We start from the raw sequence: 113279 nt of genomic DNA, 5'->3' as shown, positions 1-113279 counted from the left end.
TTCCTTGTGCAGGAACAGACTTGCTCTGTGTTGCAGCAGAATATTGATGCGATGCCCGGGCAGCATGGCGTGAGGAAGGCGCTTTCAAGATTTTCGCGATTTGCACTGCTGAATGTATGCGCAGGCCGCGCGAACTGGATTTTATATGATAGATTTCGAACGAGCGGTCGGCGCGCTCGCGGCGCGCGAGGTCGGCAAGGAGCAGCAAGACATTTTCTCGCTGGCCGTCAATCGAAGTATCTTCGTCTCATTCCTCGCGCAGCTCGCGCTTTCCTGCACGGGAAGTTAGCAGATGCCGCTTCCATGGGCGGTTAAACCAATCAATTTACTCGTAATGGTTGTGGTTGCTCAGGGATGGTGCAGCGTTCGCCGCGGGATCTGCTGATCAAGACCATGCAGCCCGGTTCCGTATCGAACCAGATCTGCTTCGTACGCGGTGCGACCAATCAGCCGCGGCGGGCCAGCATCAGAAAATCTCCGCGCCATCCGATGACCGCCGTTGCAATCGCGGCGATCGCGATCTTGCCGGCCAGCCATGCCGCGGGCTCCGTCGGTATCGAACCGAGCGATCCGATCAGGATTGCGGCCACCCCCGCCTGCATGACCAACGGCCAGCGCGGGAACGCCTCAAACCGCAGCGTAGGACCGAGTGCGACCAGTATGGTCGCGAGCGTGGCGAGCGAAGCATAGCTAACCGCCGCTCGCGGCGACAGGCCGGTCGATACCGCGACCACGGCGAAGGACACGACGAGGGCGAGCTGGCTGGCCGCGACGACGACGAGCCTGGTCGCCAGCTTCTCGAGGTGGGGAACGACCGCGATCGTCGCCTGCAAATGGGTGTGCAGGAAATAGAAGGCGGCTACCGTTGGCGCCGTCTCCAGAAAGCCATCCAGGCTCGCCTGCGGCACCAGGATACGGGCGGCATCTGGAATGAATCCAATGAGACCACCGAGCAGCACGAGGGTCGTGCAGATCATGAATTCGAACATTCGCCGCGCCGACTGCACCGACTTTGCGCTGCCTCCGTGTTCGAAATCGTTGACCACTTCGGGATAGCTCACGGTGTGGATCGCGGCATTGAGGACCCAGAAGGGACGTTGCAGGAGGTCGAGCGCAATCGAAAAGCCGGCCCCGGCCCCGGTCGCGCCCAGCCGGCCGAGGACGATGACACGGAGCAGCACCGGCACCGACAGATGGATGACGGACGCGCCCGCCGCGAGCATGCCGTAGCGGGAGAAATCCTTCCAGTCGGCCATCATCGCCTGCAGCGAGACGCGCTCCATCGGGGTGCGATAGGCGACCAGGCCGGCGAGAAGGCCGAGGGCGTGACCCGAGGCAATACCGAGCAGCGCCGCTTCCGCTGTTCCCGAGATCATCGCGCCCGCGGCGGCTCCGATCAGAAGGGCGGTGGCACGCAACGCAAGCAGAAAGGATGCGATGCCCAGCCGGTCGGACAGGCGGACCGACAGGAAGTAGAGATCCGTTAGGCCCTGAAGCACGGATATGCCGAGGCCCAACGCGACGATCCCGGTCGGGAGCACGCTGGCCAGAGACGCGCAGCTCCCGACCACGACGAGCGCGGCTGCGCTCGACAGGCCTGCTGCAAACAGCGACCACCTCAGCCGCGCCGCCTCGTTCTCTTTGGCTGCCGCCAGAAACCGCAATCCGGCCAGCTGCAGCCACTCGAACATCAGGACGCAGAGCAATTGGCTCGAGGCCAGCGCGAGGGAAAAGTTGGTGTAGTCGGCGGCGGGCAACAGATGGCTGATCGCGAAGATCAGGATGATCGCCGCGGCGCTCTGATAGACGTAGCCCGCCATCGCGAGGAGGCGTGTCATCGCGGAATGAGGCGCTCCTTGCCGACGACGGACGGTCCGTGTGGCGCTTCGGCCGTTGCTGCGCGGACGTGCGACATCCGCTGCTCGCGCAATTGTTCATACAGTGTCTTGTATGATGACAGCACGTCGGAGAATATCCACTTGTTGGTATCGGCGATCAGGCGCCGGCTGATCTCGTCGATCTTGTGCGGATCGGCTGCGACCGCGAGCATGCTCCTGGCGAGGGATTGTGGATCGGCTTCGGTCAGCCAGCCGGTCATCCCGTGCTCGATGACCTCGGGCATGCCGCCGAAGCGCGTTCCGAGGAGCGGCCTGCCCGCCGCCTTGGCATCTGCAACGACCAGCGGACCGGGGTCGTGCCAGATGGAGGGCGCGACCACCACGTCGACCTGCTTGTAGAAATCGTCCGGCGCCACGAAGCCCATGAACTCAATTCGCGCATCCGGCGCGAGCGTCCTCAGGCGTCGCTGTTCCTCGTCACTGACCCGTCCGGCGATCAACATGCGGATGCGATCCCTGGGCAGCAGGGCCAGGGCGCGCATCAGGTTCTCGATGCCCTTTTCCTCCGTGAGACGGCCGATGAACCCGAACGTCACTTCCGTGGTGCAGATGGGGCGGGGGTAGGGCTCCTGCGGCGGCTCGGTCGAGGCGTTGCGGATCACGGTGCGGATCGGCGTCTCCGAGAACATGCCCATGTCGGTATGAATGGACAGGACGCGCTCGCTCACGCCGACCACGGCGCTGAGCCAATGCGTGGCGCGCTTGCGGTGAAAGCTCAGAATTCCGCAGCTCGTGCAGGTGTGCTCGCAGGACCGTCCATTCTCGAAGCGGGAGCAGCGCGGACAGGTCAGGTAATAGTCGTGAAGCGTATGGAGCACGGGGACCCCGAGCTGGGCGGCAACGCGCCAGACCGCGGTGGTGAGTCCCGACAGATTGTTGGAGTGCAGCACGTCCGGCTTGAAGGCCCGGATGCGTTCCGCAATCAGGGGGGCCTGCATCTGCCAGTCGTCGACCGCGTGCCAGATGCTACGCAGCGCGACGTTCTTCTGCTCCGTGAAGGGCAGATACACGTTCCGCACCGGCGCGGAATAGACGTTGATGCCGTCGCAGGTTTCCGGAGCCTGATGAGGCGTGGATGCGGCCCGAATCACTTCCACCTCGTCACCGCGCTGCACCAGGCCTTCGGCGAAGCGCCGGGCGAAGATCTCCGCGCCGCCGACGATCTTTGGAGCCTGAGGCGTCGGATAAAGCGTGGACGTCAAAAGAACTTTCATCGCGTCAACCTCATGTCTGCAAAATCGCGTCTACCGCGCCGGCCTTATCTCCAGGGCGGGAACGGCACTGTCATTGGCTGCAATCAGAACCGGTGTGCTCGAAACGGGGATCCAGACCCCGGATGCAGGCCTTGCCGCCTGGTCGCACGGCATCGCAAAGCTTGCGCCCTGTTGATCGCCCTTGAGCCGGATCTCGTAACGTCGGTCCGGGGCCTCGGACCAGACCGCAACTCTGCCGCCGGAAGCCGTCGATGCATTGATCGACACGACGCCGCTGGCGAGCTCGCGGCGCTCGGCACTCAGGCTGGGGCGAATGAAGGCCCAGGCCCCCTGGGCCGCGCAGGCAACCGGCTTTGGCGAATTATCGAAACGATAGAGTCCGAAATTATCCTCCAGCTCCGACGGGTTCTTTCCACTGTCCTTGAGCTCGTAGAGCCACATGCCCTTGAGCCAGCGTGTCGCGGTCGACGCCCACAGGATGAGCTGCGCGGTATTGTCGGCCTGGGCCTGCTCGCTGACGCCGCATTTGTTGGTGGCCGTGGTCCAGCCCGTCTCGGTGACATAGATCGGGAAGTCAGGATTTCCGCTGGCCTGGCCGACCATACGGTGAAACGCCGTGAGCCGGTCGATGATCTCGGCCGACGTGCGTTTGCTCGGGCCCATGCAGAAATTGTAGAGATGGATCGAAGCACCGTCCGCATGCTGAAGAATGCCGGTTCGCAGCATCTTCTCAGTCCATGTCCAGCCCGGATCGTCGCCGAGAGCTCCGACCAGGAAAGGCGCATGCGGTGCAACGCGCTTCACCGCCGGCCGCGCGGCCTCGGCGAGCGCCAGATAGTTCTCCGGCGAGAACGCCGGATCCTTCTTCGCCGCCAGATTCCATTCGTTCCAGAGTTCGAAGACCGGATGCTGTGCCACGACCGATTGCGCCGCCGCAGCAGCATAATCGGCGAACCGCTGCCGGGCCTCATCGGTTGTCGGTGGCGAGGAATTCGGAACCAGATGATGACCGAACGCAAGGATCAGGAGGGGGCGCGCGACGCCGGATCTGACTTGCGCTTCGAGCCTGCCGAGCCTGGGCGTGAAGCCCATCCGGCGTCCCCCCACCTCGAAATCGGACCAGGGAAAATCATCGCGGAAGGCGTTGAGGCCGAGCTGCTTGATCTGCGCGACGTTTTCCGAAGGAACGTATCCGCGCGCGCTCACCGGGCCACCCAGCCCCTGATGGGTGCCGACGCCCAGCAGGAATCGGGCATCGAGCGGCTGCGCCTGCTGTGCGCAGACAGAGACCGGCAGAAAAATCGATGCGATGAGGCCCGCGAGGCGGAAGCTGCCGCGAACCAAGATGCGTGAGAATATCATCGGCTAGTTCATGCTCGCGCGTGCTGCGTTCGCGGTGACACCCAGTCCGGTCAATGACATCGCCATCGCGATCTCCTGCATCTGCGAGGGCAAGTGTGAACGTCGAGTCGCCCAGCCATCAGAAATTCTTGGAGAGGTCCGACTGCAGCCCCGCCTTCGCGTCGATCGGTGTCCGGTCGTCATGGAGCAGCTCGGCATAGACCTGCTGCAATTGCCCATGCGTCTTCTGAACGTCATAAAACTGCTTGAACCGGTCGTAACCGCGCTGACCCAGCACCTTGAGGTCGAGATCGAGTGCTCGCCGGAAACCGTCGACGAGCGGCTGGACCGCGACGGGCTCGCAAAGCACGCCGGTCACGCCATCGACGACGATCTCGGGCAATGCTCCGCTGCGGAACGCCAGGATGGGTTTGGCCGCGCGCATCGCTTCCAGGGCAACGAGGCCGAAGGCTTCCCATCGTGATGGGATCACGACGAGGTCGGCAGCCTCGAGCTGGGTCTCGATGGTCGGGCGATCGAGCCAGCCCAGCAGGGACACGTTGGACGGGACGCTCGGACCTTCGTACTTGTTGACGACGGAGGCGCCGATCATGCGGATCTCCAGCACATCCTCGAGCGAGCGTGCCGCTTCGATCAGGAGATCAAAGCCCTTCTGGCGGTCCAGGCGTCCAATGAACAGCACCTTGACCTTTTTGGACGTCCAGTCGGCCGCGACAGGCTGCGGCGTGCGGCTCTTCGAGATGCCGTTATGGACGAGGGTGAGGCGCTCGGCGGGAATTCCAGCGCGAACGGCTTCGTTGAACTCGTCGCTCGAGATGCAGATGATTCGGTCCGACGTACGGGCGAGGAGGTTCTCCGCCGCTTTCGTCACGAGATGACTGAGGCGGCCGGTCTCGCGTGAAAACGCCCAGCCGTGCGGGCAATAGACGACGCGCGGACCGTCGGAGCGGGCGGCCAGCGCCGGGCGCAGCACGAGGCCTGCAAACGAGGAATGCAGGTGGACGACATCAGGACGAAAAGCATCCAGCGCTTGCATGCTTGCGCGCAACATCTGGAATAGTCCGGCGATGCCGCGGCCGGATCGTTCGAACGTCGTAATCTGGTTGTCATCGATCGCCGGAAGATCGCGGCGATGATCCGACGGCACGACATAGTGCACGTTCTCGGTACCGAAGCTCGCCTGTTGCTGTGGGTGCAACTCGTTCAGGTAGCTGGCAATCCCGCCCCGGATCGTCTCGGCGATGTGCAGCACTTTCATCGTTTGCCTTCCGTAGGGCCGCGTTGGAGAGCCGGACATCCTGTATCCCTGTTCTGAGTTCGCTAGTGCGAGAGACAGTTCCTCGAATACGTAGCGATATTGGGGCAGCGATGTGGTGATGTTGCGCCAAGCTCTTTGCGCGCACGATTGTCATAGGAAGAACGAAAACATTTCGTGGAACCATGCGGACGTGCGCGAGTTGCAGCCAGTTGCAAATTGTTTGTGCGAAAACCGATGCGCGCGATAAGCGAAGTGCATCGAACTTCAAGCAGCGCTGGCAACGTTTGCCGATGGTGTGAGATGATCGAGCAACGACTTCGCCGACTTTTGCCACGAAAAGAACGCAACGCGTTCCTGCTGCCGCCGGCGCTCCTGATCGGAGATGGCGCCGATTGCCAATCTTTCGAGCATCAGTTGCTTCAACGATTCGGCATCATTGGCGTCAAAATACGCAGCGGCGTCGGCACACGTCTCCACGACCGCATCGGCCGTCGAGCAAATGACCGGGCAACCGAAGATCATGGCTTCGAGCGGCGGCACGCCGAAGCCTTCATACAGCGAGGGAAACACGAACGCCGATGCATGCGCATAGAGCGCAGCGATCTCGCTGTCCGTCAGACGCCCAGCGAGCAGCAGGCCGGCAGCACCTTCGCCCGAATTGTCTTGAAAGACCTTGCTGTTGTCGCCACCGACGATGACCAGGGGAACGTCAGTCCGGTCGAGCAGCTGGATGGCACGGATCGCGACCGAAAGATTCTTGTTCTTGGTTCTGGAGCCCACATAGAGAAAGAACTTCTGCGGCCGAACGCCGAGCCGGGCAATGATGTCGGGATCAGGCTTCGTCCTGGCGAAGTGTTCGGCGCTATTGGGGAAAACCGGGATCGCCGTTGCTGACAGATTCAGCACCTCGGCAAGCTCGTTGCGCGAAAAGGCCGATACGGTTGCGATGCTTGCGTGCCGGGCGAGCAGCCGGCCCATGGTTCGGTGAACTGCCAGATAGCGCCAGTTGAAGAAGTCGGGCCTGCGAAAGACCTGTGCGTCGTGGATCACCACAATGTGGTCGCGATGGAACACGGGGCCGGAATTGGCGAGACTGATCAAGCGGCCTCCCGCAGCGGCGCGCGCCAGGTCGATTTGGTCCCAGGCGTGCCCGCGCAAGCGGCCGACGGCGTGAATCTTGATTCGCTCCAGCTGGAGCTGCTCGCTTGCATCCACGGGCGTCAGCAACTGCCAGTCTGCGTTCCGTAGCGAGGCGGGAGTTTGCTCCGACGCCAAAAGCACGTCGATCGCCTTGACGATCTCGGCGGCATAACGCTGAACGCCGGTGAGCTTTTGCGACAGAAAGCGGCCGTTGATGAAGAATTTCAATTGGCTACCACAATGGTTGATCGGAGTCCGGGCCGACCCTGCAACAAGCAGGCGGGGGACGAACCGCAAAGGAGCAACCGTTAGGTACAGAAATATGACGCAGCCCTGCACAGTGGAGACGCCCCGCCTGCATGGCTGGCGCTGCCTTGCTGCATGTGAGGTCGCGGTGTAGATGTCCGCCATGAGTGACGATACCCACTCCCTCCGCAGCGGAGGGCTGACCGTGACCATCAAGGCGCACGGCGCCGAGCTGTGCTCGTTGAAGGACAATGTCACCGAGTTCGTCTGGCAGGCCGGGCCGGAATGGCCGCGCCATGCGCCGCTGCTGTTTCCGATCGTGGGGCGCCTCGCCGGGGACGAATTGCGGCACCGGGGCAAGACGTACCGGATGACCCAGCATGGCTTTGCGCGCGACAGCCGCTTTGCATGGACGGAGCGCGGCGAAAGCCGCTGCACACTGGTGCTCGAAGACAGCGAGGCGACCCGCGCGCTCTATCCGTTCGCGTTCCGTCTGACGGCCGCGTATGCGCTCGACGCCGCCGGCCTCGATCTGACACTTACGATCGCCAACACCGGCAAGGAGACATTGCCGGCTTCGATCGGCGGCCATCCCGCCTTCAATTGGCCCCTCCAGCCCGAAAGCGCGAAAGAGGACTACGCGCTGACCTTTGCGAAGGTGGAATCGTCTCCCGTCCGCCGTCTTGATGGCGGGCTGCTGCGCGCGGCCGCGGAGCCTGGTCCCGTCAAGGGTACGCAGCTGACCTTGTCCGAGTCCCTGTTCGTCGATGACGCCATCATCTTCGACCGGATCGAGAGCAACGCGGTCCGCTATGCTGCGTCCTCCGGCCCCTGGCTGAAGATATCATGGCGCGGCTTTCGCGAGCTCGGCGTCTGGTCGAAACCGTCGGGCGCGCCGTTCCTCTGTATCGAGCCCTGGCGCGGCTATGCCAGTCCCGCCGGCTTTGACGGTGAGTTCACGGACAAGCCGGGCCTGATGCATATCGCGCCGTGTGCGGAAGAGCGCTTGTCGTTCCGGATCGAGGTCGGATCGTCTTGAGGCCACAGGGCGAGCTGATCGTTGGCGCTCAGACCTCGATGCGCGTGAGATCCTCGCCGAGCACGACCGGCCCCGCATAATCCTGCCGGACATCCGCAAGCAGCGCGTTCAGCATGGCATCGTCGGCGCGCGGCCGGTGATGAGTCAGCGCGAGCTTTTTGACGCCGGCCTTGGCCGCAACCTTGCCGACGGTGTCGCCGCAGGCGATCGTGAATTTCGCAAGCCGGCGGAGGTGCTCGTTGTTGATCTCCGGCGTTGCGAGGAAACAGCACTGGACAAGCAAATCGGCTCCCTCAGCCAGCCGCTCGCCCGGGGCAGGGGACCGTGTCCCCCGAAATTGCAATGACCTTGCCCTCCGCTTCGAAGCGGTAGCCGAGACACATCCATCGCGCGAGAAAGGCCGGCGGCATGTCGAGGCCGTCGCCATGCGACACCAGCTCGGCGCTGATCTTCCATCGCCCGGTGTCGAGAACGGGGCCGGGGATGATGTCCGTCGCGACCACGGGTTTCCAGCCGCCGAAGGTCGGCTCGCCCTTATCGCGCCAGGTGATGTCCTTGTCGTAGACCTGCGTGATCAGCGTGTCGACGAGCCGCTCGGTATCCGGCGGTCCATAAACGCGCAGCTCGTCCTTGCGTCCGTGCATCCATGAATTCAGCATCACATCGTAGAGATCGCCGATGTGGTCGAAATGGTGATGCGTGAGAAAAACCGTGTTGATCGCGCCGAGCGCAACGCCGGCCTTGCTGAGCTGCACCACAACGCCGCGGCCTGCGTCGAACAGGATATTCTCGTCGCCGAGCCTGATCAGGGTGGTCGTCGCCATGCGGCGCGGGTCCGGCCGCGGGCCGCCGGTGCCGAGCAGTATGACCTCCATGGTGCCTACTCCAGCGTGAAGAGTCTCCACAGTAGAGTTTAAGGCGGCAATGAAGCAAGCCGCATCGGGCCGGCAGGGACGGAGCAGGGGCGTTCAGCGCGTGCCGGCCGCAGTGGCGGCGATGGTCGGCGGGAGGATTGATCGGTCCGATCCCGCCGATGTCAGACGGTGCGCCAAATCCTGCGCGCGCCGTTCGACCAGATGCCAGGTCGCGCGCGCGACGAGATAGCTCAGCGCGGCGGTGACGACATAGGCGATGAGCAGCGAGACCAGTCCATCGGCGAGCGGCCAGATCTGATGCAGGCCGTAGATCACCGCGAAGTGCGACAGGTACATCGAATAGGAATTGCGGCCGAGCGCCTCGAGCGGCTGGAAGCGGATCGCAAGCTTGATGCAGCCGGCAACCAGCGCGCCGAGCACGAGGTTGATCATGAGATAGTTGAATTCGTGCGAGCCGGTTATGCGGTTGGCGACGAAGGACAGCGCGATGAAGACCGCGTAGATCGCTGCGTCCGACCGGGCAAACCCGTCGCGTAGCGCGAAGAACAGCGCGCATCCGACCAGGAAGACCGGAAGCTGGTTCAGGAAGCTGATGTGCAGCGTGGTCCAGACGAACGCTTCGTGACCGGGACCGTAATAGGCGGAGAACAGCGCGAAAGCCCACGGCTTGAACAGGCAGACATTGACGAGATGCAGCACGATTGCCAGCGCGAGATAGAGATGGCGGCGCGACCCGAACGCGGTGATCAGAAGCGGGAAGACGAGATAGAAGGTCATCTCGGCCGCGATCGACCAGTCGCCGGGCACGACGCTGTTGACGCTGTCCGGCCAGAAGCCGTGCAGGAACGTCGCGGTGAGGATCACTTGAGCTGACCCGATGCCGTTGGGCGCGTTGTCGCTCGGCCCGGTGCCGTTGATGACGAGGTAGATCGGGATCGCGAGCCAGAACAGTGGCGCGATGCGCAGGAAGCGGCGAATATAGAACTTCCGCGTCGGACTGGTTTCGACCCGTTGCGTCCACATCAGGCACATCGTCATGGCGCTGACGAAGTAGAACACGTTGACGCCGGTCCAGCCGCACATGAAGGCGTAGTCGACGGCGTGGATATTGGATGGAAACGATTGCGAGACGTGGATGGCCATCACGCCGGCGATGGCGAGGCCGCGCAGGACATCGAGCGTGTGCGAACGGCCGAACGGCGCCGTGCCTTGCTCGATTCGACCGGCAGCCAACCGGGCCTGCCCCTGCATCACGTCTGCTCCGTGGTTCCACATTGTGCGGGCGGGACAATAGAGGCGCAGGTGGGCCTTCCGAAGCCGAAGGCCATTTTTACGTTAACCGGCGGTTGAGTCCGAAGCCGAATGTGAGGGATCGGCGGCCACGGACCGGCGCAAGGCCCCTGCGGCGCCGCCCTACGCTATGGTGCGCGGAATGAGAATTGTGGGCCAATTCATACTTAATCCCTAGAGACCATGAGCAATATTGTTTGCGCGTCGCAACGCGCCTAATATTCCGGCAGGCAATTTCGGGGGCTCGAACAAGTCGTGAATGTCCGTTCACATGGCAGCGCATTGCGCGGTGACTTGAATTTCCAGGTCGGGTCCCAGGCACACAGGACACCCAAGACCGTGGTTGATCCCGCACTTAAGGAGTTGCGTCCCGCCGGCCGCGAACGGCTGATCGTCGTCGAGGACGATCCGGTGACGCGGACCATGCTGGTCGGCTATTTCAGCGAGAACAATTTCGACGTGATCGGCGCCAGCTCCTGCGCGGAGTGCCGCCAGGCGTTGCGCGCCCGAACCGATCTCATCTTCCTCGACGTGCAACTGCCGGACGGCGACGGCTTCGAGCTCGCCAAGGAGATCCAGGCGACCAGCAACGCCGGCATTATCTTCGTGACGCGCCGCGACACCGACGTCGATCGCATCCTCGGCCTCGAGATCGCCGGCGACCATTACGTCACCAAGCCGATCAATCTGCGTGACCTGCTCGCGCGCGCCCGCAGCGTGCTGCGGCGTCGCTCGCTCGATCGCAAGGCGGCGCGCAACCACAATTCTATCTCCTTCGGCGACTGGATCATCGATCTCACCCGGCGCGAATTGCTCGGCAGCGACGGCAAGCCGGTGGCGCTGACGCGCGCCGAATTCGATCTGCTCGCGGCGCTGGTCGGTGCCGACGGACGGCCGCTCAGCCGCGACTATCTGATCGAGGTCGTCAGCAACCGCCAGGCCGAGGTCGACATCCGCACGGTCGATGCGCTGGTGGCGCGGCTGCGCCGCAAGCTCGTCGGCAGCGGTACGCCCGTGATCGCGACCGTCACCGGCGTCGGCTACAAGCTCGCACTCAGCGAGCGGCTGTAGGGCACTTGTCGTCAGCGCGATGCGACGCGCTTCCATCGCGCTTCGATGCGAGCCTTGATCTGGCTGACCCGGGCCTCGTGGGCGGCCCAATAGGCGCGGCTGGCGGCTGCGGTGCCTTGGCGATAGCGGGCATAGACGGCTTTGGGCTGCGCCGCCATCTTCGGGCGGCTCGCCGGTTTTGCCGGAGCTGCCGCAGGTGCTGCGGAAGTGGGCCGGCGCGCCGGATCCGGAGCGGCCGCAACCTCGGTCTCAAGAGCCTTCGAATTCATGGCGGCAAGACGGTTGCGGGCCCGATTGCAATAGACCTGCGACCGCGCGGTCATATCTTCTTCGCCATGGCCTGCCCGATACTTCATGAGCGCGCGGCACATGTCCCCGCCAGCCAGCCGCCACGCCTGGCTGAGATAAAGCACCCCATAATGGATGTTGATGTCGGGTTCGGCGAGTTCCGCCGCGCCGCCCTTGAAGCCCAGCATCGCGGCCGTCTCGGGCCGCACCTGCATCAGGCCGATCTCACCGACGCTGCCGATGACGGCCGAATTGTAGCCGCTTTCAACGAAGACGACCGCTTCGGCGACATCGGCCGGCAAATTGGTGTTTGCGGTTTCTCGCTCGATGATCTTCCGGATCATGGCACGGGATGACGGCGTTTCGCTGGCGCCGAGCTCCGTCCTGCCGGTGGAGATCGCCGACGTCGCGTGCGGCCCGTCCAGATCGCCGTCTCCAGCCTGTGCGCAGATCGGGGCCGACAACAGCAGAACGACCGCCACGTGTCTCCACGTCGCGCCGAGATTGAAGCATGCCCGATCCCACAGCATCGGTTCGTCATACAGCTCCGTAGTTAACAAACCGGCCTCCGCTGCGGCGACTAGCGCGCGCGGGCGCTCTGATCGGTGGACGTCGCTTGCGCAGGTTCAGCCAGCCGGTCGTCGATCGCATAGAGCGTGCAGGTGGGCGACCATTTCATGCAGGCCGCCAGCGAGTCGCGCTGGGCATCGTCGGCCGTAACGCGTCCCGCGCGCCAGCCGTAGCCGCCGTTCGGCGACACCGCGAAAGCCTTGTGCGGCAGCATGCTGGCGAGATAGCGCGCGAACTCGGCCCGCGCGGCCTCATTGAGCTGGCGCGGCGGCGGCAGCGGGTCGGGCGGGCTCAGGATGTCGCGGCTGACGAGGGCGCGCTCGCGCAGGAAGGCGTCGACATAGGGCGTCCATTGCGCACGGCTCGCCACCGCATAGAGGTAATGGCCGTCGTCACCGAACGGCGGCGCCGCGATGAATTTTGCATTGCCGCCACTGGCGCGAAATCCGTCATGGAGGCGGCGCGCGAGGTCGGGGCCGAAGTAGGAATCGTTGGTCGCATAGACCCACAGCATCGGTACGCGCGAGGATTTGCCGAAGGCGGTGAAGGCCTGCACCAGCCCATCGGGATTGCAGACGTCGTCGTCGTCGCGCGAACCGCGGCCGCCGGCGAAGTTGATCGCGGCGACGAGACCAGCCGGGGCCTGCGCAGTGAGCGCGACCGTTGCGAGCCCGCCGGCGGAATGGCCGGCCGCGATCATGCCTGACGTCGTCACGTCGGTCCGGCGCGCCATCGCATCGATCGCGGCGCGCAGGTCGGCAACGGCGACCGCGGCTGCGGGTAGGTAAGCGGCTTTCGCGCAGCCGCCGACGCTGTCGACGCGTCCGCCGGGCGAGGTGCCGTAGCCGCGCCGCATCACGATCAGCGCGGCAAAGCCGCGCCGAGCGTATTCGAGCGCGATGCCGTAATATTTATGCGCGGACATCGTCGCGCGGTCGTCGAAGCTGCGCGGCGAGCCGTGGCTGAGCAGCGCCAGTGGATAGCGCTTCGTCCCGGCCGGGCGGACCAGGAAGGCCTCGAGCCCTTGCGGCCCGGCCTCCGCCATGGGGATGCGGAGATCCTCGGTGTAGAACTCCGTAGCACGCGCCGGCGCACCGGCCACGACGAGGCCGGCGATCAGCAGAAGCAGCTTGCGCGAAGGGATCATGGGACGATTCGAAGGGGCCACGTTGGTTGGAGCATAGCATGATCCCGTAGCCCGGATGAGCGAAGCGACATCCGGGGCAGGTGGTCCCGCATATCGCTTCGCTCATGCGGGCTACGGTAGCCTCCAGGGAACGCCTTCCCCACCGCGGGTGTTGTGCCCTTGGCGGGGGCCCCGCCGATGCTATGGTGTCGCGCTATCTCTGTACGACAGGACGAGGATATTTTCAGTGGCTGATGTTCATCCCGCGGCGGGCAAGCAGGCTTCGCCGGACGCGCTCACCAACATTCCGCGGCTGGTGACGGCCTATTTCGCCGGCAAGCCCGACGTCGCGGATCCCGCGCAGCGCGTGGCGTTCGGCACCTCCGGCCATCGCGGCACCTCGTTCAAGAACACTTTCAACGAAGGCCATATCCTCGCGACCACGCAGGCGATCTGCGACTACAGACGGGAAAAGGGGCTGACCGGACCGCTGTTCATCGGCATCGACACCCACGCGCTGGCCGAGCCGGCACTGGTCAGCGCCGTCGAGGTGTTCGCCGCCAACGGCGTCGACATCATGATCGACAAGGACGGCGGCTACACGCCGACGCCGGTGATCTCGCACGCGATCCTCACTTACAACAGGGGCCGCACCAGCGGTCTCGCCGACGGCGTCGTCATCACGCCCTCGCACAATCCGCCGGAGGATGGCGGCTACAAATACAATCCGCCGCATGGCGGCCCGGCCGACACCGATGTGACTGGTGTCGTCGAGAAGCGCGCCAACGCCTATCTCGCCGACGGCCTCAAGGGCGTGAAGCGCATCGACTATGCCAAGGCGCTGAAGTCTTCGAACGTCCATGCCACCGACTTCATCACGCCCTACGTCGCCGATCTCGGCAATGTCGTCGATCTCGACCTCGTCAAATCCGCCGGCATCAAGATCGGCATCGATCCGCTCGGCGGCGCCGCCGTGCACTACTGGCATCCGATCATCGAGCGCTACGGCCTGAAGGCCACCGTGGTGAACGAGGCGATCGACCCGACCTTCCGTTTCATGACGGTGGACTGGGACGGCAAGATCCGCATGGACTGCTCCTCTCCCTACGCGATGGCGAGCCTGATCGCGATGCGCGACCGCTTCGACGTCGCCTTTGCCAACGACACCGATGCCGATCGCCACGGCATCGTCACACGCTCCGGCGGCCTGATGAATCCGAATCATTATCTGGCGACCGCGATCTCCTATCTGTTCGCGCATCGTCCGAACTGGGGCAAGGATGCCGCGATCGGCAAGACCGTGGTGTCGAGCTCGATCATCGATCGCGTCGCCAAGAAGCTCGGGCGCAAGCTGGTCGAGACGCCGGTCGGCTTCAAATGGTTCGTCGACGGTCTCCTCACCGGCGGCTTCGGCTTCGGCGGCGAGGAGAGTGCGGGCGCTTCGTTCCTGCGCCGTGACGGCACGGTGTGGACGACCGACAAGGACGGTGTCATCCTTGGCCTGCTCGCCGCCGAGATCATGGCGAAGACCGGCCGCGATCCCAGCCAGCTCTTCAATGATTTGACCGCCGAGTTCGGCGTGCCGCATTACGCCCGCATCGACGTCGCCGCGACCGGGCCGCAAAAGAACATCCTCAAATCCGTCACGCCCGAGGAGCTCGGCCTGAAGGACCTCGCCGGCGACCCCGTCCGCTCAACGCTGAGCAAGGCGCCCGGCAATGGCCAGCGGTTCGGCGGGATCAAGGTCGAGACCGACTACGGCTGGTTCGCCGCGCGCCCGTCCGGGACCGAGGATGTCTACAAGATCTACGCCGAGAGTTTCCGCAGCACCGAGCACCTGACGCGGATTCAGGAAGAGGCCAAGGCGGGACTGGCCAAGGTGTTCGCGGCGTAGCCGCCAGGGCCAAAGCGCGGACTCGTCTCCAACCTAGTGGGAATGACGCTGATTGCTTGGCGTGTATACAGGAGTTAAGTCATCGGTATTTAGATACGTATAATTCGTCCTTGAACGATTCCATTCCTGCGCTATTGTATACATAACGTATTCATAAGCCGTGGGAGTGAGACCAATGACAAAGCCCTTCCCCATGAACGCCTGGTACGCCGCGGCCTGGGACGCGGACGTGAAGGCTGCGCTGCTGCCGCGGACGATCTGCGGCAAGCATGTCGTGATGTACCGCAAGGCCGACGGCTCGGTCGCTGCGCTCGAGGATGCCTGCTGGCACCGTCTGGTGCCGCTGTCCAAGGGTCGGCTCGAAGGCGACACCGTCGTCTGCGGCTACCACGGCCTGAAATACAATGCGCAGGGACGCTGCACCTTCATGCCCTCGCAGGAGACCATCAACCCCTCGGCCTGCGTCCGCGCCTATCCCGTGGTCGAGCGCCACCGCTACATCTGGCTCTGGATGGGCGATCCTGCGCTGGCCGATCCCGCGCTCGTCCCCGACATGCACTGGAATCACGATCCGGCCTGGGCCGGCGACGGCAAGACCATCCACGTCAATTGCGACTACCGCCTCGTGCTCGACAACCTCATGGACCTCACCCACGAGACTTTCGTGCACGGCTCCTCCATCGGCAACGAGGCGGTGGCCGAGGCGCCGTTCGACGTCACCCATGGCGAGAAGACGGTCACGGTGACGCGTTGGATGCGGAACATCGAGCCACCGCCGTTCTGGGCGAAACAGCTCGGCAAGACCGGCCCCGTCGACCGCTGGCAGATCATCCGCTTCGAGGCCCCGTGCACCATCGCCATCGACGTCGGCGTCGCGCCGACCGGCACCGGCGCGCCGGAAGGCGACCGCTCGCAGGGCGTCAACGGCTTCGTGCTCAACACCATCACGCCGGAGACGGAAAAGACCTGCCATTATTTCTGGGCCTTCGTGCGCAACTATCAGCTCGGTGAGCAGCGCATCACCTCCGAGATCCGCGAGGGCGTTTCCGGCATCTTCCATGAGGACGAGCTGATCCTGGAAGCGCAGCAGCGCGCGATGGACGAGAACCCCGATCGCATCTTCTACAACCTCAACATCGACGCCGGCGCGATGTGGACGCGCAAGCTGATCGACAGGATGGTGGCCAAGGAAAACGGGCCGCAGCACCTTCAGGCGGCGGAGTAGATCATGGCCGAACGTGAGGTCGACCGCTCCGTCTCGCAGACCGTGAAGGCGCAGCTCGCGCTGCGCGACCAGATCCTGTCCGGCTCCTTACGACCGGGCGAGCGCATCTCCGAGCTCCAGGCGGTGGAAACCACCGGCGCCTCGCGCACGCCGGTGCGCATGGCGCTGGTGCGGCTGGAGGAGGAGGGTCTGCTGGAGGCGATCCCGTCCGGCGGCTTCATGGTGAAGGCGTTTTCGGAGCGTGACATCTCCGATTCCATCGAGCTGCGCGGCACGCTGGAAGGGCTCGCCGCGCGCTTCGCCGCCGAGCGCGGTGTTTCCGCGCGCGAGCTGGAGCCGCTGAAGGAGTGCCTCGCTGCGATCGACGAGCTGCTGCGCCAAGTGCCGATCTCGATCGAAGCCTTCTCGTCCTATGTCACGCTGAACGCGCGCTTCCACGCCCTGCTCACGGAATTGTCGCGGAGCCCACCCTTAATCCGCCAGATCGACCGCGCTTCGGCGCTGCCGTTCGCATCCCCGAGCGGCTTCGTGATGGCGCAATCGGCGCTTCCCGAGGCGCAGCAGATCCTGATCATCGGCCAGGAGCACCACCGTGTCGTGATCGACGCCATCGAGAACCGCGAAGGCGCGCGCGCCGAAGCCGTCATGCGCGAGCATGCGCGGCTGGCGGTGCGCAATCTGCGGCTCGCCCTGCGCAACCGCACCCATCTCGACCTCTTGCCGGCGCTCGCGCTGATCAAGACCGCAACCGATTGAGGCTTCACCATGCGCTTCATCGAAACCTGGATTCCGGCGACGCTCGTTTCGACGCGCGATCTCGCCCCCGGCATCCGCGAATTCCTGATCCGGCCGGATCAGTTCGACGCCGCCGCTTATCCGGTCGGCAGCCACATCAATATCAGCGTGACCATCGACGGCCTGCCGGAGACGCGGTCCTATTCGCTGGTCGGCGAAGCCACCTCGGCTGGCTTCAAGATCGCGGTGCGCCGTGCCGATGATTCCCGCGGCGGCTCGCGCTACATGTGGCAGCTCGCGCCGGGCGCGCGGCTCGACATCACTCAGCCCGCTTCGCTGCTCGCGGTCGACTGGGCGCGCGAACATTATTGCCTGATCGCCGGCGGCATCGGCATCACGCCGATCCTCGGCGCCGCGCAGGCGCTGGCGCGGCGCGGGGCCGACGTCACGCTGCATTATGCGGTGCGCTCGCGCGGCGAAGCCGCCTATCTCGACGATCTCGCCGCCATGCTCGGAGATCGCCTGGTCGTTCATGCCAGCGATGAAGGCAGACGGCTCGACCTCGATGCGGTGTTCGCGTCATTGCCGCAAGGCGCGCTCGCGTTGTTCTGCGGCCCGATGCGGATGCTGGATGCCGCGCGCCACGCCTGGATCGGCGCGGGCCATCCGCTGCCCGATCTCCGCTACGAGACCTTCGGCTCCAGCGGCACGCTGCCCACCGAGACGTTTCGCGTGCGCCTGAAGGGCTCCGACGTCGAGCTCGAAATCCCGCGCGAACGCTCGATGCTGGACGTGCTCAATGCCAGCGGTCACGACGTGATGTACGACTGCAAGCGCGGCGAATGCGGCCTCTGCGCCATCAACGTGGTCGAGGTCGACGGCGAGATCGACCACCGCGACGTCTTCTTCAGCGATCACCAGAAGCAAAGCAACCAGAAGATCTGCGCCTGCGTCTCGCGGGCACGGGGCACGATCACGGTGGACACGCTGCTGCGGGCGGATGCGATCTGAGGCAGCCTCTCGAGACCCGGCAGGGTCTGAAGGATTGTAGCCCGGATGGAGCGGAGCGAAATCCGGGGCGGTCTTGCTCCGGCGCGCACTCGTCCCGGATTGCGCTCCGCTCCATCCGGGCTACGAAGCGTCAGCCGCAAGTGACCTACGCCGCAAACGTCGCCCGAAGCTTCTTCGTATCCAGCAGCGCCAGCACGCCATCCACCGACACCGGCCGGCTGATCAGATAGCCCTGCACCTCGTCGCAACCGATCTGCCTGAGATAGTCGAGCTGGTCGGCGGTCTCGACGCCTTCGGCGACGACGGCGATGCGCAGGTCGCGCGCGAGCGAGATCACCGATTTGACGATGGCGGCACAGTCCGGCTGCACCAGCATGTCGCGGATGAAGGACTGGTCGATCTTGATGCGGCTGAACGGCAGCTTGCGCAAATAGGTGAGGGAGGAGAAGCCCGTCCCGAAATCGTCGAGCGCCACAGTGACGCCGAGCTGCAGCAGCGCGTTCAGGACCGGCTCGGCCGAGCCGTATTTCGACAGCAGCATCGATTCCGTGATCTCGATCTCGAGCCGGTGCGGGGCGATCTTCGCCGCCGCGAGCGCCTGCACGACGATCTGGAGGATACCGGCGTTGTGAAATTGCGCGGCCGAGAAGTTCACGGCGACCCTGATGTCGTCCGGCCACTCGGCCACCGTCGCGCAGGCGCGGCGGACGACCCATTCGCCGATCTCGTGGATCAGCCCGGTCTCTTCCGCAATCGGAATGAATTCGCTCGGCGGCACCAGTCCGCGCTCAGGATGTTGCCAGCGCAGCAGCGCCTCGAAACCGGTGATCCGGCTTTCGTCGAGATCGAGGAACGGCTGGAACACGAGGAACAGCTCGTTTCGCGCGATCGCGCCCTCGAGGTCGGATTGCAGCGCCTTGCGATCGCGTGACACCCTGTCGTCGCTGGCCTCGAAGAAGCGGATCGTGCCGGGGCCCGCCTTCTTGGCGCGGTAGAGCGCGGCATCGGCATTCTTCATGACGTCGAGCGGCGTGGTGCCGTCGCGCGGCGCCAGCACGATGCCGACGCTGGTCGCGCCCACGATCTGGCGGCCCTCGATGCGGAACGGTTCAGTGAAGGCCGCGACGAAGCGTTCGGCGATCTCGAGTGCATCCTCGGGACGCGCCAGATTGGCCATCACCAGCGCGAACTCGTCGCCGCCGATGCGCGCGACATGCTCGGCGGCGCGCGTGCAGCGTCGCAGGCGGCTTGCCACCTGGACCAGGAATTCGTCGCCGGCGGGATGGCCGAACTTGTCGTTGACCTCCTTGAAGCGATCGAGATCGAGCAGGAGCACCGCAAACTCCTCGCCGGACAATGCCAGTCGCTTGAGCGCGGCCTCGAGCGTTTCGTTGAAGGCGACGCGGTTCGGCAGGTGGGTCAGAGGATCGAGCCGCACCGTGCGCTTCGCCTCGATCTGCCGCATCACGCGCCGCGCGAACGAGAACGAATTGACGAACACGCCGCGCAGCAGCACGCTGCCGTAGACCACGACGAGGAAGGCGATCAGCAGAAAGGCCAGATCGCCGTTCCTGCCAAGGCAGATCGCGATCCCGACGAAGATCGGGGCCGTGAAGGCGATCGCTGCGATCGGGATGGTGGCGAAGGCGAGCGCGCCGCCGGCCAGCATGCCCGAGCACAGGCAGGTGATGACGAGCTGGCCGCCGGTCGAAGCGTCGGCGAAGAAGGCGACCGGGACGATGCCCCAGGCGGCACCGAGGACGAAGGCGTTGCGCACCAGCCGGTGCATGGCGCGGCGCGAGACGAATTGCGGCTTGGTGATGCGGCGCGCCGCGCGGGATTGCAGGCCGAACGCGATCGCGGCGCTGGCGACGGCGGCCGCCCAGATCAGGGCAGATATCCTGTCCGGCGACTGCCAAAGCGCGATGGCGAGCACGATGGCGTTGCAGGCGTTGGCGAGCATGATGCCGACCGAATAGCCGAGCACCAGCGACATCTGTTCGGCGCGGATATGGCCGGCCACGGCTTCGTCGGTTGCGGGACCGCCAAAGGCCGATAAATCGCCCGCGAACAGCCGCGCGACATAGCTGGTCGTTTGAGTCCGCATTTCAGAGCCTAGCAGGACGGGCCGTTGGTCGGCTCCTCCAGGGAGAATTCGCCGCAAACCTTTGACGAACTATGAATTATCCCTGACTGCGGCGTTCCCCGCGACCACTTCTGCGTGTTCGTGACGTGATATCGATAACAAATCGATACAAATGCGGACTTCGGATTACGGTTGTAACGAGAGCAGGGCGCTCCCCACTAGCTCGCCGTCATGCCCCGGCTTGACCGGGGCATCCAGTACGCCGCGGCCTATCGAGGAATCACAACCGTCTCTGGAATACTGGATCGCCCGGTCAAGCCGGGCGATGACACCTGTGTGGAGAGACGTCGTCACCGCCCGAGCTGCTTGGGGTCATAATAGAACCGCTCCTCGACCAGCTTGTCGCCGCGCCAGGTTTGCCAGGCGATCTCGTCCAGCGTTCGTGAGACACCCTCTGCGTTGGTGAAGCTGAAGTTCCAGCGCGTCGCGACATGGTCGCCGTCGATCAGGCTCGGTCCGATGCGGACGGCCCTGACCTCTTTCGAGGCCGCCAGCACGGCACGCTCCTTGGCGACGAGCTTGTCACGGCCGATCGTCGGGGCGCCGTTGTTCTCATAGGTCGCGGCGTCGGGCGTGCAGAACTGTTCGATCGCACCGATGAAATCCCCGGCCTCCAACCGCTGCGCAAAAGCTTCAACGACGTCACGGCTCGGCATGGCAAACCTCACGATTAAAACCGACTGATAGTCGGTAAATACCGACCGATAGTCGAAAAGTCAACTGGCCGTGTTTGGTGAATTCGACTAGACGAGAGCCATGGCGAAACAGGCGGAGCGGCGGGCGGCGACATCGGAGGCGATCCTGACGGCGGCGCGCCGCCTTTTCGGGACGCAAGGCTTTGCCGCCACCACCATGGACGAGATCGCGGAAGCAGCCCGCGTCGCCAAGGGCGCGGTCTATCATCACTTCAAGACCAAGGAAGCGGTGTTCGAAGCCGTGTTCGACCAGGTCTCGCGCGACCTCGTCGTCGAGATCGACGGAACGGCTCGCGCCGAGAAGGACGTGCTCGCAGCGATGGTCGCCGGCACGCAGCATTATTTCGCGGCGACCGCCAAGGGCCCGACCGGCCAGATCATCCTGCGCGATGGCCCGGCCGTGCTCGGCTGGGAGCGCTGGCGCGAGATCGACGCACAGCATTTTGGCGGCAAGCTGCCGCGGGCGCTTTCGGTGGCGATGGAGGCTGGCCTGATCGCAAAGCAGCCGGTCGAGCCGCTCGCCCGCCTGCTGCTCGGCGCGGTGACGGAGGCCGCGGTCGCCTGCGCCGGACGCGCTGACATCGCAAGGGCGGGCGCGGAATATGCCCGTGCGTTCAGGTCGCTGGTCGAGGCGCTGCGCCTGCCGGAATGATTGTGCTAAGCCACGCAGACGGAAACGCCCCAACCAACAAGAAGACTGACAAGACATGACCATAAACTCCTCTCTCGCGCCCTCCGATCCCGAATTCGACTACATCATCGTCGGCGCCGGCTCCGCCGGCTGCGTGCTCGCCAACCGTCTATCGGCGAGCGGCAAGCACAGCGTGCTCCTGCTCGAGGCCGGTCCGGGGGATTCCAACATCTGGATCCACGTGCCGCTCGGCTACGGCAAGCTGTTCAAGGAGAAGACGGTCAATTGGATGTATCAGACCGAGCCGGAGCCCGAGCTGAAGGGGCGCCAGGTGTTTCAGCCGCGCGGCAAGACGCTGGGCGGCTCGAGCTCGATCAACGGCCTGCTCTATGTCCGTGGCCAGCACGAGGACTATGACCGCTGGCGCCAGCTGGGCAACACCGGCTGGGGCTACGACGACGTGCTGCCCTATTTCAAGAAGGCCGAGAACCAGTCGCGCGGGGCCGACCAGTATCATGGCAGCGGTGGTCCGCTGCCGGTTTCCAACATGGTCGTGACCGATCCGCTGTCAAAGGCCTTCATCGACGCCGCGGTCGAGATCGGTCTGCCCTACAACCCTGATTTCAACGGCGCCACGCAGGAAGGCGTCGGCCTGTTCCAGACCACGACGCGCAACGGCCGGCGCGCCTCGACCTCGGTGGCCTATCTCGGCCCGGCAAAGGCCCGCGGCAATCTCAAGATCGAAACCTCCGCGCTCGGCCACCGCGTGCTGTTCGAGGGCCGCCGCGCCGTCGGCGTCGAATATCGGCAAGGCGCAGCTGTGCGCCGGGCCCGCGCGCGAAGAGAGATCGTGCTGTCGAGCGGCGCCTACAATTCGCCGCAACTGCTGCAGCTCTCCGGCGTCGGCCCCGGTGACCTCCTGCGCAAGCATGGCATCGATGTCGTGCTGGATGCGCCGGGCGTCGGTCACGACCTCCAGGATCACATGCAGGTCCGCATCGTGATGCGCTGTTCGCAGAAGATCACGCTGAACGACACCGTCAATCATCCGCTCCGCCGCACCATGGCCGGCGCGCGATATGCGCTGTTCCGCAAGGGGTGGCTGACGATTGCGGCGGGCACGGCGGGCGGGTTCTTCAAGACCAGCCCGCGGCTGGCCTCGCCCGACATCCAGGTGCACTTCCTGCCGTTCTCGACCGACAAGATGGGCGAGAAGCTGCACGATTTCTCCGGCTTCACCGCCTCTGTGTGCCAGCTTCGTCCTGAGAGCCGCGGCAGCCTGCGCATCCGGAGCGCCGATCCGACGGTGCCGCCGGAAATCCGCATCAACTACATGTCGACCGAGACTGACCGCACCACCAATGTCGAAGGTCTGAAGACCCTGCGCAAGATCTTGAATGCGCCGGCGCTGAAGCCGTTCGTGGTCAATGAGTACGATCCCGGGGCGAAGGTATCCACGGATGCCGAGCTGCTGGATTATTGCCGCGAGCGCGGCAGCACCATCTACCATCCGACCTCGACCTGTCGTATGGGCAATGATGCGCTCGCGGTGGTCGACCAGCGGCTGAAGGTGAGGGGGCTCGACGGCCTTCGCGTCGTCGACGGCTCGGTCATGCCGGACCTCGTATCGGGGAACACCAATGCGCCGATCATCATGATCGCCGAAAAGGCCTCCGACATGATATTGGAAGATGCGCGGTAGAGCATGGTCCGGAAAAGTGGGAACCGGTTTTCCGACAAGATCATGCGCAAATAAAACGGCGCGCAGTGAAAGGACGAGAGCTTGGCTATTCGATTTCGGATCGGCACCCGCAAGAGCGCGATGGCGCTGGCACAGACGGAAGAGATCGCGCGCCGCCTGACCGCCGCCGTGCCCGGTCTCGACGTCGAGATCGTCAAGTTCGACACCACGGGCGATCTCGACCAGACCAGCAAGCTCCTGCCGCATGGCGGCAAGGGCGGCGCCTTCGTGGCGCAGATCCGCGCCGCGGTGCTGTCGGGCGAATTGCGGGCGGCGATGCACTCGCTGAAGGACATGCCGGGCAACGAGGATACGCCCGGCCTCGTCATCGGCGCTACCTTGTCGCGCGATCCGGCCAGCGACGCGCTGGTGCTGCGCGATGGCGTGACGCTTGAGGCGCTGCGCCAGTCCCGCGGCAAGGGTTTTAAAATCGGCACCAATGCGGTCCGTCGCGCCGCTTACGCGCGACGCCTGTTTCCGGATGTAGAGGTGATCCACTTCCGCGGCGCCGCCGACACGCGCGTGCGAAAGCTCGACAATGGCGAGAAGCAGCGCCTGCCGGACGGCGGCACGGTGGGGCCGGCCGACGCGCTGATCATGGCGCGTTCGGGCCTCGACCGCGTCGGCCTCGCCGGCCGCATCGCCTACGAATTCACCGCGGCTGAGATGTTGCCGGCGGCGGGGCAGGGCATCGTCGCCGTCGAATGCGCGGCGCAGGACTGGCAGACGCGGCAGATCCTGTCGTCGATCGACGATCCCGCCGCGCATGCCAGCGCGGACGCCGAGCGCGAGGTGTTGTGGGTGCTGAACGGCCACTGCAATTCGCCGGTGGCGGGCTTCTCGACCATCGCGGGCGATCAGATGTCGCTGACCGCATCCGTGCTCGATCTCTCCGGCAATACCATCATCGAGGCTTCGCGCGCAGGCCCCGCCAATCGCCCGCGCGAGCTCGGCCGTGCCGTGGGTCTAGATCTGCTGACGAAAGGCGCCGCCGAGATCATCGAGCGCAGCCGGCCGCGCTAGGCGGTCGCGATCACGAGATCATGCAGGCGTGCGCCTGTTTTGCCCGACGCGTCAAACGCGCGTCTGAGCCACACGCGGCCGGTCCTGAGTTTTCAATGACTTGTCTACTGTGCATGGGGTTGTTTTCGCGTTTTTGTTTTCGCCCCTGTTGGGGGCGAGCGAACTAGCCCCGCACGCGCTTGATCATCTGCTCGACATGGGCGATCGGCGTTTCCGGCTGGATGCCGTGGCCGAGATTGAAGATCAGCCGCCCTTGGGCAAAATTGGCCAGCGTGTTGTCGACCGCGCGGTCGAGCGCCGCGCCGCCTGTGATCAGCACCAGCGGATCGAGATTGCCCTGCACGGCGACCTTGCTCTGCACGCGTTCGCGAATGAAGCCCGGCTCCGCAGTCCAGTCGATGCTGACCGCGTTGATGCCGGTTGTCTCGACATAGCCAGGCAATTGCGCACCGGCGCCGCGGGGGAAGCCGATGATCTTCGCATCCGGCACCTTGGCCCGCACGCCCTCGACGATGCGCCGGGTCGGCTCGACCGACCAGCGCGCGAACTCGGCCGGCGGCAGCACGCCCGCCCAGGTGTCGAAGATCTGCAAGGCGTTGGCGCCGGCGGCGAGTTGCAACAGCAGATATTGAATCGAGTTCTCGACCAGCACGTCGATGATTTCAGCGAACGCCTCCGGGTGCCGGTAGGCCATCATCCGCGCCGGCGCCTGATCCGGCGTGCCCTGGCCCGCGACCATGTAGGTCGCGACCGTCCACGGCGCGCCGCAGAAGCCGATCAGCGCGGTCTTTGGATCGAGCGCGCCGCGGACGAGCTTGAGCGCCTCGAACACCGGCTCGAGCTTGCCGAAGTCGGCGCGCGCGGCGAGCGTTGCGACCTTCGCCGGGTCATCCAGCGGATCCAGCCGCGGGCCCTCGCCGACCTCGAACCGCACCGAGCGCCCGAGCGCATAGGGGATCACCAGGATGTCGGAGAAGATGATCGCCGCATCGAATCCGAACCTGCGGATCGGTTGCAGCGTCACCTCGGCCGCAAGCTCCGGGTTGAAGCACAGATCGAGGAAGCCGCCGGCCTTGGCGCGGACCTCGCGATATTCCGGCAGATAGCGGCCGGCCTGCCGCATCATCCACATGGGCGGGATGCTCTGGCGCTGGCCGGAGAGCACGTCGATGAAAGGTTTCGTCGCAGATTGGGGCACGAATGGTCCTGAGCAAGGTTATGGCCTCTGATACACCGCTCCGGCCCTCAGCGGAACAGGGGAACCAGCGCAATCGGGCCGCGTTGACCAGCCGATGGAGGACATCATGGCTGAGACATTCAATCCCGCGCCGCATGACAAGCACGCCGACGATCTGCGTGAAGCGCTCGTCGCCGACCGGCAATCCAAGCTCGACGCCGGGCTCAGGGACAGCTTCCCAGCATCTGATCCCGTAAGTGCCACCCAGCCGACGCCCTCGAAGGCCGATGCGGAAGCCGACAGTCCCTCGCTCTGGGACAAGGTGAAGGCGATCTTCAGCTAGGGGAAGGCGACGCCGGGATTCCGATCGGCTTGCTAATACCTTGTTAGCGATGTGCTGATCGCGGCGTCCGTAGGACTACTGGAAACCGGGTAGATGGCTGCGTATTCCAGTAGTGATTTCAGAGTTCAATAATAGAAGCGGCAGAGTTTCCGACGATCGGAGAATTCTGCCGCATGAGCCTTGCGACCCAAAGAGCCGGATGGAGCCGCCTGCCGCTGCGCGCGGCGGCGTTCGTCGTGCTGACCTGCGCGACCATCCTCGGCGTCAGCGGCTGGCGGGAATGGGCTGCGCGCGACGCGGTGCTCAGGGGCGCCGAGACCGAGATGGCGAACGTTGCCCGCTCGCTGACCCAGCATGCCGAGGACAGCCTCGATCTGCTGGATTCCGGCGTCGTCGGCGTCGTCAGCCGGCTCGAGATGGACGGCACTGCACCGGCCACGATCGCCAAACTGCGCACCCTGCTGGAAGTACGCAAGAAGGCCATCGAGCGCGTTCACAGCCTCGCCATCATCGACGACCAGGGCAACTGGCTGACCTCGCCCGGCATGATCGGCTCAACGCTCAGCGACGATGCGTTTTTCCGCTATCATCAGCTCTCCCCGAAACGAGAGCCCTATGTCGGCCGTCCCGTAAAGAGCCTCCTGGACGGCGAATGGGTCGTCACCCTGTCGCGCCGCTTTAACAAGCCCGACGGCAGCTTCGGCGGGGTGGTGCTCGCGACCATCAGCTCGAAATATCTTTCGCATTTCTACGAGCAGTTCGAGATCGGCCGCAACAGCTCGGTGTCGCTCACGCATGGCGATGGCCTGATCATCGCGCGCAACCCCAGCAACGAGACATTCGTCGGACGCAGCGTTTCCGACAAGCCGTTATTCCGCGACGCGAGCCTGCAACGGCCGAGTGGTGCCTACTATTTCAAGTCTCCCCTGGACGGCGCCGAGCGCGTCAGCTTCTTCAAGCGCAGCAGCCGTTTCCCGCTCCTTTTGCTTGCCACAGTCGACAAGGACGAGTTGCTCGCGCCCTGGCGCGCCGCGGCAATCTCCCGCATGCTCTACGTCGTCGCGCTGGTGATGCTGATTGCGGTCATCGGCGCCGTGCTGGTGCGGCAGTTGCAGCGGGGCCAGCGCATGGCCGCGGCCCTGGTCGAGAAAGAGGCGCATTTCCGCCTGCTTGCCGAAGGCTCCAGCGACATGGTGACGCGCATCGGGCTCGACGAGCGGCTGCGCTATGTTTCGCCCTCGTCCGCGCGCGTCGTCGGCTGGCGCGCCAATCAATTGATCGGCACGCCGGCGCTCGCGGGCATCAATCCGGAGGATCTGCCGGAGGTCCAGGCGATCGTCGACGCCATGAAGCGTGGCGAGCGGGAGGAGGCGCGCCTCACTTATCGCAACTCGCACCGGCAGAACGGCGAAGTCTGGCTGGAATCGACCATGCGGGTGACGCGCAAGGACAATGGCCGCGTCGACGGCGTGGTCGCGATCTCCCGCGACATCACCGAGCACAAGAAGCTGGAAACCAGGCTCGAGACGCTTGCGATCGAGGACAGCCTCACCGGCCTTGCCAATCGCCGACGCTTCGACGAGCGACTGAAAGAGGAATGGGCGCGCGCCTATCGCGACCGCTCGAGCCTTGCTTTGCTGATGATCGATGTGGATCACTTCAAGGCCTATAACGACGAATACGGCCATCCGGCGGGCGATGCCTGCCTGCGTCTGGTCGCAAAGATCATCGCGGCCGAGACGCAACGCGCCGGCGATCTGGCGGCGCGCTATGGCGGCGAGGAATTCGCCATGCTGCTGCCCAACACCGATGCCGTCGGCTGCGCCCTTTTCGGCGAACGGATCCGCAGCGCCATCCACGAAGCGGGCCTCGTCCATGCCACCAATTTGGAGTCCGGATGTGTCACCGCCTCGGTCGGCGGTGCGACCTGTCGGCCGGCGCTGGAGCGCACGGCGGGCGTGGCCTCGCTGGTTGAGGCTGCCGACCGGGCGCTCTACGCCGCCAAGGATGCAGGCCGCGACCGCCTGGTGATGTCCGGCGAGCTCATGAATTTGATGCCCAAGGCCTCCGGCCAGTAAGACGGCATCAATAATGCGGCGGAGGCTCGTTGGCTGGTCCAGGCGCATTGGCCTCGGCTTCCTGCAGCCGCTCGCCGAGCTCTGCGATCTTGCGCGTCAGCAGATCGATCTGCTTCCACTGCGCAGTGATGGTCTGGTTCAACGTCTCGATCGTGTCGTCCTGGTAGGCGAGGCGCGTTTCCAGCGTGTCGATGCGCTCGGCGAGCGTCTTGATCTCATTCGTCACGGCCGTGTCCCTTGTCCCGTTCGCGCAAACCGGATTCTTGCAAGCCAGATTCTTGCAGACCATGGCCGAGCGCGACGCGCTCGTCGAATACGAAGCATTCGCCGCGCCAGCGGCTCTGCGCCTCCGGCACCTTTTCCAGATATTTGAGAATGCCGCCCTTGAGGTGATAGACCTCGGCAAAGCCGCGCGCGAGCAGATGCGCGCTCGCCTTCTCGCAGCGGATGCCGCCGGTGCAGAACATCGCGATCCTGCGGTGCTTTGCCGGATCAAGCTCGACGGCGGCAAAATCCTTGAACTGGCCAAAGCTCCTGATGCCGGGATCGACAGCGCCTTCGAACGTTCCCATCGCCACCTCGAAGGCGTTGCGGGTGTCGAGCAGCAGCGTGTCGGGCGCGGAGATCAGCGCGTTCCATTCGCTCGCATCGACATAGGTGCCGACCTGGCGGGTCGGATCGGCAGCCTCATCGCCAAGCGTGACGATCTCCTTCTTCAGCCGCACCTTGAGCCGCCCGAACGGCATCGCTTCGGCGGCCGAGAATTTCAATTCGAGATTGTTCAGCCTGCCGCCGAACATGTCGCCGTTCGCCAGCTCATGGGCAAGGGCGTCGATCGCCCCCGGCGCACCGGCGAGCGTGCCGTTGATGCCCTCCTGCGCCAGCAGCACGCTGCCCTTCAGCTTAAGACCGGCGCAGAACGCGCGTAGCGGCTCGCGCAGCTCGCGGTAATCCGGGAGTGCGGCGAATTGGTAGAAGGCGGCGACCTTGATCGAATCTGGATCAGACATGGCGGCTCGTTTAGCAGGCGCAGGCGGCCCGGAAAACCCGCACGGCGCCGGCCTCGAAAGGTCTATTCGCTCAGCGGATGGCAGCCATTTCCCTGGTATGCCAGCATTGCCGAAGGCCGCCGGAATGTGTCATGTAACCCCGGTTTTTCCGAGATGGCGCGCCGTCCGCGCCACGGGCCCAAGAGAGCAAGAATTCGATGAGAAACTTTCATTTCCCAGGCAGGTCCACGGTCCACGCCACCAACGCGATGGTGGCGACCTCGCATCCGCAGGCCTCGCTCGCCGCGATCGAGGTGTTGCGCGAAGGCGGCACCGCGGTGGACGCGGCGGTTGCGGGTTCGGCCCTGCTTGGCGTGATCGAGCCGCAATCGACCGGCATCGGCGGCGACTGCTTTGCGCTGATCCAGCCGCGCGGCGAGGGCAAGATCATCGCCTATAACGGCTCCGGCCGTGCCCCGAAGGCGGCGAACGCCGACTGGTACCTGGAGCGCAAGATCAACTCGGTGCCGCTGACCTCGGCGCATGCGGTCTCGATCCCCGGCGTGGTCGATGCCTTCGCGACCGTCTTGCGCGACCATGGCAAGTTTGGCTTCGACCGGCTGCTCCAGCCCGCGATCAAGGCGGCCGAGGAAGGCTACGTCGTCGCCCCCCGCATCGCCTTCGACTGGAAGAACCAGTTCGAGAAGCTGAAGGGCGGTACCAACACCGTGCGTTACCTGTTGCCGGGCGGCAAGCCGCCGGTGGCCGGCGACGTCATCCGCCAGGCCGAGCTCGGCAAGACGCTGCGCGCGATCGCCAAGGACGGCCGCGACGCCTTCTACAAGGGCCCGATCGCCGAAGACATGGTCGAAACCCTCAGGGGCATCGGCGGCCTGCACACGCTCGACGATTTCGCCGCGCACACCACCGAGACGACGACGCCGATCGGCACCATGTACAAGGGCTACGACGTCTGGCAGTGCCCGCCGAACGGACCCGGCCTCACCATGCTGCTGATGCTGAATATCTTGTCGCGGTTCGACCTGACGAAATACGCGCCGCTCAGCATCGAGCGTTTCCATCTCGAAGCGGAAGCCGCGCGCATCGCCTACATGCACCGCGAGCTGCACGTCGCCGATCCCGACCACATGCAGGTCGAGGTCGCCAGGATCCTTGCCAAGGAATTCTGCGACGAGCACATCGCCAAGATCCGCATGGACGGCATGCTCGACCTGCCGAACGTCGCACCGCCAATGAATCCGTCGACGATCTACATCACCGTCGTCGACAAGGACCGCAACGTCTGCTCGTTCATCAATTCGATCGCGCATTCCTTCGGCTCGGCGATCGTCTCGAACAAGACCGGCGTCCTGTTCCAGAACCGCGCCGGCGGCTTCCGCATTCAGCCGGGCCATCCCAATTGCATCGCCGGCGGCAAGCGGCCGCTGCACACGATCATGCCGAGCCTGCTCACCAAGGGCGGCCGCTCCGTGATGCCGTTCGCGGTGATGGGCGGGCAGTACCAGCCGGTCGGCCAGACCCGCGTCGTGACCAACATCCTCGACTATGGCTGCGACGTGCAGGAGGCGATCGACATGCCGCGCGGCCTGCACTACGAGGGCCAGTATCAGCTCGAGGACAGCGTGCCGGCTGCGATCGTCGAGGGCCTGAAGAAGCTCGGCCACAAGACCACCAGCGTGGTCGGCCCGCTCGGCGGCGCGCAGGCGATCTGGATCGACTGGGACAAGGGCACGCTCACCGGCGGCTCCGATCCGCGCAAGGACGGCTGCGCGCTCGGCTATTGAGCGCTGCCGCGCGGGGTTCCGCGCGCACGATCAGGAAAAGTTGACGAAGGGCGGCGCGGCATTTGCTGCGTCGCCCTTTCTCGTTCGGAACAGAGCTCATTGCTTCCGGTTAAGGGGCGATGAGCGGTGCAGGCGTGCGCTGCTGTTGCAGATAAAGCGGCGGAGGCCGTCCATGTCCGACCAGTCAAGTTCCCGACCATCCGGATTCGATCGGCGCGCCTTCATGGCGGGCGCTGCCGGCAGTGCGCTGATGCCGATGACCGCGCGCGCGGCCGCGCAGGATGCGAGCGCGCCGGCCGCGCAGGATCCGTCGCTTCCCGTCGAAGTCACGCTGCGGGTCAACGGCAAGGACAAGCGCCTGCGCATCGACGCACGCACCACGGTGCTCGATGCGCTGCGCGATCACCTCAAGCTCACCGGCAGCAAGAAAGGCTGCGACCACGGCCAGTGCGGCGCCTGCACGGTGCTGATCGACGATCGGCGAGTGGTGTCATGTCTGACGCTCGCGCTCGCGGCGGAAGGGCAGGAGATCACGACGATCGAGGGGCTGGCGACCGACGACCGCCTGCACCCGATGCAGCAGGCCTTCGTCGACAACGATGCATTCCAGTGCGGCTATTGCACGCCCGGCCAGATCATGTCCGCCGTAGCCTGCGTCAAGGAGGGACATGCCGGGAACGAGGCCGACATCCGCGAATACATGAGCGGCAACATCTGCCGTTGCGCGGCCTATCCCAACATCGTAGCGGCCGTGAAGCAGGCCGCGCCCGAGATCATGAAAGGCTAGGCGCATGCGACCCTTTTCGTATCAGCGGGCAACAGACCCTGACATGGCCGTGCAGGCGCTGAGCGCCGCCGCAGCAGCCAACAATCCGTTGACGCAGGCGACAGCCCAGCCGCTTGCCGGCGGCACCACGCTGATCGATCTGATGAAGCTGGACGTGACGCGGCCCACCGCGATCGTCGATATCAATCCGCTCGCGCAAGCCTGGTCGGCAATCGAGCCGGGCAGCGACGGCTTGCGGCTCGGCGCGCTCGCAAAGATGTCCGACGTGGCCGCCCATGCCGAGATCCAGCGCAATTATCCGGTGATCGCCAATTCCCTGAAGCTCGCCGCCAGCGCCCAGCTGCGCAACATGGCGACGCTCGGCGGCAACGTGATGCAGCGGACGCGTTGCAGTTATTTCCGCGACGTCTCCTATGAGAATTGCAACAAGCGCAATCCCGGTTCCGGCTGTGCCGCCATGGACGGCGTCAACCGGATGCATGCCGTGCTCGGGACGTCCGATCAGTGCATTGCGACCTATCCCGGCGATTTCGCGCAGGCGTTGATCGCCCTCGATGCGGTGGTCGAAATCACCGGCAAGGGCGGCACGCGCAGCATGTCGTTCGCGGAGCTGCATAAAGCGCCGGGCAACTCCCCCGACATCGAGACCACGCTTCAGCCCGGCGAACTGATTTCGGCCTTCTCGATCCCGGGCCGCTGGCCTCGCTCGGTGTATCTCAAGGCGCGCGACCGGCAATCCTACGAGTTCGCACTGTCCTCGGCTGCGATCGCGCTTGACGTGCAAGGCGGCACGATCCGGGATGCGCGCGTCGGGCTCGGCGGCGTCGCCACCATGCCCTGGCGGGCGCGCGAGGCGGAGGCGCTGCTGAAGGGACAAAAGTTCGACGAAGCCCTGGCGCAGCGCGTCGCCGACGCCGCCTTTGCAGACGCCCGCGGCCGCCGGCACAACAGCTTCAAGATCGCGCTCGGCAAGCGCGTGGTGGCGCGCGCGCTCCAGCAGGCCGTAACGATGGAGATCTGATCATGACCGCTGCAGCTCCCTCGCCCAAGGCGAATATGGGCCAGCCCGTGCCGCGCTATGATGCGGCTGCAAAGGTCACGGGGCGGGCGACATATGCGTCCGACATGCCGCTGGATAATCCGGCCTACGCATTCCTGGTCACCAGTGCGATTGCCAAGGGCCGCATCGACCGTTTCGATCTCGATGAGGCCAAGGGTGTCCGCGGCGTAATCGAGATCGTCACGCACGAGAACGCCCCGAAGCTGAAGGAGTCGAAGCTGTTCAGCAACGGCGGCTATGCCGGGACCACGATCCAGCCGCTGAAGTCGGCCGACATCGCGCATGACGGCGAGATTATCGCTGTCGTTGTCGCGGAAAGTTACGAAGCCGCGCGCGAGGCCGCCAATCGTGTCAAGGTCAGCTACACCGCCACGGCGCCCAGCGCGAGCTTCGACTCGACGGGAACAACCACGGCGGCCGCAAAGGGCCAGAACGCGCAGTTCAAGGAAGACCCCGCGGTCGGCGATTTCGCCAAGGCATTCGATGCGGCCGAGGTCAAGCTCACCGCCGCCTATGACACGCCGACGCAGCACCACAATCCGATGGAGCTGTTTTCGACGAGCTGCGCCTGGATGGGCGACAATCTCGTGATCTACGAAGGCAGTCAATTCGTCTACGGCTTGAAGCACGGCGTCGCCGAGCAGCTCGGCATCGATGCCGACAAGGTACGCGTGGTCAATCCCTATGTCGGCGGCGGCTTTGGTTCGCGCGGTTCGATGACGCCGCGGACCGCCATCATCGCCGGCATCGCCAAACGCCTGGGCCGCCCGATCAAGCTGGTCCCGACCCGCGATCAGGGGTTCACCATTACGACCCACCGTGCCGAGACGCGCCAGGAGATCAAGCTTGGCGCAAACCGGGACGGCAAGCTGCTGGCTTTGAGGCATGAGGGCGCCGAGGTCTCCTCGCGCGCCGACGCCTATTGCGTCGGCGGCACCAAGACGACGACGCGGCTCTATGCCTGCCCGAACGTCGACAGCCTGGTGTCGATCGTGCGTGCCGACCGCAACACGCCGGGCTTCATGCGCTCGCCGCCGGAGGTGCCGTATCTGTTTGCGCTGGAGAGCGCGATGGACGAGCTCGCGGTCAAGCTCAACATGGATCCTGTCGAGCTCCGCCGCATCAACGACACCAATGTCGAGCCGATCGGTGGCAAGCCCTACACCTCGCGCTCGCTGATGGCGTGCTTCGACGAGGCCGCCAGAGCCTTCGGCTGGGCGCAGCGCTCGCCGCAGCCGAAATCGATGTCGGACGGCGACTGGCTGATCGGCTATGGCTGTGCCGCGACCTGCTATCCGACGCAGATGGGGCCGTCGGCCGCGCGCGTGCGCGTGCAGCGCGACGGCCGGACCCGGGTCGAGATCGCCGGCCACGAGATCGGCACCGGCGCCTATACAGTCATCGCCCAGACCGCGGCCGAACGCCTCGGCGTGCCCCTCGAGAAGGTTGCCGTCTTCATGGGTGATAGCGATCTGCCACCGGCGCCGGTTGCCGGCGGCTCGAACTCGACCGCGAGCACCTGCTCGGCGGTGATGATGGTGTGCGACCAGATTCGCCAGCGCCTGTTCAAGGCCGCGATGCCGGCTCAAAGCCTGACCGACCGGGCCAAGGAGACCGTGGGTCTCGGCCAGACGCCGGCCACGCAAGCGGCGAAGGGCGATCGTCCGCTCGATATCGAGAAGGCCTTCGATGCGCTCGGTGTCGGCGTCGTCGAGGAATATGGCGAGTGGAAGCCGGAAGGCGCGCCGCTAGATTCCTTCCGCGCCATGCACAACGGGCAGGTGCGGCTCGTCGGCGGTCACGCCATGAAAGACCAGATCGCCTACGCATTCGGCGCCGAGTTCGTCGAGGTCCGTGTCAATCGCTTCACCCACGAAATCCGCTGTCCTCGCCTCGTCGGTGCGTTTGCGGCGGGCAGGATCATGAATCCGCGCACGGCGCGCAGCCAACTGATGGGCGGACTGATCTGGGGCATGTCGTCGGCATTGCTGGAGGGCACCGAAATCGACGAGCGCAACGCGCGCTACGTCAATGACAATCTTGCCGACTACCTCGTGCCCGTGAATGCGGACGTCGCCGGCGTCGAGGTCATTTTGCTCTCCGAGCAGGATGACCGCATCAATCCCGTCGGCGTGAAGGGCCTCGGCGAGCTCGCCAATGTCGGCACCAATGCCGCGATCTGCAACGCGATCCACCATGCCACCGGCCAGCGCATCCGCAAGCTCCCGGTTCGGCTGGAAAATATCGAGGTGTGAGGGGTGGAAACCGCACCCGCGTTGCGCTAGACACCTTCCGCCTCAAACGGAAGGTGCCTTATGCAGCGTTTCCAGCGCGCGCTCCTCACCCTGATGTCGGCACTCGCGATCACGGTGATCGCAGGCGTGTCGCATTTCGTTTCCACCACGGCCTCGGCCCAGACCGCAGGAAAGACCATGACCACAGCTTCAGGCTTGCAGATCATCGATTCCAACGTCGGCACCGGTGCCTCGCCGCAGCCCGGCCAGATCTGCGTGATGCACTATACCGGCTGGCTCTATGAGAACGGCCAGAAGGGCAAGAAATTCGATAGCTCCGTCGATCGCAAGGAGCCGTTCGAATTCCCGATCGGCAAGGGCCGTGTCATCGCCGGCTGGGACGAGGGCGTCGCCTCGATGAAGGTCGGCGGCAAGCGCACGCTGATCATCCCGCCGCAGCTCGGCTACGGCGCCCGCGGCGCCGGCGGCGTGATCCCGCCGAACGCGACGCTGATGTTCGACGTGGAATTGCTTGCGGTGAAATAACTGACGTCTCCACGTCGTCCTGCCCGCGCTTGTCGTGGGCATCCACGTTCTTTCTTCGTGCTGCTAAGACTTGGATGGCCGGGTCAAGCCCGGCCATGACGGAGATAATCGATACGAACAAAAAGACCGGCCGAAAGGCCGGTCTTTTCGCTTTCAGTCCTGCGCGCGCTATTCCGTCGCGCGCTTTGCCCCGGCCGCCGCGCGATCGATCGCGTCCTTTGCGGCGTCCTTGGCATCGCCCATGGCCTGCTGGCCCTTGCCCTTCACTTCCTGGACCACGCCTTCGCCCTTCATGCGGTCGGAACCGGTGGCTTCACCGATGCCCTGCTTGGCCTTGCCGATCGCCTCGTTGGCGTTACCCTTGATCTTGTCGGTCGTGCTACCCATGAAACTCTCCTTCCATTCTGCTCGCAAAGACAACGTCCCGCAGCTACGAGGGTTCCGATTTTGGCATGGCTCGCGAATGCGGCTTCGGGTTAGGTTGCCGCGCACGGAACCAACAGAAAGCAAGTCCCATGACCGGCCATGACCATTCGCATTCCCACCATGACCACGATCACGACGATCGCTGGAAACATGACGGCGTGCGCGTCATTCCCGGCAACCAGCTCGATACCAACGTGCCGTCGACGGCAGGCATGGACCGCGCGGCCGCGATCAATTTCGCGCGCGTCGGCGCCCAGAAATTGTGGGCCGGCACCGTCAGCATCAAGCCGGATGCCAAGACCGGCGCACACCATCACGGCCACCTCGAAAGCGTCATCTACGTGGTGAAGGGCAAGGCGCGGATGCGCTGGGGCGAGAGCCTGCAATTCACCGCGGAGGCGGGCCCCGGCGATTTCATTTTCGTCCCGCCTTACGTGCCGCATCAGGAGATCAACGCCAGCCCGGACGAGGTGCTTGAATGCGTGCTGGTGCGCAGCGACGGCGAGGCGGTGGCAATCAACCTCGACATCGAGCCGGTTGAGAAGCCCGAGACCGTGCTGTGGGTCGACCCCATCCACCGGGATCCGAACGAGAAGAAGTAAGACCGCCCCGCGATGGGAGGCGCGATCGTCTCCGGGGGGTGAAAAAATATTCGGAAGCTGTGTCGGGTGGCCCCCCGGCGATCCGTCCTTGGGCAGAACCCGCCCAAGGAGCTTCCGATGCCCAGGATGATCTTCCTCAATCTTCCCGTGACCGACCTCAAACGTGCGACCGCCTTCTATGAGGCGGTCGGCGCGACCCGGAACCCGCAATTCAGCGACGACACGGCGAGCTGCATGGTCTTTTCCGAGGCCATCTACGTGATGCTGGCGACCCACGACAAATTCCGCCAGTTCACGCCGAAGCCGATCGCAGATGCCAGGACCTCGAACCAGGCGCTGTTCTGCCTGTCCGCCGACACCCGCAACGAGGTCGACGCGATTGTCGGCAAGGCAGAGGCGGCGGGCGGGGTGGCCGATCCCAGCCCGAAGGACGAATACAGCTTCATGTACGGCCGCAGCTTCGAGGATCCGGATGGCCACATGTGGGGTGTGAACTGGCTGGACATGGCGGCCGTCCCTCCGCAGCCCGCCATGGCGAATGCCTGATCGCAGCCCGTCGAACGCTAAACCAACGAGGAACATTCACGATGTCCAAGGTCGTACCCTGCATGTGGTTCAACGGCGATGCCGAGGAAGCCGCGAAGTTCTACGTCTCGCTCGTGCCGAATTCGGCGATCACGCACGTTCAGCGCAATGTTTCGGACGGGCCCTCCGGCAAGGAGGGCTCCGTGCTCGTCGTCGAGTTCACGGTCGCTGGTCAGCCGCTGGTCGCGCTCAACGGCGGGATGAAGATGGAATATACCCACGCCATTTCGCTGATGATCCATTGCGACGACCAGGCCCAGGTCGACAGCGTCTGGAATGCGTTCCTCGCCGATGGCGGCAAGGAGGAGCAATGCGGCTGGCTCAGGGATCGCTGGGGCGTGGCCTGGCAGGTGGTGCCGAAGGTGATGTTCGAATTCCTGTCGAGCCCGGACAGGGCAGCGGCCGCGCGCGCGATGCAGGCCATGATGAAGATGGTGAAGCTGGATGTCGCCGTGCTGCGCCGCGCGTTCGAGGGCAAGTCGGTGGCGTGACGACGACACGGGTGCCGTAGGGTGGGCAAAGGCGCTCTTGCGCCGTGCCTACCATTCGTCTCCAGTTGAGAGAGTTGGTGGGCACGCTTCGCTTTGCCCACCCTACGAGACTGTGCTCGCCGCTAATAATTTATCCGTAGCCCCACGCCGCCGTGGATGGTGTTGCCGACGGGCTGTGGGCCGAGCGTGCCGTTGGCGAAGAGATCCACGACCCAGCCCTTCTGCACGCGGAAGCCGAGCCGCCCGCCATATTCGAACCAGCCCTGGTTGCCCATGGTCGGCACCACCACGCCGTCGCCGGTCACGGTGGCGACGATGCCGCTGCGGCTCGCAAACGACTGCACCCAGCCGCCATTGATGTTGGTCTCGACGTTGCTGCCGAACAGATGCGTCCACTGGCCGCCGATCTTGACCAGGCTGGTACGGTCGGTGCCGGTCGCGATGGTGGCGTCGAACGGGTTGAAGGCCACGGCATTGTCGCTATAGCCGGACACGCGCTGCCAGAGCTGCCAGACCTCGATCGAAGCTGCGACCTCGTCGCGCGGCGACACGCGGCTCATCCAGCCGGCGCGACCGTAAACCGCGTAGTTCGAAGCGTTGGTCGAGCTCGTCACGCTCACAGGACCGAGGCTGGTGTTGTAGCTGCGGGTATAGCGCGCCTTCTCCCACGGCGTCAGGATCGTTCCGATGTCGAAGAACGGACGCGACGATCCCCAGTCGGTGAAGTCGTAGCGCAGCGCAAAGGCACCGATCGGCGCGCTCGTGATCTTGTAGCCGCCCTCGTTGTAGTGCGTGTAGGCGATGCCGGCGAGCAGCGACAGATTGTTGGTGAGCTCCTTGCGGCCGTGGATGCCGGCCGAGAACGAGCCGGCCGAGCCGAACGCGCTGATGCAGTCGCTGCAATTGACCTGCTCGTTGACGCCGAGCAGGACCGTGCCGAGCACCCGGTTGGTGATCATCTGGTTGAAGCGCTGGCCCGCGAGGCCGCCGATCGAATTGCCGCTGGAATCGGCCCCGGTCGGTGTCGGGCTCGGCGACGGATATGGACTCGGCGATGGGGAAGGATAGGGGCTCGGCGAAGGGGAGGGTGAGGGCGACGGAGAATATGTCGGCGTCGGAGACGGTGAATACGTCGGGTAGGGCGTCGGCTCGCCGCATCCGATTTCGCAGGTCGCTTGAGCTGCGGCGGGACGAATGTCGAGCGCGACAAACGCCAGCGCAGCGGCCGCGGTCAGCAGGCCGGTGAGGGCGAAGAGCCGAAAGCTGATTTTCGCCATCGTCAGCGCCCGCACAGCATGCCGTCGTCCTGGACGGCCGGCGTGATGGTCGGCGAGGCGCCCGCATATTGGTTCACCGCGCACAGCCCGGCACTTGCGGCGCAGTTGGCGGCAAAGGTCCAGGGCGGCGTGTTGGTCTTGGTGATGCTGACCTTGCCGCCGGTCGATGTGATGATTGCGGTGTCGCCCGGCTGGGTGAGCTGCACGCATTGTGAGCTCGTTGTGCAGACGCTGGCCGCGCCGTCCTGAAGCACGACGACGGAGCGTCCCCGCTGCGAGAGGATGTCGAGCGTGGTGCCGCGCACGCCGATGGTCGCAAGCGGCGTCGTGATCTTGTAGGCGCTCTTCTCGGAATGTCCGGTGACGAAACGGAACGCGCCTGTTGTCATGCGGATCGCGACGTCGCGATAGCTGCGCTCGTCGTTGAACACGGTGCGGTCGAGCTTGAGCGTGGCGCTGGGGCCGAGCGACAGATTGGTGCTGTCGGCCATCACGAAGCGCGCGGCACTGTCGGCGCCGGTGCGCACGGTCTCGTCGCGCAGCATGCTGTCGCCGACAGAGATCGGCGTGGTGGCCGCGGCCACGCGGACCACTTCGTTCTGGATCACGACGGCTTCGCCGACGCGCGTCTGCGCCAGCGCAGCAGGCGCCGCGCACAGTGCGGCCGACAACAGGGTGGAGAAAAGCCAGAAACGCAAATTCATTTGACAACCGATCGATGTGCCCCTGATCGTACCGGATCGCGCGCGCTTCTGATGTGGCGAAATTATCACAAGCGGCGCGGACGTGCGTTATGCTTAGTGACAGCCGCGGCGGAATGCGTTCAATGAAAACCGCGATCCTAATTTTTTGTCCGCGGTGACGCAAATTTGCCACGCAAAACATCCCCACAGCAGCCGCTTGAACGGTCCGCAGTTCCGAGATTGTCGCGAAGCGCAGTGGTTGCTGTCGCTATTTTCCTAGCTGCCCATCTCGCGCTGCTGATCGGACTGACGACGCCGGAGAAGTTCGTCTTCGACGAGGTGCACTACGTGCCGGCGGCGCGGCAGATGCTGGCACCGGCGATGTCGCAGCCGATGCTCAATCCGATGCATCCGCCGCTTGCCAAGGAACTGATCGCGGCCTCGATCGCGGCCTTCGGCGACAACGCGCTCGGCTGGCGTTATCCCGCGACATTGTTCGGCGCATTGGCGATCGTCGCAATCTATCTGTGCGGCCTCGCGCTGTTCTCCGCGCAAGGGCCAGCGATCGCCGCGGCGCTGATCGCCGCCCTGAACCAGATGCTCTACGTGCAGGCGCGCATCGCCATGCTCGATATCTTTGCGCTCGGCTTCGGTCTGCTCGCGACTGCCGCCTTCATGCACGGCTTTCGACGGGAGCGGCCGCAGGCGCTGTTCGCGCTCGCCGGCAGCCTGTTCGGCTGTGCTGCGGCCTGCAAATGGAGCGGCCTGTTTCCGCTCGGCGTCTGCATCGTCATCGTTGCGGTGATCCGCCTGATGCAGGGCTGGCGCACGCTGTTCGCCGACGCGAAGCCGGACGACTGGTACCGGCCGGACTTCTGGCCCGGCCTGAGGCTGCATCATGTCGCGCTCTGCTTCGCCATCCTCCCGGCGATGACGTATCTTGCGGCTTTCGTTCCGCTCTACGGCGTGTCGTTGCCGGATCTGATCGAGGCGCAGCGCCGGATCTTCGCCGACAACACCACCACCGCGATCGCCGGACACACCTATATGAGCGCGTGGCCATCCTGGCCGCTGCTTGCGCGCCCGGTGTGGTTCCTGTTCGACAAGAGCGCGGAGGACAACGTCTCCGCAATCGTCTTCCTCGGCAATCCGCTGGTGTTGTGGCCGGCTCTGCTCGCACTCGCGCTCGTACTCCGCGATTTCATCGTGCTGCGCCGCTGGGATGCGTTCCTGATCGCGGCGTTCTATTTCGGTCCCTGGCTCGCCTGGGCGTTGCTGCCGCGTACGCTCGGGTTCATCTACTACTATCTGCCGGCCGCCACTGCGGCGTCGCTCGCGCTGGTCTATGTGCTGCGCCGGGACGGCCTGCCGCGCTGGCTGCTGTGGGCCTATGTCGGTGTCGCCGCGATCGGCTTTGCGGTCATGCTGCCGATCTCTGCGGCCTTCATCGGCACGTCGATGCGGAGCTTCAGCCGGCTGATGCTGTTCCAGAGCTGGATATGACATCGCCGCCTGCCGGGGCGGCAGGCGGCGTGTCTTCTGTCGCGATCAAATCGAGATCACTTAGACGCGGTCTTGGTGTCCATGTTCACGACCTGGACGCGGCGGTTGACCGGGTCGGCGCCGTTGGCAGTGTCCTTCAGCTTGGTTTCGCCGTAGCCGACGGTGACCAGATCGGTGCCGTTGAGGCCGTAGTTCTGCACCAGGTACTTCTTGATGGTGTCGGCGCGCCGTTCGGAGAGGCCTTGATTGTACTCTTCGCCGCCGGTCGCATCGGTGTGGCCGGCGACCACAAAGGTCGAGCCCTTCAGCGCCGGATCGGACAGCGCCTTGCCGAGCGCCTGCACCGAGGTCATCGAGGTCTTGGCGATATCGGCGGAGTTATAGTCGAACTGGATTTCCAGGTCGATCTTCGGCTTGGTCGCGGCGAGCTCGGCGATCTGCTCGCGCTCGCCCGTCGAGAGCGACCGGGTCGAGCGGTTGCGCACGGTGTTCAGGAATGTCGATTCCTTGGCCTGCACCGCCGGATCGGCCTGCGGACCGGCGGACAGGCCGCGGGTCGCCGGCTTCGGCTTCAGTGCATCCAGGATCTGGCCCGTGGAGACATTGTTGTCACCGGCCACAGCCAGGCCCGCCGTCATCGACAGCGCGGCGGAAAGAGTTATCGCCTTCAGTCCAAAGAACTTATCAAAACGTGTCATTGTCGTATCCTCGCTGTTACGCCTGATAGCGATTTGATGCTGCGAGCATAGGGCAGGTTCAAAGGTCCAGATGTGATCTTGGTCACGGTGGCTACAGCCGGTTCCGGGCCATCCTCGCGCATTCCCGGGCGTTTCGGGCATCGGACCGGCGCGTTTCGCGATGGCCCCCGGGGACAGGGCCGATCGGACCAATAGCAGTCGTCGCACGCTCCGCGGCGTGGGTTCAAGCAGCGGCAATCCCAGGTGTGATTGAAATCACCTTGCGAGCAGGCTCATTCCCCTCCGTGCCGTGGGAGGTGGCTGACCAAGGGTCCCGGCGCAGGCGATGGCCCGGCAGACTCGGCGCCGGAAACCTCTGCACACCGATCGTCGCAAAGCCGTCGCCGCTTGGCCCGGCCGTGAACAAGAAATCGGCCAGATGCGCGCCTAGCAGGACGTTGTCCCCGCCAATCTACGAATGAAGGAGCCGAGTTCCGTCCAGTGCCGAGGCCAAGTGACTATCAGCGTGACTACTTCAATCGCAGCGGCCCGCCGGATCGGACAGTGTCCCTGAGCTCAATGCCCATCTATATCGGTGCGGCCATGATCGCGGTGGCCATCCTGCTGTCGACGCTGATCACGGGGCTGACCTCCCGTTATGTCGGACTTGAAGCGCCGACCGACGAGAACGTGTGGCTGGTCGACCGCCTCACCGGGAGCGTCTATCGCTGTCAGGCGGAGGGGCGCGGCAAGGCCCTGTGCGAGCCGGATGTCGCCACCGGAAGCCTCGGGGACCGGCCCAAGACCCCGAAGGATGGCCGCTAGGCCCTCCGCCTTCGCACCGCAGCAAGAAAATTGTCTTCTCCGCGAAACGTCAGCGCGCGAGAGAATACGTAATTGCGAAGGCCGGCATGACGCCGGTTTTGTTTTACGGAGGAGACTTTTCCATGAAGATCTTGCTCACGTCTGCAGCCTTTGTCGCGTTCACCCTTTCGCTGTCCCCCGCGTCCGCCGCGATGATGGCGTGCACCAAGGACAACATGATGAAGTCCGCAGCCATGATGGGCGGTACGCCCGACACGCCGGCCAAGATGGCGGCGAACAAGGAAATGGCCATGGCCAACACCGACATGAGCAACGGCAAGATGAAGAGCGCCTGCATGCACTATATGAAGTCGCAGAAGGCGATGACGATGAAGTAGGCGCGAGGCGCGCCGCATCCGGCCGCGCTGTCAGCAGATGGCAGCGCGGTTTTTTTGACTGCTGCCTCGAGGTCTTCTTTTTCTTCTTCTTTTTCTTGGCGCGAATCCCGCTACATTCCTCCCCGCAATGTCACGCGCGCCCAAACCGCTCCACCTCACCACGACACAGGCCCGGCAGATCTGGCTGGATGCCCAGCGGCTGGATGAGCGCGCCCCGTTCGGCGAGGGAGCGCAGGCCGTCGCGGACGCGGTCGCTCATCTCGGCTATGTGCAGATCGACACCATCAACGTCATCGAGCGCTGCCATCACCACATCCTGTTCAGCCGTATCCCGTCCTACCGGCGCGCCGATTTGCGCCACGCCCAGAGCGTCGACAGAAGCGTGTTCGAGTATTGGACGCACGCGCTTTCCTACGTACCCGCCGGCGACTTCCGCTTCTTCCTGCCGGCGATGCGCGAGCACTGCCGCGAAGGGCACAAATGGTTCGCCTCGGTGAAGCCTGCCGACACGCGCAAGGTGATGCGGCTGGTGCGCGCCGCGCCGCTGACGATCCGCGACATCGAGGACGACGTGCTCACCGAGAAGGAGCATCTGTGGCAGAGCCGCAAGCCCTCGAAGCGGGCCCTACAGCTCGCCTTCTATACCGGCGCCGTGACCATCAGCAAGCGGCAGGGCATGCTCAAGACCTATGAGCTGATGACGCGGCATTTCGGCTGGGACACGCTGCCGAGGCCGGCGTCGGCCAGGGAGATTACGACCTATCTGCTCGACCGCGCGCTGCGGTCGCAGGGCGTGGTGAGTCTGGATTCGATCTGCCACCTCGACGCGCCGCGCAAGAAGGCGGTGGCCGGCCTGATCGCCTCCCGCGTCCGCTGCGGCGAGCTCGCGCCTGTTGTGATCGACGGCGCCGGCAAGCAGGAGCATTGGGCAGCGCCGGCCGCGCTCGAGGTGAACGGCGAGGCGGTCTCGCCTGATCTCGTCCACATCCTCTCGCCGTTCGATCCCCTGATCATCCAGCGCAAGCGCACCAGTCTCATCTTCGGCTACAACCACCTGTTCGAGGCCTATGTGCCGAAGGCCAAACGCAAGCTCGGCTATTTTGCGCTGCCGGTGCTGGTCGGCGACGAGATCGTCGCCGCGCTCGATTTGAAGACCGACCGGCAGGCGAAGAAGCTGCTGATGCAGAAATGGACCTGGGTCGGGCAGGGCAAGAAGACGGTGGGGCGCAAGGAGCTCAAGCAAAAGATCGAAGAGGAGCTCGATCGCTTCGAGCGGTTTCAATTGGCGGAGTGAATCTGGCCGCCATGTTGTCGCTCTCGTAGGGTGGGCAAAGCGAAGCGTGCCCACGTCTTGCCTATTGATGAGAAGACGTGGGCACGGCGCTAGGGCGCCTTTGCCCACCCTACGAGACCGCGCATCTTGCCAACTCGATCGATCCAAGCGCCGAACGCAATCCCGACCGCATACGCCACCAGATTCCACAGTGAGAAGATGCGCCCGAGCAGCAGTGCGCCGGCCGTCGTCAGCCGGAACGCATCGAGCCAGGGCGTATGCACCAGTCGGGAAAATTCGACCACCACCGCGATGACCAAGGCGATGGCCGCGAGCCCGCTCCGCGACAGCCGCGGCATCAGAACCCCGACCAGCAGAAACACCATCGTCGCCCACAACAGCGAGCCGCCGTATTTCACGACGAAGGCGGGCAGGCCGAGCGGAAAGCCGTACCAGCGCAGCGACAGCCCGCAGACGATCACCGCGAGCGCGAGGGCGGCGCGGATCAGCGATGTCCGTAACAGCGCAACAGGTTTATCCGGCTGCGTCCCGTGCATTGCTCGCTCCATTGACTCTTTGGCCGCGATGCTGAAAACCGCAACCAGCCCATAAAAGCAACAACCCTGGGGGAAGCCATGAGCCAGACCACGACCTATGCCGGTTCCGCGGGCGCGGCCAAGAGCTTTAACAAGTCGGAAATCGAGACCTCGACGATCCGCGCCATCTCCTGGCGCTTGATCCCGTTCCTGGTGCTGGCCTACTTCTTCTCCTATCTCGACCGCGTCAATCTCGGCTTCGCCGCTCTGACCATGAATGCGGAGCTGAAGTTCACGCCGCTCATCTTCTCCTGGGGCGCCGGCATCTTCTTCTTCGGCTATTTCATCTTCGAGGTCCCGAGCAATCTGGCGCTGGAGAAGTTCGGCGCGAGCCGCTGGATCGCCCGCATCATGGTGACCTGGGGCATCATCTCGGCCCTGATGGCGCTCGTCAGCGGCGTCACGAGCTTCTATGTCCTGCGCTTCCTGCTCGGCGTCGCCGAGGCCGGCTTCTTCCCCGGCATCATCCTCTATCTCACCTATTGGTATCCGGCCGAATATCGCGCCCGCTTCCTGGCGGCCTTCGCCATCGCCGTGCCGGTCTCGACCGTGATCGGTGCGCCGATCTCCGGCCTGTTGCTCGGGCTCGACGGTGCGATGGGCCTGAAGGGCTGGCAGTGGCTCTTCATCATCGAGGGCATCCCTTCCGTGCTACTCGGCATCGTCACCTGGTTCTATCTCACCGACAAGCCGGAGAAGGCGGATTGGCTGTCGGCCGAGCAGAAGGCGTGGCTGAAGGTGAAGCTCGATTCGGAAATCGCCGCCAAGCAGGCGGTGAAGCATTTCTCGCTCGGCGAAGCGCTGTCCTCGCCCAAGGTGATCGCGCTCAGCCTGATCTATTTCGGCTTCGTCGGTGCGCTCTACGGCATGCAGTTCTGGCTGCCGCAGATCGTCAAGGCGTTCGGGCTGACAAACGCGCAGACCGGCTTCGTCACCGCGATCCCGTATCTGTTCGGCACCATCGCCATGATCCTGTGGGCGCGGCACTCCGATGCCACGCGCGAGCGCGTGAAGCATGTCGGCGCGCCGCTGCTGCTCACCGCCGTTGCGCTCGCCGTCTCCAGCTACCTCACCGATCCCACCATGACGATGGTGGTGCTGACGGTCGCCGCGATCGGCGTGTTCTGCTGCTTCGGTGTGTTCTGGACCCTGCCGACCGCCTGGCTCTCCGGCACCGCGGCCGCCGGCGCCATCGCCCTGATCAACTCGATCGGCAACCTCGCCGGCTTCGGCGGGCCATACCTGATCGGCTGGGTCAAGGAAGCCACCGGCCAGACCTCGACCGGCTTGCTGGTGCTCGCCGTGCTGCCCCTGATCGCTGGCATCCTGGTGTTCGTCGGGGGCCATGACAGCAAGCACGAGTTTGCCGAGCACGGGCGGTAGAGGCGAGCAAACGGTCCCGTAGGTGGGCAAAGCGTAGCGTGCCCACCAAACCGTCATTGTGATCCTCAACTGAGAGATCGTGGGCACGGTGCTACGCGCCTTTGCCCACCCTACGATATCAGCCCGCCCTCCGATCACACCTCCCTGGCAATGGTCCTCCCCATCTCACCACCCCTTAACGATCACGCATTCCTGATGATTGACGATTATTGACTTTTATCAGTGATTAGTCGACATTCCTCTCATTCGAGATGCAGGAGTGTCCTTCGATGTTCGTCCGGTCGGTTTTGTCGAGCTATTCCAGGCTGTTGGCAGGTGTGTCGTTGGCCCTGATGGCGGCTGGCCTAGCCGGGTGCAATGACACCGTCGCCGAGAAGGCCGAGCCGCCGCGGCCGGTTCTGGTCGCAACCGCACATTATGATGCCGAAACCCCCGAGCGCAGCTTCGTCGGCACCATCCGGCCTCGGATCGAGAGCGATCTCGGCTTCCGCGTTGCCGGCAAGGTCGCCAAGCGCCTCGTGGAAGTCGGCCAGACCGTCGAAATCGGCCAGCCGCTCGCCACGCTCGACGAGGTCGACCTGAAGCTCCAGGCCGAGCAATCCGTCGCCGAGCAGACCGCCGCGACCGGCGTGCTGGCCCAGGCCGCCGCTGCCGAGCAGCGCGCCAAGGATCTGAAGGCCAAGGGCTGGACCACCGACGCGCAGCTGGATTCGAGCCGGGCATCCGCCGATGAGGCCCGCGCGCGCCTCGATCGTGCTGTCCGCTCGGTCGAACTGACCAAGAATTCCCTTTCCTACGCGACGCTCGTTGCCGACGCCCGAGGCGTCGTCACCGCAACGCTGATCGAGCCCGGCCAGGTGGTTTCCGCGGGCCAGGCTTCGATCCGTGTCGCCCGCTTTGCCGAAAAGGAAGCGGTCGTCGCGATCCCTGAGACGCTGGTCGGACGCGCCAAGTTGGGCGTCGCCAGCGTCACTCTTTGGTCGGAGCCGGACAAGAAGTATACGGCCAAGCTGCGCGAGATCGCGCCGACGGCCGATCCGGCCACGCGCACTTATCTTGCAAAGTTCTCGCTGCCGGAGGCCGACGACAAGGTCGCGCTCGGCATGACCGCGACGCTGACGCTGTCGGACGCCGCCACCGAGCGCGTCGCGCGGCTGCCGCTGTCGGCCTTGTTCAACGAAGGCGGCAAGCCCTCCTTCTACGTCGTCGACGACAACGGTGCGCTCACGCTGAAGCCGGTGGCGGTGAAGTCCTACGAGAGCAACGACGTCGTCATCACCGGTGGTGTGGAAGAGGGCGCCAAGATCGTCGCCCTCGGTGTGCAGAAGCTCGATCCGGCCCAGCGGGTGCGGGTCGTGTCGTCATTGTCGTTTTGATCCGTCATTCCGGGTTCGCCCTGCGGGCGCCGCGGAATGACAAGAGAGCGAGTTACGTCGTGTGAGGTGAGTTTCGGCCTTTGTCCCTAAGCAGAGGCTGAAGCGGCGAAGCGATCCAGAATCTGCCCAGCCCCCTGGATTGCTTCGCTGCCTCGCGATGACGGCCTGAACAGAGTGGCTGTCGTTTTTTGGCAATTGGATCGTCTTTTCGGAGAGAGCGATGAAGCGCTTCAACCTTTCGGCCTGGGCCGTCAGCCATCCGACGCTGGTTCTCTTCCTGATGCTCGTGCTCGGCGTCGCCGGCTTCTTCTCCTATGAGAAGCTCGGCCGCGCCGAGGATCCGTTCTTCACGGTGAAGGTGGTCAACGTCTCCGTGCTCTGGCCGGGCGCGACCGCGCAGGAGATGCAGGCCCAGGTCGCCGATCCCATCGAGAAGAAGATCCAGGAGCTGCCCTATTTCGAGAAGGTGCAGACCTACTCCAAGCCCGGTTTCACCGCGCTCCAGGTCACCTTCCGCGACTCCACGCCGCCGAAGGACGTGCCTTACCTGTTCTATCTTCTGCGCAAGAAGCTGGTCGACGTGCAGGGCCAGCTGCCCTCCGGGATCCTCGGGCCCGTCGTCAATGACGAGTTCTCCGACGTCGATTCCATCCTCTACATGATGACCGGCGACGGCGCCGACTATGCCCAGCTCAAGAAGGTCTCCGAAGGCTTCCGCCAGCGCCTCCTGAAGGTGCCCGGCGTGACCAAGGTCGACGTCTACGGCAACCAGGATGAGCGCATCTTCGTCGAGTTCTCCCACGCCAAGCTCGCCACCCTCGGCATCACCCCGCAGGCGCTGTTCGATTCGCTCGCCAAGCAGAACAACGTGACGCCGGCCGGCACGGTCGAAACCTCCTCGCAACGCGTGCCGCTGCGCGTCACCGGCGCGCTCGACGGTGCCAAGGCCGTCGCCGAGACGCCGGTCGAGAGCAACGGCCGCGTGTTCCGCCTCGGTGACATCGCCACCGTCACTCATGGCTATGTCGATCCGCCCAGCTTCGTCGTCCGTCAGGAAGGCAAGGCTGCGATCGGCATCGGTGTCGTCACCGCCAAGGGTGCCAACATCCTCGAGCTCGGCAAGGAGGTCGAGAAGGCGACGGCCGAGTTCATGAAGGCGGTGCCGCAGGGCGTCGACGTCAAGCTGATTGCCGACCAGCCCAAGGTGGTCGAGCACGCCGTCGGCGAGTTCGTGCACTCCTTCATGGAAGCCCTCGTCATCGTGCTGTTCGTTTCGTTCCTGGCGCTCGGCTGGCGCACCGGCATCGTGGTCGCGCTGTCGGTGCCGTTGGTGCTCGGCATCGTCTTCGTCGTCATGAACATGATGTCGCTCGACCTGCACCGCATCACGCTGGGTGCGCTGATCATCGCGCTCGGCCTGCTCGTCGACGACGCCATCATCGCGGTCGAGATGATGGTGGTGAAGATGGAGCAGGGCTGGGACCGCATGCGCGCGGCGTCTTTTGCCTGGGAATCTACCGCGTTTCCGATGCTCACGGGAACGCTGGTCACGGCCGCTGGCTTCCTCCCCATCGGCTTTGCCAATTCCGCCGTCGGCGAATATGCCGGCAGCATCTTCTGGATCGTGGCGATCGCGCTGGTCGCCTCCTGGTTCGTGGCGGTGATCTTCACGCCCTATATCGGCGTCAAGCTGCTGCCGGAGATGAAGGCGCATCACAACCACGATCCGCACGCGGTCTACGAGACCCGCATGTATCGGGGCCTGCGCGCCATCGTGCAATGGTGCGTCAATCACCGCATCACCGTGGTGGTCGCGACCGTCGGCGTCTTCATCGCCTCGGTCGTCGGCTTCGGCCATGTCCAACAGCAGTTCTTCCCGCTGTCGGAGCGGCCCGAGCTGTTCTTCCAGCTGCGCCTGCCTGAGGGCACCGCGTTCAACGTCACCGAAAAGGCGGTGAAGAAGGCCGAGACGCTGCTGAAGGACGACAAGGACATCGAGACCTATACGTCCTATGTCGGCCAGGGTTCGCCGCGCTTCTGGCTCGGCCTCAATCCGCAGTTGCCGAACGAGGCCTTTGCCGAGATCGTTATCGTCGCCAAGGGCGTGGAGGGGCGCGAGCGCGTCAAGGCCAAGATCGAGAACGCAGTTGCGGACGGCATGCTGTCCGAGGCGCGCGTCCGCGTCGACCGCTTCAACTTCGGCCCGCCGGTCGGTTTCCCCGTGCAGTTCCGCGTGATCGGCCCCGACGCCAACAAGGTGCGCGAGATCGCCTATCAGGTCCGCGACGTCATGCGGCAGAACAAGAGCGTCAAGGATGTCCAGCTCGACTGGAACGAGCAGTCGCCCTACCTCAAGCTCGTCGTCGATCAGGACCGCGCCCGCGCCATGGGCCTGACCCCGCAGGACGTGTCCCAGGCGCTCGCGATGCTGATCTCGGGCTCGCAGGTCACGACCGTGCGCGACGGCATCGAGAAGGTCGGCGTGGTTGCCCGTGCGATCCCGTCTGAGCGCCTCGACCTCGGCGGCGTCGGTGATCTCACCATCACCTCGCGCAATGGCGTTGCCGTGCCGCTGCAGCAGATCGCCAAGATCGAGTATGCCCATGAGGAGCCGATCATGTGGCGGCGCAACCGCGACATGGCCATCACCGTGCGCTCCGACGTCGTCGACGGCGTGCAGGCGCCGGACGTCACGGGCCAGATCACGCCGAAGCTGAAGGCGATCAAGGACCACCTCGAGCCGGCCTACCGGATCGAGGCGGGCGGCGCGTTCGAGGAATCCGCCAAGGGCAACGCCTCGATCTTCGTCCTCTTCCCGCTGATGGTCATGGTGATGCTGACGCTGCTGATGATCCAGCTGCAGAGCTTCTCACGCCTGATCCTGGTGTTCCTGACCGCGCCGCTCGGCATCGTCGGCGCCTCCTTCGGGCTCAACGTCGCCAATGCGCCGTTCGGCTTCGTGGCGCTGCTCGGCCTGATCGCGCTCGCCGGCATGATCATGCGCAACACGGTCATCCTGGTCGACCAGATCGAGACCGACGTCTCGCATGGCCTGACCCGGCGCGAGGCGATCGTGGAGGCAACCGTCCGCCGCGCCCGTCCGGTGGTGCTGACGGCGCTCGCCGCCATCCTCGCCATGATCCCGCTGTCGCGCTCGGCCTTCTGGGGCCCGATGGCGATCACGATCATGGGCGGTCTGTTCGTCGCGACCTTCCTGACGCTGCTGTACCTGCCGGGCCTCTACGCGCTGTGGTTCAGGAAGAGCCTGGACGAGGCGGGTACCCCCGAGCAGCCTGCCGCGCCGCAGCATGGGAGCAATGACCCGCACGCAATTCCGCTTGCTGAAGCGGCTGAATAAGTGAGATGAAGTGCTGATTGACGAGTCCTGACAGATGACACTGATTGCGGAACATATCGAAGGCGACACCCGGGATCGTATTCTCGAGGTGGCCGAGCGGCTGTTCCGCCAGATCGGCTACCAGAAGACCACGGTCGGGGACATCGCCAAGGAGCTCAGGATGAGCCCCGCCAACGTCTATCGCTTCTTCGAATCGAAGAAGGCGATCCATCAGGCGGTGGCGCAGGGCCTGATGGGCGAGGTCGAGCTCGAGGCGCAGCGGATCGTGGCGAGGCCTGGTCCGGTCAAGGAGCGTTTCCGGGAGCTGCTCACCACCATCCATCGCATGAACACCGAGCGCTATGTCGGCGACAACAAGCTGCACGAGATGGTCGCGATCGCGATGGAGGAGGACTGGGACGTCTGCGTCGCCCATATGGAGTGCATTGCCGGGGTGATCGGCCAGATGATCGCGCAAGGCGTTGCCTCCGGCGAGTTCGAGGCGCCGGACCTCCAGCTGGCCTCGCTGTGCGCCTGCACCGCGATGATACGCTTCTTCCACCCCCAGATGATCGCCCAGTGCGCCACCAAGCCGGGCCCGACCATCGACCAGATGATCGATTTCGTCATCGCGGGTCTGTCGCCGCGCCACTGACGGGCGGGGGCGTTTGCTCCTATAAGCACGATTGCCGTCATTCCGGGGCGGTCCGCAGGACCGAACCCGGAATCTCGAGATTCCGGGTTCGATGCTTTGCATCGCCCCGGAATGACGGAGCGGAGAAGCAAGCGCGTGACCGACAAAGACCTGTACTTCTACGAGCCCTCCAAGGGCCACGGCCTCAAGCATGATCCCTTCAACGCCATCATCGCGCCGCGGCCGATCGGCTGGATCTCCTCGCGCGACACCAAGGGCCACGTCAATCTCGCGCCCTACAGCTTCTTCAATGCGTTCTGCTACGTGCCGCCGATCATCGGCTTCTCCTCCACCAACTGGAAGGACTCGGTCGAGAACATCCAGCAGACCGACGAGTTCGTCTGGAATCTCGCCACCATGGACCTCGCCAAACACATGAACGCGACCGCCGCGCATGTTGCCCCTGAGGTCGACGAATTCGAGATCGCGGGCCTCACCGCCGTGCCCGGCAAGCTCGTCAACGTGCCACGCGTCGGCGAAAGCCCGGTCGCCTTCGAATGCAAGGTGTCCGACATCGTCCGCCTCAAGGGCGCCGACGGCAAGGAGGCCGATGCCTGGCTGACGCTGGGCGAGGTCGTCGCCGTCCATATCGACAAGGCCATGATCAAGGACGGCGTCTACCAGACCGCCGCCGCCCGCCCGATCGTCCGCGCCGGCCGCCGCGGCGACTATTTCGAGATCAAGCCGGAAAACATGTTCGAAATGGTGCGGCCGGATTAGGCCGGCCTCTCTCTCCGCCGTCATTCCGGGGCGACGCGTAGCGTCGAGCCCGGAATCCATAACCACCATCGGGAGTATGGATTCCGGGCCCACGCTTCGCGTGCCCCGGAATGACGCTGGGGGATATTGCGCCCATTCCCCTCCCGGAACTGCCGCCGCACCCTGGCCGTTATGGTCCGGGGGCGCTTGGCCGCGTCAATGTCGCAGGCGAAGTCTTCACCGCCGCCGGCCGCTTTCCGCTAAAATGCCCGACAACCGCGCCGATGCATGAGGTCCGCCATGAGCTTCCGCCGCGACAAAATCACAAAACCGATCTTCTCCTGGGCCCGCGGCGTGCTGCCGGCGATGTCCGACACCGAGCGTGAGGCGCTGGAAGCTGGCGATGTCTGGTGGGATGCCGATCTGTTCACCGGCAACCCTGATTGGTCGAAGCTGCTGAAAATTGCGCCGGCCAAATTGACCGACGAGGAGCGGGCCTTCCTCGACGGTCCCGTCGACGAGCTCTGCGCCATGCTCGACGAATGGAAGATCTTCTGGGAATGGCGCGACCTGCCGCCGGACGTCTGGCACTTCGTCAAGCACGAAAAATTCTTCGGCATGATCATTCCGAAGGAGTTCGGCGGCCTCGGCTTCTCGCCCTATGCCCATTCGGAAGTGGTGCGCAAGATCTCGACCCGCTCGATCGCCGCTGCGGTGACGGTCATGGTGCCGAACTCGCTCGGGCCGGGCGAGCTCCTGATGCGCTTCGGCACGAAGGAGCAGCAGCAGCGCTGGCTGCCGCGCCTTGCCGACGGCCGCGACATTCCGTGCTTCGGCCTCACCAGCCCGGAAGCCGGTTCCGACGCGGCTTCGATGGTCGACACCGGCATCATCTGCAAGGGCACCTTCGAGGACCGCGAGGTCGTCGGTCTCAGGCTCAATTGGCACAAGCGCTACATCACGCTCGGCCCTGTCGCGACGCTGCTGGGCCTCGCCTTCAAGGCCTATGATCCCGACCACCTCGTGGGCGACCAGGAGGAGCTCGGCATCACCGTGGCCCTGATCCCGACCCATCTGCCCGGCGTCGAGATCGGCCATCGCCATCTGCCGTCGATGCAGGTGTTTCAGAACGGTCCGAACCGGGGCCGCGACGTCTTCATTCCGCTCGACTACGTCATCGGCGGCAAGGAGCGGCTGGGGCAAGGCTGGAAGATGCTGATGACCGCGCTCGCCGCCGGCCGCGGCATCTCGCTGCCGTCGCTCTCTGCTGCGGGTGCCGCCTACGCCGCGCGCACCACCGGTGCGTATGCCCGCATCCGCGAGCAGTTCGGCATCTCCATCTCGAAATTCGAAGGTGTCGAGGAGCCGCTCGCGCGCATCGTCGCGACCGCCTACCAGCTGGATGCGGCGCGGCGGCTGACCTGCGCGGCACTGAATGTCGGCGTTCATCCTGCCGTCATCTCCGGCATCATGAAGCTGCACGCCACCGAGCGGATGCGCACCGCGATCGACGACGCCATGGACATCCATGGCGGCAAGGCCGTGATCGACGGTCCGCAAAACTATCTCGGCAATCTGCACCGCGCCGTTCCGGTTGGGATCACGGTCGAGGGCGCCAACATCCTGACCCGCAATCTCATCGTGTTCGGGCAGGGCGCCATCCGGGCGCATCCCTACCTGCTCAACGAGATGAACGCGCTGGCCGATACCGATCGCGAGCGCGGGCTCACCGCGTTCGACAAGGCGTTCTGGAAACATGTCGGCCATAGCCTCCGTACCTTGTTCCGTGCCTTCGGTCGGAGCTGGACCTTTGGCGCCTTTGCGATGGCGCCCGATGCGGGCGATGCCACGCCGTTCTATCGCCAGCTCTCGCGCTACTCCGCTGCGTTTGCGCTCTGCGCCGACATGGCATTGCTGACCCTAGGCGGCGCGCTGAAGCGCAAGGAGATGCTGTCGGCGCGTTTCGGCGACATTCTCTCCGAGCTGTACCTGCTCTCGGCGGCGCTGAAGCGGTGGCAGGACGAGGGCCGTCAGAAGGAGGACTTTGCCGCGCTGGAATGGTGCATGGCGACCGGCTTCAAGACCATCGAGAACCGGCTGGCCGAAATCCTGGCCAATCTGCCCAACCGCTTTGTTGCCGGCTTCCTCAAGCTCGTGGTCCAGCCGTTCGGCGCCCGCGTGCTCGGCCCCTCCGACCGCGTCGTGCACCAATGCGCTGCCATCGTGCTGGAGCCCTCGGCCGCGCGCGAGCGCCTCACGCCGGATCTCGCCCATGTCGATGACGACGGCGGCTTTGCCCGGCTGGAGCGCGCGTTCCTGCTGGTCACAAGCACCGATGCCATCGCCAAGCGCATGCGCGCCGCGCGTATCCGCGACTGGAAGGACGCTGTCACCAAGGGCGTGATCACGCAGGCCGAGGGCGAGCAGCTTGCGTCCGCTCATGAAGCCGTCACAAAAGTGATCGAGGTCGACGATTTTGCGCCGGAGGCACTGTCGCCGATTTACAAGAAAACCGTCAATGTGCATCAGTTCTTCCAGGAACTCGGTGAACAGAGGGCGGCGAGCTGATGGCACGACCGGTATTCATCGTCGACGGCAGCCGGACGCCGTTCCTGAAGGCGCGTTCGGGGCCGGGGCCGTTCACGCCGGTCGATCTCGCCGTGCAATGCGGACGGCCGCTCTTGGCGCGCCAGCCGTTTGCGGCTGACAGCTTCGACCAGCTCATCCTCGGCTGCGTCAACGTCATCGCCGACGAGATGAACCCGGCCCGCGTCGCCGCGCTCCGGCTCGGCATGGGCGAGGACATGGTCGCCTTCACCGTCCAGATCAATTGCGGCTCCGGCATGCAGTCGATCGACACCGCCTACCGCTATATCCGCGAAGGTCATGCCGATATGATTTTGGCGGGAGGTACCGAGGCACTGAGCCACGCGCCGCTGGTTTGGCCGAACTCCGGCGTGCGCTGGTTCGCCGGCCTTGCCACCGCCAGGGGCATGGCCGCGAAGCTCGCCGCTGCCTTCAAGCTGCGTCCGCGCGACCTGAAGCCGATCATCGGCCTCGAGCGTGGGCTGACCGATCCCGTCACCGATCTGAACATGGGCCAGACCGCCGAAGTCGTCGGCCATCTCTTCGGCATTACGCGCGCACAGTCGGACGCCTATGCTGCCGAGAGCCATCGCCGGCTCGCGCATGCGCAAGGCGCGGGCTATCTGAAGGGCGAAGTCGAGACCGCGTTTTCCCGCGACGGTAAATTCTTCGACCATGATGACGGCGTGCGTCCGGACTCGACGGCGGAGACGCTGGCAAAGCTGAAGCCGGTGTTCGAGCGCCCGTGGGGACAAGTCACCGCCGGCAATTCCTCGCAGATCACCGATGGCGCGTCCTGGGTGATCCTCGCCTCCGACACAGCCGTCGCAAAGCACAGGCTGACACCGAAGGCCGCGATCGTCGATAGCCACTGGGCCGCGCTCGATCCCAGCATCATGGGGCTCGGGCCGGTGATGTCGGCAACACCATTACTACAGCGCAACGGCCTCACCATCACGGACGTCGAGACCTGGGAGCTCAACGAAGCCTTCGCCACGCAGGTGCTCGGCTGCCTCGCCGCCTGGAACGACGATAAATTCTGCCGGGAGATTCTCGGGCTCGACGGCGCCGCCGGCGAGATCGATCGCGAAAAACTTAATGTCGATGGCGGCGCGATCTCGCTCGGCCATCCCGTCGGCACCTCCGGCAACCGCATCGTGCTGCATCTCGTCAACGCGATGAAACGGCTCGGCGCGCGGCGCGGAATTGCCACCGAGTGCATTGGCGGCGGGCTCGGCGGCGCCATGCTGATCGAGGCGGTGTGACCATGGATTCCAGGATCATGACCGTGCTCGGTGACCGTGTGCTCGAATTCGGCCCCAAGCCCGCGACGGACAGTCCGTACAGGCACTTCAAGCTGACGCGCGATCGAGACGGCGTCGCCTGGCTGCTGTTCGACCGCGCCGATGCCAGCGCCAACACGCTGTCCTCGGATGTGATGGAGGAGTTCGACGCCGTGCTCGCGGCGATCGAGACCGAACGCCCGGCCGGCCTTGTGATCCGCTCGGCAAAACCGTCCGGCTTCATCGCCGGCGCCGACGTCAATGAATTCCGCGGCGCTGATGATCCCGAGATGGTGGAGACGCGCATCCGCGCCGCGCACGCGGTGGTCGATCATCTGGAGGCCTTGAAGCTACCAACGGTCGCGGTCATCCACGGCTTCTGCCTTGGCGGCGGGCTCGAGGTTGCGCTGGCCTGCCAGTCGCGCATCGCCATCGACGGTGCGCGCTTCGGCTTCCCGGAGGTGATGCTCGGCCTGCATCCCGGCCTCGGCGGCACCGCGCGTTTCACTGCGCTGGTCAATCCCACCCAGTCGATGGCGCTGATGCTGACCGGTCGTACCATCGACGCGCGCCGCGCCAGATCGCTCGGCCTCGTCGATACCGTGACGCAGGAGCGCCATGTCCGAGGCGCGGTGAAGGACGCACTGTTCGGCCGGCTGAAGCGGGCCAAGCCCGGCCTGCTCGCGCGTGCAGCCAATTTTGGCTTCGTGCGTGGTCTCCTGGCCAGGCGCATGCGCGCGGAGGCGGCGAAGGCCGCGTCCCGCGAGCACTATCCCGCGCCTTACGCGCTGATTGATCTCTGGGAGACCCATGGCGGCAGCAAGGCCGCGATGCTGAAGGCGGAGCAGGCCTCCTTCGCCAAGCTGATGGTGACGCCGACCGCCCAGAACCTGATCCGAGTCTTCTTCCTGCGCGAGCAGATGAAGAAGGCGGCCGGCAGCGACAACATCATCAAGCACGTCCATGTCATCGGCGCCGGCGCCATGGGCGGCGATATCGCGGCCTGGTGTGCAGGGCAGGGACTGCGCGTCTCGCTCGCCGACATGAAAGCCGAGCCGGTCGCAGGCGCGGTCAAGCGCGCCGCCGAACTCTACGGCAAGATCATCCGCAAGCCGACCGAGGTGCGCGACGCGCTCGATCGTCTGATCCCTGATATGGACGGCGAGGGCGTTCGTAACGCCGATCTCATCATCGAGGCGGTGCCGGAAAAGCTCGAGCTGAAGCAGAAGGTCTATGCCGGCCTCGAGCCGCGCATGAAGCCGGGCGCGATCCTTGCCACCAACACGTCGAGCATCCCGCTTCAGGATCTGCGCACCACGCTGGCGCGACCGGAGCGGCTGGTCGGCCTGCATTTCTTCAATCCGGTGTCGCGGCTACAATTGGTCGAAGTTGTCAGCCATGACGGCAACGAACCGCAGGTGCTGAAAGACGCGCTCGCCTTCGTCGGCGCCATCGACCGGCTGCCGCTGCCCGTGAAGAGCTCGCCCGGCTTCCTCGTCAACCGCGCGCTGACGCCCTACATGCTCGAAGCCATGGTGATGCTGGACGAGAAGATCGACCAGCGTCTGATTGACGCCGCGGCCGAGCAGTTCGGCATGCCAATGGGACCGATCGAGCTCGCGGATCAGGTCGGGCTCGACATCTGCCTCGACGTCGGCGACATGCTGCGCACCAAGTTCGGCGATCTCCTGCCGCCGACGCCGGCCTGGCTGCGCGACAAGGTCGCCAAGGGCGAGCTCGGCCGCAAGACCGGCAAGGGTTTCTACACCTGGAAGGACGGCAAGGCGGAGAAGGCACCGCTCCCCGAGACCGGTCCGCGCGTCACCGATCAGATGATCGACCGCCTGGTGCTGCCGATGTCCAATGTCTGCGTTGCGGCGCTGCGTGAAGGCATCGTCGACGATCCTGATGCGGTCGACGGCGCCATGATCTTCGGCACGGGTTATGCGCCGTTCCGCGGCGGTCCTTTGAACTATGCCCGCACGCGCGGCGTGGAGAATGTCGTGTCCACCTTGCGCGGGCTCGCCGAGCGATTCGGCGGACGTTTCGCGCCGGATGCGGGCTGGGACAGTTTGCAATAGGGGGCCGTCGGTAGAAAGATGCTATCATGGGTGGTGGAGCCCGTGGGGAGTATCGCCGATGCCGACGATCCCGTTCTTCAAGCAAGCGACCCTGCGCGAGATCATCATCACGCGGCTATGCTGCGGGGCCGATATCGTCGTGATCCTTTGTTGCGGAGGCTATCTCGTCGGGCGTTATCCCGCGGTGGGATTGCGCTGGCCGTGGTTGATCGTGGCGCTCCTGGCCGGATATTTCCTCGCTGACCTGTTTTCAGGGCTGGTGCATTGGGTGGTCGACACCTGGCTCGACGAGGGGATGCTCGGCCGCGGCATCGCGATCACGCGGGAGCATCACACCCACCCCGGCCACGTTTTGCTCTACGGATTCCTCGACCAGGCGTCTCTCGGTGCGGCGCCGAGCGCGGCGGTGGTCGGAGTCGCGGCCACCGTCACGGCGTTGTTTCCGGTTTCCGCGCTCACCTATGCGCTGATGATCGTCTGGTTCGTGATCGCGACCTGCATGCTGTTTGGCATGAGCTTTCACAATCTCGCGCACCGGCCGGTCCGCCCGCTGCTCCTGCGCATGGCGCAACGGCTGCATCTGGTCTGCTCACCCGAGCATCATTGGTGTCATCACCGTGACCACACCATTCGCTATTGTGTCATCAATGGATGGGCCAATTATCCGTGCGACCGTCTCCGGCTATGGAGCAGGCTGGAACGGCTGGTAACGGCAACGACCGGACGCGCGCCGCGGGCCGACGATGCGGAGTGGCAACGCAAACTGAACGATACCGGAATCTTCGTCGGGTCGCCGCGGCCGATTGGATAGCGCGAGCTTGCCTCGTGTCGATGTTGCGCAAGGCGCCGCGGCTTTGTATCCAGAGCCGAGAGCCGCGGGAGATCAACCATATGACCGACACGCACGTCCACGCCCCTATCAACCCCGACACCGGGCCGAGCGGCGATCTCTGCATCCGCACGCTGGCGATGCCCGCCGACACCAATGCGAATGGCGATATCTTCGGCGGCTGGCTGCTGAGCCAGATGGATGTCGGCGGCGGCGTGTTTGCGTCAAAGGCGGCGAAGTCGCGCACCGTGACGGTTGCGATCGAGGCAATGAATTTTCGCAAGGCGGTCTATGTCGGCGATCTCGTGTCGGTCTACGCCAATCTCGTACGCGTGGGCCGCACCTCGCTCACCGTGCATCTGGAAGCGTGGGCGCTGCGCCGCGGGGAGGAGCATCCCTTCCTCGTCACCGACGGCAACTTCACCTACGTCTCGATCGACGAGCACGGCCGCCCGCAAGCGGTTCGCTCGACCGACACGACGATCGCGACGTAATCGCGCGCGACGCTCTGCCTCAGGGGCGCGGCGTCGCCAAACGCGGCGCGCGTGAGTCATCGCGTCGCGGCTTCGCCAAGAACCAGTCATAAAACGGATGAGGTCTCGGCGTACTCAATTGCGTGTCGATTCGGGGTGAAAACGGCCTCAAAATGCCTGGGAACCTTTGGGCAGGAGTGCCGTTATTTGCCCGCACTGAGGAATCCACGGACCATGCCGGACAGCTACATCATCGAAGTCAATTCGCAGACCGCAGGTATCGTCGTTCGTTCTTCGGGAGGCTATTGCTTCTTTGCCTCGTCCCACCGATTCAACCGTCTCGAAGGCCAGCTCTTCCGCAACGCCCGCGAAGCCGAACGCGCCGCGCGCAAGCTGGTGAACGGTTATGTGAAGGAAGCGGCGTAAAGCGTCTGCTGGTGATTTCTGACACGCAATGCGTGGTCGGAATTTTTTGCAGCCCTTGATACTGCTGTTTTCTTCCTTCTCCCCTTGCGGGAGAAGGTGGCGCGAAGAGCCGTACGCGTCATTCCGGGGCGCGAAGCGCGAGCCCGGAATCCATCTTGCCACAGAGAATGCCGATGAATGGATTCTCAGCTGCGCAATTGCTCACCGTAGCCCGCGCCTTTCGGCGCGAGCCAAAATGACGTCGTTGATCACAACTTCGTTGCTGCCCGCGACAGGAGCTTCCACTCGTCGCCCTGCTTCTGCCAGTTCATCAGGATGTGGAGGTTGGTCGATACTTTCTTCCCGTCGGCTGCCATCTCCTGTTCGCCCAGCCAGTGGAAGCGCACGATCGCTGCAGGACCGACGACCTTGATGGTGGGGTCCTTGTAGTCGATCGACAGGAATTTCGACTTGCCGTCGGTGGCGTTGGCGATGAAGGTCGCCTTGTCCTCGACCTTGCCGCTGGAATGGCTGTAGCTGAGATCGTCCCAGCACAGTGCGCCGAGCGCCTTCGGATCGGCCGCGATCTGGGCGAGGCGGAAGGCCTCGACCTTCTTCGCCACGGCGTCCTCGTCCGCCGAAGCGGCGAGCGCCGATGTCGTGAGCGCAAGCGCGGAGACGGCAAGAGTCGAGAGAGCCAGATCGCGTCGGTTGATCGTCATCGTTTCCTCCTTTTTGATCTTGCGGCGAGTGTTGCAGCCGCGCGCGGCTTTGTCGAGTGTCACGTCGTCGTCATCAGCATGCGTCATTGCGCGGTCGAAGCCATATTGATACGTCTCGCGCATCAATGCGCCGTGGATTTGGGAAAGTACGGAAATGATCGAAGCCAAAACGGAAGCGATGGGCAGGGCTTTGCTGTTCGACATCGATGGCACGCTGGCCGACACCGACCCGCTGCACTTGAGGGCGTTCAACCAGGTGCTCGGCCCTCGCGGCCACGTCTTCGATCACGCGCGGTTCTCCAGAGAGCTGCAAGGTTTCGCCAATGTCGCGATCGGTGAGCGATTCCTGCCTGACGAGGCGCCGGAACGGCGCGCCTCGATCCTCGATGAGAAGGAGGAGGTCTTCCGCGCACTCGTGGCCGGGCAGATCGAGCCGCTGCCGGGCCTGATGGCGCTGCTCGACCGGGCGGACGCCGCCGGCGTTCCCATGGTGGCCGTGACCAATGCGCCGCGTCTCAATGCCGAGCTGCTGCTCTCAGGCCTTGGCATATCGCATCGTTTCAAGGCGCTCGTGATCGGCGCCGAGCTGCCGCACGGCAAGCCGCATCCGCTGCCCTATCAGGAAGGGCTGCGTTTCGTCGGCGCGAGCGCAGAGGCCTCGATCGCATTCGAGGACTCCCGTACCGGCGTGCAATCGGCCACGGCGGCCGGCATTCCGACCATCGGCGTCCGGACCAGCCTCAGCCATGCTGACCTGGTTGCAGCCGGCGCAGTCGCGTCCGCCAGCGCCTTCGACGATCCGGAGCTGCTCGCGCGTCTCGCGAGCACCATGGCGTGGTGACGGGCCGCATAAGTTAACCGTGATCGGCGCGCGCATTGACCGAAGGCGCGAACCGCCGCACCATGCATTCTCCTGATTTGAGGCCCTTGCCGTGACCGGATTGACCCATCGCCAAGCCGAAATCCTCAACATCGCGCGGGCCTCGGGCCGCGTCATGGTCGAGGAGCTCGCGCGCCGCTTCGAAGTCTCGGCGCAGACCATCCGCAAGGATCTCAACGACCTCTGCGAGCGGAGATCGCTGACGCGCATCCATGGCGGCGCCATCATCGCTTCCGGCGTCGAAAACCTCGCTTATGAGGCAAGGCGCTTCGTCGCCGCCGACGAAAAGAAGGCGATCGGAGCCGCGGCCGCCTCGCTGATCCCGAACGGATGCTCGCTCTTCATCAACATCGGCACCACGACGGAGGAGGTTGCGAGCGCGCTGACCTCGCATGAGGACCTCCTCGTCATCACCAACAATCTCAACGTCGCGATGCTGCTCTACCGCCATCCCCGCATCGAGGTGGTGGTCGCCGGCGGCACGGTCCGGCGTGCCGACGGCGCCGTGGTCGGCTCCACCGCGACGCAGCTGATCGGCCAGTTCAAGGTCGACTACGCCATCATCGGCGCGTCCGCGATCGACGAAGAGGGGGCGCTGCTCGACTTCGACTATCGCGAGGTGCAGGTGGCGCAGGCGATCATCGCCAATGCCCGCAGCGTGATGCTGGTTGCCGATTCCACAAAGCTCCGCCGCAGCGCGCCGGTGCGCATCGCCCACATGACCCAGATCCAGACCTTCGTCACCGACCAGGAGCTTCCCGAGCGCCTCGCCACCATCTGCCATAGCAAGGGCATCGAGGTGATGGCGGCGATGCCGAAGGGGGCGGACATCGACGATGTGCCGGCCGATACCCAGGATGCGGCACCAGAAGCCGCGCCGGTGGTGCGGCTTCGCTGAGGCTTATGTACTGCTCCACGGATTGAGCAGTGGCACGCCCGTAGGTTCAAAATCCCCCACATTGCGCGTAACGACGGTCAGGCCGTGGACAAGCGCGGTGGCTGCAATAAGGGCGTCGCGTTCGGCCCGCGGATTGGGAACGTGCAGTTGGGCACAACGCTGCGCCACGGCCGTATCGATGGCCAGGATCCGCCCTTCGAAGCGGGCCAGAATGTGATCGTTGATCCAGGCGCGCAGGACAGCACCTTGCACCGCGTCTTTGCGCTCGATCAGGCGCGCGCCAAGTTCAATTTCGAGAATCGAGATGGCGGACATGAAGAAATTCGCCGCGGGCGCTGTATTGGCCCAAGCAAGCACGTTGCGATCAGCCTTATCCGGCCGCCTCAGTTCGGAAATGACGTTGGTGTCCAGCAGAAACATCAGTCGAGATCGGCTGGCCTGGAGATTCCGCCGCTGACGCGAGGCGGATCGAAATCGAAGTCCGCGTTCGCCTGTGCCAAAGCTTCGGCAAGGCTCATGTGCCCACCGCTCAGGCGCAGATAATCTTCGATGCTCAGCAGGACATGGGCTGGACGGCCGCGGTCGGTGATGAAGACGGGCCCCTTTGATGCTGCTTTCTTGGCGCCGCTCGTATCCTGATTGAACTCTCGGCTGGTCAGGGTGGTGACCATCGTTCGCGCCTCCTCGCCTGCGATGAGGTAAATTATATGTAGGCATGTTGCTACATTCAAGTTTTCGATCAGCTGAAGCGGTGCGGTGCGCCCCCTGTGCCGATCAGTCGAGCCGTCCGCCTCAAAACTTGTCCGTTCTCCTGCTGATTTCTCCGCCGCATTGGCGCTGAAAAAGTTTTGCTTTCATTTCTTTTCCTCCTCTCTTTCGTCTTGCTTTCGTTTTTCGGTGTGATCTAATCAAAAAACGAAAGTAGCCGCTCGACGGAACGAGCGGTCGCCGGGGGATGCGTCTGTTGGAGCGTATTTTCGACCTCGCCATCATTGGAGGCGGTGTTAATGGCTGCGGCATCGCGCGCGACGCGGTGGGCCGCGGCAACACGGTTTTCCTGTGCGAAATGAACGATTTGGCGAGCGGGACGTCGTCCTGGTCGACCAAGCTGGTGCATGGCGGCCTGCGTTATCTCGAATATTACGAGTTTCGCCTCGTTCGCGAGGCGCTGATCGAGCGCGAGATCCTCTGGGGCATCGGGCCCCACATCATCCGTCCGCTGCGTTTCGTTTTGCCCCATCACGCCGGCCTGCGCCCTGCCTGGCTGCTGCGGCTCGGCCTCTTCCTCTATGACCACATCGGCGGCCGCCATCTGTTGCCGGCGACCCGCTCGGTCGATCTGCGGCGTGACGAGGTCGGCAAGCCGCTGATCCCGAATCGCTACTCTCGCGCCTTTGAATATTCCGACTGTTTCGTCGATGACGCCCGCCTCGTCGTGCTCAATGCGCGCGATGCCGCCGACAAGGGTGCCGAGATCCGCACCCGCACCCGCGCAACGGATATCAAGCAGTCCGACGGCCTCTGGACGGTGAGCATGGTCAACACGCTGACCGGTGAGCGCTCGCAGGTCCAGGCAAAGGCTCTGGTCAACGCCGGCGGCCCCTGGGTCGAGGACGTGCTCGGCCGCGGCGCCGGCGTCAACGCGAAAGCCAAGGTGCGCCTGGTGCAGGGCTCGCACATCGTGGTCAGGAAGCTCTACGACCACGACCGCGCCTACATGTTCCAGAATGCCGACGGCCGCATCATCTTCGTGATCCCGTACCAGGACGATTTCACGCTGATCGGCACCACGGATCGCGATTATGACGGCGATCCCGCCAAGGTGAAGGCGACGGCGGAGGAGATCCAGTATCTCTGCACCGCGGCGAGCGAATATCTGGCGAAGCCCGTGACCCCGGACGACGTGGTCTGGACCTATTCCGGCGTGCGGCCGCTCTATGACGACGGCGCCAGCGAAGCCAAGGCCGCGACGCGCGACTACGTGTTCGAGCTCGACACGCCCGGCGGCGTGCCGCTGCTGTCGATCTATGGCGGCAAGATCACCACCTATCGCCGCCTCGCCGAGGAAGCGCTGGAGCGGCTCGCGCCCTATCTTCGCAGTGCAAAAGCACGGGAGGGGTGGACCGGCAAATGGCCGCTGCCCGGCGGCGACATGAATGTGTCCGACATCGACGGCCTGATCGCCGAGCTGCAGCGCGGTTATCCCTTCCTCAGCCACGAGCACGCCAGGCGGCTCGCGCGCGCCTATGGCACCAAGGCCATCAAGCTGCTTGGCGACGCCAAATCATCGGCCGATCTCGGCCAGAGCTTTGGCGCGACGCTGACCGAGCGCGAGGTCCGCTACCTCATGGCCAACGAATGGGCCGTGACCGCCGAGGACGTCGTCTGGCGCCGTTCCAAGCTCGGCCTGCGACTATCTGCCGATGAGATTGCTGCGCTTGACGACTGGATCAGGACCCACGCCGTGCCGCAAAGTCCTCTGCTGGAAGCGGGAGGACGCTCATGACCGTGACGCTCGATCACGTGACCCGAACCGTCGAGGGGGTCCAGCATATCCGCGACGTCTCGCTGACGCTCGAGAGCGGCACGCTGAACGTGCTGCTCGGGCCGACGCTGTCGGGCAAGACCTCGATCATGCGGCTGCTCGCCGGCCTCGACAAGCCCACCTCGGGCAAGGTGCTGGTCAACGGCAAGGACGTTACCGGCGCCGACGTGCGCCAGCGTTCGGTCGCGATGGTCTATCAGCAGTTCATCAACTACCCCTCGCTCACGGTCTACGAGAACATCGCCTCGCCCCTGCGCGTGCAGGGCAAGGCGCGCGACGAGATCGAGACGCGGGTGGCGGAGGCCGCAAAACTGCTGCGGCTCGAGCCCTTCCTGAAGCGTACGCCGCTCCAGCTCTCCGGCGGCCAGCAGCAGCGCACCGCGATCGCGCGCGCGCTGGTCAAGGGCGCCGATCTCGTGCTGCTCGACGAGCCGCTCGCCAACCTCGATTACAAGCTCCGCGAGGAGCTGCGCGCCGAGCTGCCGCGCATCTTCGAGGCCTCGGGCGCGATCTTCGTCTATGCCACCACCGAGCCGACCGAGGCGCTGCTGCTCGGCGGCAACACGGTATGCATGTGGGAAGGCCAGGCGCTCCAGATCGGCGAGACCGCCAATGTCTACCGCCGGCCGCAGACGCTGCGCGTCGCCCAGGTGTTTTCCGACCCGCCGCTCAATCTCGTCGGTATCGAGAAGAAGAACGGGCAGGTCGCTTATGCCGGCGGCACCGCCTCGCCGGCCTCAGGGCTCTATTCGTCGCTGGCCGACGGCGCCTATCGCGTCGGTTTTCGCGCGCATCAGCTCGCGCTCGCCAATGGCGAGGCTGATCGCCATGCCTTCCATGCCACTGTCACGGTGACCGAGATCACCGGTTCGGAGAGTTTCGTGCATCTGACCCGCGAAGGATCGAACTGGGTGGCGGTGCTGCACGGCGTGCACGAGTTCGAGCCTGGCCAGACGCTCGACGCCGTGCTCGATCCCAACGACGTTTTTGTCTTTGATGCTGCCGACCGGCTGGTCGCAGCACCTGGATCGTAGGAGGGGATGCGCCATGGCCCGCATTGACCTCGTCGATCTCGCCCATTCCTACGGCGGCAACGATGCGCCGCAGGACAGTTTTGCGCTGAAGCCGGTGACCATGACCTGGCGGCAGGGCGGCGCATATGCGCTGCTTGGTCCGTCCGGTTGCGGCAAGACCACGCTGCTCAACGTCATCTCCGGCATCATCACGCCGTCGCGGGGCCAAATCCTGTTCGACGGCAAGGACATCACGCCTCTGTCAACCCAGAAGCGCAACATCGCCCAGGTGTTCCAGTTTCCGGTGATCTACGACACCATGACGGTCGGACAGAATTTGGCGTTTCCGCTGAAGAACCGCGGCGTGCCGAAGGCCGAAATCGACAAGCGCGTCGCCGAGATCGGCCGTCTGCTCGATCTCGAACCCTATCTGAACCGCAAGGCGACGCGGCTCACGGCCGACGCCAAGCAGAAGATCTCGCTCGGCCGTGGCCTCGTCCGTTCCGACGTCGCCGCCGTGCTGTTCGACGAGCCGCTGACGGTGATCGATCCCGAGCTGAAATGGCAGCTCCGCTCCAAGCTGAAGGCGTTGCATCGCGAGCTCGACCTCACGATGATCTACGTGACACACGACCAGACCGAGGCGCTGACCTTCGCCGACACCGTCGTCGTCATGCATGACGGCCGCGTGGTGCAGAGCGGTACACCTGCTGAGCTGTTCGACAAGCCGGCGCATACCTTCGTCGGCTATTTCATCGGCTCGCCCGGCATGAACATCCTGTCGGCCGAGGTGAGGGGGCGCGAGGCGCGCATTGACGGTCACGTCATCGCGCTGAACCGTGCTTACGACAATCTGCCTGTCGGCGCGAAGATCGAGATCGGCGTCCGTCCCGAATTCGTGGAGGTCGTGGCCCCCGCGCCCGGCCTGCTCACCGCGAAGATCGAGCGCCTCGACGACCTCGGCCGCATCCGTTTTGCGCGCGCCCGCTTCGGCGATGCCAAGCTCGCGGCGCGCGCGCCCGCGGGATTCACCAGCTCGGATGGCATGGCCGGACTGAAATTCGATCCGTCCCACGTCCACGTCTATGCCGACAGCCTTCTGGTGGAGGGGGCCGCCTGATGGACAAGACCGTCAACCAAAAAGCCTGGTTCCTGGTGCTGCCGGTGTTCCTGGTCGTCGCCTTCTCGGCGGTGCTGCCGCTGATGACGGTGGTGAACTATTCGATGCAGGACACCTTCGGCAACAACCAGTTCTTCTGGAACGGCGTCGGCTGGTTCAAGGAATTGCTCGATCCTTCGACCGATCTCGGGGGCCGCTTCCTCGCTTCCCTCGGACGCAACCTGTTCTTCTCGCTGGTGATCCTCGCGATCGAGGTGCCGCTCGGCATCGTCGTCGCGTTGTCGATGCCGCGCGAGGGCTGGACGGTGGCGGCCTGCCTCGTGATCCTCGCATTGCCGCTGCTGATTCCGTGGAACGTGGTCGGCACGATCTGGCAGATCTTCGGGCGTCCCGACATCGGGCTGCTCGGCTACGTCCTCAACGCCGCGGGCATCGACTACAATTACGTCTCCAACGACATCGACGCCTGGGTCACCGTCATCGTGATGGACGTCTGGCACTGGACCAGCCTCGTCGCGCTGCTCTGCTATGCCGGCCTGAAATCGATTCCCGAAGCCTATTACCAGGCCGCCCAGATCGACGGTGCCTCGCGCTGGGCCGTGTTCAAGGCGATCCAGCTGCCGAAGATGAATCGCGTCTTGCTGATCGCGGTGCTGCTGCGCTTCATGGACAGTTTCATGATCTACACCGAGCCGTTCGTCGTCACCGGCGGCGGGCCCGGCAACTCCACGACCTTCGTGTCGATCGAGCTCGTCAAGATCGCGCTCGGCCAGTTCGACCTCGGCAAGGCCGCGGCGCTGTCGCTGGTCTACAATCTGATCATCCTGATCGTCTGCTGGATCTTCTACACCGTCATGACCAATGCCGGCGCCGAACGGAAGGTTCAGGCGGAAAGTGAGCCGGCGGCGGAGCCGAAGCCTGCGGCCGCGCTCAAGCCCGTGCCCGCGCTCAAGCCAAAGGAAGGAGTGGCCTGATGCATTCGATTCCCGGCCGCCGCCTCATCATGGGGCTGTTCCTGATCTTCCTGCTGCTGCCGATCTACTGGCTCGTCAACATGAGCTTCAAGACCAACAGCGAGATCGTCTCGACGATGACGCTGTGGCCGCATACCCCGACGCTGCAGCACTACAAGCGCATCTTCACCGACGAGAGCTGGTATTCCGGCTACATCAACTCGCTGGAATATGTCGTTCTCAACACCATCATCTCGATCTCGGTGGCGCTGCCCGCGGCCTACGCCTTCTCGCGCTACCGCTTCCTCGGCGACAAGCATCTGTTCTTCTGGCTGCTGTCGAACCGCATGGCGCCGGCCGCGGTCTACGCGCTGCCGTTCTTCAATCTCTATTCGGCGATCGGCCTGTTCGATACGCCCTGGGCCGTCGCGCTCGCGCACTGCATCTTCAACGTGCCGCTGGCGGTGTGGATCCTCGAAGGTTTCGTTTCCGGCGTGCCGCGCGAGATTGATGAGACTGCCTTCCTCGACGGCTATTCCTTCCCGCGCTTCTTCATCAAGATCCTGGTGCCGTTGATCGCGAGCGGCATCGGCGTCGCCGCCTTCTTCTGCTTCATGTTCTCCTGGGTCGAGCTTTTGCTTGCGCGCACGCTGACCTCAGTGTCGGCCAAGCCGATCGCTGCGATCATGACGCGCACGGTGTCGGCATCGGGCATGGACTGGGGCCTCTTGGCAGCCGCCGGCGTGCTCACCATCATCCCGGGCGCGCTCGTGATCTGGTTCGTCCGCAATTACATCGCGAGCGGTTTTGCGCTCGGTCGCGTCTAAGGAGGCATCAATGGAATCGATCGCATGGATGGCCTGGACGCTGCCGACGGCGATCTTCTTCGCCGCGCTGGCCTGCACGCTCGCCGTGATGACGTGGCTTGCGGCGGTCTATCCCGAAGCCGAGCGCGTCGGCGTGCTCCGAATTCCGACCACGCGCGGCGACCGCCTGTTCATCTCGCTGATATCGGCGGCGGTCATCCACCTTCTCTGGATCGGCTTCTTCGGCACCGATGCGATCGCAACACTGCCGATCGGCGAGGAGGGCGTTGAAATCTCGCGCCTGTGGCTCGCAAGTGGAATTTCGCTGGTCACGGCCGTGCTCATTTTTCGCACGGTCTGAAGCTCGCGAAGGGACGGCCAGATCCGGGGGCAATCCGGGTCTGTATAAAAGTTTGTCGCTGCAACGGAGGAACAACATGCGACAGTTTAGGAGAAGGAAAGGCCCATTGACCAAGAATAGCTTTCTGACCATGTCCAGCGCCGCCGCCATCATTGCGGTGTCGTTCGCCGTCTCGGCGCCGGTCCGCGCCGCCGACGACGCCGTGATCCAGAAGTGGATCGCGGAATTCACGCCCTCGACGCTGTCGAAGGAAGACCAGAAGAAAGAGCTGGAGTGGTTCGCCAAGGCCGCCGAGCCCTTCAAGGGCATGGAGATCAACGTCGTCTCCGAGACCATCACGACTCACGAATATGAGTCGCAGACGCTGGCCAAGGCGTTCTCCGAGCTCACCGGCATCAAGCTCAAGCACGACCTCATCCAGGAAGGTGACGTCGTCGAGAAGCTGCAGACCCAGATGCAGTCCGGCAAGAACGTCTATGACGGCTGGATCAACGATTCCGACCTGATCGGCACGCATTTCCGCTACGGCCAGACCGTCGTGCTGTCGGACTACATGACCGGCGAGGGCAAGGACGTCACCGATCCCATGCTCGACGTCAACGACTTCATCGGCAAGTCGTTCACCACGGGGCCGGACGGCAAGCTCTATCAGCTGCCCGACCAGCAGTTCGCCAACCTCTATTGGTTCCGCTACGACTGGTTCACCAACGCCGACTACAAGGCCAAGTTCAAGGCCAAGTATGGCTACGAGCTCGGCGTGCCCGTGAACTGGTCCGCCTATGAGGACATCGCCGAGTTCTTCACCAACGACATCAAGGAGATCAACGGCGTCAAGGTCTACGGCCATATGGACTATGGCAAGAAGGACCCCTCGCTCGGATGGCGTTTCACCGACGCCTGGCTGTCGATGGCCGGCAACGGTGACAAGGGCATTCCGAACGGCCTGCCGGTCGACGAATGGGGCATCCGCATGGAAGGCTGCCGTCCCGTCGGCTCCTCGGTGGAGCGTGGTGGCGACACCAACGGTCCGGCCGCGGTCTACTCGATCACCAAGTACCTCGAGTGGCTGAAGAAGTACGCGCCGCCGCAGGCGCAGGGCATGACGTTCTCCGAAGCAGGCCCGGTGCCGGCGCAGGGTAACATCGCCCAGCAGATGTTCTGGTATACCGCTTTCACCGCCGACATGGTGAAGCCGGGCATCGCCGTGATGAACGCGGACGGTACGCCGAAATGGCGTATGGCTCCCTCGCCGCACGGTTCGTACTGGAAGGAAGGCATGAAGCTCGGCTACCAGGACGCCGGCTCCGTGACGCTGCTGAAGTCGACCCCGGCGGATCGCCGCAAGGCGGCCTGGCTCTATCTCCAGTTCATCATCTCGAAGTCGGTGAGCTTGAAGAAGAGCCATGTCGGTCTCACCTTCATCCGTGAATCCGACATCTGGGACAAGTCGTTCACCGAGCGTGCGCCGAAGCTCGGCGGCTTGATCGAGTTCTACCGCTCGCCCGCGCGCGTGCAGTGGACCCCGACCGGCAACAACGTGCCCGACTACCCGAAGCTCGCGCAGCTGTGGTGGCAGAACATCGGCGATGCGTCGTCCGGTGCGAAGACCCCGCAGCAGGCGATGGACGCGCTGGCCGCCGCTCAGGACTCCGTCATGGAGCGCCTGGAGAAGTCCGGCGTGCAGGGCGCCTGCGGTCCGAAGCTGCACAAGAAGGAGACGGCCGAATACTGGTTCGCCAAGGCCCAGAAGGACGGCACCATTGCTCCGCAGCGCAAGCTCGCCAACGAGAAGCCGAAGGGCGAGACCGTCGACTACGACACCCTGATCAAGTCGTGGCCGGCCACCCCGCCCAAGCGCGCGGAAGCGAAGTAAGCGGCGCGTAGCGTCACCAAATCGAAAGGCCGGGAGCGATCCCGGCCTTTTTCTTTGCGCTTCTGGCACAAGCGCGTCCACACATTCGATGTCATTGCCCGCGAAGGCGGGCAATCCAGTATTCCAGAGACGGTTGTGATCGAACCGAGAGGTCACGGCGTACTGGATGCCCCGCCCCCGTGCGCAATTGCGCACTAGGCGGGGCATAACAGCGGCTTGTGTGGATGGATGCTCCCTTACTCCGCCGGCTCGGCCGCCAGCGTCGGGTAATCCGTGTAACCCTTCGCACTGCCGCCGTAGAACGTGTTCTTGTCCCAGTCGTTCAGCGCTGCGCCCTGCTTCAGCCGCTCGACAAGGTCGGGGTTGGAGATGAAGGGTTTGCCGAAGGCGATGAGGTCGGCCGCATTGGTGTCCAGCACCTTGGTGGCGAGATCGAAATCGTAGCCGTTATTGGCGACATAGGCGCCGGCAAAGCGCTTGCGCAAGGATGCATAATCGAACGGCGCGATGTCGCGCGGGCCGCCGGTGGCGCCCTCGACGACATGGAGATAGACCAGCTTCAGCGCGCTGAGGCCGTCGACGATATGGTCGTACAGGGCTTGCGGGTTGGAATCCGAGATATCGTTGGCCGGCGTCACTGGCGAGATGCGGATGCCGGTACGGTCGGCACCGGCCTCGGCCACAACGGCCTTGGACACCTCCAGCATCAGCCGCGCGCGGTTCTCGATCGAGCCACCATAGGCATCGGTGCGCTTGTTGGCGCCGTCCTTGGCGAACTGCTCAAGCAAATAACCGTTGGCGCCGTGAATCTCGACGCCGTCGAAGCCGGCCTCCAGCGCGTTCTTCGTGGCGCGCTTGAAATCGTCGATAATCCCGGGGATTTCGGAGAACTCGAGCGCCCGCGGCTCGGAGACGTCGGCGAAGCCGCCGTTCACGAAGGTCTTGCCCTTGGCGCGGATCGCGCTCGGTGCCACCGGGGCTGCGCCACCCGCCTGCAGGTCGACATGCGAGATGCGGCCGACATGCCAGAGCTGGATGAAAATCTTGCCGCCGCGCGCATGGACCTTGTCGGTGACCTTGCGCCAGCCGGCCACCTGCTCCTTCGAATAGATGCCGGGGGTGTCCTGGTAGCCTTGACCCTGCTGCGAGACCTGGCTTGCTTCGGTGATCAGGAGGCCGGCCGAGGCGCGCTGGCCGTAATAGTCGGCGGCGAGTACGCCGGGCACGAAAGTACCGGGCACCGCGCGGTTGCGCGTCAGCGGGGCCATGACGAGACGATTGGCCAGCGTGATCGGGCCGAGCTTGTAGGTCTCAAACAATTTGGTCGAACGGCTCATGGGGAATGCTTCCAGGGGTGTGAGGTCCCGAACACTTGTGCATCGCGACATCAGGCGCAAGGGAGAAGCCATACGGAAAGTGCAGGCGAGCTACGCGACGGGGCCCGCGTAGCATAATTCATGTGCGATTTTGGCCGTGACAGTGGATTACGACTGCCACGGCCGTGCAATTTCGCAAATCAGTTCGCGCCCATAAAATCCCGCTTGCCGATCTCGACGCCGTTGTGGCGCAAAATGCCGTGGGCGGTCGTGGCGTGGAAATAGAAGTTCGGCAGCGAGAACGCGCTCAGGAATTGCTGGCCCTTCATGGTGATGGATTTGTCGGGGCCGGCGGGGAAGGTGACGTCCTTGGTCTCGGCACCTTCGAATTGCTCGGGCTTGAACGACTTCACATAGTCGATGGTCTTGGCCAGCCGCTGCTTCAATTCCGTAAAGCTGGTTTCGGTGTCGGGCGTCGAGGGCACCTCGCTATGGGTCAGCCGGGCGCAGCCCTTGGCGGCGAAATCGCTGACGAGCTGGACCTGCTTCGACAGCGGCAGCATGTCCGGGAAGAGGCGCGAGCCGAGCAGGACACTGGGGTCGATCTTCCTGGCCGCGCAATGTGCCTCGGCTTTGGTGAGCAGGCCGGTGAGGCTGTTCAGCATTTGCAAATAGGCGGGGACGGCCGCGTCGTAGAGGGACATGTGATGCTCGCTTGTGAATGGGAAATCTCAGGAGAAAACCTGAGCTACTCACATGGGAGGCTCACGGAAAAATACAATCGCGGAAGCGGCTTGTGCAGTGCGAAAATTCTACCTCACCATCCCCGCCGGCTGCGCCTGCGCCGTGGCGCCGCGCATGCGCGCCAGCAGGTCGGCGGTCGGCCAGGAATCGGCCGGGAGGCCGTGCTTGATCTGCATCGCCTTGACGGCCGCGCGGCTCTGCTGGCCCAGCACGCCGTCGACCTTGCCGACATTGAAGCCCGCACGCACCAGCAGTTGCTGCAATTCCTTGAGCTCGTTGAACGGCAGCTGCGCCACCGGCGCCGTCGGCTTGCGCATCGGCGCGGCACCTGCAATGCGCGAGGCGAGATAGCCCGCGGTGGTCGAATAGATCAGCGAGTTATTCCACTCGGTGTAGGCCGCGAAATTCGGGTACGCCATGAAGGCCGGACCATTGCGTCCCATCGGCAGCAGCACGGAGGCTGCGAGATTATCATTCGGCAGCGGCCGGCCGTCGGGATAGGTGAGGCCAAGCTGCGCCCATTTCGAGCGCGGCTCTCGCACCGTGAGGTCGGTCTGCTCCCACGGCAGGTTTTGCGGCACCTTGATCTCTTCCAGCCACGGCTCGCCGCGCCGCCACTTCAGGCCGTTGGCAATGTAGTTCGCGGTCGAGCCGATCACATCGGCTGGCGACCGCAACAGGTCGCGCCGTCCGTCGCCGTCATAGTCGACAGCGTAGTTGACGTAATGCACGGGCAGGAATTGGGTCTGCCCGAGCTCGCCGGCCCACGAGCCGATCATCTCGTCGGGATGCAGATCGCCGCGGTCGATGATCTTCAGCGCGGCGATGGTCTCGCCCACGAACATCTCCGAGCGACGGCAGTCATAGGCGAGCGACACCAGCGATTTCAGCGTCGGCAGATTTCCCATGTTGGCGCCGAAGTCGCTCTCCAGCCCCCAGAACGCGGCGATCACCGCCGGCGGCACGCCATATTCCTTTTCCGCACGCGCGAATGCGGCAGCGTATTGCTTGATGTGCTGTTGCCCGTTCTGCATGCGATAGGGCGCCGCCATGCGGCCGGCGAATTCGGTGAAGAGCTGGCCGAACACGCGCTGACCGCGGTCGCGGTTGACGATGCCCTGGTCGTAGACGAGGTAGGGCGAAGCCTCCGCGATCGTCCGCTGCGATACGCCGCCGGCCACAGCCTGTTGCTTCACGTCGGCGAGAAAGCGATCGAAGCTCGCACCGTTGTGGCACGACGCCGCACGCGGCGAGGCTGCGGTGGTCCTGGGCGCCACGGGTTTGGCGGGCGGCGGTACGAACTGGGCGGAGGCGGTGGCGGAGCATGCGAGGAGCGCGACGGCCGCGATCAGAAATCGGGTCTGGACCATAGGGGTTCCGGTGGGGAAGGGGCAGGTGTGGATTCGCCCGAAGTTTAGGTGAAGTGATGGCCTCAGGCCATCCTTTCCGTCCTGCCAGCATACGGAATGCGAGTGGATGCCGGCCTAGCCGAACAGCCGCATCAGCAGCGCTTTCCCGACCGGGAACGCCCTCACGCCCTGATAGGCGCGAACATACTCGCCGGCATAGAACGCCCTGATCGCATGCACGCGTGTATCCATGCCTTCCTCGAAACGCACCGCAAATCCATCCGCGGTCCGCCGCACCACGACCGCGGCGATCGGGCGGCCATAGATCCGGCATTCGATCGCGCTGCCGGGGTGCGGCGGATCGGGATCGATCAGGCGGGCGCCGGTGATCGAGATGTCGGCGAGCCGCGCGAGATGCGACTTGCCGTGCTGGCGCAGCAGCACCGTCTCATTGCGGTCAAAACGCTCCGCCTTGCGCTTGCGCGGTTGCTCGATGCAGACGAAGCAGACCACGGTGAGGATGAATGCGTTGTAGAGGCTCCAGGTCAGAGCCAGCCCGCCGTAGGCGATGTTCTCGCCGCGCAGGTGCAGGATGAAGGCATAGGCGATGGCCGCGAGCGTGACGAGAAGCGCGGTGCCATAGAGCCGCAGCAGCGGCCATTCGACAAATCTCCTGTCCCGGTCCCCGCCTTTCGCCGTGACCTTGAACTTGTGTCCTTTCGGCTTCAGCAGACCGGTTGCCACCGCCTTCAGCACTGCGGGCGCGGCGATGAATTGCGACACGTCCGTCATCATGGCCAGCGAGCGGCCGTGCGACAGCCAGGCCATGCTCAGGCTGTGCCAGACATAGAACGGCAGAAAGAACTGGAGCAGCTCGCTCAGGTCGGCCCGGACCGCCTTGATGCCGAAGAGCAGGAACAGCCAGGGCACCACGAGGCCCGCCACCTTCGACGTGTAGACCGCGGACCAGCTCATGAAAGCATCGACCAGCGAGAGTCGGTCGATGAAGGAGAGCTTCGACTCCCTCGACAGCGGTCCGCTGCGGCCGCGCACGATTTGCATCAAGCCGAGGCACCAGCGGGCGCGCTGGGTGATGTATTCCTTCAACCCTTCCGGCGCGAGCCCGATCGTCAGCCGCTCGTTGAGATAGATCGTGTTGAGGCCGCGTTCCTTCAGGCGAAGGGTGACGAGATAGTCTTCAGTGACGGAATCGGTCGGAAATCCGCCGATCAGCATCAGTCCGTCGTAGCGAATGAGCGATGAGGTGCCACAGCAGAATGCGACGCCCCAGGCGTCCTTCGCCGGCAGCAGGATGTCGAAGAAGAAGCGTTGCTCGTCCGGCCAAACGTCGGTTGCAGCAAGGTTGCTCTGGATCGGGTCGGGATTGATGAAGTGCTGCGGCGTCTGCACCACCCCGACCGAAGCATCGTCCATGAGCGAGATGGTCCGCGCCAGGAAGTCGGGCCGCGGCACGAAGTCCGCATCGAGGATGGCCACGAATTGCGGCGGCTTCGGCATCGCACCGACATGTCGGAGCGCATGATTGATATTGCCGGCCTTGGCGTGATGGTTGTCGGGCCGCGTGAGATAATGGCAGCCGAGTTCACCCGTGAGTCGCCGCAGCCAGGGCCGTCGGCCGTCGTCGAGCACCCAGACGCGGTAGTTGCCGTACGTCATGCCGGTCGCGCCGATGATCGTGCGCTCGAGGATCGATCGTTCCTCGTTGTAGGTGCAGATGAACACGTCGATCAGCGGCGCGCCCGGATCGAAGGCGCGGCTATCGATCCTGGCTGATCTGGAACGATCGATTGTTCGGCTCAGGAACAGCAGAGACAAACTGACCGCGACGAGCGAGGCCGCTTCCAGCAGCATGAAGGGATAGCCGATCACGGCATCCGCGGTCAGATGCGGCGGCGGGAGAGTCGCTGTGACGCGCCAATGGAGATAGCGGAGCAGGAAAACGACTGACACGATGGCCAGGAACGAGCGTGCCATCGTGCTGTCGCGCCTGAGCAGCGGCACGATCGCCATGAAGGCGCCGAGCGCAATCAGGCCGGGGGTCAGCGCCGTCGTCACGGCGCGGTCTCTTGCCTTGCAAACACCACGCGGCCGGTGCGTCCCACCGTGCAGGCGTGGGCAGCGCCATCACCGAGCGCAACGGTCACGCGATAGGGCTCCTTGCTCAGCGCGTCGGGATTGATGGCGAGATTGGCGGGCGCGCCGGCGGCGCCGGTCAGGTTGACCACGGTGCCGGAAATCGCTGCGCCGCCGTCGTTCGGCTCGAAGGTCGCGTGGTCGCCGAGCTGCAAACGGTTGTAGACGTTCTCGGTGACGTTCGCGGTGATGACGGCGCCGCTGCAATCGAGCACCTTGAGCAGCGGTTGGCCGGCTTGCACGTCCTCGCCCGGCGAGGTCATCATCTCCCAGACGCGCCCTGTGACGGGTGTCGTGATGTTGGCTTCGGACAGATCGGCGAAGCGAATCTCTTCGGTGATGATCTCGCTGGCGAGCCAGGCGATCTCGGTGTCGGTGCGTGCGAGGTCGGCCTCGAGGTCGCCGGCACGCTGGCGCATCTCTTCCTCGCGCTGCACCGAGCTCGGCCGGTCGTTGTAGCTGTCGCCGAGGAAGGAGCCGTTCCGTGCCGCGGTAAGCTCGACCTTGGCCGCGTCCAGCCGCTTGCGCGCACCGAGCTCGATCTGCTGCGACACGGAGAGCTCGCGCGTCAGCCGCGCCAGCTCGACGGTCGAGACATTGCCGGATTTTGCCAGCGAGGATGCGCGGTCGACCGCGGCACTGGCTTCCTCCCGCCGCGCTGCGGCGGCCTCGATCGAGGTCTGGATCTCGGCGATCCGGGCCTCGAGCTGGAGCACGCGCCCGTCGCGGAATTGCGTCGCCTGCCGCGCCAGGTCCTTTTGCGCTACCTGGGCCGAGGCAAGCTTGGCGGCAAGGCTCGGCCGCTCGTTCTCCAGGCGCGATTTCTGCCGCCGGAGATCGTCGAGCCGGGTGCGATCGCCGCGCGGGTTGACCACGCGCAGGACCACGGTCCCGGCGTCGAGCCTGGCCTGATCGGTCAAGCGCTGCGCGGCTGCCACACGGCCGCCGATCGGCGTGCGCAGGGTGACGAGGCGGGAATTCAACACGGCCTCGACGCTCGAATACTCCCAGACCGCGCGCAGCGGCAGCCAGCCGAAAATGGCGATGAGGGCAAGTCCGATCGCGATCTTCGCGCCGCGCCTCAGATGTGGCCAGCGCCGCTGCGATTCCTGCTGTGTCTGCGCATCGGGCGCGGGGCCGGGCTCGTCATTGGCGAACATCTGCTCGTACAGCGCCTCCTGCAAACCCTTCGCGTCAGTCCTCGCGTCGATCTTGGCGTCAATCTTGGCGTCGTGAGGGGAGGGAGCAGATGCGGGATCGACGGAAGCGGCGCTCGAGCGGTCCATCATGACGGTCACCTTGCTGACAGGGTGCCAACGGAACCGGTCAATGCGCCGCGACCGCGCGGCGTGCCCGGTTACCACGAATTAAGCCGCGATTGCGCTTTCCAGGTTGCTAAACGTCTGCGGGTGTTTTTCCGCAAATCCCGCTCAAGCTTTAGCGGCGCGGGAAAGGCTGACGCCACGATGGAATGTGCGGCCGGGCGACGCACGAACCTTGCGGTAGCGGGCAGCATTCATACCTCCGGGGTGCCGGCCAGAGGTTCGCCCGCGGCCGCCTTGGGAGACGGCCATGAACTATTTTCGTACCGCAATGCTGCTCGCAGGCCTCACCGCCCTGTTCATGGGCGTCGGCTATCTGATCGGCGGCGCCTCCGGCGCCATGATCGCGCTCGTCATTGCCGCAGCAACGAATCTTTTCACCTACTGGAACTCCGACCGCATGGTGCTCTCGATGTACGGCGCCCATGAGGTCGATCGTTCGACGGCACCGGAGCTGGTCGGGCTGGTCGCGGAACTTGCGGGCCGGGCAGGCTTGCCGATGCCGCGCGTGTTCCTGATGGATGAGGCGCAGCCCAACGCGTTCGCGACCGGCCGCAACCCGCAAAACGCCGCCGTCGCCGTCACCACCGGCCTGATGCGCCAGCTCAGCCGCGAGGAGCTCGCCGGCGTGATCGCGCACGAGCTCGCCCATATCAAGAATCACGACACGCTGCTGATGACGATCACTGCGACCATCGCCGGCGCGATCTCCATGCTGGCGCAGTTCGGCATGTTCTTCGGCGGCAACCGCGAGAACAACAATGGTCTCGGCATCGTCGGCTCGATCCTGATGATGATCCTCGCCCCGCTCGGCGCCATGCTGGTGCAGATGGCGATCAGCCGCACCCGCGAATATGCCGCGGACAATCTCGGTGCGCGCATCGCGGGGCAGCCGATGTGGCTGGCTTCCGCGCTGGTGAAGATCGAGGGCGCCGCGCATCAGGTGCCGAACTATGAGGCCGAGCGAAACCCCGCGACCGCGCACATGTTCATCATCAATCCGCTGTCGGGCCATGGCGTGGACAATCTGTTCGCCACCCATCCCTCGACGCAGAACCGCATCGCGGCGCTTCAGCAGCTCGCGGCCGAGCTCGGCACGCGGCCGGCGCCGTCGGTTGGCGCCAATGAGAACTATCCGCCGCGCGGCCCATGGGGGCGCTCGTCCTCGCGTGGTCCCTGGGGCTGATATGGAACCTGCGGCAATTTGCGGTCGGCTTTGTGACCTGGCGCACACAGGATCGTCGGAGCCGGTGTTAAGACCCCGACGAGACACTTCCTTCGAAAGGGGATGCGTGACCGGCTCGCTGCCGGCCACCGTCGAAGATGACCAGAGCTGCCGTACCATTGCTGATCGTCCTGTGCGTGCTCGTCGGCCTGTCCACGCACATGGTCGTCAATTGTGGCGACGAGGACGATCCCGACATCTGCTCGGCCGTGATCGGCTTCTCGCCGCTGCGCGGCTCGCTGATCGCCTTTGCCTATGAGGGGCGCGGACGGATCGCGCTGCGCCATGGCGACTTCAGGCGGGCGGTCGCCGATTTCAACGAGGCCATTCACCTCAATCCCAATCGCGCCTCGCTCTATCGCGACCGCGCGCTCGCGCGCCGTCAGAGCGGCGATCTCGAACTCGCCATCGCCGACTATGACGAGGCGATCGCGCATGATCCCAAGCGCGCTGCGCCCTATCACCAGCGCGGTCTCGCGCTCGCCGCCACGGGCGATCTCGACCGCGCGATTCTGAGCTACAACACGGCGGTTCGCCTCGACCCCTCCGATGCGCAGGCTCGCCTCGACCGTGGCCTTGCGTTCCTCGCCCGCGGCCAGGCCGACGATGCGCGCGCTGATTTCGAGGCGGCGCTGGCGCTGCCGGCCGGCAAGGACGGCCGCACCCGCGAAGCCGCGCGCGCCAGGCTCGGTGAGCTCGCCAGCGCCGAGCCGACGCAGGTGTCAGTGCCGAGGCAGTGAGGGGGCTCTATCCACCGAATCCTGGAATCGCAGGGTGGGCAAAGGCGCCCTTGCGCCGTGCCCACGATCTCTACAATACGGCAACAGACGCGTGGGCACGCTTCGCTTTGCCCACCCTACGGCGCTGATTGTGCGGAGGGATACTCCTCATCCGCCTACTTCGCCTTCTTGGCTTTGGCCTTCTTTGCCTTCGCGGCCTTCTTTGCAGGCTTCTCCTTCGCCTGCTTCTCGACCTTCACCGCCACCGGGGCGCTGGCGGCAAGCCGCATTGACCGCGCGTAGCTGTCGGCGACGTTGTCGGCGGACATCTGCAGGCGCTTGGCGGCGGCAGTGGCCTGCTCCATGGTGGCCTTGGCCATCACCTTGAAGCGGTCGCCGGTCTCCTTGCCCTTGGCCTTGGCCGCCAGGCCGTTGAAGCGATCCCGCCGCTCCTTGGCGCGGGTCATCAGGCCCGTATGCAGCTGTCTGGCCAGTTGCCGGATCACGACATCCAGGTCGGCGTCCGCCATGTTGTTCTATCCTCTTCGAAAAATGGGTCTCGATGCGGGCGGGACTATGCAGATCGGGCCCCGCCTTGGCAATTCCCGCCTGGGCGTCATCCGCAGCTTCCGGCCTGCAAAACAAAAAAGCCGCGCATTTCGCGCGGCTCTTTGGCTGATTTGGCTAATGCAGCTCTACGTTCGCCTCACTTCAGCGAGGCGACCGGGCCGTTTGCCGCCGCCGGCTCCGGGTCGAAGCCGAACACGCCGACCAGGTATTTGTAATAGTCCGGCATCTTCTCCTTGAGCGTCTCGCGCGACTTCGGATCGTGGAATTCGCTCTTTCCGGCCAGGAAGATGCTGGCGGTCACGGCAAAGAACTCCATGGGGTTCTTCAACGCATAGGATTCCTTGGGGAGCAAGTCCTTGGACTTGGCAAGGGCGAAGTAGGCGATCACGCCCTTGTTGGCGTAGCCGTCCGGCAACAGCCGCGCGTGATAGGCGTGCAGGAGCTCGTGCAGCAGCACCGCCTCCTTTTCGTAGCGCATCATGTCCGGCCGCAGCATGATCACGCCGAGGCCCGAATCGACCGCGAGGTCGACGGCGTTCGGATTGGTCCAGCGCTGCTTGTCGTGGTCCCAGACCGTCAGCGTCCGCGGCACGCGGCGTTCGACGTTGGGAGCGACGCGGCCGTAGCAGGCGGTGGCGGCGCCTTCGTCAAGGCAGGCGAGCTCGCTGGCGATGATCGGCACGGTGCGGAAGAAGCGCAGCACGCGCGGCGACAGGCCGGCCGCCTCGACCGCGTCGATCTGGCTCTTCAGATTGTCGGTGAGCTTGTCGACATCCTTCCGGTCGGAGTTCTCCGACAGGTCGAACATGTAGCCGCGGTAGCTCTGGAAGCCCGGCGGCAGCGACTGCGCCGCATCGGCATCGAGCGATCCGGCTTGGGATGGATTGGCGAAGAGCGCGCCGACAATGGTTGCGGTCAGCAGCAACGCAATGCGCATGATGAACCCCCTGATGTCACTTCGCCCGGCAGAATAGGCCACCGTTGTTTGCGAAAAGTGAGTGGGGCAAGACTAAGGCACCGATCTTGAGGCGTGCTTAACCGTTGGTTGCAGATCGCTGCGGGGGATTAAGGTGGGGTTAACCAAGCGTGGATTGGTGCCGCGCTTCGGCGTAACATCGGCTCCGGGCACCAGGCCCGTAAATCGAGACAGCCGGTAGGAGGATGCCATGTATGCCGCCATCCGTCAGGCCAAGGCGAAAAGTGGGAGCGCGGAAGAGCTGGCGCGCCGCATCAAGGACGGCGCCGTTCCGATCATCAGCGACGTCGACGGTTTCCGCGCCTACTACGTCGTCTATGCCGGCGACGACACGGTGACCGCGATCTCGATCTTCGACAAGTTCGAGCAGGCGGAGGAGGCGAACCGGCGCGCGATCGCCTGGATCGAGAAGGATCTCGGGCCGTTGCTTGCGGGCCATGCGAGCGCGGCTGCGGGGCCGGTGATCGTGCATACGCTGGCGTAGGGCCTTGTTTGCGATAGTGGCGAGCAGCGGCCGCATATTCGGTCGTCATGCCCGGGCTTGTCCCGGGCATCCCACGTCTTTCCTCGCACGCTGAAGCGCGTGGATGGCCGGGTCAAGCCCGGCCATGACGGAGGAGAGAGTGCCCCTTACAACTCCCGCGCATTCGAGAACGCGAAGCTCGACACCCGCCGCGTCGTCTCATCCAAAATCAGCGTGCGCGTGATCGGCGGCTCGGCGCGCTGGGCGCAGTTTTCGCGCTCGCAGAGGCGGCAGTTGACGCCGATCGGGGTGCCCTCGGTCTTCTCCAGGTCGACGCCGGCGGCGTAGGTCAGGCGCGCGGCGTGACGAATCTCGCAGCCGAGCCCGATGGCGAAGCGCGGTTGCGGCAGCGGGTGCGGCGCGACGGGGCGGCGCACCATCTGCGCGATCGAGAAATAGCGCGTGCCGTCCGACAGCTCGATCACCTGCTTGAGCAGGCGATCCGGCGTATCGAAGGTCGAGTGCACGTTCCACAGCGGACAGGTGCCGCCGAACTTCGAGAACGGGAAGGTGCCGGAGGAGAAGCGCTTCGAGACGTTGCCGGCATTGTCGACGCGGAGCAGGAAGAACGGAATTCCGCGCGCATTCGGCCGCTGCAAAGTGGTGAGACGGTGGCAGACCTGCTCGAAGCCGGAATTGAAGCGCTGCGCCAGCACGTGGATGTCGTAATTCAGGGCCTCGGCCGCGGCGAGGAACGCGGGGTAGGGCATCATCACGGCCGCTGCAAAATAGTTGGCGAGCGTGATGCGGAACAGTCGGCGCGGCGCGTCGTCGAGCGGTCCGGCACGGCCGATGATGCTCTCGAGATGCTGCGCGCATTCACCGAGGCCGAGCTGGAAGGCGAGCTGGAAGGCGCGGCCGGGCGGATCGACCAGCTCGGAGATCAGCAACTGGCGGCGATGGCGATCGAAACGCCGCAGCGTCTCGCGCATCACGTCGACCGGCATGACGCGGGTCTGGATCGAATGCTTTTCACGCAGCCGCGCCGCGAGCGCTGCATAGAGCCCCTCGGCCGGCACGTTCAGCTCATCGCGAAGAGCCTCCGCGGCCTGCTCGAGCTCCGGAAAATAGTTGCGGTTGGCCTCGATCAGCTCGCGCACGCGCTCGACCGGATTGGCCTCATAGCGCGTGCCGACGTCGCGGTCGGCCATCTGCGCCGCCGCCAGCGTCTCGCCCTGGCGCGCCTCGGTATAGGCGGCGTAAAGCCGCTGCAGCGCGTGGGTGACGCCGGGGCAGAGCTCGGCGAGGTCGCGCAGCTCCTGCTTGGGCACGTCGATCTGGCGGAACAGCGGATCGGAGAAGATCTCGTTGAGCTCGGCGAAGAAGCGATCCTCGTCGGCGGTGGCGAGGTCGCGCAAATCGAGGTCATAGGTCTCGGCCAGCCGCAGCAGGATCTGCGCCGTCACCGGGCGCTGGTTGCGCTCGATCAGGTTGACATAGCTCGGCGAGATCCCGAGCCCCTCGGCGATTTGGGTCTGCGACAGCCCCAGTTGCTGCCGGATTCTGCGGAACCGCGGGCCGACGAAGAGTTTCTTGCCGGAATTGGCGGGCATTTCTCAAGGACTCCATGCCATTAAGGACAGTCTAGCTGACCTATAATTTTTACAAGATTTACAAGATAACATCTAATACATGTTCTGATGTTACATGACATCACCAATAAAAAACAAGCCGTCTATACGAAGTTTCTGTTTTCGCGTTTAGCTCCTGACACGCATCTCGCAATGCACTGTCAAGAATGTCGATGGCAGTTATCGCCATCGTCAGCGAAAGGATCAGGCACATGAACTACCAGCCGCGCGGCATCAGCACCCTTCAGGGCCCGGGTTCGTATCAGAACGAGGTCGAGGCGGCCCAGGCGCTCCTCAAGACCCAGCCGACCTGGAACGGGGTGACGGCCGAGGCCGTCGCACGCATGCGCCTGCAGAACCGCTTCAGGACCGGCCTCGACGTCGCCCGCTACACCGCGGCCTTGATGCGCGCCGACATGGCCGCCTATGACAACGACCCCACCAAGTACACCCAGTCGCTGGGCTGCTGGCACGGCTTCATCGCCCAGCAGAAGCTGATCTCGGTCAAGAAGCACTTCGGCGGCAAGACCGATCGCACCTATCTGTATCTCTCGGGTTGGATGATCGCTGCGCTGCGCTCCGAGTTCGGCCCGCTGCCCGACCAGTCGATGCATGAGAAGACTTCGGTGCCGGCGCTGATCGAAGAGCTCTACACCTTCCTGCGCCAGGCCGACTCGCGCGAGCTCAATGACATCTTCCGCAGCCTGGATGCCGCCCGCAAGGAAGGCGACAAGGCGAAGGAGAAGGAGCTGATCGAGAAGATCGACAACTTCCAGACCCATGTCGTCCCCGTCATCGCCGACATCGACGCCGGCTTCGGCAACGCCGAGGCGACCTACCTGCTCGCCAAGAAGATGATCGAAGCGGGCGCCTGCGCGCTGCAGATCGAGAACCAGGTCTCCGACGAGAAGCAGTGCGGCCACCAGGACGGCAAGGTCACCGTGCCGCACGAAGTGTTCATCGCGAAGATCCGCGCCTGCCGCCACGCCTTCCTCGAGCTCGGCGTCGAGGACGGTGTCATCGTGACCCGCACCGACTCGCTCGGCGCCGGCCTGACGCAGCAGATCGCCGTCAGCCACAAGCCCGGTGACATCGGCGACCAGTACAACAGCTTCCTCGATTGCGAGGAAATCACCGCGGAGAACGCCCGCAACGGCGACGTCATCATCAACCGCAACGGCAAGATGATGCGTCCGAAGCGGCTGCCCTCCAATCTGTATCAGTTCCGCCCCGGCACCGGCGAAGACCGCTGCGTGCTGGACAGCATCACCTCGCTGCAGAACGGCGCCGACCTGCTCTGGATCGAGACCGAGAAGCCGCATATCGAGCAGATCGCCAAGATGGTCGATCGCATCCGCAAGGTCATTCCGAATGCGAAGCTGGCCTACAACAACTCGCCGTCCTTCAACTGGACGCTGAACTTCCGTTGGCAGGTCTACGACGCGATGAAGGAAGCCGGCAAGGACGTCAGCAAGTACAACCGTGCCGAGCTGATGAAGCCGGAATACGACGATACGCCGCTGGCGCAGGAAGCCGACGAGCGCATCCGCACCTTCCAGGCGGATTCGGCCAAGCGTGCCGGCATCTTCCATCACCTGATCACGTTGCCGACCTACCACACGGCGGCGCTCTCGACCGACAATCTGGCGAAGGAGTATTTCGGCGACCAGGGCATGCTCGGCTACGTCAAGAACGTCCAGCGCGCCGAGATCCGTCAGGGCATCGCCTGCGCCAAGCACCAGAACATGGCCGGCTCCGACATCGGCGACGACCACAAGGAATACTTCGCCGGCGAGGCAGCCCTGAAGGCGGGCGGCGCCCACAACACGATGAACCAGTTCGGCTAACGCAGCACGCTATTGGACAGGAGACTGACAATGACCAAAGGCAGCAATTTCTGGGTGATCGGCGGCGAGTTCGGTTCGATGAACTTCCACAAGCTCGTGGAAGGCTCTGCCCAGGTGCAGGGTCCGTTCAAGACCCGCAAGGAGGCCGAGGACGCCTGGCGCACGGTCTCGGAAGAGAACCGCCACAAGGCCGGCGTCCGCTTCTCCATCGTGGAAGAACCGTCGCGCGTCTCGGCCTAAAGGGCCTGGCTGCCGACCTGAATTAAGAAGACGTCCAAGGACGGATGGTCCCATCCAGGCTCTGCCTGGGTGGGATCGTCTGTTTTTGGCACAGGTCAATCGCCTGTGGGTGCCGTAAGTCTCTGGAATTATGGACCCTTTGCGGGCCTCGTGGTTGCTGATAGGTTAATGGAGGAAAGTCGAGGACGAGGCCGACAATGTCAGAGCCCGAGACCAGCGGGACCCATCCCGGCCAGCCACGCCCGGTGCGGCTGCGCGATGCGCTGCTGCGCGCGCGGATCGAGGCCGCCGACCGGACCGGCGTCGTCGTCGATCTCAGGGACGCCGAGGTGGCGCGGCTTGAGATCCTCAACGACGCGCTCGATCCCCTGTTCGCGCAGGTGCCTGACAGGATCGATCTGTTCGACCGCGGCATCAGCCAGGGCGATACGCCCAGACTCTGGATCGACGTCGTCGCCCACATCGTGATGGGGCGCGACAAGCGGATGTACCGCTTCGTCCAGGACACCCGCTTCGGCCGTATCGTGCTCGCCGAATCGCACGACACCGCTGTGATCGTCGAGGCCGTCACCGACTATGTCGCGCGCCGCATGGTCGAGCGCGAGCATGCGATGGTGGTCCCGCCCGAACCGAAGCCAGCGATCGCGCCGCCGCCGCGCCGCTCGCGCCTGTGGCCGTTCGTATTCGGCTTCGTGCTCGGCGCCGCCGCCTTGTTCGGCCTCGCCGTGCTGGCGGCCTTGCGGAGCTGGTGAATTTCTCTCCGTCGTCATTCCGGGGCGCGCGAAGCGCGAACCCGGAATCCATTCATCGTCACGTAGTGCGGACCGATAGATTCCGGGTTCATGCTTCGCATGCCCCGGAATGACATCGGGTCTAAATCAACCTTACATGCTTGATCTGCCCAATTTGAAACCCAGCCCCAAGGCTCCGCACCGTCTGCTCGCAGCGCCAGCCGGCATTGTCCTTCTCGATCGTGAAAAGGTTGTAGGCCGCGGCCGGATAGCGCCCGTGCGCGAGCGCGGAGGCCGAGGGCACGCCGAGCGCGGGAATGTTGCCGTTGGGACCCTCGAACCACATCGTCGAATGAATGTGGTCGTGCCCGTGCAGGATCAGTTCGACGCCGTGGCGCTTGAGCAGCGCCAGCAGCGCGGCCGAATCTGTCATCCGCTTCTGCCGTGCATCGGACTTCAGGGGATGGTGCACCAGCAGCACGCGGAAGACGTCCTCGGCCGCGAGCCGTTCGAGCATTGCTGCAAGAGAGTCGAGCTGATCGCGCCCGAGCGTGCCCGTCGCCATCAGCGGCAGGGTCGGCACCGCCGTGGACAGGCTGATCAGCGCGAGCGGCCCGCGCCGGCGCACGGATGGAAAGCCGATGCCGCCGTCATCGCCGGCGAGATAGGGTGCAAACGTCTCGCCGAAGCGGTGCGAGGTGGCGCGGACATAGGCGTCGTGATTGCCGGGAATCGTGGTGACGCGGTCGGGCGGGCCGACGCCCTCGAGCCAGGTGCGGGCAGGGGCGAACTCGGCTTCCAGCGCGAGGTTGACGAGATCGCCCGTCACCGCGATGTGGTCAGGCGCCTGCGCCTTCATGTCGGCGACCAGCGCATCGAGCACCTCGCGGCGCTGGTACTTGTGGCGGTTGCGCGTCCAGTTGACGTAGCCGAGCACGCGCTTGCCGGCGAGCTCGATCAGCCGCGGTTTCGGCAAGGGCGCTAGATGCGGATCGGACAGATGGGCGAGCGTGAAGGGGGCCAGCGTGTTGGGAGTCATGGCGTGCGATTGCCTCGCTATTGCTACGTTGTAATGGCAAGGTCGCGAGGACTGTGCAAGCGGGGCTGGGACAGCGGCCTCAAGGAAGCCTGATGGGAGATCGTCTGGACCGTATTCGACGAAAATTCGAGCCGCTGCTTCGGCGAGTCTTCCACGCCTATTTCCTCATCGTCCGCGGCATGACGCTCGGTGTCCGCGCCGTGGTGCTGGATGCCGAGAATCGGGTGTTTCTGGTCAGGCACAGCTACGTCAGCGGCTGGTACCTGCCCGGCGGCGGCGTCGACCACGGCGAGAGCATGGAGCAGGCGATGCGGCGCGAGCTCAAGGAGGAGGGCGACATCGACCTCACCGGCGAGGCCGTACTGCACGGCATCTTCCTCAACAGCCACGTTTCCCGCCGCGACCACGTCGCGGTCTACGTCGTCAGGCAGTTCAGGCAGGACCGCCAGCCCGAGCCCAACCGCGAGATCGTCGAGTGCGGGTTCTTCGCGCTCACGGCGCTGCCCGAGGGCACCACGCGAGGGACGCGGCTGCGGATCGCCGAAGTGCTGGACGGCAAGCCCCCGATTGCGACGTGGCGCTGAGGGCGGCCTGTGCTGGTGCGTCAGGATTTGGGAGTTGAACGAATGCAAGCCGAGGGTTTCAGAACACGTCTCCCATCGACCTTGAAAAGGAGCTGAGCGCCTTGTTGCCCGATGGACCGCGCTGCGTTCAGGTGCTATCCCGCGAATTGACATGACCGATCTTTCACTGACCATTCTCCCCGAGGCCGCTGGCGATGCCCAGTCGATCGAGCGGCTGCACGAACGTACCTTCGGTCCCGGCCGCTTCGTCCTCAGCGCCTACCGGATCCGCGAGCACGTCGACCATCTGCTCGAATTGTCCTTCACCGCGCGCATCGGCACGCTGCTGGTCGGCTCGGTCAGGCAATTGCCGGTGCTGGTCGGCGAGACGCCGGCGCTGCTGCTCGGGCCGCTGACGGTCGAGCCGCCGTTCCGGGGCCGCGGTGTCGGCCGTCTGCTGATGGAGCGCGCGCTAAAGGACGCGAAGGCGAAAGGTCACCGCCTCGTGCTGCTGGTCGGCGACGAGCCATATTACAGCCGAGTCGGCTTCAGGCCGGTCCCGAAGGGCCGCGTCACCATGCCCGGCCCGGTCGACGCCGCCCGCATCCTGGTGTTCGAGCTCGTCGACGGCGCCTTCGAAGGCGTGTCGGGCCCGGTCGGCCCGGACTGGAGCAAGGCGCGGGCAGGGTAGGGCGTCAGGCTCGTAGCTTGTAGTCCGGATGAGCGAAGCGATATCCGGGAAACCTGTCGTTGCAGATGCACCGTCCCCGGATGTCGCTTCGCTCATCCGGGCGGCTACGACGCTCATACGGAGTATCGCCAATGCAGGTGCGTCCAGCCGATCCCACCGAGATCGACCACCTCGCGCTTCTGTGGCACGATGCCTGGCACGGGTCGCATGCGCATCTTGCGCCGCCCGAGCTGGTCCGCCTCCGTACACTGGCGAGCTTTCGCGATCGTCTCGCGGTCATGCTTACCGACATCTGCGTCGTCGGCCCCTCCGGTGCGCCGCTCGGCTTGTGCGCCCTCAAGGGCGACGAACTGTACCAGCTCTTCGTGTCGCCAGCCGCCCACGGGACGGGCGTGGCTGCGGCGCTGATCGCCGATGCGGAAGCACGACTCGCCGCGCGTGGTGTGGGGCTGGCGTGGCTCGCCTGCGCGGTCGGCAACATGCGCGCCGCCCGGTTCTACGAGAAGAGCGGCTGGCGCAACGCCGGCGCCTTCGTGATGATGTCGGAAACTTCGAAGGGGCCTTTCCCCGTGGATCAGTGGTGCTTCGAGAAGCGGCTCGCGCAGATTCCGTAGCCCGGATTTCGCTGCGCTTCATCCGGGCTACGATGCTGTCAATGACGCGCGCGGCCGCGCCTTAATGACCGTCAAGCCGGGGCTCGCGGGCCCCGGCTTGATCACCGTCAGAACTTGAAGTTCGCGAACGCGCGCACGCCGATGCCGGGCATCAACACCTCGTCCTTGGTGTAGGACACCGAGTTGCGGATGTTCTCGTTGAGGAGATTGTTGCCGACGATGCCGGCCATCATCTCGCGCGCGCCGAACCAGTTGCGGTCGAGCTTGGTCTTGTAGCTGACCTCGGCCTTCAACAGATTGTAGCCCGCCGTCGGCGTCTCCGCGATCACGGCAACGTTGTTCTGCGCGAAGGCGTGCAAGAGGTTGACGCGCATCAGCCAGTTGTCGTCGCGCCAGAACAGGCCGCCACCCATTCGCATGGGGGGAATCCTCGGCACGTTGGTGCCGTCACTGAAGGTGGCGCGGACGAAATCGAGCTGGTTCTCGATGCCCCAGATGCCGCCCTTGAACGCGCCGACGTCGAGCTGCGACTGGAATTCACCGCCGCGGAAGTTGGCATTGCGCTGCGAATACACCGCCTGGTTCAGCTCGGCGCCCGGCGTACCGCACGAGGCAAAGTCGTCATCGCAGGACACGCCGGTGAGGCGGCGATAGATGAAATTGTCGAAATGCGTGTAGTAGACCGTCGCTTCGAAGCGGAACGGCCCCGTCGCCTTGCGTACGCCGAGCTCGACCGATTTTGCGGTCTCGATGGTGAGGTTGGGATTGCCGATGTCGAAGGTCGCAGTCGCGTCATGGCCGCCGCGCGAGAACAGCTCGGCCGCCTTTGGCGCGCGCTCGACATATTGCGCGGTGATGCTGCCGACCATGCCGCCCGGCAGATCCTGCAGCAGGCCGATGCTGCCGCTCTTGGGCGTGAAGGACGGATTGCGCGCGATCGCCGCCTGCGGCGTGCCGTCGGGCAGATAATCGGCCGGGAAGTCCGGCGTCGTGCCATGGAGCTCGACATGCTCGATGCGGCCGGCGATCTGCGCCCGCGTCGCCTCCGTGAACTTGAACTCGTTGAAGGCGTAACCGGCAACGCGCGTGCTGTTGTTCGGATCCCACAGGCCGTTGAACAGCGTGCCGGGATTGTCCGGGCTCGGCGCGCTCAATTCCTGATGCCCGACCTGGAAGCCCAGCGCGGTCGTCACCTCGGCAAAGCGCGCGTTGAACGGCATCAGCTGCACCTCGGTGCGGATTTCCTGCTCCTTGTTGGTGAAGGTCTGCCTGATGCCGTCGCTGTTGAGGTCGGCGGGATCGGCAAGGCCGATCTCGTTGTGGCGGTAGTCGGTCGCGCCGGCCCAGAAGCGGACGGCGTCGATCGCGGCGGCGTCGGGATGATACTCGCCCTTGACGTTGATCTTGGTCTGGTGGCCGTCGATCCGCGTGCGGTGGTCGGCGCCGTCGATGCCGGGGATATGGTAGAGCGAGTCGTTCTGCGTGATCGACGCGCCGATATAGCCGCCCTGGAAGAAGTAGGAGCCGCCGATCGAGGCGCCGTCCGAGCGCGTCGCCGAGTTCGGCTGGCGGCCGTTCACGGGGCGCGACTGATCGTTCAGATAGGGATAGCTCGGGATGGAATAGTCCGAGGTCGTGCGGCCGTAGGCGTCGGCATGGAACGCAAAATTGCCGCCGCCGGTGTCGAGCAGTACGCCGCTTTCGACGCCGCGGTCGACCGAAGAGAACGCGGTGCGGGTCTCGGCGGTGACGCAAGGCGAGGTCGCGGCGGTCGCTAGCGGCGCCTTGGTCGGCAGGCCGTAAGCCTGGAATGACGGCGCGCAGGACGGCACCGCATCCGGAATCCGGTTGTTGGTGGCACTGACGACGCCGCCGATCGAGGTCGAGCCGTAGCGCAGGGCGGCGGGCCCGCGCACCACTTCGATCTGGTTGGTCGCGAGCGGATCGATCGGGACGAAATGATCCTCGCCGAGATCTGACGCGCCGTTCGAATTGGTGCCATTCTCGACGATGCCGACGCGGTTGACGTCGAGACCCCGGATGATCGGCCGGCTGGATGCGCCGGGCGCGAAGCTCGAGCCGGTGATGCCCGGCTTGGAGAACAGGAGATCGCCGAGCTGGCCGCCGCCCTCGCGGCGGATCTCCTCGTTCGGCACCACCGTGACGGTCGCGAATTGGTTGGTCACAACAGGCAGCACGCCCTGCTGAGGCGCGGCGGGCACGGAGGCTGCCGGCTCTGCTTCCGCAGCTTGTTGGCGGCTGCGCACCCGCGCGGTCCGCGTGCCGCGGCCCGGATTGCGCGTCGGCACCACCGCTCTGCGCACGATGGGGCTCGGCGCCGTCACGGTGACGGCGGGGATCTCGGTCGACGATTTGTCTTGCGCAGGCGTTTGGGCGAAAGCGGGCGTGGCGGCGGCGCCGAGCAGGAGCAGGCTTGCTCCGCCAAGACGCTGCGCGCGTCGCAATTTGAATGACATGGTCCTGATTCCAGTCAGGCGCCGTCCGCGTGATTGTGTGCTGATCGGAGGCGGCCTGCCGTCGCGGCGCGACGGAATTCGACTTCAACGTCTCCCGGGCATTGCCGATGCGCGGCGAGCCCGGGCGTGATCAAGCGAAGTTGAGAGTCAGGACGCGGGAGGGGCGCGCGGCTGGAACGCCGTGCCGGCCGATTTCAGATGGAGAAATTCGGCATCAGTGGTGCGGTGGAGCAGCTCGATCGCCTGCGGCAGCAGCAGCACGGGCGGCGTTGCCGAAATGACAGTGCCTGCCATCGCGACGACGGCGCAGATCGCGCAGTTGTCCTCGCCGGGATGCTCGCGGTCGGGAGCGGCGGGCGATTGCTTCTGGACCGCGGCGCGGTCGATCGCAGCAACGCCGTTGGCGCCGTCGGTCTGCTGGAGCGCGCCCTGGGCAAGCGGCGCAGCCTGCGCGAACCAGTGGCTATGCCCGAACGTCAGCGCGAACTGCACCAGCATCGCGAACAACGCGACCCGGGCGCCGTGCCTGATATTCGACCGGAACCACTTCATCGGAAAAAGCTACCCCTACGTCGCGGCACATCAATTCCCTGACGTCGCGACGTTATAATGTAACATCGCGCGATAGGTCGGCGGATGTCAACGGCGGGGCGGGTCTGCCTGTGCAGGCAGCCGGCCCGATGTGTCGTTCGGGCAACTAGAGCACGATGGATTCAAGTCCAGTTCAGCGGACAGCGTTTGCTCTCTCCGTTCCCTCCCCCACAAGGGGGGAGGGAACGCACCGCCGTCGCGGCGCTACGCGAGTCTCGTCCAATCAAGCTTCGGGCAACTACCGCCCCTCGCGGACCCAGGTCGCAGCAAACGCGCCGAGCAGCAGCAACAGGCCAATCAGGCCGGCGAAGATCGGCAGCACGCCGACGCCCTTGACGACGCTGGCGTCGCGCATCCGCACCCCCATCCAGCCGTCGCCGGCAAAGACGCTGGCCGAGCGCACCGGCAGGATGCGCGGCAGCTCGACGTCGGCGCCGCTGGCCACGCGCACGGCGTTGCCGCCGGTCGCCTGTGTCAGTGGCTTCAAGGTCTCGACGGTGGAGGTGACCTCCGAAAACTCCTTCGGATTGGTCGGGCCGACATTGATCAGCGCCTTCAGCGTGCCGTCGGTGGCCTGCCACAGACCGAGCTCGCTTGCGGGAAGGCTGGCGCGCCATTCACCGGGATCGCCGGGGCTCAGCGTCAAATCCTGCGATGCGCCGGACGGCGAGGTCACGCTCACCGGCTGGACGCTGTCGGCCATGGTCTGACGCACCACGACGAGGTTCTTGCCCTGCACCTGCAGACGCAGCGCCTCCTCGTCGAGGTCCGGCTGCTTCATCAGCCAGTGCGACATCCGCCTGAGCAGGTCCAGATGCGGGCCGCCGCCCTCATAGCCGCGTGCCCACAGCCAGATGTGGTCGGAGAGCAGAAGCGCGACGCGGCCCTCGCCGAAGCGCGACAGGAACAGAAGCGGCTTGCCGTCGGCCCCCGTCATCACCGGCGGGTTGACGGAATTGCGGGTGTCGACGGTGCGGAAGAAACGGCTCCAGCGCGGCGGCTCGCTGGCGGAGCCCTCCAGGGCGCGCGTGACCGGGTGGCGCTTGCCGATGTCGGACAGATGCGCATAGAACGGCTTTTCCGTCACGCCCACGGGCTCTGCCGGCAGCACCGAATCCAGCGGCGTGCGCCAGATGCTGGTGTTGGAGGCGTAATCGGGGCCGGCCGAGACCAGCACCGCGCCGCCGCCGCGCACATAGCGCGCGATGTTGTCGAAATAGGCGATCGGCAGCACGCCCTGGCGGGCGTAGCGGTCGAAGATGATCAGCTGGAATTCGTTGATCTTCTGCTGGAACAGCTCGCGGGTCGGAAACGCGATCAGCGACAATTCGTTGATCGGCGTGCCGTCCTGCTTCTCCGGGGGACGCAGAATGGTGAAGTGCACGAGGTCGACGCTGGCGTCGGACTTCAAGAGGTTTCGCCAGGTGCGCTCGCCCGAATGCGGCTCGCCCGAGACCAGCAGCACGCGCAGCTTGTCGCGCACCCCGTCGATGGCGACGACGGCGCGGTTGTTCACCGGCGTCAGCTCTCTCTCGAGCGGCGAGGCCTCGATTTCGACGATGTTCGGGCCGGCATGCTTGATGTCGACGTCGACGCTCGCGGCCTGGCCGCTCGAGAGCGTGCGCTCGTTGATGACCTCGCCGTCCCTGCGGATCGTGACCTTGGCGCGCTCGCCGGAGACGCCCTGGTCGTCGAGGCGATAGCTGATGGTCTGGGTCTGGCCGACGATGCCGAAGCGCGGCGCCGCCGTGATCGCGATGCGGCGGTCGCGCTCGTCCTTCTGGCCGGTGATCAGCGCATGCACCGGCGCCTGGAAGCCGAGCGCCGTGGCGCTCGCCGGAATGTCGTGGACGCGGCCGTCGGTGATCAGGAACGCGCCGGCGACACGGTCGACCGGCACGTCCGACAAGACCGAGGCGAGGGCGCCGAACAGCTTTGTGCCGTCGGTCTCGCCGTCGGCCTGTCCGGCCTCGACGACACGGACTTCGAGCCCCTTGACCTTCTTCAGGCTGTCGACCAGCGCTTCCTGCGCTTGCGCAGCCTCGCGATTGCGGTTGCCGAAATTCTGGCTCGGGCTCTTGTCGACGACGACGGCGGCGACAGAGGTGAGGGGATCGCGATCCTCCCGGGTGAAGGAGGGATTGGCGAGCGCGAGCAGGAACAGCACCAGCGCGGCCACGCGCACGGCGGCGCCGCGCGCGCGCGCAACCAGCAGCACGATCGCGATGACGACGATCGCGGCGAGCGCGAGCCAGAGCACGATCGCGGGGACAAGCGGCGTGAATGCGATGCCGTAATTCATCTCAATCCTATTGCCCCAGCCGTTCGATCAGGGCCGGTGCGTGTACCTGGTCGGCCTTGTAATTGCCGGTCAGCGTGTACATCACGATGTTGGCGCCGGCGCGGTAGGCGAATTCGCGCTGGCGGGTGTCGCCGCCGGTCACCGGCAGCATGGCCTGGCCGTCGGGCCGCACCGCCCAGGCGCCGGCAAGATCGTTCGAGGTGATGATGATCGGCGAGACGCCGTCGCCACCGCGCGCCGGCCGCTGCGCGCTGTCCTCGTCCTCGTCGCGCGGCAGGGTCTCGACCCAGGTCTGGCCGGTGACGAAGCGGCCGGGGAAGTCGCGCAGCAGATAGAAGGTCTTGGTCAGCACATGCTCGCGCGGCACCGGCTCGAGCTCGGGCACGTCGAGCGACGACAGGATCTCGCGCAGCGTTTGCATGCCCGGGGTCTGCGCGGCGCCGTTGGCGCCGGGCGGCGCTTCGATCGCGTCGCGGGTGTCGAACAGCACGGTGCCGCCCTGCTTCATGTAGGCGTCGATCTTGTTGATGGCGTCCTGCGGCGGCTTGGGCGCTCCCGGCACGATCGGCCAATAGATCAGCGGGAAGAAGGCGAGCTCGTCGCGCGCGGGATCGATCCCGACGGGATCGCCGGCCTCGAGCGCGGTGCGCTGCGCCAGGAACAGCGTCAGTCCGGACATGCCGGCCCTGACGATGGAATCGACGTCGGCATTGCCGGTCACGACAAAGGCGAGGCGGGTCTGCGACGTCGCCTTCATCGCGAAATCGTCCGCGGCGCTGTCGGCGCGTGACGGCGCGGGCGAGAGCGAGGCGAACAACAGGCCAAGCACGATCATCGCGGGCGCGGCGCGTCGGCGCAGCAGCGCGGCGATCCCGCCGCCGAGCACCGCGACGATGATGGCGTCGACCAGGAACAGCGCGAGTGCCGTCGACAGCAGCCAGCCTCGCAAATCGCGCGGCTCGGCATTGGTGTAGGTGGCGTGCCGGGCGCGCAGGCTCGCGGTGTTCAGCGCGGCGATGCGGTCGGCGCTGGCAAGCGTGTTCACGGCGAGCGGTCCTTCGGCCGGGCCATAGAAGCCCGGCGGATGATCGGATGTGGCGCGGTCGCGATAGTCCGCGGGCAGCGGCTTTGCGGTGGCGGGCGGCGGCCCGAAGGCGCCAAAACCGTCGAGGATGTGCAGCGGCGCCACCGTCTCGGTGGTCGCTTCGCTGGCAACGCCTGCGCCGGGCTTGGACGTGTAGCCGGACATGTCGACGACCCGCCGCAGCATTTCGACGAAGGTGCCCGACATCGGCAGATCCGACCAGCGCATGTCGGCGCTGACGTGGAACAGGCTGACGAGGCCCTTGCCGCGATGCTCGCCGGTGACCAGCGGTGTGCCGTCTTCCAGCGAGGCCCAGCTCTTGGTGGCGAGCACCGCATCGGGCTCGGCCAGCACCTGGCGGCTCACGGTGACGTCCTTGGGGACGACGACGCCGGCAAACGGGCCGTCGGCTGCGAAGGTCGCAAGATGCTGCGGCTTCTCCCAGGTCAGGCTGCCGCCGAGCGTGCGGCCGCCCTTGCGCAGCTTGACCGGCACGAGATCGTCCTCGGCCTGCGCCAGCCGGGGGCCGGCGAAGCGCACCAGCACGCCGCCCTGGTCGACCCAGGCATTGAGGCGCTCGCGCAGCTCCGGCGCGATGGTGCCGACATCAGCGAGGATGATCATCGGCAGCTTCTGGTCCAAAAATTGTGTGATGCCCTGCTGCGGCGAACCCTTGTCGGCGAGCCTGACGTCGGCGAACGGCGCCAGCGCGCGGGTGAGGTAGAAGGTCGGTGCCAGCAGCGGCTGCGCAGTCTCGCTGGTCGCACCCGAGACGATGCCGATGGCGCGGCGGCGCCAGCGCTTGTCGAGCAGCTGCACCGCGCCGGCGGAGCGCTCGCCCGATATCTCGAGCCGCGTGATGTCGTTGCGCAACTCGACCGGCAGGTCGAACGCGGCGTCGGTTTCCTTGTCTTGCGGACCGAACGTGTAACGGGCCTCTCCGATCGGCGAGGCCTTCTGGTCCAGCGCGCGCACCGTGCCCATGGCGATGCCGCTGTCGGTGCGCAGCACCTTCACCGTCATCTTCGCCGCGGCGTTCTCGGCCGCGACCAGCGCCAGCGGCGAGGAGGTGCCGCCTTCGAACACGGTCAGGCTGCGATCGCCGATGGTCTTGCCGAGGCCAGCCACGAAGTCCTCGCCGCGGCCGGTGTCGACGCCGTCGGACAGCCAGGCGATCTCGCAGTCGCCAGTAGCTTTCAGGAAACGGTCGACCGCGGCCAGCGTCTCGACGCGGTCGATCGAATAGGGCTTTGGCGCGAGCTGCCGCAGCGCGACGCGCGCGGCACCCGCCGGCATCAGGGTGATGTCGCGGTTCGGCTCGGACAGCGGCACCAGCGCGATGGCGCGGCGGTCGTTGTCGGCATTGGCGATCAGCTCGTCGGCGGCCCTGATCCTGATGTCCCAGTGCGACGCCGCGCTCCAGCCGTCGTCGAGCATGATCATCAGCGGCGCCTTGCTGTCGGCTGTGCCTGTTTGCGGATTCCAGATCGGGCCGGCGGCCGCGAAAATGACGAGAGCCGCAGCCAGGAGACGCAACGCGGTCAGCCACCATGGCGTCCGCGAGGGCGTCTCCTCGCGCGGGGCGATGTCGAACAGCAGGCGTGTCGGCGGAAACTCGATGCGGCGCGGCCGCGGCGGCATCACGCGCAGCAGCCACCACAGCACGGGCAGGCTGACGAGGCCGATCAGGAGCAGCGGTTCGGTGAAGGCGAGCGGCAGTCCCATCATGCGGCCGGCCCCACCTTGATCGTCGTGGTGCGGGCGCCCGACTTGCTCACCTGCATGCCGGCATGCAGGAACAGCAGCAGCTCGGCGGCGGAGCGGTCGGTGGCGTGCGTGGTGAACAGCCAGTCCAGCTTGTTGGTCTCTGCGCGGATCTGGTCGCGGTGCAGCGCGAGTCGCGCGGTGTAATCTTGTGCCCAGCTCTCGGCGCGGCCGGCGGTGATCACGCCGAAGCCTTCGGGCTCGACGAACTCGACGCGGCCGGAATAAGGGAACGATTCTTCGGCGGGATCGACGATTTGCACCATGGTGCCATGCGCGCCGGAGCCGGAGAGGCCCGTGAGCGTCGTCTTGATCTCCGCGATCGGCGACCAGAAATCCGACAGCACGATGATCTCGGCTAGCGCCGCCGGCACGAAGGACGGCGGCAGGCTGAGGCGGTCGGCATCGTCATGCAGCATCGCCTGCGCCATCTTGTCGATCACGCTGCGGCTCGCGGTCGGCGCCATCAGGCCGGGAATGCCGACGCGCTCGCCGCCGGACACCAGCAGCTCGGCCAGCGCGAAGGCGACGATCAGCGTGCGCTCGAGCTTGGACTCGCGCGCGGTCTTCGAGGCGAACGCCATCGACGGCGAGCGGTCCGGCCAGATCCACACCGTGTGCGAGGCTTCCCATTCGAGCTCGCGGACATAGAGATGGTCGTCGCGCGCCGAGCGGCGCCAGTCGACGTTCTGCGCCGGCTCGCCGGAGACGAAGCGTCGGTATTGCCAGAAATTCTCGCCGGAGCCGGCGCGGCGGCGGCCGTGCAGGCCGTGGATGACGTTGGCGGCGATACGGCGGGCTTCGAGCACCAGGCGCGGCAAGGAAGCTGCGAGCGTGCGGCTTTCGCCATCGGCACGTCGGATCGCGATGATCTCCTTCGCTGTGTGCCCGTTCTCCGCTGCCATCAACCGATCCGTGTCTTCAATTGCCGGATCACGTCCGGAATCGTGCGGCCTTCGGCGCGCGCCTGGAACGTCAGCGCCATGCGGTGCTTCAGCACGGGCTCGGCGAGGTCGAGCACGTCGTCGACCGAGGGCGCCAGCCGTCCGTCGATCAGCGCGCGCGCACGCACCGCCAGCATCAGCGATTGGCTGGCGCGCGGGCCGGGGCCCCAGGCGATGAACTTGCCGGCTTCGCCGGCGTCCGGACCAGGACGGGCCGAGCGCACCAGCGACAGGATCGCCTCCACCACGGAATCGCCGACCGGCAGGCGCCGGATCAGCCGCTGCGCTGTGATCAGCGCGTCCGCGGTCATCGATCCCCTCGCCAGCGTCTCCTCAGCGCCGGTGGTCTCGAACAGGATGCGGCGCTCGGCGTCGCGATCGGGATAGTCGACGTCGATCTCCATCAGGAAACGGTCGAGCTGCGCTTCGGGCAGCGGATAGGTGCCTTCCTGCTCCAGCGGGTTCTGCGTCGCGAGCACGTGGAACGGCTTGGGCAGATCGTGGCGTGCGCCGGCCACGGTGATGTGCTGCTCCTGCATCGCCTGCAGCAGCGCCGATTGCGTGCGCGGGCTGGCGCGGTTGATCTCGTCCGCCATCAAGAGCTGCGCGAACACCGGACCTGCGATGAAGCGGAAGGCGCGCCTTCCCGCGGTGCTCTCATCCAGCACTTCGGCGCCGAGGATGTCCGACGGCATCAGGTCGGGCGTGAACTGGATGCGCTTGGCATCGAGGCCGAGCGTCACGCCGAGCGTCTCGACCAGCTTGGTCTTGGCAAGGCCGGGCACGCCGATCAGCAGCGCATGGCCGCCGGAGAGGATGGTGACAAGCGTGTTCTCGATCACGCGATCCTGGCCGAAGATGACGGACGCGATCGCATCCTTCGCCGCGCGAATCTGGCTCGACACCTGCTCGGCCGAACGAACGATCCCGTCCTCGAGTTTCTCGACACTCTCCGCCATCCGTTTAGCTCCTTCAGCCTGCCGCGCGGCTTGCTTACGTCGTCACGTCACCACATCACGGATCATCACGTCAGATCATCGCGTCAACTCATGGGCCTATGCTAGACTTGCAGGAAGGCCATGTATTCGTTGAATTAACCTATCCCCACCTTATCGGCTTCGGGTTATGTACGGCATCACGAAGTGGCGACCTCCCCCACCGGACTAATCCGGGGTGGAACCGTGCACCCGATCACAACGTAGACCTGCACCAATCGTGCCAAAGGACAAAGTCAGGGCAAACCATGGCGAACCAAGGGCAGAGCGCCGATCGCGGTCTTGAGGGGCTGACTGCCGCCGCCAAAAGTGCTGCCAATGCCGAAGGCGCCAAGAAGGGCTTGCCTCCGGTGCATCTGTGGAATCCGCCGTTTTGCGGCGATCTCGACATCCGAATTGCCTCCGATGGTACTTGGTTCTACTTGGGGACGCCAATCGGGCGCCCCGCTCTGGTGCGGCTGTTCTCGACTATCCTGAAGCGCGAGGGCGACAAGCATTTCCTGGTCACGCCGGTGGAGAAGGTCGGCATCCGCGTCGACGACGCGCCCTTCATGGCGGTCGAGATGCAGAAGGACGGCGAGGGCAACCATCGCGTGCTGCGCTTCCGCACCAATGTCGATGACTGGGTCACCTGCGATGCCGCGCACCGGCTGCGTTTCGAGCAGGCCAGGGACGGCGGGCTGACGCCATATCTGCACGTTCGCGCCGAGCTCTGGGCCAAGGTCACAAGGGCGCTCTATTACGATCTGGTTGACATGGGCGAGGAGCGGATGGTCGATGGCCAGCCGATGTTCGGCGTCGAATCGGCTGGCGAATTCTTCGCCATGGCCGATGCGGAGCAGGTGAGGGCCGCGCTTTGAACAAGCCTATCTTGAAGAGCGATCCCGTCGCCCCCGGCGCGGCGGATTTCTTCGCCCGCTCCAGGGCGAAGCTCGGCTTCGACGTTCCGCTCGGCCTCTACGATCCGAACATCATTCCCGCTTCGGGCGATCCCGGCACCGACAAGATGCTCGAGATCGTCGCGCGCGAGCAGCCGGTGCGCCCCGCGGCGGTCCTGATCGCGGTGGTCGATCATCCCGAGCCGACCATCTTGCTGACGCAGCGCTCGGCGCATCTCAACGACCATGCCGGCCAGATCGCTTTCCCCGGCGGCAAGATCGACGCCACCGACGCCTCGCCGCTGGATGCGGCGCTGCGCGAGGCCGAGGAGGAGGTCGGGCTGTCCAGAGACTTCGTCGAGCCGATCGGTTATCTCGATCTCTACGGCACCGCCTTCGGCTTCCGCATCCTGCCGACGGTCGCCAGGGTCAGGCCCGGCTTCGAGCTCACCATCAACCATTCCGAGGTTGATGATGCGTTCGAGGTGCCGCTATCCTTCCTGATGAACCCGGTGAACCATCAGGTGCACAGCAAGGAATTCCGCGGCATGGAGCGGTTCTACTACGCGATGCCGTTCGCGGAACGCTACATCTGGGGTGCGACGGCGGGCATGCTGCGTGTGCTGTATGAGCGGATCTATTCATCATGATCCGGCCGGTTCTGACCGAGATCGGAATCTTCCTCATTCCCTTTGCTGTCTACGCGTTGTTCCTGGCCGCGACGCGTTCCGGCCTGTTCGCGCGTTCCTCCTGGCCGGTCGCGGTCGTCGCGCGCCTTGCGCTGGCGGCGATCGTGCTGGTCATTGCGGGCCTGATCGGACTTGCGCACTTCTCCGGCGCCGCCCCGGATTCGACTTACGTTCCCGCCCATATCGAGAACGGCCGGCTGGTGCCGGGCGTGGAAAAATAGGGGCCGCACGATGAGCGCGGAGCCGATACTTGCGCCGATTCTCGCCGATGCGCCCTGGCTGACCGCAGGCGGGACCGCGCGCGTCCTGCAATTGCTCAACTCTGACGGCGAGGAGGCGCGGGTCGTCGGCGGCGCCGTACGCAACGCGCTGCTCGGTCTTGTGCCCGGCGACATCGACATCGCGACCACCGCGCGGCCGGAGGAGGTGATCCGGCGCGCCAAGGCCGCCGGCATCAAGAGCGTGCCGACCGGCATCGACCACGGCACCGTCACGCTGGTGATCGACAGCCACCCCTATGAAGTCACGACCCTGCGCGAGGACACCGAAACCTTCGGCCGCAAGGCCAAGGTCGCGTTCGGCCGCGACTGGGTCAAGGACGCCGAGCGGCGCGACTTCACCATGAACGGCCTGTCGGTCGATGCGCGCGGCGTCGTCTACGACCATGTCGGCGGCATCGCGGATGCCAAGGCGCGCCGCGTGCGCTTCATCGGCGATCCTGACCAGCGCATCGCCGAAGATTATTTGCGCATCCTGCGCTTCTTCCGCATCCACGCCGCCTTTGGTGCCGGCGATCCCGACCGCGACGGCTATCTCGCCTGCATCCGGGGGCGTGCCGGTCTTGCCAGCCTCTCGGCCGAGCGGGTGCGCATGGAGATGCTGAAGCTGCTGGTGGCCGGCGGCGCATCCGCGGCCGTGCTGGCCATGGCCGAGGGCGGATTGCTGCAAGCGCTGATCGGCGGCGTCGCCTATACCGGGCCGCTGTCGGCGATGATCGCGATCGAGCGCGAACTCGGCCTCATCGCCAGCAGCACGCGGCGCCTCGCCGCGCTGACCGTCGCGGTGACCGAAGACGCCAAGCGCGTCGCCGCGCGCCTGCGGCTCTCCAATGCCGAGACCAAGGCACTGGATTCGATGGGCCACCGCTGGTGGCGCTTCGCCACCAAGGATGAGGCCAATGCACGGCGGCTGCTCTATCGGCTCGGCCCCGAGCGCTATCACGATCGTGTGTTGCTCAGCTGGGCGCGCGCCGGTGGCGATTTCACCTCGATGCGCTGGCGCGCTCTCGCCGAGCTGCCGCAGCGCTGGACTGCGCCGAAATTTCCGCTGAAGGCCGCCGATTTCATCGCGCGCGGTCTGGCCGAAGGACCCGCGCTCGGACATGTGTTGACGCTCGCCGAGGACGCTTGGCTTGCGGCGGATTTTCCCCTAGAGGAAGCCGCACTCGCTTCCATCGCCGATCAAGCTGCGGCACGAATCAGCCGCGACGAGAGAACGTGACCATCGTCTCAGGCTTCGCCGACATCTCGATCTTTCAGCTCCTGCTGGTCGCGTTGATGGCGTTGTTTGCTTCGATCATCGGTGGTCTCGCCGGCTACGGCACCGGCGCCCTGATGCCGCTGGTGCTGGTGCCGCTGGTCGGCGCCGAGCCCGTGGTGCCGATCATCGCGATCTCCGCCATCTTCACCAATTCCAGCCGCGCCGTTGCCTATCTGCGCTACGCCGACCGCCGCCGCGCGCTGATCGTGCTCGCCTGCGCCGCGCTGACGACCGCGCTCGGCGCCTACGGCTATACGCGCCTCACCAATGCCGGCGCGGCGCTCGTGATCGGCTCCATGCTGATCCTGAGCGTGCCGCTGCGCCGCGTACTCCGCCGCCGAAAGGTCAAGATCGGCGACAGCGGCCTTGCCGCCGGCTCGGTCGGCTACGGCGTGCTGGTCGGCGGCACCTCGGGCTCCGGCGTGATCCTGCTCTCGCTGCTGATGGCCGCCGGCCTCGAAGGCGCCGCCGTGATCGCAACCGATGCCATGATCTCGCTCGGCACCGGCCTCATCAAGATCTCGGTGTTCGGCCTTGCCGGTGCCGTCACCGCGCAGGTGCTCGCCTTCGCGCTGCTGATCGGCGCGATCGCGATCCCCGGCGCGTTTCTCGCAAAGGCCTTCGTGGAGCGGATGCCGGTGCACATCCACACCGCGATCCTTGATGTCGCGGTGATCACCGGCGGGCTCGTGATGATCTCGGCGGCGGCGAGGCAGCTCGTCGCGTAGATGGCCATGGTCCAATCGGATATTCGCGACTTTCCGCGATCCAGGTTGTTCTCATAACGTCCGCTCCTGAGGGACAATCGGAAGTCGCTCGGCTCAATTGTCCCGCGGCAGCTTATGACCCGGAGCAGACTTTTGGCATATTGAGCGGATGCAACCACATGCTATGCTTCATTCACATCATGCCTAAGGTCTGATGGGCAGGCTTGATCAGGCTTACGGACTGCAGCCTGCAATTTGGAAATTGGAATAATTGAAGCCATAGGCCCCGCCTCCGGACGCATTTCAAAGGCGGCCGGGGAATGTTCATGGACGTCATTTCCCTCCGTTCTTCCCCTTGACTCGGAGGCGGGCTTTTTCTGTCAAGCTTGATTGAAAAAGTGATTCCGCCATGTCTATTCCAAAAAGCATAACGCGATGCACCGCAGTCAATCGTCGCAACAGAAGCACGGCGTGCCACTACTTAGTTGTTCTAATCCTTTCAGTTTGCATCCTTCAGCTCGCAAGCAGTACGGCGCAGACCCAGTGCGCAGCTCGCGATGTTTTGGAGAGACAGCTGAAATTCAAGACACGCGCATCCGAAGCGCCTCAACGGCTTATTCAATCCGAGCGCGACATTGCGACATGGAAGTCAATTACAATAGGCACGTTCGCCGACTCACTTAAGCTGCGCAATGCAATGGACAGCATGCGATGCAGTGTGGGCAGCCAAGCGGGCGAAATCCTTGCCCGACCGTCCTTTATTACTGCTTCTCAGAAGACAGACATGGAGCTTGCACTCGTCTCCCCGACGCAACTTGGGTTCACGAGCGATCGTGTGACGTTAGCTGACCTTTACTCACGGGCTCGAAAACTCGGCTTTGAACTTGCACCGGCAGAGGTCGGACCACAATTGCGCATCCAATATTTCGACCAGCCCGTGGGCGAGTTCCTCATCATCGGAATGGAGGCGATCATGACCTGGAGCGGGGACCCGATTATACTGAATGTAGCAAATGGCGGCGCCGGATTGATCCTAATCGGCCAAGACGGTAGAGCCGAAGCCGAGATACCTGCCACGTCTCGGATCGTTTTTGCGCGCTCGCGTAAACTTGCGCCCAATACCAATCTCATCGATCAAGCTGCTGCAGTTCCGCGCGAGTAAGGAGGGTGACCGCAATTGGCCTGTCGCTGACGTTACCCCCAAAGCAACGAAGGCGTCCGCTTCCGACAGGTGACCCGATCAAGCTCATGCTGGCCGGCTAGAGCAGCCTTTGACCCGTAGCGGACTCGGGGGGTCCCTGAAAGGAGCAGGATTTGATCGGCAGCGTTGAAAGGGCGGATGAACTACCCCTCGTGGCAGCAGGCCAGGAACCCATTCAATCGTAATTTGTTGAATAGATAGATTTCGACGCTTTTGTGAGTCGGTGGAACCGACAATAAATGACTTCCGTAGACGTCGTTGTTCCCTGCTTCCGGTACGGGCATTTCCTGCGAGAGTGCGTCGAGAGCGTTTTGACGCAATCCGATCCCGAATTGCGCGTGCTCATCATCGATGATGCGTCGCCCGACAATACTGCGGAAGTTGCGCAAGAGTTGGTCGGCTCCGATCCCCGCGCCAACTACCGCAGACACACCTCGAATCAAGGTCTCATCGCTACCGCCAACGAAGGCATCGCCTGGGTGAGAGCCGACTATATGCTTCTGCTGTCTGCGGACGATTACCTGCTGCCCGGTGCCCTCAAGAGATCGGCCGATCTGATGGATGATCATCCTTCTGTCGCTTTCACCTTCGGAGGCGCGGTCGTTCTCGATCAACGGGGGGAGCGTTCGCGCCATAGAACAGGAGTGGGATCCAGAACCCACGTTTTGTCCGGACGTGATTTCGTCGCACTTAGCGGCGCAAGAAACATTGTGCTGTCACCGACCGTAGTGGTTCGCACGAGCCTGCAGAAAAGAGTGGGCGGGTATTTGGCTGACTTGCCCTATGCCTCTGACATGGAAATGTGGTTGCGACTCGCCGCACATGGCGACGTGGGGGTCATTGCTGCTGATCAAGCCGTGTATCGATCGCACTCGGCCAATATGTCAGGTGAGCCTTCGCGGGAGCAAGACCTGCTCCAACGCAAGGCGGCGATTGAACACTTCCTGAATAGTTGCGCCGCCAGGTTGACGAACGCTGACGATCTTCGTGCCTGGTTGATCCATATGTTGGCGCTTGAAGCGATCGGCTGTGCAAGCGCGGCCTTCAACGAAGGAGCGACGGAAAGCTCAGCACGGCTTTCTCAGCTTGCGGTGAGTATCGATCCGAGCGTTCAAGGAACGCCTCGGTGGTGTTTTCTCGCCTGCAAGAAGGCTCTTGGGTCACGAGGATGGCTCCTGGTGCGGCCTTCAGTTGAGTGGTTGAGATCTATCTTCCATAACGGGCGCCGCTGAGTCTGCTGAAGCGACTGGAGCGTCATTATCGCTTTTGGCCGTCGCGACATTCGCCGATGAGCCCACTATCGCAGTGATTGGCAGAGAAGCAGACATCAAGTGCGCTGGAGCGGCGGACTCCAGGCTGACCGGAATGCGGTCTTAGGCGTGCTCACTCATCGTCGTCTTCTCCCTCGTCTTCATTCTCATCCTCCTCCTCGTCTTCCTCTTCCACGCGCACCAGCACGGCCAGCGGCAGCGTCTCGCGGAACAGATCGCCTTCCATGCCCATCCAGAGGCAGAGCGCCTCGTCCTGCTTCACTTCCGCAACCGTCAGCGGCTGGCCGCCGGATTTCAGCATCACGACATCGCCGGCTTTCAATTCCATGGATTGTCCCTTCGAGTTGATCGACCCGAAGGAGGCTAGCAACTTGTCATGACACGCGGAAAACGGAGGCGGCCGGGAGAGGAGCTTGAGACGGGCTGCGCGGTCCGCTGCATCAAGCTTCGGTGCCGGAAGGCCACTTCAGGGCGCTCTCATCGCAAGCGTCGACGATGGCATCATACCCCTGTTTTGCCCGACGGAGCAAAAGCCGATTCGAAAAATCCGCAAGCTATTGATTTTGCAGCAGCGCCCTACTGTGCATGGGGTTGTTTTTCGATATTTTGTTTTCGGGCCCTGGTTACGGCCGGCCCGGCACCAGCTCGGTCAGCGAGCGGATGATGTGGTCGGGCCTGACCGTCGAGCCTTCGGGCAGGCCGTCGCCGTGCACGTCGATCCAGATCGAATAGATGCCGAGGCGCTGCGGCGTCACCACTTCCCATTCCAGATTGTCGCCGATCATCCAGGTGTCCCTTGCGGAGACGCCCAGCGCCTCCATCGCGTGCAGATAGGCGCGCTCCTCCGGCTTGCCGAAACCGTGCTCACCCTCGATCTGGATATGGTCGAAGCGATGGGTCAACTCGAACCGCTCGACCTTGGCGCGCTGCATGTCGGCGGCGCCGTTGGTGACCAGTGCGAGCTTGATGCCGCGTGCCCTGAACGCGTCGATCGCATCATGCGCGCCGGGGAACACGAATATTGCTTCCTCGCGATAGGTGGTGAAGCGGTCGGCGATGCGATCGGCGAGATCGTCGGGCAGGGCGCGATGGCCGTTTGCGGCGAGCGCGGCGAAGCCGCCGCGCACCGTGAGCCGCCGCGCCTCGCCGAGCTTCATCCGCCAGATCGGCTCTGCAGTCGACCAGAACTGCCGCGCAAAGGCGAGCACTGCGGTTGCGACTTGCGGCGGCGGCAGCGGCGCCAGCTCTTCGGCAAACTCGTTCGCGATCGTGTTCCAGGCGATCTCGGGCCGGCCATAGGCCGACAGGATGGTGTCATCCATATCGATCAGCATGGCGCGCGGCAGCGGCCTCGAAACAGTCATGGCCACTTCACCTCCGGCGGCATCGACGACAGGATCGAATCCACATTGCCGCCGGTCTTCAGCCCGAAGATGGTGCCGCGATCGTAGAGCAGGTTGAATTCGACATAGCGGCCGCGCCGGATCAATTGCTCCTCGCGGTCTGCGGCGGTCCAGCCTGCCGCGAAATTGCGCCTGACGATGTCGGGGTAGATCTTCAGGAAGGCGCGGCCGACGTCCTTGGTGAAGGCGAGATCGGCGTCCCAGTCACCGCTGTCGTGCCAGTCGTAGAAGATGCCGCCGATGCCGCGCGCCTCTTTGCGATGCGGCAGGTAGAAATATTCGTCGCACCATTTCTTGTACTTGTCGTAGTCGGCAACGCCGTTCGGCTGGTTGCAGGCTTGCTTCATCGCGGCGTGGAAGGCGATGCTGTCGGCATCGTCCTGGGTGCGCCGTCGGTCGAGCACCGGTGTGAGATCGGCGCCGCCGCCGAACCAGGCTTTCGTGGTGACCACGAAGCGGGTGTTCATGTGCACGGCGGGCACGTTCGGATTGCGCATATGCGCGATCAGCGAAATGCCGGACGCCCAGAATTTTGGATCGTCCGCGGCGCCGGGGATCTGGGCGCGAAATTCGGGCGCGAACTCGCCGTGCACGGTCGAGCAGTGCACGCCGACCTTCTCGAACAGGCGGCCATGCATCATCGACATCACGCCACCACCGCCCGCCGCGCCGGTATGGTCGGTGCGCTGCCAGGGCGTGCGCTTGAAGCGGCCGGCTTCGCCCGGATAGAGGCTTTGCGGCGCGTCATCCTCGAGCCGCTCGAAGCTCGCGCAGAGGTCGTCGCGCAAGGCCTCGAACCAGGTGCGGGCGCGGCCCTTGCGGTCGTCGATCTTCGACATGTCCATCTGCATTCCCAGGCGCGTCCTATCTGATGCCGAGCGATTTATGCGTCTGCACGCTGAGCCGCCATTGCGGATGATGCAGGCAGTAGTCGATCGCGCGCGCGGTGTTCTCGATGACCTCGGGTCCGTCCATCGGCTGCAGCGAGAAGCGCTCGAAGGCTAGGTCCTCGAACGTCTCGGGCGCGGCGAGGGCCTGCGGATAGACCAGCTTCAGCTCGTGGCCCTGGCGCAGCACCAGCTCGCTGCCGCCCTTGGGGCTGACGCAGATCCAGTCCAGCCCCTCCGGCGCTGCGATGGTGCCGTTGGTCTCGACGCCGATCTCGAAGCCGCGGGCGTGGAGCGCCTCGATCAGCGCGGCGTCGACCTGGAGCAGCGGCTCGCCGCCGGTCAGCACCACGTAGCGGTTGGCGGCGGCCGCAGTCCATTGCGCGGCGATGGTGTCGGCGAGCTCCGCGGCCGAGCCGTAGCGGCCGCCGAGGGTGCCGTCGGTCCCGACGAAATCCGTGTCGCAGAACTTGCAGGTGGCCTCAAGACGGTCCGCCTCGCGGCCGCTCCAGAGGTTGCACCCGGCAAAACGGCAGAACACGGACGCGCGCCCGGCATGGGCGCCTTCGCCTTGCAGGGTCAGGAAGATTTCCTTGACCGCGTAACTCAATCGTCTCTCCTCAATCTATCAGGCTTGCGGGTTCCGGATCTGCCGCAGCGCCTCGCCGGCGGCCATGGCCGCGGTCATGGCGACGTTGAGCGACCGCAGCCCCGCTTTGATCGGGATCACCAGCCGCGCATCCGCGGCCTCGACCACCGCGTCGGTGACACCGGCGCTCTCGCGCCCGAATAGCAGGATGTCCGACGTCTGGTAACGGAAATCGCGGTAGTCGGTGGCAGCTTTCGTGGTGAACAGCAGCAGGCGGTAGCTTTGTGCCGCACGCCAATCCTCGAATTTCGACCAGGAGTCATGGCGGGTCAGGCTGACATGGTCGAGGTAGTCCATTCCCGCCCGGCGGAACAGGCGGTCGGAGACGGGGAAGCCGGCCGGTTCGATGATGTGGGCGGCGACGCCCAGACAGGCGCAAAGCCTGAGAATCGTGCCGGTGTTCTGGGCGATGTCGGGTTGGAAAAGCGCTATCTGCATGGGCTGTGCGAGGGCTGTGTCGGGGGCGATGCGGGCCGGAAATGTCTCAATAAAACATCGCCTGCCCGGGAATTCGTGCATGGCACGCTCCAGCGCCGATAGCGGGCTTGCGCTCGCCCGGCAAGGGTGCCAATAGAACGATTCTGGACTGCTGTTTCATCCGTTTAGAGGTGAATGAGCGAAGTTCTGCCGCCGCGGGGGGCCGCGGGCGCCGGCAGACTGTTCCGGGGACCTTGGGGGCTCCTGGAGCGGTTCCTCCGGTGGCGTAAGAAGAAAGGGTTGGAATCGTGACGACAGCGTCTTCGGCGGACCATCCGACACGCCGTGATTTCTTATTCGTTGCAACCGGGGCAGCTGCAGCAGTAGGGGGCGCAGCCGCGCTCTGGCCCTTCATCTCCCAAATGAATCCTGATGCTTCGACCATCGCCGCCGGTGCGCCGATCGAGGTCGATCTCAGTCCGGTCGCCGAAGGGCAGGACATCAAGGTGTTCTGGCGCGGCAAGCCGATCTACATCAGCCACCGCACCAAGAAGCAGATCGACGAGGCGCGCGCCGTCAACGTGGCGAGCCTGCCTGATCCGCAGTCCGACGAGGCCCGGGTCAAGTCCGGCCATGAGCAGTGGCTGGTCGTGATCGGCATCTGCACCCATCTCGGCTGCATCCCCATCGCCCATGAGGGCAATTACGACGGGTTCTTCTGCCCCTGCCATGGTTCGCAGTACGATTCGTCCGGCCGCATCCGCCAGGGGCCCGCGCCCGCGAACCTGCCGGTGCCGCCGTACCAGTTCGTTTCCGACACCAAAATCCAGATCGGCTGAGCCTCGGACCCTCGTCCGAAGCTTCGCGCCGTCTCGTCGTACTATTTCCTCAGGATCGCATCATGAGCGGACCATCCGACTACCAGCCGAGCAATCCGGCCCTGCAATGGATCGAGCGGCGCCTGCCGATCCTCGGCCTCATGCACTCCTCCTTCGTTGCCTATCCCACCCCGCGTAACCTGAACTATTGGTGGACCTTCGGCGCCATCCTCTCCTTCATGCTGGGGATGCAGATCCTGACCGGCGTGATCCTGGCGATGCATTATACGCCGCATGCCGATCTCGCCTTCAAGTCGGTCGAGCTGATCGTCCGTGACGTGAACTACGGCTGGCTGCTGCGCAACATGCATGCGGTCGGCGCATCGATGTTCTTTGTCGCCGTCTACGTTCACATGTTCCGCGGTCTCTATTACGGGTCCTACAAGGAGCCGCGCGAGGTGCTGTGGATCCTCGGCGTCATCATCTACCTCTTGATGATGGCGACCGGCTTCATGGGCTACGTGCTGCCCTGGGGCCAGATGAGTTTCTGGGGCGCCACGGTCATCACCAACCTGTTCTCCGCCATTCCCTATGTCGGCGAGAGCATCGTGACGCTGCTGTGGGGCGGCTATTCGGTCGGCAATCCGACGCTGAACCGCTTCTTCTCGCTGCATTACCTGCTGCCGTTCCTGATCGCGGGCGTCGTCGTGCTCCACGTCTGGGCGCTGCACGTCGCCGGTCAGAACAACCCCGACGGTGTCGAGCCGAAGACGGAAAAGGATACGGTGCCGTTTACGCCGCATGCCACCATCAAGGACATGTTCGGCGTCGCCTGCTTCATGCTGCTCTACGCCTGGTTCATCTTCTACATGCCGAACTATCTCGGCGACGCCGACAACTACATTCCGGCGAACCCGGGCGTGACCCCGCCACACATCGTGCCGGAATGGTATTACCTGCCGTTCTACGCGATCCTGCGCTCGATCCCGAACAAGCTCGCCGGCGTCATCGGGATGTTCGGTGCGATCATCATCCTGTGCTTCCTGCCCTGGCTGGACGCCGCGAAGACGAGGTCGTCGAAGTATCGCCCGCTGGCCAAGCAGTTCTTCTGGATCTTCGTCGTGGTTTGCATCCTGCTCGGCTATCTCGGGGCGCAGCCGCCGGAAGGCATCTACGTGATCGCCGGCCGGGTTCTGACGGTCTGCTACTTCGCCTACTTCCTGATCGTGCTGCCGCTGCTCGCTCGCATCGAGAAGCCGCGGCCGGTGCCGAACTCGATCTCGGATGCAGTCCTGGCCAAGACCGGAAGCAGGTCGACGCCGATGGTCTCGACCGCGATCATGCTGGCGCTCGCCGGTTCGTTGTTCGCAGGCTCGGTCGACAGCGCGAAGGCGTCTGAAGGCAGCGATACGCCTCCGGGCAACAAATGGTCGTTCTCCGGCCCTTTCGGTAAGTTCGACCGCGGCGCGCTGCAGCGCGGCCTGAAGGTCTACAAGGAGGTCTGCGCCAGCTGCCACGGCCTGTCCTATGTGGCCTTCCGCAACCTCGCCGAGCCCGGTGGGCCCAGCTATTCGGTGGCGCAGGCGGCGGCCTTCGCGTCGGAATACAAGGTCAAGGACGGCCCGAACGATGCCGGCGACATGTTCGAGCGTGCGGGGCGTCCGGCGGACTATTTCCCCTCGCCGTTCCCGAACGAGCAGGCCGCTCGCGCGGCGAACGGCGGCGCGGCGCCGCCCGATTTGTCCCTGATCACCAAGGCGCGCTCCTATAAGCGCGGCTTCCCCTGGTTCATCTTCGACTTCTTCACCCAGTTCCAGGAGCAGGGCCCGGACTACGTCTCGGCATTGCTGCAGGGCTTCGAGGACAAGGTGCCGGAAGGCGTCACCATTCCGGAGGGCTCGTACTACAACAAGTACTTCCCGGGCCACGCCATCAAGATGCCGAAGCCGCTCAGCGACGGCCAGGTGACCTATGACGACGGCTCGCCGACCACGGTCGCGCAATATTCCAAGGACGTCACCACCTTCCTGATGTGGACCGCAGAGCCGCACATGGAAGCGCGCAAGCGCCTCGGATTCCAGGTCTTCGTGTTCCTGATCCTGTTCGCGGGCCTGATGTACTTCACCAAGAAAAAGGTCTGGGCCAGCTCGCACTGAGCGCTCTGATGCGACGAGAAAATGAAGAAGCCCCCGCAAGGGGGCTTTTTTGTTGGGTCCGTGTCCCTGACGCGCGAAGCGCGAGCCGGGACCCGGAATGCTCGTAGCTGGGCCCCGGATCAGCAGCGCATCACGCCGCAAGGGGCGGCGCGCTGCGCAGCATCCGGGGCACGAGAGTTTGTTTGCGCGGTGATTGCGTCATTCGCATGCACCCGCCAAAATGCCACCAACCACTCCCCCAAGAACTCATCGGAGGACACTATGGGAACCGCCATCACCTTCAAGCGCCCGGACGGCAAGGACGCCTCGGGTTATCTCGCCAATGCCGCGCGCGGCAACGCGCCGGGCGTGGTCGTGATCCAGGAATGGTGGGGCCTGTCGGACCAGATCAAGGGCCTGTGCGACCGCTTCGCGCTGGCCGGTTTCGATGCGCTGGCGCCCGATCTCTACAAGGGCAAGGTGGTGCCGTATCACGACACGGACAGCGCCAACAAGGAGATGAACTCGCTCGACTTCATGGACGCCACCACGCAGACCGTGCGCGGCGCCGCGCAATATCTGTCGCGTAACGGCGCCAAGGTCGGGCTGACCGGCTTCTGTCTCGGCGGCGCCGTCACCATCATCGGCGCGACCAAGATCCCGGAGCTCGCGGCTGGCGTCGTGTTCTACGGCATCCCACCGGAGCAGGCGGCCAAGCCCGCCGACGTCAAGATCCCGCTCCAGGCCCATTTCGCCAACAAGGACGATTGGTGCACACCGGAGCTGGTCAGCGGCTTCGAGAAGGCCATGAAGGCGGCCGGCAAGTCGCTGGAGCTATTCCGCTATGACGCCGAGCACGCCTTCGTCAACGAGCAGCGCCAGGCCGTGCATGACCGCGAGGCGGCCGAGCTCGCCTGGGGCAGGGCGATCAATTTCTTCGCCAATCATCTCGGCGGTAACAGCGCAGCCTGACCCAGCCTGCAGCCCGGATGGAGCGCAGCGTAATCCGGGGACTTCCATTGTGGCACGCCCCCGGATTGCGCTGCGCTCCATCCGGGCTACTGCCCCGGCCGCCCTTGACGCCGTCCCCGTGCCATGGTGAGTATCCGCCCCATGAGCACCGCCGTTCGCCCAGCCCGTCTTTGGTGGCGCACCTCCTAACGAGGTGGCCGGTGCGATTTTCCTTTCCCAAATCGTCTGAGGTC

105 protein-coding genes and 1 pseudogene are annotated in these 113279 nt (G+C 64.8%); 63 read left to right on the top strand and 43 right to left on the bottom strand.

Annotation, left to right across the window (positions count from 1 at the left end):
* Positions 1-112: 112 nt before the first annotated feature.
* On the top strand, positions 113-289 hold the full coding sequence (locus tag GA0061098_RS44830; protein WP_165637269.1) for a hypothetical protein: 177 nt from the start codon (positions 113-115) through the stop codon (positions 287-289).
* A gap of 157 nt (positions 290-446) precedes the next feature.
* On the opposite strand, the gene GA0061098_RS09965 is transcribed toward GA0061098_RS44830, so the two are convergent.
* The 5 genes from GA0061098_RS09965 to GA0061098_RS09945 form a co-directional block, all read right to left on the bottom strand.
* Positions 447-1838, bottom strand: a complete 1392-nt coding sequence (locus GA0061098_RS09965; protein ID WP_091956165.1) for a hypothetical protein — start codon at positions 1836-1838, stop codon at positions 447-449.
* Entirely contained in the window at positions 1835-3112 is a 1278-nt protein-coding gene (locus tag GA0061098_RS09960; protein WP_091956164.1) for a glycosyltransferase family 4 protein, read from the bottom strand. The genes GA0061098_RS09965 and GA0061098_RS09960 overlap by 4 nt, the downstream gene beginning before the upstream one ends.
* Before the next feature lie 30 nt (positions 3113-3142).
* Positions 3143-4474, bottom strand: coding sequence for a hypothetical protein (locus GA0061098_RS09955; RefSeq protein WP_091956163.1), 1332 nt, complete (start codon positions 4472-4474; stop codon positions 3143-3145).
* Between the two features lie 118 nt (positions 4475-4592).
* Positions 4593-5732 carry a glycosyltransferase gene (locus tag GA0061098_RS09950; RefSeq protein WP_091956162.1) on the bottom strand — a complete coding sequence of 380 codons (1140 nt, stop codon included), beginning with the start codon at positions 5730-5732 and terminating at the stop codon, positions 4593-4595.
* A gap of 264 nt (positions 5733-5996) precedes the next feature.
* The gene (locus GA0061098_RS09945; protein ID WP_091956161.1) at positions 5997-7100 is read right to left on the bottom strand and encodes a glycosyltransferase family 4 protein; all 1104 of its coding nucleotides are present in this window, start codon (positions 7098-7100) and stop codon (positions 5997-5999) included.
* Positions 7101-7281: 181 nt separating this feature from the next.
* On the opposite strand from GA0061098_RS09945, the gene GA0061098_RS09940 reads away from it, so the two are divergent.
* On the top strand, positions 7282-8157 hold the full coding sequence (locus GA0061098_RS09940; protein WP_091956355.1) for an aldose 1-epimerase family protein: 876 nt from the start codon (positions 7282-7284) through the stop codon (positions 8155-8157).
* A gap of 28 nt (positions 8158-8185) precedes the next feature.
* Here GA0061098_RS09940 and GA0061098_RS45990 read toward each other — a convergent pair whose 3' ends face one another.
* The 3 genes from GA0061098_RS45990 to GA0061098_RS09930 form a co-directional block, all read right to left on the bottom strand.
* Complete coding sequence (locus GA0061098_RS45990; protein WP_245323198.1) at positions 8186-8440, bottom strand: hypothetical protein; 255 nt, start codon at positions 8438-8440, stop codon at positions 8186-8188.
* A gap of 10 nt (positions 8441-8450) precedes the next feature.
* Complete coding sequence (locus GA0061098_RS09935; protein ID WP_245323197.1) at positions 8451-9032, bottom strand: MBL fold metallo-hydrolase; 582 nt, start codon at positions 9030-9032, stop codon at positions 8451-8453.
* 93 nt (positions 9033-9125) lie between these two features.
* Positions 9126-10283, bottom strand: a complete 1158-nt coding sequence (locus GA0061098_RS09930) for an acyltransferase family protein (RefSeq protein WP_091956160.1) — start codon at positions 10281-10283, stop codon at positions 9126-9128.
* A gap of 294 nt (positions 10284-10577) precedes the next feature.
* On the opposite strand from GA0061098_RS09930, the gene GA0061098_RS09925 reads away from it, so the two are divergent.
* Positions 10578-11393, top strand: a complete 816-nt coding sequence (locus tag GA0061098_RS09925; protein WP_091956159.1) for a response regulator transcription factor — start codon at positions 10578-10580, stop codon at positions 11391-11393.
* A gap of 11 nt (positions 11394-11404) precedes the next feature.
* Here the strand turns inward: GA0061098_RS09925 and GA0061098_RS09920 are convergent, their stop codons facing one another.
* Positions 11405-12163 carry a transglycosylase SLT domain-containing protein gene (locus GA0061098_RS09920; protein ID WP_091956158.1) on the bottom strand — a complete coding sequence of 253 codons (759 nt, stop codon included), beginning with the start codon at positions 12161-12163 and terminating at the stop codon, positions 11405-11407.
* 98 nt (positions 12164-12261) lie between these two features.
* A complete protein-coding gene (locus tag GA0061098_RS09915) occupies positions 12262-13398 on the bottom strand; it encodes an alpha/beta hydrolase family protein (RefSeq protein ID WP_091956157.1) in 1137 nt (378 codons plus the stop codon).
* A 226-nt stretch (positions 13399-13624) separates the two neighbouring features.
* Between GA0061098_RS09915 and pgm the strand changes: the two genes are divergently transcribed.
* The 4 genes from pgm to GA0061098_RS09895 all read left to right on the top strand — a co-directional run bounded on the left by pgm (position 13625) and on the right by GA0061098_RS09895 (position 18242).
* Complete coding sequence (gene pgm, locus GA0061098_RS09910; protein ID WP_091956156.1) at positions 13625-15271, top strand: phosphoglucomutase (alpha-D-glucose-1,6-bisphosphate-dependent); 1647 nt, start codon at positions 13625-13627, stop codon at positions 15269-15271.
* Positions 15272-15446: 175 nt separating this feature from the next.
* Positions 15447-16496, top strand: a complete 1050-nt coding sequence (locus tag GA0061098_RS09905; RefSeq protein WP_091956155.1) for an aromatic ring-hydroxylating dioxygenase subunit alpha — start codon at positions 15447-15449, stop codon at positions 16494-16496.
* A gap of 3 nt (positions 16497-16499) precedes the next feature.
* Positions 16500-17252, top strand: a complete 753-nt coding sequence (locus GA0061098_RS09900; RefSeq protein ID WP_027564262.1) for a GntR family transcriptional regulator — start codon at positions 16500-16502, stop codon at positions 17250-17252.
* 9 nt (positions 17253-17261) lie between these two features.
* Positions 17262-18242 (top strand): PDR/VanB family oxidoreductase, encoded by a 981-nt coding sequence (locus tag GA0061098_RS09895; RefSeq protein WP_091956154.1) that lies wholly within the window; start codon positions 17262-17264, stop codon positions 18240-18242.
* A gap of 145 nt (positions 18243-18387) precedes the next feature.
* Here GA0061098_RS09895 and GA0061098_RS09890 read toward each other — a convergent pair whose 3' ends face one another.
* The gene (locus GA0061098_RS09890) at positions 18388-20349 is read right to left on the bottom strand and encodes a putative bifunctional diguanylate cyclase/phosphodiesterase (RefSeq protein ID WP_091956153.1); all 1962 of its coding nucleotides are present in this window, start codon (positions 20347-20349) and stop codon (positions 18388-18390) included.
* A gap of 329 nt (positions 20350-20678) precedes the next feature.
* Positions 20679-21044, bottom strand: coding sequence for a nuclear transport factor 2 family protein (locus tag GA0061098_RS09885; RefSeq protein ID WP_091956152.1), 366 nt, complete (start codon positions 21042-21044; stop codon positions 20679-20681).
* A gap of 100 nt (positions 21045-21144) precedes the next feature.
* Between GA0061098_RS09885 and GA0061098_RS09880 the strand changes: the two genes are divergently transcribed.
* The 3 genes from GA0061098_RS09880 to hemC all read left to right on the top strand — a co-directional run bounded on the left by GA0061098_RS09880 (position 21145) and on the right by hemC (position 24478).
* Positions 21145-21735, top strand: coding sequence for a TetR/AcrR family transcriptional regulator (locus GA0061098_RS09880; protein WP_091956151.1), 591 nt, complete (start codon positions 21145-21147; stop codon positions 21733-21735).
* Between the two features lie 55 nt (positions 21736-21790).
* Positions 21791-23416 carry a GMC family oxidoreductase gene (locus tag GA0061098_RS09875; protein WP_091956150.1) on the top strand — a complete coding sequence of 542 codons (1626 nt, stop codon included), beginning with the start codon at positions 21791-21793 and terminating at the stop codon, positions 23414-23416.
* An 81-nt stretch (positions 23417-23497) separates the two neighbouring features.
* A complete protein-coding gene (gene hemC / locus GA0061098_RS09870; RefSeq protein WP_091956149.1) occupies positions 23498-24478 on the top strand; it encodes a hydroxymethylbilane synthase in 981 nt (326 codons plus the stop codon).
* 163 nt (positions 24479-24641) lie between these two features.
* Here the strand turns inward: hemC and hemE are convergent, their stop codons facing one another.
* Positions 24642-25676 (bottom strand): uroporphyrinogen decarboxylase, encoded by a 1035-nt coding sequence (hemE, locus tag GA0061098_RS09865; protein WP_091956148.1) that lies wholly within the window; start codon positions 25674-25676, stop codon positions 24642-24644.
* A gap of 106 nt (positions 25677-25782) precedes the next feature.
* Here hemE and GA0061098_RS09860 point away from each other — a divergent pair, with 106 nt between their 5' ends.
* Positions 25783-25998 carry a hypothetical protein gene (locus GA0061098_RS09860; RefSeq protein WP_028141775.1) on the top strand — a complete coding sequence of 72 codons (216 nt, stop codon included), beginning with the start codon at positions 25783-25785 and terminating at the stop codon, positions 25996-25998.
* Between the two features lie 173 nt (positions 25999-26171).
* The gene (locus GA0061098_RS09855; RefSeq protein WP_091956147.1) at positions 26172-28076 is read left to right on the top strand and encodes a sensor domain-containing diguanylate cyclase; all 1905 of its coding nucleotides are present in this window, start codon (positions 26172-26174) and stop codon (positions 28074-28076) included.
* Positions 28077-28083: 7 nt separating this feature from the next.
* On the opposite strand, the gene GA0061098_RS09850 is transcribed toward GA0061098_RS09855, so the two are convergent.
* Both GA0061098_RS09850 and trhO read right to left on the bottom strand, forming a co-directional pair.
* Complete coding sequence (locus tag GA0061098_RS09850; protein ID WP_091956146.1) at positions 28084-28302, bottom strand: SlyX family protein; 219 nt, start codon at positions 28300-28302, stop codon at positions 28084-28086.
* On the bottom strand, positions 28292-29086 hold the full coding sequence (trhO, locus tag GA0061098_RS09845) for an oxygen-dependent tRNA uridine(34) hydroxylase TrhO (RefSeq protein ID WP_091956145.1): 795 nt from the start codon (positions 29084-29086) through the stop codon (positions 28292-28294). Before trhO ends, GA0061098_RS09850 begins: the two co-directional genes overlap by 11 nt.
* A 197-nt stretch (positions 29087-29283) precedes the next feature.
* On the opposite strand from trhO, the gene ggt reads away from it, so the two are divergent.
* From ggt to GA0061098_RS09820, 5 genes are all read left to right on the top strand, one after another.
* Positions 29284-30870 (top strand): gamma-glutamyltransferase, encoded by a 1587-nt coding sequence (gene ggt, locus GA0061098_RS09840; protein WP_091956144.1) that lies wholly within the window; start codon positions 29284-29286, stop codon positions 30868-30870.
* 172 nt (positions 30871-31042) lie between these two features.
* Positions 31043-31657: a (2Fe-2S)-binding protein gene (locus GA0061098_RS09835; protein WP_091956143.1), complete on the top strand. Its 615-nt coding sequence runs from the start codon at positions 31043-31045 to the stop codon at positions 31655-31657.
* Positions 31658-31661: 4 nt separating this feature from the next.
* Positions 31662-32678, top strand: a complete 1017-nt coding sequence (locus tag GA0061098_RS09830; protein ID WP_091956142.1) for an FAD binding domain-containing protein — start codon at positions 31662-31664, stop codon at positions 32676-32678.
* A 2-nt stretch (positions 32679-32680) separates the two neighbouring features.
* Positions 32681-34972 (top strand): xanthine dehydrogenase family protein molybdopterin-binding subunit, encoded by a 2292-nt coding sequence (locus GA0061098_RS09825; RefSeq protein WP_091956141.1) that lies wholly within the window; start codon positions 32681-32683, stop codon positions 34970-34972.
* A 60-nt stretch (positions 34973-35032) separates the two neighbouring features.
* Positions 35033-35497: an FKBP-type peptidyl-prolyl cis-trans isomerase gene (locus tag GA0061098_RS09820; protein ID WP_091956140.1), complete on the top strand. Its 465-nt coding sequence runs from the start codon at positions 35033-35035 to the stop codon at positions 35495-35497.
* Between the two features lie 168 nt (positions 35498-35665).
* Here the strand turns inward: GA0061098_RS09820 and GA0061098_RS09815 are convergent, their stop codons facing one another.
* A complete protein-coding gene (locus tag GA0061098_RS09815; protein WP_091956139.1) occupies positions 35666-35884 on the bottom strand; it encodes a CsbD family protein in 219 nt (72 codons plus the stop codon).
* Between the two features lie 128 nt (positions 35885-36012).
* Here GA0061098_RS09815 and GA0061098_RS09810 point away from each other — a divergent pair, with 128 nt between their 5' ends.
* The 3 genes from GA0061098_RS09810 to GA0061098_RS09800 all read left to right on the top strand — a co-directional run bounded on the left by GA0061098_RS09810 (position 36013) and on the right by GA0061098_RS09800 (position 37601).
* Complete coding sequence (locus GA0061098_RS09810) at positions 36013-36525, top strand: cupin domain-containing protein (protein WP_007606929.1); 513 nt, start codon at positions 36013-36015, stop codon at positions 36523-36525.
* 117 nt (positions 36526-36642) lie between these two features.
* Positions 36643-37071, top strand: a complete 429-nt coding sequence (locus GA0061098_RS09805; protein ID WP_091956138.1) for a VOC family protein — start codon at positions 36643-36645, stop codon at positions 37069-37071.
* 41 nt (positions 37072-37112) lie between these two features.
* On the top strand, positions 37113-37601 hold the full coding sequence (locus GA0061098_RS09800) for a VOC family protein (RefSeq protein ID WP_091956137.1): 489 nt from the start codon (positions 37113-37115) through the stop codon (positions 37599-37601).
* Positions 37602-37723: 122 nt separating this feature from the next.
* Here GA0061098_RS09800 and GA0061098_RS09795 read toward each other — a convergent pair whose 3' ends face one another.
* Both GA0061098_RS09795 and GA0061098_RS09790 read right to left on the bottom strand, forming a co-directional pair.
* Positions 37724-38878: a hypothetical protein gene (locus GA0061098_RS09795; protein ID WP_165637268.1), complete on the bottom strand. Its 1155-nt coding sequence runs from the start codon at positions 38876-38878 to the stop codon at positions 37724-37726.
* Between the two features lie 2 nt (positions 38879-38880).
* Positions 38881-39582, bottom strand: coding sequence for a FecR family protein (locus GA0061098_RS09790; protein WP_165637267.1), 702 nt, complete (start codon positions 39580-39582; stop codon positions 38881-38883).
* Between the two features lie 234 nt (positions 39583-39816).
* On the opposite strand from GA0061098_RS09790, the gene GA0061098_RS09785 reads away from it, so the two are divergent.
* Positions 39817-41064, top strand: a complete 1248-nt coding sequence (locus GA0061098_RS09785; protein WP_430649256.1) for a phospholipid carrier-dependent glycosyltransferase — start codon at positions 39817-39819, stop codon at positions 41062-41064.
* 56 nt (positions 41065-41120) lie between these two features.
* On the opposite strand, the gene GA0061098_RS09780 is transcribed toward GA0061098_RS09785, so the two are convergent.
* Complete coding sequence (locus GA0061098_RS09780; protein WP_091956133.1) at positions 41121-41762, bottom strand: OmpA family protein; 642 nt, start codon at positions 41760-41762, stop codon at positions 41121-41123.
* Between the two features lie 558 nt (positions 41763-42320).
* On the opposite strand from GA0061098_RS09780, the gene GA0061098_RS09775 reads away from it, so the two are divergent.
* The 3 genes from GA0061098_RS09775 (at position 42321) to GA0061098_RS09765 (ending at position 44237) form a co-directional block, all read left to right on the top strand.
* Positions 42321-42566, top strand: a complete 246-nt coding sequence (locus GA0061098_RS09775; protein ID WP_091956132.1) for a hypothetical protein — start codon at positions 42321-42323, stop codon at positions 42564-42566.
* Positions 42567-42688: 122 nt separating this feature from the next.
* Complete coding sequence (locus GA0061098_RS09770) at positions 42689-42943, top strand: hypothetical protein (protein ID WP_028141758.1); 255 nt, start codon at positions 42689-42691, stop codon at positions 42941-42943.
* A 127-nt stretch (positions 42944-43070) separates the two neighbouring features.
* Positions 43071-44237, top strand: a complete 1167-nt coding sequence (locus tag GA0061098_RS09765) for a winged helix-turn-helix domain-containing protein (protein WP_091956131.1) — start codon at positions 43071-43073, stop codon at positions 44235-44237.
* A gap of 89 nt (positions 44238-44326) precedes the next feature.
* Here GA0061098_RS09765 and GA0061098_RS09760 read toward each other — a convergent pair whose 3' ends face one another.
* On the bottom strand, positions 44327-44773 hold the full coding sequence (locus GA0061098_RS09760) for a ribosomal maturation YjgA family protein (protein ID WP_165637266.1): 447 nt from the start codon (positions 44771-44773) through the stop codon (positions 44327-44329).
* Between the two features lie 78 nt (positions 44774-44851).
* Here GA0061098_RS09760 and GA0061098_RS09755 point away from each other — a divergent pair, with 78 nt between their 5' ends.
* The 11 genes and pseudogenes from GA0061098_RS09755 (at position 44852) to GA0061098_RS09705 (ending at position 59979) form a co-directional block, all read left to right on the top strand.
* Entirely contained in the window at positions 44852-46195 is a 1344-nt protein-coding gene (locus GA0061098_RS09755) for an MFS transporter (protein ID WP_091956129.1), read from the top strand.
* Between the two features lie 269 nt (positions 46196-46464).
* The gene (locus GA0061098_RS09750) at positions 46465-47571 is read left to right on the top strand and encodes an efflux RND transporter periplasmic adaptor subunit (RefSeq protein WP_091956128.1); all 1107 of its coding nucleotides are present in this window, start codon (positions 46465-46467) and stop codon (positions 47569-47571) included.
* Between the two features lie 220 nt (positions 47572-47791).
* Entirely contained in the window at positions 47792-50929 is a 3138-nt protein-coding gene (locus GA0061098_RS09745; RefSeq protein WP_091956127.1) for an efflux RND transporter permease subunit, read from the top strand.
* A gap of 34 nt (positions 50930-50963) precedes the next feature.
* Complete coding sequence (locus GA0061098_RS09740) at positions 50964-51563, top strand: TetR/AcrR family transcriptional regulator (protein WP_091956126.1); 600 nt, start codon at positions 50964-50966, stop codon at positions 51561-51563.
* A gap of 135 nt (positions 51564-51698) precedes the next feature.
* A complete protein-coding gene (locus GA0061098_RS09735) occupies positions 51699-52322 on the top strand; it encodes a flavin reductase family protein (protein WP_091956354.1) in 624 nt (207 codons plus the stop codon).
* 279 nt (positions 52323-52601) lie between these two features.
* A complete protein-coding gene (locus tag GA0061098_RS09730; protein ID WP_165637265.1) occupies positions 52602-54869 on the top strand; it encodes an acyl-CoA dehydrogenase in 2268 nt (755 codons plus the stop codon).
* The gene (locus GA0061098_RS09725) at positions 54869-56152 is read left to right on the top strand and encodes an acetyl-CoA C-acetyltransferase (RefSeq protein WP_091956124.1); all 1284 of its coding nucleotides are present in this window, start codon (positions 54869-54871) and stop codon (positions 56150-56152) included. The genes GA0061098_RS09730 and GA0061098_RS09725 overlap by 1 nt, the downstream gene beginning before the upstream one ends.
* 2 nt (positions 56153-56154) lie before the next feature.
* Positions 56155-58251 (top strand): 3-hydroxyacyl-CoA dehydrogenase NAD-binding domain-containing protein, encoded by a 2097-nt coding sequence (locus tag GA0061098_RS09720; protein ID WP_165637264.1) that lies wholly within the window; start codon positions 56155-56157, stop codon positions 58249-58251.
* Positions 58145-58933 (top strand): annotated as a pseudogene (locus GA0061098_RS09715) (fatty acid desaturase CarF family protein); the annotation flags it as partial. The gene GA0061098_RS09720 and the pseudogene GA0061098_RS09715, both read left to right, overlap by 107 nt.
* A 209-nt stretch (positions 58934-59142) precedes the next feature.
* Positions 59143-59574 (top strand): acyl-CoA thioesterase, encoded by a 432-nt coding sequence (locus GA0061098_RS09710; RefSeq protein WP_091956353.1) that lies wholly within the window; start codon positions 59143-59145, stop codon positions 59572-59574.
* 213 nt (positions 59575-59787) lie between these two features.
* Positions 59788-59979, top strand: coding sequence for a hypothetical protein (locus GA0061098_RS09705; RefSeq protein ID WP_091956121.1), 192 nt, complete (start codon positions 59788-59790; stop codon positions 59977-59979).
* A 248-nt stretch (positions 59980-60227) separates the two neighbouring features.
* On the opposite strand, the gene GA0061098_RS09700 is transcribed toward GA0061098_RS09705, so the two are convergent.
* The gene (locus GA0061098_RS09700; protein ID WP_091956352.1) at positions 60228-60680 is read right to left on the bottom strand and encodes a nuclear transport factor 2 family protein; all 453 of its coding nucleotides are present in this window, start codon (positions 60678-60680) and stop codon (positions 60228-60230) included.
* Positions 60681-60834: 154 nt separating this feature from the next.
* On the opposite strand from GA0061098_RS09700, the gene GA0061098_RS09695 reads away from it, so the two are divergent.
* The gene (locus GA0061098_RS09695; protein ID WP_091956120.1) at positions 60835-61521 is read left to right on the top strand and encodes an HAD family hydrolase; all 687 of its coding nucleotides are present in this window, start codon (positions 60835-60837) and stop codon (positions 61519-61521) included.
* A gap of 91 nt (positions 61522-61612) precedes the next feature.
* Positions 61613-62458, top strand: a complete 846-nt coding sequence (locus GA0061098_RS09690; protein ID WP_091956119.1) for a DeoR/GlpR family DNA-binding transcription regulator — start codon at positions 61613-61615, stop codon at positions 62456-62458.
* Positions 62459-62461: 3 nt separating this feature from the next.
* On the opposite strand, the gene GA0061098_RS09685 is transcribed toward GA0061098_RS09690, so the two are convergent.
* The gene (locus tag GA0061098_RS09685) at positions 62462-62878 is read right to left on the bottom strand and encodes a type II toxin-antitoxin system VapC family toxin (RefSeq protein ID WP_091956118.1); all 417 of its coding nucleotides are present in this window, start codon (positions 62876-62878) and stop codon (positions 62462-62464) included.
* The gene (locus GA0061098_RS09680; RefSeq protein WP_091956117.1) at positions 62878-63129 is read right to left on the bottom strand and encodes a type II toxin-antitoxin system Phd/YefM family antitoxin; all 252 of its coding nucleotides are present in this window, start codon (positions 63127-63129) and stop codon (positions 62878-62880) included. Before GA0061098_RS09680 ends, GA0061098_RS09685 begins: the two co-directional genes overlap by 1 nt.
* A 284-nt stretch (positions 63130-63413) precedes the next feature.
* Between GA0061098_RS09680 and glpD the strand changes: the two genes are divergently transcribed.
* The 7 genes from glpD to GA0061098_RS09645 all read left to right on the top strand — a co-directional run bounded on the left by glpD (position 63414) and on the right by GA0061098_RS09645 (position 71129).
* Positions 63414-64964: a glycerol-3-phosphate dehydrogenase gene (gene glpD / locus GA0061098_RS09675; protein ID WP_028141740.1), complete on the top strand. Its 1551-nt coding sequence runs from the start codon at positions 63414-63416 to the stop codon at positions 64962-64964.
* Positions 64961-66037: an ABC transporter ATP-binding protein gene (locus GA0061098_RS09670; protein WP_091956116.1), complete on the top strand. Its 1077-nt coding sequence runs from the start codon at positions 64961-64963 to the stop codon at positions 66035-66037. The genes glpD and GA0061098_RS09670 overlap by 4 nt, the downstream gene beginning before the upstream one ends.
* 13 nt (positions 66038-66050) lie before the next feature.
* Positions 66051-67136, top strand: coding sequence for an ABC transporter ATP-binding protein (locus GA0061098_RS09665; protein WP_091956115.1), 1086 nt, complete (start codon positions 66051-66053; stop codon positions 67134-67136).
* Positions 67136-68110, top strand: coding sequence for a carbohydrate ABC transporter permease (locus GA0061098_RS09660; protein ID WP_091956114.1), 975 nt, complete (start codon positions 67136-67138; stop codon positions 68108-68110). Before GA0061098_RS09665 ends, GA0061098_RS09660 begins: the two co-directional genes overlap by 1 nt.
* Entirely contained in the window at positions 68110-68916 is an 807-nt protein-coding gene (locus GA0061098_RS09655; protein ID WP_018323268.1) for a carbohydrate ABC transporter permease, read from the top strand. The genes GA0061098_RS09660 and GA0061098_RS09655 overlap by 1 nt, the downstream gene beginning before the upstream one ends.
* Positions 68917-68926: 10 nt before the next feature.
* On the top strand, positions 68927-69256 hold the full coding sequence (locus GA0061098_RS09650) for a DUF2160 domain-containing protein (RefSeq protein ID WP_018323269.1): 330 nt from the start codon (positions 68927-68929) through the stop codon (positions 69254-69256).
* Between the two features lie 130 nt (positions 69257-69386).
* On the top strand, positions 69387-71129 hold the full coding sequence (locus GA0061098_RS09645) for an ABC transporter substrate-binding protein (protein ID WP_026202903.1): 1743 nt from the start codon (positions 69387-69389) through the stop codon (positions 71127-71129).
* Positions 71130-71365: 236 nt separating this feature from the next.
* Here the strand turns inward: GA0061098_RS09645 and GA0061098_RS09640 are convergent, their stop codons facing one another.
* The 5 genes from GA0061098_RS09640 to GA0061098_RS09620 all read right to left on the bottom strand — a co-directional run bounded on the left by GA0061098_RS09640 (position 71366) and on the right by GA0061098_RS09620 (position 77981).
* A complete protein-coding gene (locus GA0061098_RS09640) occupies positions 71366-72466 on the bottom strand; it encodes an alkene reductase (RefSeq protein WP_091956112.1) in 1101 nt (366 codons plus the stop codon).
* Between the two features lie 179 nt (positions 72467-72645).
* On the bottom strand, positions 72646-73149 hold the full coding sequence (locus GA0061098_RS09635) for a DUF1993 domain-containing protein (RefSeq protein WP_091956111.1): 504 nt from the start codon (positions 73147-73149) through the stop codon (positions 72646-72648).
* 108 nt (positions 73150-73257) lie between these two features.
* Complete coding sequence (locus GA0061098_RS09630; protein WP_091956110.1) at positions 73258-74559, bottom strand: lytic murein transglycosylase; 1302 nt, start codon at positions 74557-74559, stop codon at positions 73258-73260.
* 114 nt (positions 74560-74673) lie between these two features.
* Positions 74674-76614 (bottom strand): glycosyltransferase, encoded by a 1941-nt coding sequence (locus GA0061098_RS09625; protein ID WP_091956109.1) that lies wholly within the window; start codon positions 76612-76614, stop codon positions 74674-74676.
* Positions 76611-77981 (bottom strand): HlyD family secretion protein, encoded by a 1371-nt coding sequence (locus GA0061098_RS09620; RefSeq protein WP_091956351.1) that lies wholly within the window; start codon positions 77979-77981, stop codon positions 76611-76613. Before GA0061098_RS09620 ends, GA0061098_RS09625 begins: the two co-directional genes overlap by 4 nt.
* Positions 77982-78264: 283 nt before the next feature.
* Between GA0061098_RS09620 and htpX the strand changes: the two genes are divergently transcribed.
* Both htpX and GA0061098_RS09610 read left to right on the top strand, forming a co-directional pair.
* The gene (gene htpX / locus GA0061098_RS09615; RefSeq protein WP_091956108.1) at positions 78265-79200 is read left to right on the top strand and encodes a zinc metalloprotease HtpX; all 936 of its coding nucleotides are present in this window, start codon (positions 78265-78267) and stop codon (positions 79198-79200) included.
* 137 nt (positions 79201-79337) lie between these two features.
* On the top strand, positions 79338-79979 hold the full coding sequence (locus GA0061098_RS09610) for a tetratricopeptide repeat protein (protein ID WP_091956107.1): 642 nt from the start codon (positions 79338-79340) through the stop codon (positions 79977-79979).
* Positions 79980-80134: 155 nt separating this feature from the next.
* Here the strand turns inward: GA0061098_RS09610 and GA0061098_RS09605 are convergent, their stop codons facing one another.
* Together GA0061098_RS09605 and GA0061098_RS09600 are read right to left on the bottom strand one after the other, a co-directional pair.
* On the bottom strand, positions 80135-80488 hold the full coding sequence (locus GA0061098_RS09605; protein WP_091956106.1) for a hypothetical protein: 354 nt from the start codon (positions 80486-80488) through the stop codon (positions 80135-80137).
* A 176-nt stretch (positions 80489-80664) separates the two neighbouring features.
* Positions 80665-81465: a hypothetical protein gene (locus GA0061098_RS09600; protein ID WP_026202904.1), complete on the bottom strand. Its 801-nt coding sequence runs from the start codon at positions 81463-81465 to the stop codon at positions 80665-80667.
* A gap of 229 nt (positions 81466-81694) precedes the next feature.
* Between GA0061098_RS09600 and GA0061098_RS44825 the strand changes: the two genes are divergently transcribed.
* Entirely contained in the window at positions 81695-81988 is a 294-nt protein-coding gene (locus tag GA0061098_RS44825; RefSeq protein WP_014497428.1) for an antibiotic biosynthesis monooxygenase, read from the top strand.
* A 146-nt stretch (positions 81989-82134) separates the two neighbouring features.
* On the opposite strand, the gene GA0061098_RS09590 is transcribed toward GA0061098_RS44825, so the two are convergent.
* Complete coding sequence (locus tag GA0061098_RS09590) at positions 82135-83580, bottom strand: helix-turn-helix domain-containing protein (protein ID WP_091956105.1); 1446 nt, start codon at positions 83578-83580, stop codon at positions 82135-82137.
* 230 nt (positions 83581-83810) lie between these two features.
* On the opposite strand from GA0061098_RS09590, the gene GA0061098_RS09585 reads away from it, so the two are divergent.
* From GA0061098_RS09585 to GA0061098_RS09575, 3 genes are all read left to right on the top strand, one after another.
* A complete protein-coding gene (locus tag GA0061098_RS09585) occupies positions 83811-85445 on the top strand; it encodes an isocitrate lyase (RefSeq protein ID WP_091956350.1) in 1635 nt (544 codons plus the stop codon).
* 30 nt (positions 85446-85475) lie between these two features.
* A complete protein-coding gene (locus GA0061098_RS09580) occupies positions 85476-85685 on the top strand; it encodes a DUF4170 domain-containing protein (protein WP_018323282.1) in 210 nt (69 codons plus the stop codon).
* 197 nt (positions 85686-85882) lie between these two features.
* Positions 85883-86437 carry a hypothetical protein gene (locus tag GA0061098_RS09575; RefSeq protein WP_091956104.1) on the top strand — a complete coding sequence of 185 codons (555 nt, stop codon included), beginning with the start codon at positions 85883-85885 and terminating at the stop codon, positions 86435-86437.
* A 121-nt stretch (positions 86438-86558) separates the two neighbouring features.
* Here the strand turns inward: GA0061098_RS09575 and GA0061098_RS09570 are convergent, their stop codons facing one another.
* Positions 86559-87440: a metallophosphoesterase family protein gene (locus GA0061098_RS09570; RefSeq protein ID WP_091956349.1), complete on the bottom strand. Its 882-nt coding sequence runs from the start codon at positions 87438-87440 to the stop codon at positions 86559-86561.
* Between the two features lie 107 nt (positions 87441-87547).
* Here GA0061098_RS09570 and GA0061098_RS09565 point away from each other — a divergent pair, with 107 nt between their 5' ends.
* The 3 genes from GA0061098_RS09565 (at position 87548) to GA0061098_RS09555 (ending at position 89323) form a co-directional block, all read left to right on the top strand.
* Entirely contained in the window at positions 87548-88039 is a 492-nt protein-coding gene (locus GA0061098_RS09565) for an NUDIX domain-containing protein (RefSeq protein ID WP_091956103.1), read from the top strand.
* A gap of 151 nt (positions 88040-88190) precedes the next feature.
* The gene (locus tag GA0061098_RS09560) at positions 88191-88709 is read left to right on the top strand and encodes a GNAT family N-acetyltransferase (RefSeq protein ID WP_091956102.1); all 519 of its coding nucleotides are present in this window, start codon (positions 88191-88193) and stop codon (positions 88707-88709) included.
* Positions 88710-88840: 131 nt separating this feature from the next.
* The gene (locus GA0061098_RS09555; protein WP_091956101.1) at positions 88841-89323 is read left to right on the top strand and encodes a GNAT family N-acetyltransferase; all 483 of its coding nucleotides are present in this window, start codon (positions 88841-88843) and stop codon (positions 89321-89323) included.
* A gap of 107 nt (positions 89324-89430) precedes the next feature.
* On the opposite strand, the gene GA0061098_RS09550 is transcribed toward GA0061098_RS09555, so the two are convergent.
* From GA0061098_RS09550 to GA0061098_RS09525, 6 genes are all read right to left on the bottom strand, one after another.
* Entirely contained in the window at positions 89431-91800 is a 2370-nt protein-coding gene (locus tag GA0061098_RS09550; RefSeq protein WP_091956100.1) for a TonB-dependent receptor, read from the bottom strand.
* A 147-nt stretch (positions 91801-91947) separates the two neighbouring features.
* On the bottom strand, positions 91948-92352 hold the full coding sequence (locus GA0061098_RS09545; RefSeq protein WP_091956099.1) for a DUF2946 family protein: 405 nt from the start codon (positions 92350-92352) through the stop codon (positions 91948-91950).
* A gap of 277 nt (positions 92353-92629) precedes the next feature.
* Positions 92630-94693, bottom strand: a complete 2064-nt coding sequence (locus tag GA0061098_RS09540) for a hypothetical protein (protein WP_091956098.1) — start codon at positions 94691-94693, stop codon at positions 92630-92632.
* A gap of 7 nt (positions 94694-94700) precedes the next feature.
* Positions 94701-97505, bottom strand: coding sequence for a DUF4159 domain-containing protein (locus GA0061098_RS09535; protein ID WP_091956097.1), 2805 nt, complete (start codon positions 97503-97505; stop codon positions 94701-94703).
* On the bottom strand, positions 97502-98446 hold the full coding sequence (locus GA0061098_RS09530) for a DUF58 domain-containing protein (RefSeq protein ID WP_038972158.1): 945 nt from the start codon (positions 98444-98446) through the stop codon (positions 97502-97504). Before GA0061098_RS09530 ends, GA0061098_RS09535 begins: the two co-directional genes overlap by 4 nt.
* Positions 98446-99444 (bottom strand): AAA family ATPase, encoded by a 999-nt coding sequence (locus tag GA0061098_RS09525; RefSeq protein WP_018323293.1) that lies wholly within the window; start codon positions 99442-99444, stop codon positions 98446-98448. The genes GA0061098_RS09530 and GA0061098_RS09525 overlap by 1 nt, the downstream gene beginning before the upstream one ends.
* A gap of 284 nt (positions 99445-99728) precedes the next feature.
* Between GA0061098_RS09525 and GA0061098_RS09520 the strand changes: the two genes are divergently transcribed.
* From GA0061098_RS09520 to GA0061098_RS09490, 7 genes are all read left to right on the top strand, one after another.
* Entirely contained in the window at positions 99729-100340 is a 612-nt protein-coding gene (locus tag GA0061098_RS09520) for a DUF1285 domain-containing protein (RefSeq protein ID WP_091956096.1), read from the top strand.
* A complete protein-coding gene (locus tag GA0061098_RS09515) occupies positions 100337-101008 on the top strand; it encodes a CoA pyrophosphatase (protein WP_091956095.1) in 672 nt (223 codons plus the stop codon). Before GA0061098_RS09520 ends, GA0061098_RS09515 begins: the two co-directional genes overlap by 4 nt.
* Positions 101005-101268 (top strand): DUF6111 family protein, encoded by a 264-nt coding sequence (locus GA0061098_RS09510; RefSeq protein ID WP_028141715.1) that lies wholly within the window; start codon positions 101005-101007, stop codon positions 101266-101268. Before GA0061098_RS09515 ends, GA0061098_RS09510 begins: the two co-directional genes overlap by 4 nt.
* Before the next feature lie 10 nt (positions 101269-101278).
* Complete coding sequence (locus tag GA0061098_RS09505) at positions 101279-102547, top strand: CCA tRNA nucleotidyltransferase (RefSeq protein WP_091956094.1); 1269 nt, start codon at positions 101279-101281, stop codon at positions 102545-102547.
* On the top strand, positions 102544-103314 hold the full coding sequence (locus tag GA0061098_RS09500) for a sulfite exporter TauE/SafE family protein (RefSeq protein ID WP_091956093.1): 771 nt from the start codon (positions 102544-102546) through the stop codon (positions 103312-103314). The genes GA0061098_RS09505 and GA0061098_RS09500 overlap by 4 nt, the downstream gene beginning before the upstream one ends.
* 388 nt (positions 103315-103702) lie before the next feature.
* Positions 103703-104455: a hypothetical protein gene (locus GA0061098_RS09495; protein ID WP_091956092.1), complete on the top strand. Its 753-nt coding sequence runs from the start codon at positions 103703-103705 to the stop codon at positions 104453-104455.
* Positions 104456-104733: 278 nt separating this feature from the next.
* Entirely contained in the window at positions 104734-105726 is a 993-nt protein-coding gene (locus GA0061098_RS09490) for a glycosyltransferase family 2 protein (protein WP_091956091.1), read from the top strand.
* Between the two features lie 151 nt (positions 105727-105877).
* Here GA0061098_RS09490 and GA0061098_RS09485 read toward each other — a convergent pair whose 3' ends face one another.
* The 5 genes from GA0061098_RS09485 to GA0061098_RS09465 all read right to left on the bottom strand — a co-directional run bounded on the left by GA0061098_RS09485 (position 105878) and on the right by GA0061098_RS09465 (position 109142).
* On the bottom strand, positions 105878-106093 hold the full coding sequence (locus tag GA0061098_RS09485) for a YodC family protein (RefSeq protein ID WP_091956090.1): 216 nt from the start codon (positions 106091-106093) through the stop codon (positions 105878-105880).
* Between the two features lie 295 nt (positions 106094-106388).
* Positions 106389-107129 (bottom strand): HAD family hydrolase, encoded by a 741-nt coding sequence (locus tag GA0061098_RS09480; protein WP_165637263.1) that lies wholly within the window; start codon positions 107127-107129, stop codon positions 106389-106391.
* Positions 107126-108013 (bottom strand): oxygen-dependent coproporphyrinogen oxidase, encoded by an 888-nt coding sequence (hemF, locus tag GA0061098_RS09475; protein ID WP_091956348.1) that lies wholly within the window; start codon positions 108011-108013, stop codon positions 107126-107128. The genes GA0061098_RS09480 and hemF overlap by 4 nt, the downstream gene beginning before the upstream one ends.
* A gap of 19 nt (positions 108014-108032) precedes the next feature.
* Complete coding sequence (gene queE, locus GA0061098_RS09470; RefSeq protein WP_091956088.1) at positions 108033-108665, bottom strand: 7-carboxy-7-deazaguanine synthase; 633 nt, start codon at positions 108663-108665, stop codon at positions 108033-108035.
* A gap of 18 nt (positions 108666-108683) precedes the next feature.
* Complete coding sequence (locus GA0061098_RS09465) at positions 108684-109142, bottom strand: tRNA (cytidine(34)-2'-O)-methyltransferase (protein WP_091956087.1); 459 nt, start codon at positions 109140-109142, stop codon at positions 108684-108686.
* A gap of 287 nt (positions 109143-109429) precedes the next feature.
* Between GA0061098_RS09465 and petA the strand changes: the two genes are divergently transcribed.
* The 3 genes from petA (at position 109430) to GA0061098_RS09450 (ending at position 113046) form a co-directional block, all read left to right on the top strand.
* Positions 109430-109960 carry a ubiquinol-cytochrome c reductase iron-sulfur subunit gene (gene petA, locus GA0061098_RS09460; RefSeq protein WP_026232845.1) on the top strand — a complete coding sequence of 177 codons (531 nt, stop codon included), beginning with the start codon at positions 109430-109432 and terminating at the stop codon, positions 109958-109960.
* 62 nt (positions 109961-110022) lie between these two features.
* Positions 110023-112095 carry a cytochrome b/c1 gene (gene fbcH / locus GA0061098_RS09455; protein ID WP_091956086.1) on the top strand — a complete coding sequence of 691 codons (2073 nt, stop codon included), beginning with the start codon at positions 110023-110025 and terminating at the stop codon, positions 112093-112095.
* A 261-nt stretch (positions 112096-112356) separates the two neighbouring features.
* Complete coding sequence (locus tag GA0061098_RS09450) at positions 112357-113046, top strand: dienelactone hydrolase family protein (RefSeq protein ID WP_091956085.1); 690 nt, start codon at positions 112357-112359, stop codon at positions 113044-113046.
* The last annotated feature ends 233 nt before the right edge of the window (positions 113047-113279 follow it).

This window comes from Bradyrhizobium shewense (genome assembly GCF_900094605.1).
GTDB classification, from domain to species: Bacteria; Pseudomonadota; Alphaproteobacteria; order Rhizobiales; family Xanthobacteraceae; genus Bradyrhizobium; species Bradyrhizobium shewense.
This window is presented reverse-complemented; position numbering and strand designations above follow the sequence as displayed.

Bases quoted from the DNA above. Each gene is read 5' to 3' on its own strand.
- GA0061098_RS09820 (WP_091956140.1), top strand. From the start codon at position 35,033: ATGCAGCGTTTCCAGCGCGCGCTCCTCACCCTGATGTCGGCACTCGCG.
- GA0061098_RS09875 (WP_091956150.1), top strand. From the start codon at position 21,791: ATGACCATAAACTCCTCTCTCGCGCCCTCCGATCCCGAATTCGACTAC.
- GA0061098_RS09775 (WP_091956132.1), top strand. From the start codon at position 42,321: ATGCCCATCTATATCGGTGCGGCCATGATCGCGGTGGCCATCCTGCTG.
- GA0061098_RS09895 (WP_091956154.1), top strand. From the start codon at position 17,262: ATGCGCTTCATCGAAACCTGGATTCCGGCGACGCTCGTTTCGACGCGC.
- GA0061098_RS09740 (WP_091956126.1), top strand. From the start codon at position 50,964: ATGACACTGATTGCGGAACATATCGAAGGCGACACCCGGGATCGTATT.
- htpX (WP_091956108.1), top strand. From the start codon at position 78,265: ATGAACTATTTTCGTACCGCAATGCTGCTCGCAGGCCTCACCGCCCTG.
- GA0061098_RS09590 (WP_091956105.1), bottom strand. From the start codon at position 83,580: ATGCCCGCCAATTCCGGCAAGAAACTCTTCGTCGGCCCGCGGTTCCGC.
- GA0061098_RS09750 (WP_091956128.1), top strand. From the start codon at position 46,465: ATGTTCGTCCGGTCGGTTTTGTCGAGCTATTCCAGGCTGTTGGCAGGT.
- GA0061098_RS09745 (WP_091956127.1), top strand. From the start codon at position 47,792: ATGAAGCGCTTCAACCTTTCGGCCTGGGCCGTCAGCCATCCGACGCTG.
- GA0061098_RS09705 (WP_091956121.1), top strand. From the start codon at position 59,788: ATGCCGGACAGCTACATCATCGAAGTCAATTCGCAGACCGCAGGTATC.
- GA0061098_RS09810 (WP_007606929.1), top strand. From the start codon at position 36,013: ATGACCGGCCATGACCATTCGCATTCCCACCATGACCACGATCACGAC.
- GA0061098_RS09585 (WP_091956350.1), top strand. From the start codon at position 83,811: ATGAACTACCAGCCGCGCGGCATCAGCACCCTTCAGGGCCCGGGTTCG.
- GA0061098_RS09665 (WP_091956115.1), top strand. From the start codon at position 66,051: ATGGCCCGCATTGACCTCGTCGATCTCGCCCATTCCTACGGCGGCAAC.
- GA0061098_RS09790 (WP_165637267.1), bottom strand. From the start codon at position 39,582: ATGAATTTGCGTTTCTGGCTTTTCTCCACCCTGTTGTCGGCCGCACTG.
- GA0061098_RS09755 (WP_091956129.1), top strand. From the start codon at position 44,852: ATGAGCCAGACCACGACCTATGCCGGTTCCGCGGGCGCGGCCAAGAGC.
- GA0061098_RS09855 (WP_091956147.1), top strand. From the start codon at position 26,172: ATGAGCCTTGCGACCCAAAGAGCCGGATGGAGCCGCCTGCCGCTGCGC.
- GA0061098_RS09480 (WP_165637263.1), bottom strand. From the start codon at position 107,129: ATGACTGTTTCGAGGCCGCTGCCGCGCGCCATGCTGATCGATATGGAT.
- GA0061098_RS09795 (WP_165637268.1), bottom strand. From the start codon at position 38,878: ATGGCGAAAATCAGCTTTCGGCTCTTCGCCCTCACCGGCCTGCTGACC.
- GA0061098_RS09600 (WP_026202904.1), bottom strand. From the start codon at position 81,465: ATGCGCATTGCGTTGCTGCTGACCGCAACCATTGTCGGCGCGCTCTTC.
- GA0061098_RS09520 (WP_091956096.1), top strand. From the start codon at position 99,729: ATGGCGAACCAAGGGCAGAGCGCCGATCGCGGTCTTGAGGGGCTGACT.
- GA0061098_RS09580 (WP_018323282.1), top strand. From the start codon at position 85,476: ATGACCAAAGGCAGCAATTTCTGGGTGATCGGCGGCGAGTTCGGTTCG.
- GA0061098_RS09510 (WP_028141715.1), top strand. From the start codon at position 101,005: ATGATCCGGCCGGTTCTGACCGAGATCGGAATCTTCCTCATTCCCTTT.
- GA0061098_RS09835 (WP_091956143.1), top strand. From the start codon at position 31,043: ATGTCCGACCAGTCAAGTTCCCGACCATCCGGATTCGATCGGCGCGCC.
- GA0061098_RS09605 (WP_091956106.1), bottom strand. From the start codon at position 80,488: ATGGCGGACGCCGACCTGGATGTCGTGATCCGGCAACTGGCCAGACAG.
- GA0061098_RS09630 (WP_091956110.1), bottom strand. From the start codon at position 74,559: ATGGTCCAGACCCGATTTCTGATCGCGGCCGTCGCGCTCCTCGCATGC.
- GA0061098_RS09880 (WP_091956151.1), top strand. From the start codon at position 21,145: ATGGCGAAACAGGCGGAGCGGCGGGCGGCGACATCGGAGGCGATCCTG.
- GA0061098_RS09640 (WP_091956112.1), bottom strand. From the start codon at position 72,466: ATGAGCCGTTCGACCAAATTGTTTGAGACCTACAAGCTCGGCCCGATC.
- GA0061098_RS44830 (WP_165637269.1), top strand. From the start codon at position 113: ATGTATGCGCAGGCCGCGCGAACTGGATTTTATATGATAGATTTCGAA.
- GA0061098_RS09825 (WP_091956141.1), top strand. From the start codon at position 32,681: ATGACCGCTGCAGCTCCCTCGCCCAAGGCGAATATGGGCCAGCCCGTG.
- GA0061098_RS09780 (WP_091956133.1), bottom strand. From the start codon at position 41,762: ATGACACGTTTTGATAAGTTCTTTGGACTGAAGGCGATAACTCTTTCC.
- GA0061098_RS09525 (WP_018323293.1), bottom strand. From the start codon at position 99,444: ATGGCGGAGAGTGTCGAGAAACTCGAGGACGGGATCGTTCGTTCGGCC.
- GA0061098_RS09550 (WP_091956100.1), bottom strand. From the start codon at position 91,800: ATGTCATTCAAATTGCGACGCGCGCAGCGTCTTGGCGGAGCAAGCCTG.
- GA0061098_RS09760 (WP_165637266.1), bottom strand. From the start codon at position 44,773: ATGCACGGGACGCAGCCGGATAAACCTGTTGCGCTGTTACGGACATCG.
- GA0061098_RS09465 (WP_091956087.1), bottom strand. From the start codon at position 109,142: ATGCAGATAGCGCTTTTCCAACCCGACATCGCCCAGAACACCGGCACG.
- GA0061098_RS09730 (WP_165637265.1), top strand. From the start codon at position 52,602: ATGAGCTTCCGCCGCGACAAAATCACAAAACCGATCTTCTCCTGGGCC.
- GA0061098_RS09565 (WP_091956103.1), top strand. From the start codon at position 87,548: ATGGGAGATCGTCTGGACCGTATTCGACGAAAATTCGAGCCGCTGCTT.
- GA0061098_RS09940 (WP_091956355.1), top strand. From the start codon at position 7,282: ATGAGTGACGATACCCACTCCCTCCGCAGCGGAGGGCTGACCGTGACC.
- GA0061098_RS09635 (WP_091956111.1), bottom strand. From the start codon at position 73,149: ATGTCCCTCTACGACGCGGCCGTCCCCGCCTATTTGCAAATGCTGAAC.
- GA0061098_RS09485 (WP_091956090.1), bottom strand. From the start codon at position 106,093: ATGGAATTGAAAGCCGGCGATGTCGTGATGCTGAAATCCGGCGGCCAG.
- GA0061098_RS09700 (WP_091956352.1), bottom strand. From the start codon at position 60,680: ATGACGATCAACCGACGCGATCTGGCTCTCTCGACTCTTGCCGTCTCC.
- GA0061098_RS09645 (WP_026202903.1), top strand. From the start codon at position 69,387: ATGTCCAGCGCCGCCGCCATCATTGCGGTGTCGTTCGCCGTCTCGGCG.
- GA0061098_RS09915 (WP_091956157.1), bottom strand. From the start codon at position 13,398: ATGATCCCTTCGCGCAAGCTGCTTCTGCTGATCGCCGGCCTCGTCGTG.
- GA0061098_RS09540 (WP_091956098.1), bottom strand. From the start codon at position 94,693: ATGAATTACGGCATCGCATTCACGCCGCTTGTCCCCGCGATCGTGCTC.
- fbcH (WP_091956086.1), top strand. From the start codon at position 110,023: ATGAGCGGACCATCCGACTACCAGCCGAGCAATCCGGCCCTGCAATGG.
- GA0061098_RS09695 (WP_091956120.1), top strand. From the start codon at position 60,835: ATGATCGAAGCCAAAACGGAAGCGATGGGCAGGGCTTTGCTGTTCGAC.
- GA0061098_RS09950 (WP_091956162.1), bottom strand. From the start codon at position 5,732: ATGAAAGTGCTGCACATCGCCGAGACGATCCGGGGCGGGATTGCCAGC.
- GA0061098_RS09660 (WP_091956114.1), top strand. From the start codon at position 67,136: ATGGACAAGACCGTCAACCAAAAAGCCTGGTTCCTGGTGCTGCCGGTG.
- GA0061098_RS09805 (WP_091956138.1), top strand. From the start codon at position 36,643: ATGCCCAGGATGATCTTCCTCAATCTTCCCGTGACCGACCTCAAACGT.
- GA0061098_RS09620 (WP_091956351.1), bottom strand. From the start codon at position 77,981: ATGATGGACCGCTCGAGCGCCGCTTCCGTCGATCCCGCATCTGCTCCC.
- GA0061098_RS09815 (WP_091956139.1), bottom strand. From the start codon at position 35,884: ATGGGTAGCACGACCGACAAGATCAAGGGTAACGCCAACGAGGCGATC.
- GA0061098_RS09765 (WP_091956131.1), top strand. From the start codon at position 43,071: ATGTCACGCGCGCCCAAACCGCTCCACCTCACCACGACACAGGCCCGG.
- GA0061098_RS09890 (WP_091956153.1), bottom strand. From the start codon at position 20,349: ATGCGGACTCAAACGACCAGCTATGTCGCGCGGCTGTTCGCGGGCGAT.
- GA0061098_RS09505 (WP_091956094.1), top strand. From the start codon at position 101,279: ATGAGCGCGGAGCCGATACTTGCGCCGATTCTCGCCGATGCGCCCTGG.
- GA0061098_RS09560 (WP_091956102.1), top strand. From the start codon at position 88,191: ATGACCGATCTTTCACTGACCATTCTCCCCGAGGCCGCTGGCGATGCC.
- GA0061098_RS09885 (WP_091956152.1), bottom strand. From the start codon at position 21,044: ATGCCGAGCCGTGACGTCGTTGAAGCTTTTGCGCAGCGGTTGGAGGCC.
- GA0061098_RS09710 (WP_091956353.1), top strand. From the start codon at position 59,143: ATGACCGACACGCACGTCCACGCCCCTATCAACCCCGACACCGGGCCG.
- GA0061098_RS09670 (WP_091956116.1), top strand. From the start codon at position 64,961: ATGACCGTGACGCTCGATCACGTGACCCGAACCGTCGAGGGGGTCCAG.
- GA0061098_RS09680 (WP_091956117.1), bottom strand. From the start codon at position 63,129: ATGGTCACCACCCTGACCAGCCGAGAGTTCAATCAGGATACGAGCGGC.
- GA0061098_RS09770 (WP_028141758.1), top strand. From the start codon at position 42,689: ATGAAGATCTTGCTCACGTCTGCAGCCTTTGTCGCGTTCACCCTTTCG.
- GA0061098_RS09685 (WP_091956118.1), bottom strand. From the start codon at position 62,878: ATGTTTCTGCTGGACACCAACGTCATTTCCGAACTGAGGCGGCCGGAT.
- GA0061098_RS09720 (WP_165637264.1), top strand. From the start codon at position 56,155: ATGGATTCCAGGATCATGACCGTGCTCGGTGACCGTGTGCTCGAATTC.
- GA0061098_RS09955 (WP_091956163.1), bottom strand. From the start codon at position 4,474: ATGATATTCTCACGCATCTTGGTTCGCGGCAGCTTCCGCCTCGCGGGC.
- GA0061098_RS09655 (WP_018323268.1), top strand. From the start codon at position 68,110: ATGCATTCGATTCCCGGCCGCCGCCTCATCATGGGGCTGTTCCTGATC.
- GA0061098_RS09535 (WP_091956097.1), bottom strand. From the start codon at position 97,505: ATGATGGGACTGCCGCTCGCCTTCACCGAACCGCTGCTCCTGATCGGC.
- glpD (WP_028141740.1), top strand. From the start codon at position 63,414: ATGCGTCTGTTGGAGCGTATTTTCGACCTCGCCATCATTGGAGGCGGT.
- GA0061098_RS09650 (WP_018323269.1), top strand. From the start codon at position 68,927: ATGGAATCGATCGCATGGATGGCCTGGACGCTGCCGACGGCGATCTTC.
- GA0061098_RS09930 (WP_091956160.1), bottom strand. From the start codon at position 10,283: ATGCAGGGGCAGGCCCGGTTGGCTGCCGGTCGAATCGAGCAAGGCACG.
- ggt (WP_091956144.1), top strand. From the start codon at position 29,284: ATGAGAAACTTTCATTTCCCAGGCAGGTCCACGGTCCACGCCACCAAC.
- GA0061098_RS09905 (WP_091956155.1), top strand. From the start codon at position 15,447: ATGACAAAGCCCTTCCCCATGAACGCCTGGTACGCCGCGGCCTGGGAC.
- GA0061098_RS09555 (WP_091956101.1), top strand. From the start codon at position 88,841: ATGCAGGTGCGTCCAGCCGATCCCACCGAGATCGACCACCTCGCGCTT.
- GA0061098_RS09530 (WP_038972158.1), bottom strand. From the start codon at position 98,446: ATGGCAGCGGAGAACGGGCACACAGCGAAGGAGATCATCGCGATCCGA.
- GA0061098_RS09545 (WP_091956099.1), bottom strand. From the start codon at position 92,352: ATGAAGTGGTTCCGGTCGAATATCAGGCACGGCGCCCGGGTCGCGTTG.
- GA0061098_RS09725 (WP_091956124.1), top strand. From the start codon at position 54,869: ATGGCACGACCGGTATTCATCGTCGACGGCAGCCGGACGCCGTTCCTG.
- GA0061098_RS09960 (WP_091956164.1), bottom strand. From the start codon at position 3,112: ATGAAAGTTCTTTTGACGTCCACGCTTTATCCGACGCCTCAGGCTCCA.
- GA0061098_RS44825 (WP_014497428.1), top strand. From the start codon at position 81,695: ATGTATGCCGCCATCCGTCAGGCCAAGGCGAAAAGTGGGAGCGCGGAA.
- GA0061098_RS09800 (WP_091956137.1), top strand. From the start codon at position 37,113: ATGTCCAAGGTCGTACCCTGCATGTGGTTCAACGGCGATGCCGAGGAA.
- GA0061098_RS09965 (WP_091956165.1), bottom strand. From the start codon at position 1,838: ATGACACGCCTCCTCGCGATGGCGGGCTACGTCTATCAGAGCGCCGCG.
- GA0061098_RS09900 (WP_027564262.1), top strand. From the start codon at position 16,500: ATGGCCGAACGTGAGGTCGACCGCTCCGTCTCGCAGACCGTGAAGGCG.
- GA0061098_RS09495 (WP_091956092.1), top strand. From the start codon at position 103,703: ATGTCTATTCCAAAAAGCATAACGCGATGCACCGCAGTCAATCGTCGC.
- GA0061098_RS09575 (WP_091956104.1), top strand. From the start codon at position 85,883: ATGTCAGAGCCCGAGACCAGCGGGACCCATCCCGGCCAGCCACGCCCG.
- trhO (WP_091956145.1), bottom strand. From the start codon at position 29,086: ATGTCTGATCCAGATTCGATCAAGGTCGCCGCCTTCTACCAATTCGCC.
- hemF (WP_091956348.1), bottom strand. From the start codon at position 108,013: ATGGACATGTCGAAGATCGACGACCGCAAGGGCCGCGCCCGCACCTGG.
- GA0061098_RS09450 (WP_091956085.1), top strand. From the start codon at position 112,357: ATGGGAACCGCCATCACCTTCAAGCGCCCGGACGGCAAGGACGCCTCG.
- GA0061098_RS09860 (WP_028141775.1), top strand. From the start codon at position 25,783: ATGGCTGAGACATTCAATCCCGCGCCGCATGACAAGCACGCCGACGAT.
- GA0061098_RS09490 (WP_091956091.1), top strand. From the start codon at position 104,734: ATGACTTCCGTAGACGTCGTTGTTCCCTGCTTCCGGTACGGGCATTTC.
- GA0061098_RS09935 (WP_245323197.1), bottom strand. From the start codon at position 9,032: ATGGAGGTCATACTGCTCGGCACCGGCGGCCCGCGGCCGGACCCGCGC.
- GA0061098_RS09610 (WP_091956107.1), top strand. From the start codon at position 79,338: ATGACCAGAGCTGCCGTACCATTGCTGATCGTCCTGTGCGTGCTCGTC.
- GA0061098_RS09830 (WP_091956142.1), top strand. From the start codon at position 31,662: ATGCGACCCTTTTCGTATCAGCGGGCAACAGACCCTGACATGGCCGTG.